Source organism: Thermosulfurimonas sp. F29, assembly GCF_019688735.1.
In the GTDB taxonomy this organism is placed as follows: domain Bacteria; phylum Desulfobacterota; class Thermodesulfobacteria; order Thermodesulfobacteriales; family Thermodesulfobacteriaceae; genus Thermosulfurimonas_A.
Genome location: NZ_JAIFYA010000001.1, coordinates 1 through 115,343 on the forward strand (window position 1 = coordinate 1; position 115,343 = coordinate 115,343).

110 protein-coding genes, 1 tRNA gene and 1 pseudogene (1 of these 112 running past the window's edge) are annotated in these 115,343 nt (G+C 53.0%); 26 read left to right on the forward strand and 86 right to left on the reverse strand.

The window, feature by feature from the left end:
* The coding region (locus K3767_RS00005) for a transposase (RefSeq protein WP_221171518.1) at positions 1-371 on the forward strand (371 nt) is incomplete at its 5' end.
* Between the two features lie 38 nt (positions 372-409).
* Here K3767_RS00005 and K3767_RS00010 read toward each other — a convergent pair.
* Positions 410-1,123 (reverse strand): IS1634 family transposase, encoded by a 714-nt coding sequence (locus K3767_RS00010; RefSeq protein ID WP_221171519.1) that lies wholly within the window; start codon positions 1,121-1,123, stop codon positions 410-412.
* Positions 1,124-1,428: 305 nt separating this feature from the next.
* On the reverse strand, positions 1,429-4,773 hold the full coding sequence (locus tag K3767_RS00015) for a hypothetical protein (RefSeq protein WP_221171520.1): 3,345 nt from the start codon (positions 4,771-4,773) through the stop codon (positions 1,429-1,431).
* Between the two features lie 211 nt (positions 4,774-4,984).
* Between K3767_RS00015 and K3767_RS00020 the strand changes: the two genes are divergently transcribed.
* On the forward strand, positions 4,985-6,169 hold the full coding sequence (locus K3767_RS00020; RefSeq protein ID WP_221171521.1) for an IS110 family transposase: 1,185 nt from the start codon (positions 4,985-4,987) through the stop codon (positions 6,167-6,169).
* On the opposite strand, the gene K3767_RS00025 is transcribed toward K3767_RS00020, so the two are convergent.
* Both K3767_RS00025 and K3767_RS00030 read right to left on the reverse strand, forming a co-directional pair.
* Entirely contained in the window at positions 6,166-13,608 is a 7,443-nt protein-coding gene (locus K3767_RS00025; protein WP_221171522.1) for a neuraminidase-like domain-containing protein, read from the reverse strand. The genes K3767_RS00020 and K3767_RS00025 overlap by 4 nt on opposite strands.
* Before the next feature lie 72 nt (positions 13,609-13,680).
* Entirely contained in the window at positions 13,681-21,294 is a 7,614-nt protein-coding gene (locus K3767_RS00030) for a SpvB/TcaC N-terminal domain-containing protein (RefSeq protein ID WP_221171523.1), read from the reverse strand.
* 379 nt (positions 21,295-21,673) lie between these two features.
* Here K3767_RS00030 and K3767_RS12005 point away from each other — a divergent pair, with 379 nt between their 5' ends.
* A complete protein-coding gene (locus tag K3767_RS12005; RefSeq protein WP_255592093.1) occupies positions 21,674-22,012 on the forward strand; it encodes a transposase in 339 nt (112 codons plus the stop codon).
* Positions 21,979-22,647, forward strand: a complete 669-nt coding sequence (locus K3767_RS00035; RefSeq protein ID WP_255592229.1) for an IS5 family transposase — start codon at positions 21,979-21,981, stop codon at positions 22,645-22,647. The genes K3767_RS12005 and K3767_RS00035 overlap by 34 nt, the downstream gene beginning before the upstream one ends.
* Positions 22,648-22,915: 268 nt before the next feature.
* On the opposite strand, the gene K3767_RS00040 is transcribed toward K3767_RS00035, so the two are convergent.
* The 19 genes from K3767_RS00040 to K3767_RS00130 form a co-directional block, all read right to left on the reverse strand.
* Positions 22,916-23,671 carry a hypothetical protein gene (locus tag K3767_RS00040; RefSeq protein ID WP_221171524.1) on the reverse strand — a complete coding sequence of 252 codons (756 nt, stop codon included), beginning with the start codon at positions 23,669-23,671 and terminating at the stop codon, positions 22,916-22,918.
* Between the two features lie 78 nt (positions 23,672-23,749).
* On the reverse strand, positions 23,750-24,271 hold the full coding sequence (locus K3767_RS00045) for a hypothetical protein (RefSeq protein WP_221171525.1): 522 nt from the start codon (positions 24,269-24,271) through the stop codon (positions 23,750-23,752).
* 16 nt (positions 24,272-24,287) lie between these two features.
* On the reverse strand, positions 24,288-24,968 hold the full coding sequence (locus K3767_RS00050; RefSeq protein ID WP_221171526.1) for a C39 family peptidase: 681 nt from the start codon (positions 24,966-24,968) through the stop codon (positions 24,288-24,290).
* A gap of 53 nt (positions 24,969-25,021) precedes the next feature.
* Complete coding sequence (locus K3767_RS00055; RefSeq protein ID WP_221171527.1) at positions 25,022-26,374, reverse strand: hypothetical protein; 1,353 nt, start codon at positions 26,372-26,374, stop codon at positions 25,022-25,024.
* Between the two features lie 21 nt (positions 26,375-26,395).
* Positions 26,396-26,722 (reverse strand): hypothetical protein, encoded by a 327-nt coding sequence (locus K3767_RS00060; protein WP_221171528.1) that lies wholly within the window; start codon positions 26,720-26,722, stop codon positions 26,396-26,398.
* 261 nt (positions 26,723-26,983) lie between these two features.
* The gene (locus K3767_RS00065; RefSeq protein ID WP_221171529.1) at positions 26,984-27,283 is read right to left on the reverse strand and encodes a hypothetical protein; all 300 of its coding nucleotides are present in this window, start codon (positions 27,281-27,283) and stop codon (positions 26,984-26,986) included.
* Between the two features lie 211 nt (positions 27,284-27,494).
* Positions 27,495-27,583: transfer RNA gene (locus K3767_RS00070), tRNA-Leu, on the reverse strand.
* A gap of 93 nt (positions 27,584-27,676) precedes the next feature.
* On the reverse strand, positions 27,677-28,717 hold the full coding sequence (locus tag K3767_RS00075; RefSeq protein ID WP_221171530.1) for an AAA family ATPase: 1,041 nt from the start codon (positions 28,715-28,717) through the stop codon (positions 27,677-27,679).
* 7 nt (positions 28,718-28,724) lie between these two features.
* Entirely contained in the window at positions 28,725-29,510 is a 786-nt protein-coding gene (locus tag K3767_RS00080; protein WP_221171531.1) for an AAA family ATPase, read from the reverse strand.
* Between the two features lie 30 nt (positions 29,511-29,540).
* Positions 29,541-31,304 carry a GNVR domain-containing protein gene (locus K3767_RS00085; RefSeq protein ID WP_221171532.1) on the reverse strand — a complete coding sequence of 588 codons (1,764 nt, stop codon included), beginning with the start codon at positions 31,302-31,304 and terminating at the stop codon, positions 29,541-29,543.
* Positions 31,305-31,313: 9 nt separating this feature from the next.
* Positions 31,314-32,531, reverse strand: coding sequence for a hypothetical protein (locus K3767_RS00090; protein WP_221171533.1), 1,218 nt, complete (start codon positions 32,529-32,531; stop codon positions 31,314-31,316).
* Entirely contained in the window at positions 32,518-33,078 is a 561-nt protein-coding gene (locus K3767_RS00095) for a polysaccharide biosynthesis/export family protein (RefSeq protein WP_221171534.1), read from the reverse strand. Before K3767_RS00095 ends, K3767_RS00090 begins: the two co-directional genes overlap by 14 nt.
* 22 nt (positions 33,079-33,100) lie before the next feature.
* Positions 33,101-35,305, reverse strand: coding sequence for a tetratricopeptide repeat protein (locus K3767_RS00100; protein WP_221171535.1), 2,205 nt, complete (start codon positions 35,303-35,305; stop codon positions 33,101-33,103).
* Positions 35,302-36,702 (reverse strand): sugar transferase, encoded by a 1,401-nt coding sequence (locus K3767_RS00105; protein ID WP_221171536.1) that lies wholly within the window; start codon positions 36,700-36,702, stop codon positions 35,302-35,304. Before K3767_RS00105 ends, K3767_RS00100 begins: the two co-directional genes overlap by 4 nt.
* A 125-nt stretch (positions 36,703-36,827) precedes the next feature.
* Positions 36,828-37,910, reverse strand: coding sequence for an ABC transporter ATP-binding protein (locus tag K3767_RS00110; RefSeq protein ID WP_221171537.1), 1,083 nt, complete (start codon positions 37,908-37,910; stop codon positions 36,828-36,830).
* The gene (locus K3767_RS00115) at positions 37,907-38,677 is read right to left on the reverse strand and encodes an ABC transporter permease (protein WP_221171538.1); all 771 of its coding nucleotides are present in this window, start codon (positions 38,675-38,677) and stop codon (positions 37,907-37,909) included. Before K3767_RS00115 ends, K3767_RS00110 begins: the two co-directional genes overlap by 4 nt.
* Positions 38,674-39,525: a molybdate ABC transporter substrate-binding protein gene (modA, locus tag K3767_RS00120; RefSeq protein WP_221171539.1), complete on the reverse strand. Its 852-nt coding sequence runs from the start codon at positions 39,523-39,525 to the stop codon at positions 38,674-38,676. The genes K3767_RS00115 and modA overlap by 4 nt, the downstream gene beginning before the upstream one ends.
* A 31-nt stretch (positions 39,526-39,556) precedes the next feature.
* Positions 39,557-41,056 carry a CCA tRNA nucleotidyltransferase gene (locus K3767_RS00125; protein ID WP_221171540.1) on the reverse strand — a complete coding sequence of 500 codons (1,500 nt, stop codon included), beginning with the start codon at positions 41,054-41,056 and terminating at the stop codon, positions 39,557-39,559.
* 204 nt (positions 41,057-41,260) lie between these two features.
* A complete protein-coding gene (locus tag K3767_RS00130; RefSeq protein ID WP_370630431.1) occupies positions 41,261-42,250 on the reverse strand; it encodes an integron integrase in 990 nt (329 codons plus the stop codon).
* Between the two features lie 832 nt (positions 42,251-43,082).
* On the opposite strand from K3767_RS00130, the gene K3767_RS00135 reads away from it, so the two are divergent.
* From K3767_RS00135 to K3767_RS00165, 7 genes are all read left to right on the forward strand, one after another.
* On the forward strand, positions 43,083-43,886 hold the full coding sequence (locus K3767_RS00135; RefSeq protein ID WP_221171541.1) for a hypothetical protein: 804 nt from the start codon (positions 43,083-43,085) through the stop codon (positions 43,884-43,886).
* A gap of 345 nt (positions 43,887-44,231) precedes the next feature.
* Entirely contained in the window at positions 44,232-44,639 is a 408-nt protein-coding gene (locus K3767_RS00140; RefSeq protein ID WP_221171542.1) for a hypothetical protein, read from the forward strand.
* 80 nt (positions 44,640-44,719) lie between these two features.
* Positions 44,720-45,292: a hypothetical protein gene (locus tag K3767_RS00145; protein WP_221171543.1), complete on the forward strand. Its 573-nt coding sequence runs from the start codon at positions 44,720-44,722 to the stop codon at positions 45,290-45,292.
* A 91-nt stretch (positions 45,293-45,383) separates the two neighbouring features.
* A complete protein-coding gene (locus tag K3767_RS00150; protein ID WP_221171544.1) occupies positions 45,384-45,851 on the forward strand; it encodes a hypothetical protein in 468 nt (155 codons plus the stop codon).
* The gene (locus K3767_RS00155; RefSeq protein ID WP_221171545.1) at positions 45,841-46,584 is read left to right on the forward strand and encodes a hypothetical protein; all 744 of its coding nucleotides are present in this window, start codon (positions 45,841-45,843) and stop codon (positions 46,582-46,584) included. The genes K3767_RS00150 and K3767_RS00155 overlap by 11 nt, the downstream gene beginning before the upstream one ends.
* Positions 46,562-47,044: a deoxynucleoside kinase gene (locus K3767_RS00160; RefSeq protein ID WP_255592094.1), complete on the forward strand. Its 483-nt coding sequence runs from the start codon at positions 46,562-46,564 to the stop codon at positions 47,042-47,044. The genes K3767_RS00155 and K3767_RS00160 overlap by 23 nt, the downstream gene beginning before the upstream one ends.
* Positions 47,045-47,095: 51 nt before the next feature.
* Complete coding sequence (locus K3767_RS00165; RefSeq protein ID WP_221171547.1) at positions 47,096-48,121, forward strand: IS630 family transposase; 1,026 nt, start codon at positions 47,096-47,098, stop codon at positions 48,119-48,121.
* A gap of 135 nt (positions 48,122-48,256) precedes the next feature.
* Here the strand turns inward: K3767_RS00165 and K3767_RS00170 are convergent, their stop codons facing one another.
* Entirely contained in the window at positions 48,257-49,885 is a 1,629-nt protein-coding gene (locus K3767_RS00170) for an IS1634 family transposase (protein ID WP_255592095.1), read from the reverse strand.
* Between the two features lie 322 nt (positions 49,886-50,207).
* Here K3767_RS00170 and K3767_RS00175 point away from each other — a divergent pair, with 322 nt between their 5' ends.
* The 4 genes from K3767_RS00175 to K3767_RS00190 all read left to right on the forward strand — a co-directional run bounded on the left by K3767_RS00175 (position 50,208) and on the right by K3767_RS00190 (position 55,203).
* Entirely contained in the window at positions 50,208-51,215 is a 1,008-nt protein-coding gene (locus K3767_RS00175; RefSeq protein ID WP_221171548.1) for a DUF2971 domain-containing protein, read from the forward strand.
* Between the two features lie 66 nt (positions 51,216-51,281).
* Complete coding sequence (locus K3767_RS00180; protein WP_221171549.1) at positions 51,282-52,199, forward strand: hypothetical protein; 918 nt, start codon at positions 51,282-51,284, stop codon at positions 52,197-52,199.
* A 268-nt stretch (positions 52,200-52,467) separates the two neighbouring features.
* The gene (locus K3767_RS00185; protein WP_255592095.1) at positions 52,468-54,096 is read left to right on the forward strand and encodes an IS1634 family transposase; all 1,629 of its coding nucleotides are present in this window, start codon (positions 52,468-52,470) and stop codon (positions 54,094-54,096) included.
* A gap of 243 nt (positions 54,097-54,339) precedes the next feature.
* On the forward strand, positions 54,340-55,203 hold the full coding sequence (locus K3767_RS00190; protein WP_221171550.1) for a nuclease-related domain-containing protein: 864 nt from the start codon (positions 54,340-54,342) through the stop codon (positions 55,201-55,203).
* 351 nt (positions 55,204-55,554) lie between these two features.
* On the opposite strand, the gene K3767_RS00195 is transcribed toward K3767_RS00190, so the two are convergent.
* The gene (locus tag K3767_RS00195; RefSeq protein ID WP_221171521.1) at positions 55,555-56,739 is read right to left on the reverse strand and encodes an IS110 family transposase; all 1,185 of its coding nucleotides are present in this window, start codon (positions 56,737-56,739) and stop codon (positions 55,555-55,557) included.
* A 209-nt stretch (positions 56,740-56,948) separates the two neighbouring features.
* Between K3767_RS00195 and K3767_RS00200 the strand changes: the two genes are divergently transcribed.
* From K3767_RS00200 to K3767_RS12220, 5 genes and pseudogenes are all read left to right on the forward strand, one after another.
* Positions 56,949-57,164, forward strand: a complete 216-nt coding sequence (locus K3767_RS00200) for a hypothetical protein (protein ID WP_221171551.1) — start codon at positions 56,949-56,951, stop codon at positions 57,162-57,164.
* Complete coding sequence (locus K3767_RS00205; protein WP_370630432.1) at positions 57,164-57,430, forward strand: type II toxin-antitoxin system YafQ family toxin; 267 nt, start codon at positions 57,164-57,166, stop codon at positions 57,428-57,430. The genes K3767_RS00200 and K3767_RS00205 overlap by 1 nt, the downstream gene beginning before the upstream one ends.
* A 90-nt stretch (positions 57,431-57,520) precedes the next feature.
* Positions 57,521-57,745, forward strand: a complete 225-nt coding sequence (locus K3767_RS00210; RefSeq protein ID WP_370630424.1) for a type II toxin-antitoxin system HicB family antitoxin — start codon at positions 57,521-57,523, stop codon at positions 57,743-57,745.
* Positions 57,738-57,902 (forward strand): type II toxin-antitoxin system HicA family toxin, encoded by a 165-nt coding sequence (locus K3767_RS12215; protein ID WP_221171554.1) that lies wholly within the window; start codon positions 57,738-57,740, stop codon positions 57,900-57,902. The genes K3767_RS00210 and K3767_RS12215 overlap by 8 nt, the downstream gene beginning before the upstream one ends.
* A 313-nt stretch (positions 57,903-58,215) precedes the next feature.
* Positions 58,216-58,616: pseudogene (locus K3767_RS12220) on the forward strand (type II toxin-antitoxin system VapC family toxin).
* Positions 58,617-58,799: 183 nt separating this feature from the next.
* Here the strand turns inward: K3767_RS12220 and rplQ are convergent.
* The 35 genes from rplQ to rpsL all read right to left on the reverse strand — a co-directional run bounded on the left by rplQ (position 58,800) and on the right by rpsL (position 78,390).
* On the reverse strand, positions 58,800-59,435 hold the full coding sequence (rplQ, locus tag K3767_RS12225) for a 50S ribosomal protein L17 (RefSeq protein WP_221171556.1): 636 nt from the start codon (positions 59,433-59,435) through the stop codon (positions 58,800-58,802).
* Between the two features lie 3 nt (positions 59,436-59,438).
* The gene (locus tag K3767_RS00235) at positions 59,439-60,449 is read right to left on the reverse strand and encodes a DNA-directed RNA polymerase subunit alpha (RefSeq protein WP_221171557.1); all 1,011 of its coding nucleotides are present in this window, start codon (positions 60,447-60,449) and stop codon (positions 59,439-59,441) included.
* Between the two features lie 21 nt (positions 60,450-60,470).
* Complete coding sequence (gene rpsD, locus K3767_RS00240; protein WP_221171558.1) at positions 60,471-61,103, reverse strand: 30S ribosomal protein S4; 633 nt, start codon at positions 61,101-61,103, stop codon at positions 60,471-60,473.
* A gap of 23 nt (positions 61,104-61,126) precedes the next feature.
* On the reverse strand, positions 61,127-61,513 hold the full coding sequence (rpsK, locus tag K3767_RS00245) for a 30S ribosomal protein S11 (RefSeq protein ID WP_221171559.1): 387 nt from the start codon (positions 61,511-61,513) through the stop codon (positions 61,127-61,129).
* A 15-nt stretch (positions 61,514-61,528) separates the two neighbouring features.
* A complete protein-coding gene (gene rpsM, locus K3767_RS00250; RefSeq protein WP_221171560.1) occupies positions 61,529-61,903 on the reverse strand; it encodes a 30S ribosomal protein S13 in 375 nt (124 codons plus the stop codon).
* Positions 61,904-61,914: 11 nt separating this feature from the next.
* Entirely contained in the window at positions 61,915-62,028 is a 114-nt protein-coding gene (rpmJ, locus tag K3767_RS00255) for a 50S ribosomal protein L36 (protein ID WP_221171561.1), read from the reverse strand.
* Entirely contained in the window at positions 62,028-62,267 is a 240-nt protein-coding gene (infA, locus tag K3767_RS00260; RefSeq protein ID WP_221171562.1) for a translation initiation factor IF-1, read from the reverse strand. The genes rpmJ and infA overlap by 1 nt, the downstream gene beginning before the upstream one ends.
* 9 nt (positions 62,268-62,276) lie before the next feature.
* Entirely contained in the window at positions 62,277-63,068 is a 792-nt protein-coding gene (gene map / locus K3767_RS00265; RefSeq protein ID WP_370630425.1) for a type I methionyl aminopeptidase, read from the reverse strand.
* Complete coding sequence (locus K3767_RS00270) at positions 63,069-63,710, reverse strand: adenylate kinase (RefSeq protein ID WP_221171563.1); 642 nt, start codon at positions 63,708-63,710, stop codon at positions 63,069-63,071.
* Between the two features lie 22 nt (positions 63,711-63,732).
* Positions 63,733-65,043: a preprotein translocase subunit SecY gene (gene secY, locus K3767_RS00275; protein WP_370630433.1), complete on the reverse strand. Its 1,311-nt coding sequence runs from the start codon at positions 65,041-65,043 to the stop codon at positions 63,733-63,735.
* A gap of 6 nt (positions 65,044-65,049) precedes the next feature.
* Positions 65,050-65,499, reverse strand: coding sequence for a 50S ribosomal protein L15 (rplO, locus tag K3767_RS00280; RefSeq protein ID WP_370630434.1), 450 nt, complete (start codon positions 65,497-65,499; stop codon positions 65,050-65,052).
* A gap of 7 nt (positions 65,500-65,506) precedes the next feature.
* Positions 65,507-65,695: a 50S ribosomal protein L30 gene (rpmD, locus tag K3767_RS00285; RefSeq protein WP_221171566.1), complete on the reverse strand. Its 189-nt coding sequence runs from the start codon at positions 65,693-65,695 to the stop codon at positions 65,507-65,509.
* Positions 65,679-66,200 carry a 30S ribosomal protein S5 gene (rpsE, locus tag K3767_RS00290; protein WP_221171567.1) on the reverse strand — a complete coding sequence of 174 codons (522 nt, stop codon included), beginning with the start codon at positions 66,198-66,200 and terminating at the stop codon, positions 65,679-65,681. The genes rpmD and rpsE overlap by 17 nt, the downstream gene beginning before the upstream one ends.
* Positions 66,201-66,217: 17 nt before the next feature.
* Positions 66,218-66,604: a 50S ribosomal protein L18 gene (gene rplR / locus K3767_RS00295; RefSeq protein WP_221171568.1), complete on the reverse strand. Its 387-nt coding sequence runs from the start codon at positions 66,602-66,604 to the stop codon at positions 66,218-66,220.
* Between the two features lie 37 nt (positions 66,605-66,641).
* Entirely contained in the window at positions 66,642-67,223 is a 582-nt protein-coding gene (gene rplF / locus K3767_RS00300) for a 50S ribosomal protein L6 (RefSeq protein WP_221171569.1), read from the reverse strand.
* Positions 67,224-67,236: 13 nt separating this feature from the next.
* Positions 67,237-67,632: a 30S ribosomal protein S8 gene (gene rpsH, locus K3767_RS00305; RefSeq protein ID WP_221171570.1), complete on the reverse strand. Its 396-nt coding sequence runs from the start codon at positions 67,630-67,632 to the stop codon at positions 67,237-67,239.
* A 13-nt stretch (positions 67,633-67,645) separates the two neighbouring features.
* Positions 67,646-67,822, reverse strand: coding sequence for a type Z 30S ribosomal protein S14 (locus K3767_RS00310; RefSeq protein WP_068669403.1), 177 nt, complete (start codon positions 67,820-67,822; stop codon positions 67,646-67,648).
* A 2-nt stretch (positions 67,823-67,824) separates the two neighbouring features.
* Positions 67,825-68,364 (reverse strand): 50S ribosomal protein L5, encoded by a 540-nt coding sequence (gene rplE, locus K3767_RS00315; protein ID WP_221171571.1) that lies wholly within the window; start codon positions 68,362-68,364, stop codon positions 67,825-67,827.
* A gap of 4 nt (positions 68,365-68,368) precedes the next feature.
* Positions 68,369-68,737, reverse strand: coding sequence for a 50S ribosomal protein L24 (rplX, locus tag K3767_RS00320; protein WP_221171572.1), 369 nt, complete (start codon positions 68,735-68,737; stop codon positions 68,369-68,371).
* 13 nt (positions 68,738-68,750) lie between these two features.
* Complete coding sequence (gene rplN, locus K3767_RS00325; RefSeq protein WP_221171573.1) at positions 68,751-69,119, reverse strand: 50S ribosomal protein L14; 369 nt, start codon at positions 69,117-69,119, stop codon at positions 68,751-68,753.
* Positions 69,120-69,121: 2 nt separating this feature from the next.
* The gene (gene rpsQ, locus K3767_RS00330; RefSeq protein WP_221171574.1) at positions 69,122-69,412 is read right to left on the reverse strand and encodes a 30S ribosomal protein S17; all 291 of its coding nucleotides are present in this window, start codon (positions 69,410-69,412) and stop codon (positions 69,122-69,124) included.
* Between the two features lie 12 nt (positions 69,413-69,424).
* Positions 69,425-69,622, reverse strand: coding sequence for a 50S ribosomal protein L29 (rpmC, locus tag K3767_RS00335; protein WP_221171575.1), 198 nt, complete (start codon positions 69,620-69,622; stop codon positions 69,425-69,427).
* On the reverse strand, positions 69,619-70,038 hold the full coding sequence (gene rplP, locus K3767_RS00340; protein ID WP_221171576.1) for a 50S ribosomal protein L16: 420 nt from the start codon (positions 70,036-70,038) through the stop codon (positions 69,619-69,621). The genes rpmC and rplP overlap by 4 nt, the downstream gene beginning before the upstream one ends.
* A gap of 14 nt (positions 70,039-70,052) precedes the next feature.
* Positions 70,053-70,718, reverse strand: a complete 666-nt coding sequence (gene rpsC / locus K3767_RS00345) for a 30S ribosomal protein S3 (RefSeq protein WP_221171577.1) — start codon at positions 70,716-70,718, stop codon at positions 70,053-70,055.
* Positions 70,719-70,731: 13 nt separating this feature from the next.
* Positions 70,732-71,067: a 50S ribosomal protein L22 gene (gene rplV / locus K3767_RS00350; RefSeq protein WP_221171578.1), complete on the reverse strand. Its 336-nt coding sequence runs from the start codon at positions 71,065-71,067 to the stop codon at positions 70,732-70,734.
* Between the two features lie 15 nt (positions 71,068-71,082).
* On the reverse strand, positions 71,083-71,367 hold the full coding sequence (gene rpsS, locus K3767_RS00355; RefSeq protein WP_221171579.1) for a 30S ribosomal protein S19: 285 nt from the start codon (positions 71,365-71,367) through the stop codon (positions 71,083-71,085).
* Between the two features lie 12 nt (positions 71,368-71,379).
* On the reverse strand, positions 71,380-72,204 hold the full coding sequence (rplB, locus tag K3767_RS00360) for a 50S ribosomal protein L2 (RefSeq protein WP_221171580.1): 825 nt from the start codon (positions 72,202-72,204) through the stop codon (positions 71,380-71,382).
* Between the two features lie 8 nt (positions 72,205-72,212).
* Positions 72,213-72,512: a 50S ribosomal protein L23 gene (gene rplW / locus K3767_RS00365; RefSeq protein WP_221171581.1), complete on the reverse strand. Its 300-nt coding sequence runs from the start codon at positions 72,510-72,512 to the stop codon at positions 72,213-72,215.
* Positions 72,509-73,141 carry a 50S ribosomal protein L4 gene (rplD, locus tag K3767_RS00370; protein WP_221171582.1) on the reverse strand — a complete coding sequence of 211 codons (633 nt, stop codon included), beginning with the start codon at positions 73,139-73,141 and terminating at the stop codon, positions 72,509-72,511. The genes rplW and rplD overlap by 4 nt, the downstream gene beginning before the upstream one ends.
* Positions 73,142-73,155: 14 nt before the next feature.
* Positions 73,156-73,785: a 50S ribosomal protein L3 gene (gene rplC, locus K3767_RS00375; RefSeq protein WP_255592230.1), complete on the reverse strand. Its 630-nt coding sequence runs from the start codon at positions 73,783-73,785 to the stop codon at positions 73,156-73,158.
* 18 nt (positions 73,786-73,803) lie between these two features.
* Entirely contained in the window at positions 73,804-74,115 is a 312-nt protein-coding gene (gene rpsJ, locus K3767_RS00380) for a 30S ribosomal protein S10 (RefSeq protein WP_168719101.1), read from the reverse strand.
* Positions 74,116-74,137: 22 nt separating this feature from the next.
* Positions 74,138-75,337, reverse strand: coding sequence for an elongation factor Tu (gene tuf / locus K3767_RS00385; protein ID WP_221171583.1), 1,200 nt, complete (start codon positions 75,335-75,337; stop codon positions 74,138-74,140).
* 12 nt (positions 75,338-75,349) lie between these two features.
* Positions 75,350-77,434, reverse strand: coding sequence for an elongation factor G (gene fusA, locus K3767_RS00390; RefSeq protein WP_221171584.1), 2,085 nt, complete (start codon positions 77,432-77,434; stop codon positions 75,350-75,352).
* Between the two features lie 96 nt (positions 77,435-77,530).
* Positions 77,531-78,004 (reverse strand): 30S ribosomal protein S7, encoded by a 474-nt coding sequence (gene rpsG, locus K3767_RS00395; protein WP_221171585.1) that lies wholly within the window; start codon positions 78,002-78,004, stop codon positions 77,531-77,533.
* A 14-nt stretch (positions 78,005-78,018) separates the two neighbouring features.
* Positions 78,019-78,390 (reverse strand): 30S ribosomal protein S12, encoded by a 372-nt coding sequence (rpsL, locus tag K3767_RS00400; RefSeq protein ID WP_168719105.1) that lies wholly within the window; start codon positions 78,388-78,390, stop codon positions 78,019-78,021.
* A gap of 210 nt (positions 78,391-78,600) precedes the next feature.
* On the opposite strand from rpsL, the gene K3767_RS00405 reads away from it, so the two are divergent.
* The 4 genes from K3767_RS00405 to K3767_RS00420 all read left to right on the forward strand — a co-directional run bounded on the left by K3767_RS00405 (position 78,601) and on the right by K3767_RS00420 (position 83,035).
* Positions 78,601-80,133 carry a sodium-dependent transporter gene (locus K3767_RS00405; protein ID WP_221171586.1) on the forward strand — a complete coding sequence of 511 codons (1,533 nt, stop codon included), beginning with the start codon at positions 78,601-78,603 and terminating at the stop codon, positions 80,131-80,133.
* An 89-nt stretch (positions 80,134-80,222) separates the two neighbouring features.
* Complete coding sequence (locus tag K3767_RS00410) at positions 80,223-81,551, forward strand: replication-associated recombination protein A (RefSeq protein WP_221171587.1); 1,329 nt, start codon at positions 80,223-80,225, stop codon at positions 81,549-81,551.
* A gap of 66 nt (positions 81,552-81,617) precedes the next feature.
* On the forward strand, positions 81,618-81,860 hold the full coding sequence (locus K3767_RS00415; RefSeq protein ID WP_221171588.1) for an AbrB/MazE/SpoVT family DNA-binding domain-containing protein: 243 nt from the start codon (positions 81,618-81,620) through the stop codon (positions 81,858-81,860).
* A gap of 209 nt (positions 81,861-82,069) precedes the next feature.
* Entirely contained in the window at positions 82,070-83,035 is a 966-nt protein-coding gene (locus K3767_RS00420; RefSeq protein WP_221171589.1) for a tRNA-dihydrouridine synthase, read from the forward strand.
* A gap of 4 nt (positions 83,036-83,039) precedes the next feature.
* On the opposite strand, the gene K3767_RS00425 is transcribed toward K3767_RS00420, so the two are convergent.
* From K3767_RS00425 to ftsH, 19 genes are all read right to left on the reverse strand, one after another.
* On the reverse strand, positions 83,040-84,164 hold the full coding sequence (locus K3767_RS00425) for a hypothetical protein (RefSeq protein WP_221171590.1): 1,125 nt from the start codon (positions 84,162-84,164) through the stop codon (positions 83,040-83,042).
* Positions 84,165-84,244: 80 nt separating this feature from the next.
* Positions 84,245-85,585 carry a cytochrome c3 family protein gene (locus K3767_RS00430; RefSeq protein WP_221171591.1) on the reverse strand — a complete coding sequence of 447 codons (1,341 nt, stop codon included), beginning with the start codon at positions 85,583-85,585 and terminating at the stop codon, positions 84,245-84,247.
* A gap of 24 nt (positions 85,586-85,609) precedes the next feature.
* Positions 85,610-86,155 (reverse strand): methyl-accepting chemotaxis protein, encoded by a 546-nt coding sequence (locus K3767_RS00435; protein WP_221171592.1) that lies wholly within the window; start codon positions 86,153-86,155, stop codon positions 85,610-85,612.
* A 22-nt stretch (positions 86,156-86,177) separates the two neighbouring features.
* Positions 86,178-87,236 carry a cytochrome c3 family protein gene (locus K3767_RS00440; RefSeq protein WP_221171593.1) on the reverse strand — a complete coding sequence of 353 codons (1,059 nt, stop codon included), beginning with the start codon at positions 87,234-87,236 and terminating at the stop codon, positions 86,178-86,180.
* Positions 87,211-88,542 carry a YncE family protein gene (locus K3767_RS00445; protein ID WP_221171594.1) on the reverse strand — a complete coding sequence of 444 codons (1,332 nt, stop codon included), beginning with the start codon at positions 88,540-88,542 and terminating at the stop codon, positions 87,211-87,213. Before K3767_RS00445 ends, K3767_RS00440 begins: the two co-directional genes overlap by 26 nt.
* Positions 88,543-88,546: 4 nt before the next feature.
* Complete coding sequence (locus K3767_RS00450; RefSeq protein WP_221171595.1) at positions 88,547-89,605, reverse strand: cytochrome c3 family protein; 1,059 nt, start codon at positions 89,603-89,605, stop codon at positions 88,547-88,549.
* A gap of 23 nt (positions 89,606-89,628) precedes the next feature.
* Positions 89,629-90,504: a hypothetical protein gene (locus K3767_RS00455; RefSeq protein ID WP_221171596.1), complete on the reverse strand. Its 876-nt coding sequence runs from the start codon at positions 90,502-90,504 to the stop codon at positions 89,629-89,631.
* Entirely contained in the window at positions 90,477-91,643 is a 1,167-nt protein-coding gene (locus tag K3767_RS00460; RefSeq protein WP_221171597.1) for a cytochrome c3 family protein, read from the reverse strand. The genes K3767_RS00455 and K3767_RS00460 overlap by 28 nt, the downstream gene beginning before the upstream one ends.
* On the reverse strand, positions 91,640-93,562 hold the full coding sequence (locus K3767_RS00465; RefSeq protein ID WP_221171598.1) for a cytochrome c3 family protein: 1,923 nt from the start codon (positions 93,560-93,562) through the stop codon (positions 91,640-91,642). Before K3767_RS00465 ends, K3767_RS00460 begins: the two co-directional genes overlap by 4 nt.
* Complete coding sequence (locus K3767_RS00470; RefSeq protein ID WP_221171599.1) at positions 93,559-95,163, reverse strand: peptidyl-prolyl cis-trans isomerase; 1,605 nt, start codon at positions 95,161-95,163, stop codon at positions 93,559-93,561. Before K3767_RS00470 ends, K3767_RS00465 begins: the two co-directional genes overlap by 4 nt.
* On the reverse strand, positions 95,145-95,726 hold the full coding sequence (locus K3767_RS00475) for a hypothetical protein (RefSeq protein WP_221171600.1): 582 nt from the start codon (positions 95,724-95,726) through the stop codon (positions 95,145-95,147). Before K3767_RS00475 ends, K3767_RS00470 begins: the two co-directional genes overlap by 19 nt.
* A gap of 2 nt (positions 95,727-95,728) precedes the next feature.
* Positions 95,729-97,216, reverse strand: coding sequence for a hypothetical protein (locus K3767_RS00480; protein ID WP_221171601.1), 1,488 nt, complete (start codon positions 97,214-97,216; stop codon positions 95,729-95,731).
* Positions 97,217-97,220: 4 nt separating this feature from the next.
* Entirely contained in the window at positions 97,221-97,784 is a 564-nt protein-coding gene (locus K3767_RS00485) for a GNA1162 family protein (protein ID WP_221171602.1), read from the reverse strand.
* A 39-nt stretch (positions 97,785-97,823) separates the two neighbouring features.
* Positions 97,824-99,734: a hypothetical protein gene (locus K3767_RS00490; RefSeq protein WP_221171603.1), complete on the reverse strand. Its 1,911-nt coding sequence runs from the start codon at positions 99,732-99,734 to the stop codon at positions 97,824-97,826.
* Complete coding sequence (locus K3767_RS00495; RefSeq protein WP_221171604.1) at positions 99,731-100,711, reverse strand: hypothetical protein; 981 nt, start codon at positions 100,709-100,711, stop codon at positions 99,731-99,733. Before K3767_RS00495 ends, K3767_RS00490 begins: the two co-directional genes overlap by 4 nt.
* Positions 100,712-100,732: 21 nt before the next feature.
* On the reverse strand, positions 100,733-101,578 hold the full coding sequence (locus K3767_RS00500) for a hypothetical protein (protein ID WP_221171605.1): 846 nt from the start codon (positions 101,576-101,578) through the stop codon (positions 100,733-100,735).
* On the reverse strand, positions 101,575-102,654 hold the full coding sequence (locus tag K3767_RS00505; RefSeq protein WP_221171606.1) for a hypothetical protein: 1,080 nt from the start codon (positions 102,652-102,654) through the stop codon (positions 101,575-101,577). The genes K3767_RS00500 and K3767_RS00505 overlap by 4 nt, the downstream gene beginning before the upstream one ends.
* 83 nt (positions 102,655-102,737) lie before the next feature.
* The gene (locus K3767_RS00510) at positions 102,738-103,880 is read right to left on the reverse strand and encodes a cytochrome c3 family protein (protein WP_221171607.1); all 1,143 of its coding nucleotides are present in this window, start codon (positions 103,878-103,880) and stop codon (positions 102,738-102,740) included.
* 164 nt (positions 103,881-104,044) lie between these two features.
* On the reverse strand, positions 104,045-105,919 hold the full coding sequence (gene ftsH / locus K3767_RS00515; protein WP_221171608.1) for an ATP-dependent zinc metalloprotease FtsH: 1,875 nt from the start codon (positions 105,917-105,919) through the stop codon (positions 104,045-104,047).
* 248 nt (positions 105,920-106,167) lie between these two features.
* Between ftsH and K3767_RS00520 the strand changes: the two genes are divergently transcribed.
* Both K3767_RS00520 and K3767_RS00525 read left to right on the forward strand, forming a co-directional pair.
* The gene (locus K3767_RS00520) at positions 106,168-106,824 is read left to right on the forward strand and encodes a nucleotidyl transferase AbiEii/AbiGii toxin family protein (protein WP_221171609.1); all 657 of its coding nucleotides are present in this window, start codon (positions 106,168-106,170) and stop codon (positions 106,822-106,824) included.
* Positions 106,821-107,654 carry a fumarate hydratase gene (locus K3767_RS00525; protein ID WP_221171610.1) on the forward strand — a complete coding sequence of 278 codons (834 nt, stop codon included), beginning with the start codon at positions 106,821-106,823 and terminating at the stop codon, positions 107,652-107,654. The genes K3767_RS00520 and K3767_RS00525 overlap by 4 nt, the downstream gene beginning before the upstream one ends.
* 9 nt (positions 107,655-107,663) lie before the next feature.
* Here the strand turns inward: K3767_RS00525 and ftsZ are convergent, their stop codons facing one another.
* The 7 genes in view from ftsZ to murD are tightly spaced (at most 2 nt apart) and all read right to left on the reverse strand, a layout consistent with a single transcriptional unit that may run on beyond the window.
* A complete protein-coding gene (ftsZ, locus tag K3767_RS00530) occupies positions 107,664-108,791 on the reverse strand; it encodes a cell division protein FtsZ (protein WP_221171611.1) in 1,128 nt (375 codons plus the stop codon).
* Between the two features lie 2 nt (positions 108,792-108,793).
* A complete protein-coding gene (gene ftsA, locus K3767_RS00535) occupies positions 108,794-110,008 on the reverse strand; it encodes a cell division protein FtsA (RefSeq protein ID WP_255592102.1) in 1,215 nt (404 codons plus the stop codon).
* The gene (locus K3767_RS00540) at positions 110,005-110,754 is read right to left on the reverse strand and encodes a cell division protein FtsQ/DivIB (RefSeq protein WP_221171612.1); all 750 of its coding nucleotides are present in this window, start codon (positions 110,752-110,754) and stop codon (positions 110,005-110,007) included. The genes ftsA and K3767_RS00540 overlap by 4 nt, the downstream gene beginning before the upstream one ends.
* On the reverse strand, positions 110,738-111,640 hold the full coding sequence (gene murB / locus K3767_RS00545; protein WP_221171613.1) for a UDP-N-acetylmuramate dehydrogenase: 903 nt from the start codon (positions 111,638-111,640) through the stop codon (positions 110,738-110,740). The genes K3767_RS00540 and murB overlap by 17 nt, the downstream gene beginning before the upstream one ends.
* The gene (murC, locus tag K3767_RS00550; protein WP_221171614.1) at positions 111,637-113,022 is read right to left on the reverse strand and encodes a UDP-N-acetylmuramate--L-alanine ligase; all 1,386 of its coding nucleotides are present in this window, start codon (positions 113,020-113,022) and stop codon (positions 111,637-111,639) included. Before murC ends, murB begins: the two co-directional genes overlap by 4 nt.
* Positions 113,015-114,079 carry an undecaprenyldiphospho-muramoylpentapeptide beta-N-acetylglucosaminyltransferase gene (murG, locus tag K3767_RS00555; protein ID WP_221171615.1) on the reverse strand — a complete coding sequence of 355 codons (1,065 nt, stop codon included), beginning with the start codon at positions 114,077-114,079 and terminating at the stop codon, positions 113,015-113,017. Before murG ends, murC begins: the two co-directional genes overlap by 8 nt.
* Positions 114,079-115,343: the 3' portion of a UDP-N-acetylmuramoyl-L-alanine--D-glutamate ligase gene (gene murD / locus K3767_RS00560; protein WP_221171616.1), read on the reverse strand. It continues 142 nt past the right edge of the window; 1,265 of the gene's 1,407 nt are visible here — the last part of the coding sequence; its start codon lies beyond the right edge, outside the window; it ends in the stop codon at positions 114,079-114,081. Before murD ends, murG begins: the two co-directional genes overlap by 1 nt.

Sequence of the window (115,343 nt, forward strand, 5' to 3'; positions counted from 1 at the left end):
CTCAGAGTGTTTCGGAAGGAGAAGAAATAATTATGGAAATAGCTGATCTAGTAGAAAAGGAGAAACCCAAAAAAGCCAGAGAAATTCGAGAAAAGACAGCAAACTATACGGCATTTTTGAATTATCCTAAAAAAGTGCGCAAACACATCTATACCACCAATCCGGTGGAGGGTTTGAATCGGGGACTGGAGTTGATGAGGTTAGAACTAGGGGGATATTTTCCTTCCCAGGAATGTTTAGAAGTCAACCTGTTTGTTCAAGCCGTAAATTTAGCCGATAAATGGCAAAGGAGGCCTATTCCAACCGTGGCCTCAATGGAGTATGAATTGCGCCAGCTTTTCGTCTTGCGCTACGAAAGTGAAGAGGTATAATGGTGGATACCAAGGTCGACACAATCTTAAGGGCCGAGTCACACCTCGTGCCCTATCGGCATCCCCTCTCGCGTCATAAGTAAACCCAATATCACCTGCACCCGGTCCGCACGATGATCCTTCGAAAATCCATACTCGCAAAACCCCTCCGCCCCTCTCCCCTCAAAATACGTGCTCGTCGTGTCCCAAAAGACCAAATCAAGCTCCAAGTTGAAAAGATCCTTTATCCTCTCGAAAAGCTCTACCTCAATTTCGTCCTTATGATCCGCCAGAAAATCAAGAGCCCTATAAAAATGATGAAGCTCGAGCCTCTCAAACTCCCGCCGATATACCGTCTCCTTCCACCGGCTAACTCCGAGCTTCGAGGCCGGATCACAGAGCCTATTCAAAACCATGGCAAAAACCGCCTCTTCCACGTCTATGGAAACCTCGGTTTGGGCAAGAAGCTTCTTCAGAATGCTATCAAGCTTAAGATCTTCCCATAGTCTTCTAAAGATCAACGCCGGACCGAGGTCCTTGGCCCGCCTGACCTCGATGGAACGGGCGCAAGCCTCTATCCACTGCCTCCGGGAAAACTTGGCTAACCCTTCTATCAGCTTGTCCAGTTGACCATCCTGGAGTTTTTCCAGCCGTCCCAGGTTAGCTACAATCCTCTGGCGCACTTTTCCGTTAACCCGCTTGCCCTCAACGATATAGAGGTAGGTCCTGGTGGACCCGTCTTTATTTTTGAAGGTTTTGGTACGGATATACATAGCACTAAAATAATAGCATAATTTTCTTATTTGTCAAGATGTAATTTTGGAAGCGTAGCACAACACTTAGAAACGGAGACAGTGAGTCGTAGGTGGAAAGAGGAAATTAGAGGGGCATTTAGGGGTTATTTCGGGCCGGAAATGCTCACTTCAGATTCACCAGCCCTTTCCGACTGTCAAACTTGAGTTAGAAAATGACAGCACTAAGTAGAAACCCTAACATTTCAGGTGGTCCAAATTTTGGGGCATATCAGTTTTTTTTGGAAACAACCAAAATATCCATAGCTTCTCTCTTTTCAATGTTTTCATGACTTCGTTGTGCTCCAACCGATCAGAATCCACAGATCTTCTAGTCTGTTGGTACTGAAGTAGACTTTCCATTCTCCAAGGGGACTCTCTGGTTTTACCTTATCCAGCTCACCAATAAGTAGTTTCCCGAGGGAGGGATCCTTCTCAAGGTTGTCTCCTTCAGTACATGAATCGTTTGGATATATAGTAATTTGATCATTTTCTTCCATTTTGGCTATCATGTATGCCCTTTTTACTGAACCTAATTTTCCTTTACTCCAGAACGGATAGTGCTCTTCTTTTAGATTAAGAGATAATTCATAACATCCGTTGGTTTTGCTTTGAGGGGAGATAAATCTTGCCCATTCAGAGGGGAATTCGTGCCTGATATCAAACAGGCGGGTACAGCCAGGGGCTGTGCCTTCTTGTATTTTATTTTTTAAGTTCTCCATGGCGGCATTCCGTAAAGACTCTCCTCCATCACGGGCTGTATATCTGATGTGCAGAATCACATCGGTGATAGTGCTATAGTCAAACTGGGCAGGTTCATCTGCAGAAGGATTTGCCGGAAGTTCAATCATCCACTCGCTTATAACTCCAGAGTTCTCAAAGGGGAGATAGCGCTGGTCGTGAAGGTTTGTCTCAAAAAGTCCACTGTCATTCTGGGCACTGCTTGCAACAACAGACTCAAGACTGCCCAGGAAATCACTAAAGCGTGGGTCCTCTGGTCCCTGACGGGTATATTCTGGATCAATAGCAGGACTTTTACGGATGCTGCTTTTTAACAAGGTGAGCTTGCAGTTTATGCCTGTGTAAGGACCTGTCACGCACGGTATTGTTACCGCTACGGTTTTTATCCTTCGGAAGTAATGTCCCGGGCCGTCCATATCAAAGAGTTCTTCTGGAAGCTTCACGATGCATCTTCCCGTTTCTCGGAGCTGGATTAGGGCAAGGGGGTCAACCTCACGCAGGCTCACATGTTTTGTAAGTTCATATTCCCTTCGGTTGTTCTCGTGATAGGCCATCTCCATCCGCTTGATGTCAAGGTATAGTTTTTCTCCGGCAAGCAGGCCTTCCTTTCCTGCAAGGTAGTCGTATTTGATAAAGCTCAGGTTTGTATCCCCCAGTTCGTGCTGAAGGGCCCTTTCCGCCTTCTTTGCAACATCAAAGGCCATCTGGAAGGCTCTGGCGTAAAGTCCCTTTGCCTCCCTCTTCATCCATGCATAAAGTGCCTTGTTTGTTTTCTTGCCATACTCCTCAGTGCCTTCTGGATTTAGGAAGCGTTCAATCTCTTCAGCATGCTTCATCTGGAGGCGATGAGTTTTGAGTTCCTGTTCGGCTATGGCTTCCCTTATCTGGGCAGCACGGAGCTGTTTTAAAATCTGATTTATCTCAGCAGCAGCCAGATTACTCTGGAACGCCCATTCCTGTTCACGGCGGGCATAGGAGCCGATTTTAGCAGCCATTGTGGCTTCGAAGGATAGTCTCCCCGCAATACCGCGAAAAGCAGCAGCCACTGCAGAGGCCATCTTAGATAGTTGTTCACCACCCGCAACCTTGGCTTTAGCTCCAGCCCCAAAAGGGGCGGTCAAAATACCGAATGTGGGTAAGAGTGCGAAAACGGAAGAAAGTGTTTCATTTACCGCTGCGAAGTCCTGAAGCCCCTGAGCAGCATCCAAAAGTTCCAGTTCTTTAGCTTCATATGAGCTTATCACTGTTTTTCCTGATCTCCCCGCTATATCCCTGGCAATATCCACCTCAATCTCTCTCGGTTCAATCTCAGGCTCTTCCTGGGAATACTCCATATTCTCAAGTTTCTGCTTGTCCAGTTCACCGAAAGCTTTGATTACATCCTGAAGCTGTTCAATAATTTCGTTTTCCTTTCTCCCAAGCTGGCGCTCGTAGTAGATGTAGCGTGCAAGGGCAAGGGCAAGGGATTTCTCCAGTGCCTCTCTTGATTTTATCGCCTCCTGAAGCTGGTTGTATTTTACCTGCTCAACCATCTCCAGCACAGCACGCTCATGCTTTGCACGAAGAATTGCCATCGCCTCAGCATCCTCCTTCTCCATGGCAGAGAGGAGCTGGCTTCCAAGGGATTTTACCTCCTGGGCTATCTCCAGTGCTTTCTGCACAAGGAAGCTGAACCGCACAAGGGGCAGAGGCTGGTCAAGTCCGCTTATTATTGCTCCCACATTAAGACCGGCAGCAGCTGCCCTTGCAAGCAGTGCAGGATCAATGGGCGGCGAAAACAGGGGCAGCCTGCGGAATCTGCCCATGATGTCAAGGCTGTTTCTTATCTTGAATAACCTGTCGGCAACCGTGTCCCAGTAGCCAAGGAGCTTCTCATTCGGTGGGATGCAGAAATAAAGCGTTTTGGCAATGTTCTTGACGGTGGTGGATGAGGTGGCTGTTGCTTTATCCTGAGGGGAGAAGAACACAAAGGGAATATCTGCCTCAAGTTCAACCAGGGCATTGCTGAACTCATCCATCTCTTTCTGCAAACTTGCATAGGTTTTTGGAGTTACAGTGCCTTTTCTGGGTACAGGCTGAGGCTTTGGGCCGAGTATGTTTGCCGCCATAACATAGATCTGGACTGCCTCATCCACGCTTTCAGGGGTGTCCTGCCTGAAGAGGAAATCGCCCCAGGCAATCAGGTTGTCAAGATAGGCCATGACAGTCTTGTACATGTAGGCCCACTGTCTGAAACGGGCGATCAGATGTGGACGGAAGGGATTTTCCCTCCAGGCTTCAATAGATTTAACTGTGTTTTCAGAATCTCTGCCTTTTGAGAGGTCGGTCAGAACCTTAACAATCCCCTTAGGCTGGTTTCTCTTCTGCCAGAAGGGATAGACCTTCCAGAATCGTTGAGGAGATTCGTCATCACTGTCGTCTGTGGGGTCAAATATGTAATGGAACCATTTCTGTGCCTCTGCAAAGCGCTGGTTTTTGCTTAAATGAACGGCTATAAGGAAGGGAACATGATAGAAGAGCTCCCAGTTATAGACCGAATAAGCACCGCCTGTGGAGAAATCAAGATTCTTTACGGGATAGGGTTTTTTGACGACTTTTTCGTTGGGTCCGTAATCCTCCTTAAAAAACTCCTCATAGAGCTTTGGGCGGGGGTCACCGTTTCGGAGCCAGAGGATCTTTCCATCTTTATCCCTTTCAAAATCTGTATCAGCATCGAGAAGCCCCTTTACCCCACCCCTTATCAGTCTCTGTATCAGCTTCCGAACATAGGGGTGCTGGTGGAGATAGAACTGGCATTTCCAGACTTTTTTAGCTTCTGTGCTTTTTTCCAATTTTGGCGCCCCAAGTATGGGTGCTACAAGCAAATTGTTATGAAAATTTTTGCTGCTCATCTTACCTCCCTCCTGCAATGAATTATGTTATATCCATTCCCGAGATAAAGTTTATAGAGGGACAAGGACTCCATTTTTCGTAGGCTTGGAAGCCTCTATAGGAGTCTGTCCCTCTGTCCCTCAACTCCCAATTGGTTGGTTGGGCGCAAAAGCCCCTGCCAAACGGGAGGATGGAGCTGAGGGACATATACCTTATCCCAGGAGGTAGCCTATGTTCTACATAGGTATCGATGTCGCCAAAAATTCCTTCCAGTTCTGTATCCTTCACCCACAAAAGGGAAAGCTCGTATCCAAAAACCTCCCCATGTCTTCCAAAGGCTTCGAAGACTTCCTCCAAACTCTCTCCGCCTATACCCCAAACCATATCGTCCTTGAATCCTCCGGACGCTTCCACCTCCCTCTCCTCGCCTTCCTCCTGGACCAGGACTTCCGGGTATCCCTCCTCAACCCTAAAATGGTTCATCACTTCGTCCGGTTCGTCTCCGCTAACAACCCCTCTAAGTCCGATAAAAAAGACGCCTTCCTCCTGGCGCTCTTTGCCCTCTCCAATCCCCACCTCCTTAAACCAGCTACCCTCCCCTCCGAAACCAAACTCCTGGCCCGACAAATCCAAAAACTCAAACAGGAAATCGCCGAGGCCAAAACCCAAATCAAACACTCCCTCGCCGCCCTTTTCCCCGAAGCCGAAAAACACTTCAATGTCTTCTCTCGGGCCTTCCTTGAAATCCTCAGCCGCTACCCCTCCGCTAAAAGAATTGCCAAAGCCGGTTGGGGAAAAATAGACTATATCCTCTCCCGACTGCCGGGCCGTAAACCTTCCTTCTCCGCTCAAGACCTCGTGCAGGTGGCCCAAAACTCGGTGGGGATCTCTCATAAAGGCCTGGAAAAAATCCTCCAAATTTACATCCAAAAGATCTTCTTCCTCCAATCCATGATCGAAAAACTGGAAAAAGACCTCCAGACGGAGATCGAAACTACCATGAAAACTCAGCTGGAATGCCTCTCCTCCATAAAAGGCATCTCCCGCGACCTCGCCTCCAGGTTCCTGGCCGAAGTCGAAAACATAAAACGCTTCAGTAACGCCAAAAAACTGATCAAATATGCCGGAACAGATCCCGTGGTCAAACAATCCGGAAAATGGAAGGTCCGTATGAACATCTCCAAACAGGGAAATCCTTACCTTCGAAATATCCTCTTCCAGATGGCCGTAGGAACGGTCAAGTGGGAGAAAACTTTTCAGCATTACTTCCGAAGGAAATACACCCAGTTCAGAAGCTATAAAAAAGCCATGATAGCCGTAGTTAACAAACTGATCCGGGTAATCTATGCCCTCTCTACTCGTAATCAATTCTTCGATCCTTCTAAACTTGCTCCTGCGGGGGTGCCCCATGCCTAGCTATCAATTCCTGATAGTTGACTCCTTAAATGAGTAAAACCAGAACCAATTAATCCTTCATGCCCGATAAGGTTAATTCCTCTTTCCCGGATTCCTGTTCTTCCCAGTTCTGCAAAAACCTTTCCTCTCTCTCCTATGGGTATTCCTCTAAAGTCAAGGACTGTAGCCGGTTTAATCAACCAGTCGCGAGGTTCTTTAATTCTGAATCTACTTCGGGGATCAATCGGAGGTTTATCAATCGGAGGTATAGCTTTTTCCGGTATAGGAATGAAGGAATTGATGGCCGCCTCTTTTTCTAAGTCTCTAAATCTCTCAATCACGGGAGGGACCAATCCTTCAACCCATCTTTCCCAGGCAGGTATCTGAGGCTCTTCATATCCCGGTTCGACAAAGAAGGTGTGCTCGTCATCCTGATAGAAGAAGGGGGTGCTAAATAAAGCTTCTTGTTTTAAATTGTTTAAAAATAAAAGAGTATAGTTTTTATCATTATCCAAATCTAAAATAGGAGTAGAACTATAAACCATATCGACAGAAAGAGGGCCTTTAGATTCAGGATGATCTAAAGTTAGATCTCCACTAGTCATCCACTTAGTTTGAGAAGGAATTTTACGGAATAAATTGTAGTAAGGGAAAACAAGATCCATACCTCTCTTAATAGACGGAGGACTGTTTCGGCTAATCAGATAGAAAGAGTTCTGAAAGTATCCTAAATTCACATACACACCACCTTCCACTTTATTGCCTTCCTCATCCTTCTTTTCCTCTTTGTAAATCCAAACAAAAATGTTTTTTGGATCAAAATCCTGTGGTATTTTGACTGGGTTGTCATTTTCATCCTTCAAAGCCTCAAACCCACTCACCTGCGGTGCACTCCATTTCCCTTTATCATAAATACTCCAGTGGAGCTGGGCGTGGAGTTCTTTCTTTCCGGACATTTCTGAAATCGGTTTATCAGCCAGATTTCTTATTGTTTCAGATTTATTTTCATCCGAATTTCCAGGAGAAACAGGCTTTTCTATAAAAGTTACCCAGAAGAGCCAGAGCCTGTCGTGCCAGACAACGGGTGCAAGGTGGTCTCCCTGAATTTCGATGTTCATAGGCTCCCAGGGAGTCCACTCCCCGTGCTGATACCTGCGGTAGAAGTATTTGTGGGGCTGGTTGTAGGTGCGACCGAACACATGAAGGATGTTGTTATCGGGATCATCTCTGTATTCGATATGTGCCGCCACGATGTCAAGCCTTGCCAGTTCATCAAGCTTTTTCAGGTAGTTAAGGAAGGCGTCCTCAACAAGCTCCTCGGATACATCTCCCTGAAGGAGGGTGCCTTCAAGCTCCTGAAAGAGGTGGGTCTTGTCGTCCCTGAATTCCGGCTCAAGCCAGTTCTCAGGCCAGAGGAAGATCTTTCTGTTTGCCTCCCAAACCCTGTATCGCTTCATCCACTCCCATTCCTTTGTGTTTATGGCTGAAGCCGGAACATCCTTTTCAAGATTCAACAGGCAGCGCTGGATGAATAGTTGCACAGAAGCGATGGCAAGCCTTATCCTTGAGGTCCAGACCACGGGTTCCATGCCCGGGTCTATCAGGAAGTGCTCGTATAGCTGTTCAATCCGTTCATAGCCAAGTTTGTGCATCACATAGGCAGACAGCGCATCCCTCTTCTTTTTCCGCAGGCGGTCAGAAATGGGCTGAATAACTTTCAGCCATGTACTTCTTTCAAAACGGGCTTTTATAGCATTTCTAATCCTTTGGGCAATTTGGGCCCGGTCTTTATCTCTGTCGATTTCTCTCCGCTCTGCAATCTCGTTCTGGTCTTCATCCCTGCTGGCAATCCCTCTCCAGTCTGCAATCTCCTCAGGTGAAACACCGAAGCGGTGGACAATCTGAAGGGCATCCCAGAGCCTATTTAGTCTTTGGAGGTATTTGTCAAATTTCTGGAAGGTGTTTGTCTCATCATCTGAAGATTCAAACAGAATATCTGCAGTTTGCTTCACTACATCAGGGTCACGGCGCGTAAGTTCAGCAATCCTGTTGAGATATGCATCTTTATCCTCTGCCTCAAGCACATCCACAAGGTCCTCCGTATTTCCCGCAAGGTCTTTCTTCAAACTGCTGTACAAGCAAAGGGAAAGGAATTTGGAAAACAGCTTTTGAGCTTTATCAACCGATGCCTCTTCGGCACTTACAGGCATCCTGAAGTTGCCAATATGGGTGAGGAGATAGCGAACTTCCCTTTCTTTAAGCTCAAAGGTCGCAAAAAGCTGAAGGGCTTTGCTCAACAGAACATATGCTTTTTCCGCTTCATCCATCTCCTTTGCAGGATAGAGGGCAAGCCTGCTGATACTACCCTTTGGCAGATTTTCACCGCGAACAAGAAGTCTGGCCTTTTTGCTCTGAATATTTTCAAGTTCAAGGGTAAATCTGTAAGGGATGTTTGCCTTAAATTCGGTGTATGCAGAAGTTTCCCCATCTGAATCCATATTTGAGAGAAGTGGTTTGGATAGATGGTCAAACCTCAGTTCATATTTAACCCCTTCATCCGCCTCAATATAGAATCTGTAAGGTCCGGGCGTTGGGAAAACGATGTAGCACTCAAATCTTGCACTTCCTGCCTGAGTATCTGTCAGGGCAGTATCAGCATCATCCACAAGCTTCGTGGTTGAATCCACGATGGCTGTGATTCCTTTTTCTGCAGAGGAAACGAAGTTATCAAGAAGGCTTTTGCTATCGGAAAGTGAAAGCATATTTTCATCTGTTACAAGCATTTCTACAAGGGAGGAATCAGCTCCTGTTTTTTCCGCCAGGCTCTTTACTACCAGGTCTTTTATCAGCCTTGCCTGAAGATAAGGGAAGAATGTTTCTGCAATGAGTTTTTTCCTGTCAAAAGTAAAGTCAACCTCTTCATCTAACTTACGAATTCTCAGAATTCTGCCATTGTCCTGAATCTGCCAGAGATTATCCTCTACCTTCTCTATTTTTGCTGTATCATTAAGAGAAATATTCCTTTTTTCAAGTAGAGCCTTGATACTTACCGGAACATCTACATGTGAATCGTCTATGCTTTCTAAATCTGACTGGACCTCTGACCAGTTCTTTTTGAATGGCAAGCCGAACAGCCATCCGTAATCCCCCTCTTCAAAGAAACCCGTTGTGGGAATTTCCTCATCCCCTGAGCGTTTAAGCCATGTATCAAAGAAATCCTTTGCCTGATTCTGGATGTCGTTAAGTAATTGGGAAAAGATGTTCTTTTGTATGTCTGTTAGTTTATTTTCAAATTTAGCTATAAGCTCAGCTTTAGAATCCTCAAAAAGCACACCCCTATAGGTAAGTCTCTGCTCTCCCTTTACGCTGTCATAAGAAACATCAATGATGGAAGGCTCATCCTTAAAGGTTTCCGGATCAAGTTTGTTGTCTCCATTCGTCTTTATTATTGCGGTAAACTCTGCCCTTCCCGCAAGCATAGCTAAGAAGCGGTCAACCACATCCGGAGGCAGAATCAGTCCAAGCTTCTGCCTGAGGACATCTTCACTTAAAGTGGACGGGTCATCGGGGGCAGCATGTTCTGCCCTTATGGAACGAATTCCATCTGCAATTGTCTTTAAGAAAAGCCTTGTTCCTGCCTTATCTGGACGGTATTTTCCCGTGGGGTCAAACTGGTGGAGGAAGAGGTAGTTCAGATCCTCCACCTTGAATCCGCTCTCCTTTACCCTCTCAACCATCTCAATGAACCTGATGGTCTGGTAAGGGGCATCTTCTTCAAGAGAGTTAAGCGCATTTTCAGAAATTGACATGAAGGGGTCTATTCCCGAAAGCTTTTTCAGGGAAATGAGTTCGCTTACCGAAATCCTCAAAGCCTTTGCGAGGAGCCCGTAACGGTAAAGGAGGGAAACAGTGCTCAGGGTAAGGAAAGCATTATCAAGGTCGTTATCTTCAAGGATAAGCCCTATCTCCTCTGCGGTAAGCCCTAAGGCTGCCTGAAGAGCGGGCAGATAAGGCCTAAGGGGATGTATAACATCTCCCTGCAGATAATGCCCAAGGGGATGGTCAAATACCGGGTATGTATTTACAATATCGGGTTTCAGGAAGAGCTCTGCATAAAGGGAGTGCTCACCGGCTGTGGGTATGTCCGACCAGAGGGTAAGAATCTTGATGCGTTCATCTTTTCCAAGGTTCAGTTTTTCTTCTAAGGCTTTTAGATGGGCAAGGTAGATTAAGGCGGTTTTTAGCGGCTTTTGAGAAATATGTGCTTCATTAAAGGGCACATTTTTGGGAATAAAGATCTTTAAGGCCTGGTCAAGCTCCTCTATGCTCCAGCCGAGTTTTTTCCACAGCCTGACAAAGAGATTGATTTTTATGAGATCAACTGGCTTGAGGGGGGTGCCGTCTGCATACATTACCTTTGTCTTTCCAAAATCACAGGTTGCCTCTTCATCAGCCAAGACGATGGTCTTTTCAACATCCGGCTTTATTACATCAATGAAACCCGGCAGGTCCAAGTCCGGTATGTGTGGCAAGAAATCCCTGACAAACCTATCCACAGGCTTTATTCTTCTGCGGAGCTTCTCTTCTACATTCGTGAGGGTTCCTGGTTCCCTTTCGATAAGTGATCTGTGTTCTGTCCAGAGATACAGATTTCTTATGCCGATAGGGGGAAAAACCCTGGGTATATCGTAAAAGGGAATGTCGTGGATGCTGACACCAACTCTTGGCAAGACAGGGTTTTCATTGAGCCTGGGATTGACAAACCATGTCTTGAGAATCTCCACAAGCTCTTTGTAGGTTACACCGAGCCTGCGGGCTAAGGTTTTGGCGCAGAGCGGTTTGGGTGAACCGTGGTTCTCATCACCGGAGAGGTCCTTCCAGGCTTCACTTTCATTTTCGTATCCGTAAAGCTCATACCAGGTGTTAAGGAGGTTTTCATCTGTGAAGAGCTCAAATTCTGAAGGGGAAAGGCCAAGCTGTTCCATAAAGATCTTTGAATAGTCGTACGCTTTTGTCTGATCAAAGAGTTCATTAGTTGGTCTGAATACCTCCAGAAGCCTCCACAGGGGAATTTCAAAGTAGTTGCAGAACTCTCTTGCTGTCTCTATCCAGAGGTCAAAGGGGAGATTTAAGGGATAGCGCTGGTCTTGAAGGATCTCGTAAGCCTTCGGTTCTATATACTGGGGTTCGGCAATAAGCTCTTCGGAGGTTGCCTTTCCCGTATCATGAGCAGCACCTTCATCAAGCCTGTTGTGGACAACCCAGTATTCCAGTATCTCGTTTACTATGTCTATGTAGGGCATGGTGGTATAGGTGTTTTCGCAGGTAAGCGGGATGTGGGGAATGTCCGGACGACGTTCGGTAAGAACATCGTAGGGCTTTTTGCCATTCTTAACGGTTTCTCCCCACCGTTCAAGTGAATGAAGAAGATCCACAAGGTAGGCAGCAGGGCTCAGAACAGAATGGCAGTGCTCGCACTCGCAGAAGTCAAGGGAGCCGAAGAGCTTCTCCAAGGTTGGAAGTTCTTTGATAGCCTTATCCCTGGCTTCACCGAAATTCGGAAGAACATGTATGGGTGGAAGGCTTCCAAGCCAGCGAGCGGTGGTGGCAAGGTTCAAGACAGTGCTTTCCACCTGCTCCGCCTTCCTGTAAACAAGCCTTGCCACATTTTTTGGAGGCTTGTCGTTGTGTACTTTCTTGTATTCCGCTTCAAACCTTTTAACAAACTCTTCTTCAGGGATGGCTGTTACCGCTCGGGCAGAGGTCATATCCAGGTTGTAGAGCACAGGCATGGCCTCGTCTGTTGGCGTGATCTGATAGACCCGGTGCAGCTCCTTGATTTGTGGTTTAACTTCTTCAATCTGTTTTCTCAGGTTTCCATCCTGTTTCATGAAGGTTTCAATAGGAGTCTGGCCTATACGGAATCCTTTTTTGGCCAATTGCCTCAGCGTTTCAGGAAGTGAGTCATTCTTCACCCCAAAGTGTTCCGGCTTTACCTCGATCATCCTTGCCACAACCTGGGTGGGATAGCTCCGCCTTATCTTTAAGGCCAGGTCCTTGGCATAGGCCCTGAGTTTCTCTTCGGTTTTTCCTTCATAAATTGGTGGAATTATCTTTTCTATTTCTTCATTGTTCTGGGCTAAATCACGGATTGTTTCTTCCCATTCTCCTGGCTTATAAAAATCCTTTTCAACAAGCTCTTCGGGGTCTTCAACCTCTTTCATGAGATGAGAAACAAGGGGATGGCTGTTTGCCGTAAGAAAGGCAAGCTTTCCCTGAAGTTTTAGCTTCTGAATCTCCTCTTTCCTGAATCCTGCTTTTTCAGCCCTCTTCCAGAGAGATTCTTCATCCCCTTTGTGCTCAAAGATGAGTGAGATAAATATTTTCTGCCTTTCTCTATCCGCTATCACCTCGCTTACGAATTCTCCAAAGGTTGCCCCTGAGCCGGGTATCCGAACCTTAAGTCTCTCTTCTGCTGCAATTTCTGAAAATCTCTTTTTAAATTCTGCAATTTCTCTATCAGAAAGTTTTACGATGTTTGCCTCCTTTGCCTTCTTAAGCGCCTTTTCCACGGTATGCGCACTCAGCTGAACAAGAAGTTCTTTATCCCTGGGAAGACCCGTTCTCAAAAGGGCATAGACCTTTTCCACATCTTCTGAAAGCCTCAGTTCTTCGCTTATCTTCTGCGCATCTGCTGCCAGAGCAATGAGCCTTGCATCCCAGCCTGTTGAATGGCTTAAAAAGCTTAAATCCTGCCTTTCTTCGTCCTCTCTGGCATCTTTCAGATTTTTTAAGTCTATTTCAAGGGCCCTGATTGCCCTGTGCAGACGGGAAAACTCAGGCTCAAGGGGCAGAAGATTTGAAGGGGCAACCAGGTTTATTTCAACCTTTTCTTTTTCAGGGAGGGTGATGGGCTTTGAAAGGGATATTTCTTTATTATCTTTGGCCGTTTTTACTTCAACAATGAGAGCCCTGTTATCCTTTTCAAGCGTTATGCGGTAGTTCCCTTTTTCATTGGTCTTTGTTTCACCAATTTTTACGGATTCCCCAAAGAGGTATCTGTAAAACCTCAAGGGGATGTTACCCGCAGGTCTTCCATCCTCCAAAATTATCTTTCCATATACTTCCACCATCTTTCTCTCCTCCTTGGTCTCCAAAAGACCGAGTTCTTTTAGTGCCCTGTTCAGGGCATTTGCGGTTTTTTCGTCCACCTCACCTGTGGGTTCAAGGTGGTGTCTTTTTTGAAAGGCGGAAACGAGGAGCTTCGTTGTCTTTCCGTAATACTGCCTTGATTTTTCTTTTTTTAGCTCTTCTTTAATCCTTTCCCAGTCCACCGGATGAGGCGGCACGCTAAACCGCGGACGAACCACAGGCGGTGGAATCGGAGGCCTTGCGGGCAGGGCAAATACCTCCCTTTTTACCTCAATCAACTGCAGGAGTGCCTCCTGCAGGTCTGCCACCTTCCTTCCCCTTGTCCGGGGTTTAAGGGGATATGTTATTGGGTTCATGGCGTACCTCCATTATATTTGGATTTATCTACATATATTCATGTTTCTGACTTGGTCAATTGTTCTCCCGACACAATCAACAACCTCTCTCTGAAACTCATTTAATCTCATCTCCCATCTTCCCATAGCATTAATCCAGTTATTCACTTCGCGTTGAAAATCTTGTAGGTTCATCCCGACCCTACCTCTAAATTGAGGAGGTGGATTAGTTCTAATAAACTCAAGAATAGCAAGACCATGGCTACCTTCGTGAAAACCTAAACTTCTTTGACCTCCAGTAACATCTTCTTGTGTTGTTCCTCTTCCATAGGCTGAAGGAGATTGAGCGTTAACATTTCTCCCATAGAAAGTTTGTATTGTTACAGTAATTTGAGGCTGCCACCATGTAATTATTCTTATACCGTTATTTCTAAGATACCTGAAATTGATACGGTAATTGACTTGGAACCTTGTCTCTGCTCTATTTATAAGCCTAAAGTCAACTGCATCCTGTCTGATTATTATCCTTACTCCATTGATTTGTAACTCTGCGTTTCTATTTCTTCTTACCAGTGCACCCTGTGGAATAGGTGTTGAAATACCTTGTATCCGACGATGAGGTATTGGCCACGCCCACATGGGAATAAGAGCGCTATATTGACGATATAGTTCATTCTCATTCATTTTAAAAGTATTTGCCGCTCTTCTAATCAACATACGTATAGCGAGTATATATTTCCTTTGTAATTGACGTTGCAAGTTTTGATCCGCTACAGGAACCCTTTCTATTATTCTGTACCAGTTAGTAATTATCCTTGCAAACCTTTCGTGCGTAAGTCGTACATATGGAGATCTGAAAAAAAGTGTTGCGGAATTAAAGAAATGAATAATCTCTTGAATGAATTCTTGACGCACTTGATTTTGCTGGGCTTGATGTCCTATTTTATCATTAAACGCCATGGGATTATTTCGAACATACCAGTAAACATTCACTCCATCCACCAGCCCCTCTGGATCACAGCTCACCCACCTGCCGAGCCATGTTGCGTAATACCTTGCGGTATGGTAGTTGAGCCCGCTTTCTTCGTCCCTTTCCATGCCCGTGTATCTGTAGCGTTTGGGGGTTTCGGTCTGACTCCTTACCGCCTGATAGGAGGTGGCACCGTAAGGGTAGTATTCTTCGTACGATATAACCCTTGCCTCATCATCAAGCTCAAGGACAGAAGAGCCTAAGTGATTCGCAATCTGGTAGCGGATGAGCCTTTCTGGTGCCTGATCCGTCCCCCTTGTCCTGGTTTCAACAAGGGCTATGCGCTGCCTGTCATCCATCACATGCAGGGTCTCCCGCTCAAGAGTTATGCTGCCATCTCCAGCGTATTCCCTGTAAATCTCGAATCCATTGAGGTAAATTCTTTCCTTCATGCGGGTTGGTGAACTTCCGGGAGAGGCCTGGCGCTCCGTGACCTTCCTTATCCTCTCTCCATCGCTGTTGTAAACGTAATAGGTTGTCTCAGGCGTTCCTCCATCGCTTCTAACCTGCCTTGATGTAGCCTTAAGCCTGTCCTCATAGTCCCATTCCATCAGGCTTAAGTGGGGCATTGAGGTCATGTTTCCGTGCTCATCGTGGGTGTATCTTTCCACCCTTTCCCCAACCTCTGTTCTCGAAAGCCGGTTGCTGAATCTATCAGGCTCAAGCAGGCTTTCTTCTTCATAAAAATATTCCCTGGTCCAGCTTCCGTTGCTGTTCGCCTTATGTATCATGCGCAGAATGTTTCCCACCTCGTCGTATTCATACTGCTCGGTGTATCTTCGCATGGCATTTCCGTCATTGGGATGTGCAAGCTTTACGCGGAACCTGTCGTCCCATGAAGAAGGAGCGGGCACTCCAGCCTGACCTATATGCTCTCTCCCATTTGCCTCCACAAGCCTGTAGAGGGCATCGTAGGTGTATTCTGCATCGGGCCTTACAACGGAGTTTCTGAAGTAAATCCTCTGCTGGGCATCATCCCTTATGTGGGTTATGTTTCCTGCCGGGTCATAGGTATAATAGAGGTCCTGAAATACCTTTCCGCTCCGGGCTGTTTTCAGATGCCTGAGCCTGAAGGTGAGGGAATCGTATTCGTAAAGGGTTACTGCACCGTTTCCGTATTCTATCCGCTCCCTCTGCCCCTTTGCATTGTAGTTGATATTCTTTACAAAAACTTTCTTTTCTTCTTCATCACGAAGCCTTACTTCTACCTTTTCCAGCAGATTCGCCTCGTTGTAGCCCGGATAGGTAATGCTTCCATCAGGGGTTGTGATTCTGATTGCCCGGTTCAGGGCATCGTATTCTGTGAAGGTTTCAAAAGTCTCTTCCTCTAACTGAACCTCTCCATTCCAGTCAACTGTCTCTCTGTATTCAACCGCAAGTTTTCTTTCGCTCTGGATCAGGTTGCCCTTAAAGTCATACGCCCGGTTCGTTACGACCCCTGCCTGGTCATACTGTTTGTAAACCCTTGTGCGGAGGTTGTTTGCCTCCCCCTGCTCTTCGCCATAAACCGTGCGCTCAACGAGATATTCAACTCCATCCTTTGCAACATAAAGATGCGTTTGTCTTCTGAGCTCATCGTAGCAGATTCTGCGGACAAATCCCCTGCTGTCCCAGATGCGGATGGGATTTCCTTCAACATCGGGAAGAATCCAGCGCTCACCTGCTTCCATGCTTGCCTGATGGATGAGATGCGCATCCCTTCGTTCTTCGTCCTCATCCTCCTCAGGTCCTGCCATGTGGTAGCTGTAGCGCATAACGGTTCTTCCCTTTGCATCTATGACCCCAAGCACATTTCCCTCTATGTCAAACTCGGTAAGGGTTCTGTATTTCTTATCCCTTACTGTTCCATCCGGGGCTTTGAACCTGTTGTGAGAAACCGTAAGGAATACCCTGCCGAGAACATCAAAATATGAAACAGCAGGAGTTCCCGCATGAAGCTCTGTTTTCTCCGCCGCCTGAATCTCCCTGATTCTGGCTTCTGCCTCAGGATAGCGTGCCTCAAAGAGGGATGAATACTGCTGATTTTTTCGCAGCTGATACCATGTGGGAAGGAACATCTCCTCGGGAAGCCTTTCAAAAAAGCCCCTTACATCCGGGTCATTCAGGGGATTTGTGAGAACGGTATCGTTTACATCCCAGCTCTCCTGCCTCCAGGGATCAAAGACCACCTTTTCCCAAGTGTGGTCCGGATGGAGTGTTGCCACGACTCTTCCCAGAGGGTCATAGAAAAGGACAGGACTCACACCGATACTTGCATCAAATTCAAAGAGATGGGTGTCGGTGAAGAACGGCTCAAACTTTCGCACAGGCTTTCCCTTGTTGTTGAAAACAACCCATCCTGTTCCTACCCATCTGTGCTCAACGCTATGGTCGGTCATCTCCGGCTGACCGTCAGCTCCGGTAACAATCCTTCCCGCCTCATCCCTTTTCGGAACAGGACCGGGTTCAGCCTGTATCTTCTTCTGAATTATCCTTCCAAAACCGTCAGAATAGGAAAAACTAAGCTGAAGTTTCGTTTTCTCACCCGAAGAAAGCTCGCTTTCATGGGTCTCTCTGGTGATGGTGGCTGAGACCGCTGGCTGAGGCTCATCGTCCTTTGTGCGCAGATATGCAAAAAGGTCGTAAATGAACCGGCTGGTTGCCTTCTTGAGCAGGGCATGGGGATTGCTGAAGGGGTTATTTATATACTCAAGTATGGTTTCTTCATCAAGGTCAGGCTCAAAGCCTTCAAGAGAATCCCCGAGGTCTTCTTCCGGCTTGCCCATAACCGCCTGCCCTACCACCATTCCCAGGGCGTCAAAGGCAACGGCGGTGCGGTTTCTGTTGGCATCACTCACAAGCCAGGGCTGAAGAACCCTGTAATCATTTCCATTACGGATTATGTTCCCTTCCCTGTCCCTTTCCCCTGCAGTGGTTTTATTGCCAAGGGCATCGCAGGTCTCAAGCAAAAGCAGGTCGTAATCATCGTAGGTCACCGTGGTGCTGTTTCCGAAGGGGTCTTCAAACCTGCGGGGGAGGAAAAAGTGGGCAAGAGCTTCGGCAAGCTCCTTTTCTGGCGTATCCTCTGGATTCGGGGAATAAAAGACTTTTCCCGAAGGAATCCACCAGCAACCGTCCATGAAGATATAACCGCCTCTGTCCTCTCCCTTGCCTTCAAGAAGTTCAGAGGGGTTCTGGATAAGCAATTCACCATTCTTCTTAAAGACCTTTTCTATAAGGCCGGGTGTAAAGGCAAGGGTGTAGGTCTCTCCCGGAAGGGCGAGGGATTCAAGCCTTCCCAAGGGCAAAAGACCGGCAAGGTCGTTTCGGCGGTAAAGTGTTTTATGGTACTCTATGAGCCTGCGCTGTCTTCCCCCGGTTGGCGTTTCCTCGTAGGGTATCTCGGAGTCGTATATCAGATGCAAGGCGTTGCCGTCAGAGGCTACAAAGTCTTCTGCCTGAAACCTTTCAGCAGGACCGGAAGGTGTATAACCGATGAGTTCGTAGGTTCTGGTTTCAGCAGGAAGGGGTGCGCGGTAATCGTTTTCCTCATCAACGGCATTGGTGTAGAGATTTTCGGTATAGGTGATGAGGGTCTTTGTCTGCTTTTCTCTTTCTTTTTCTTCCAGTTCCTCTGGTGGCTGCTTCCTACCGTAGGCAATGGCAACTTCTTTTAAAACATTACCAAAATCGTCCACCTCAAGGGTGATGGAGTGCTGAATGCGGGGATCAGACGGGTTTCTTTCATAATGATAGGTGATGGTCTCCTTCGGGTGGACAAAAAAGACCGCATGGCGGTTCTCCCCTCTTCTCTGAAGGACCTTTATGGCAAAATTCTGCTCCACCACGGTGTAGGGGTGCTTTTCCTTCTCCGTTCCATCAAGGGCATAGACCTCCTGTCTTAGCATCCTCCCCTTGAGTGCCCTGCATGCTTCTCTCTCCTCTTCAGGAGTTAGCTCTTTAGGAAGCACCGTATCAGGCAAAAGTAACTCTTTTACTTCTTCTTCACTTAACCCTGGCTCTCTGTAGTATTCATCCTCGTAATAACGGGAAATTCTTTCGTGGTTTATATAAGCTCCTGTGTGAAACCATGTTTTTGTCAGTACAGGCGGTATGTGTGAGGATTCCTCCCAGTTGTTGCCCGAAGGAAACGCTCCTTCAAAGGCTCCAAATTCTTCGGTGTCCCATCTTTCCACCATGCCAAAACCACGAAATTCCCTCTCATGACCGTCAAAGTAGCCGTGGTGATAGGCGTAGCGGGTGACAAAGCGGTTTCTGCTTATGTGGTCGTAGGTTTCCACCCTTTCAACCACATGGACCGGGAAGGGAAGCTTTGTGATCCAGGGTTTTCCGGAAAGCCTGTCCTGAAGATAAAATTTTGTGGAAGGGGCATAGTAGATCCTCGTCTCCGCCCCGAGGTTATTCCTTATTCCCACAAGGAGGTGGGGTTTTTCCGCACCCATAAGAGGGACATATCTCACGATGCGGGAATATCCCGGAAGAGGAGATGACCAGACAATACAGGCGGTGCCGTTTCCAAGTAAGTCTATGACCTGAACATCGGAAAGATTGTCAGATGGTGGAAAAATGTTCAGAACCTTTGGCTTGCTCCAGCCGTTTCCTGACTGGTTGAAGTAAATCCTCACGTCATCCCGGTGAAGATAGATGATATCCGTTGTGCCGGAGCCATCCACATCCGCAAGCCGGATGCGGGAGGGGTCAAACTGATCGGGGTTGTCAAACCAGGGGGAGTTTTCCATGGTAACCTTTGCCCCGAACCTCCCAAAGCCAAGATTGGGCCAGTAGCACACCTCACCGTTTCTGATGCGCACAATGTCCGCAAGCCCATCTCCAGACATGTCTGCAAGGAAAATAGTTTGAGTTTTATCGGCAAAGACTATGCGCGGGCCCTTTTCCTCATCAAGAGCCTTTGATACTCTTTCTGCCGGTGCAAAACCCACCTCACCAAGGGAGCGATACCATACAAAGGCATCCTCTTCGGTTATCAGGAGGTCGGCTCGTCCGTCTCCGTCAAGGTCGATGAAACGCGCGTTTGGGTCATGAATCGCCTGATGAAGCCTTGAACTGAAGGAGTTAAAAGGCTTCCACCCTTCCTTTTCATCGTGTTCGTAAAAACCAGGAAGGGATTCCTCAAACGAGACCAGATCAATCTGGCCATCCCCGGCAAGATCCATGAATTGAGCACTTCTGACAGCTGAGGGCTTTACGGAAACCTGTTCAACCGGCGCAAACTTTGCCTTCAAAAATTTATGGCCGTTTTCAATTCTCTCGTTTACCGGGCTTAAGTTCCTCTTGTAAAACCACGCTCCTCCCTGCTCTGTAAGGATTCCGGGAACACCTTCTCCGTGAAGGTCGAGCCAGTGATAGAGAGGTTCGTCCAGTCCACCCGGCAGGTTCTCCAGGCTTTCAGGCTCAACCTCCTCCACCCTCTCCTGGATTTCTGGTCTGCTGTATTCAAATTCAAGAGGGGGATAGCTTTTCTCTGTGTAACCGCTCTCGCTACGTTTGTATCCTTTCTGGGTGATCTTTGAGAGAAAGGAGTAAACAGGATTTTCCGCACTAAATGGGTCTTCTTCATAGGAATAGGTAAAATCAAGGGACCGAACAAGACCGTCATAGCCCTCTTCTCCCGGAATATGATGAAACATCAGGACGCGCTGACAGAGACGGTAGGTTCGCACCTCAAAACCGGACTTGTAGGTGGAGAAGGGGTCGGGTCTTACAGGCCAGGGCTTATCTTCTTCTGGTCTCGGAAACCTTTCTTCATGCTCCCCATAATCAAAGACGATCTCAAACATCCAGCCGGCACTGTCAATCTGCTCCCGGGTCAAAAATGCTGGTCTTCTTCCTTCTGCATCAAGCAGAGGTGTTCTGTTACCGTACTTTATCCGCTTTATGTACCTGTTTGCTGATCTGCCTTTTTCAGTGCGATTTCTTTCGTGAAGAAGATGGGTATTTACACCCTCCGAATCTTCGGGCTTGTATTCATAGATTATGGCATTGCCCCTGTCATCCCTTGTTTCTGAAATGAGCCAGGAAAAGATGCGATTCGGGTCTTCCGGGTCTGCAATACGGGAGTTTTCATCTCTTCCGTAAATTGTGAGTATGTTGTCCTTTGATATAGAGCGCCAGTGAATCTCTCCGTCTGAGGTGCGGCTCCAGCGCTCAATCCGGGTGAAAAGACCTTCAATGCGAGGACGGTAATAGCGGACGGCATACTCAACCCCGTTAACGGTTCTGATTTCTTCCAAGATCTTGCCATCCTCATCCAGAACAGGCACAAGGTCTTCGGCTCCTGAGAGGATGAATACATCCGATTCGTTCGCGTCGTCATAGTGAGGCAGCCCCTTATCGGTTTTGCGGGTGATTGATGGCAGGGAAAGGCTCCAGCCGAAACCGAAAGGGCCGTTTCCGGAGCCGGAATCATAAGTTAGTGAGAGTTGGGGAGTAAATCCGGAACGTCTGGAGCTTACCGGTACAGGAATGGAAACCGAAGCAGTGCCCGTGGCAGGGTTAACGGAGAACTTTTCGTCAATACCCCGAATCGCCCCTCCACCTTTGGGAAGAGAGATGGAAGGGGCTAAAAAGGTCTTTTTAACTCCCGTCTCAGACTTCTTATTTTGAGGCATGATAACCCCTTTAAAGGGACTGTCCACCTTTGTGTAAATTTCATTATAACCGGCCCTCGAAAAGAATGGCTATCTGGCCATATATCTGGAGCCAGCCCCTTATCTGGGCCCATTTCCTCTCAAGTTCCATAGCCACTATGTATAAGCACTTTAACAGAGATTCCTTCGTCGGAAATACTCGTCACTCGTCTTCCGGCCATCTCCCGAAAGGCATTCTCCACCCTCCAAAGATCCCTATACGCCAGCGCCACCTCCTCTGCTGGGAGTAGCCTAAAAATTTGTGTCTGATAAAAACGAGATCTTTGCAAAATTAGATTGACAAGTTTTTGTCTCATGTTAAACTCAATCAAAAAACGATCTTGAGCCAAAGGAGGCAACTATGTACAAAGAAAGTCATAACCAGCTCACTTTCGGCGAATACCTCCTATATCAAAATCTACCTGACGACATACTAGCTTACCTTAATCGCATCATCGACTGGAAACCTTTCGAACTCATCCTGGCCAAACTCCACCCTTCTTCCGTAGGTCGCCCGGCCTATAACCCCCTCCTCATGCTCAAAATCCTCATCATCCAGCAAATCTACAAACACTCCGATACCGAAGTCGAAGTCATGCTCTACGGCAACCTCTTCTCGGCGGCCTCGGTCTCTCCCTTACCGACCCCGTCCCCGATCACTCCACCATCTCCCGCTTCCGTAACGACCTCCAGTCCATGAACCTCTACCGCCAATGCTTCGAAGAACTCAAACGCCAGCTGGCCGAAAAGGGCTTCGAGCTTAAGGCCGGAAAGATCGTCGATGCCCGCCTGGTCCCGGCCGCTTGTAAACCTAAAAAAGACGATCCCGATGCCGCCATCACCAAAAAAGGGAATCGGATCGTCTACGGTTACAAGGACCACATCGCCATTGATCCCAAATACGAATTCGTCACCGACTTCGTCTGCACCCCTGCCAACATCCACGACTCCCAAATAATCGATGAGCTTCTCTCCGGTGCCGAAAAGGCCATCTTTGCGGACAAGGCCTACGACTCGAAGGCCCTCAAAAAGTGGTGCCGGGAAAAAGGCATCTATTACGGAGTTCTGGCTAAGGGGAGTAGAAACCGCAAAATAAGCTCCTCCAAGAAAAAGAGGAATAGGAAACTGGGAGCGGTAAGGCGGAAGGTAGAGAAGGTCTTCGGCATCTTTAGTCTCCACCTCAATCGGGCTAAGGCCAGGTATGCAGGCCTTATGGCCAATGAGATCCACCTTTTCCTTACGGTCTTTACCTATAAGGCTCTGGTGGCATTTGCGAAGGAAAAGAAGCGCTGTCATGGCTTAAGCTTTGGAGATAAAGGGGGAAAGTATGTCTAGAGCAAGGGAGAGAGGGAAAAAGAGGCTCACGAGGTATCCTGGAAAGGCAATAGGGAGAAAGATTTTGGGTATTTCGCATATTGTTCTGAAGGAAATTTGATGTAATGTTCATCTCAGACTTGCTAATACAGACAAAATTGCAGGGTTTTGCAAAGGTCTCTGAATTCTGTATCGGGTTGTTTTTTTCCATTAATTTTGGTACGGCTGTAAATTTTCTGATCATAGAAGATATTAGCGGAAAATTTTTCATTAAGAGCGTATGCCATACCTATACTGAAATCCAAACTGGCTCCAGGACGAACCTCTCCATAATCTCTAACTGTTCTTTTAATATTGTAATATTGTAAAAATAGGTCAAACTTCCGAAAAGTACCGCCGGGTCACTCCGCTTCACTAGAGTGATCCCGCCAGAAATACCCCAATGCCCGTTCCCGGTAGGCAACTCTTCCGGACGGCCTCGATCGTCAGTATCTATATGATAGGGATCTTTTCCGGTGTGCGTCTTCACTCTTAAATTCAATACGGCATCCGGCCACGAACCTTTCTCATACAAAAATTGATAGGAAATCCCGAAAGAAATATCTCCAATGTCCTCATCGGTAACGGTTTTCTCCCGGGTAGCGGAATCTTCTTGCCAGGAGTATCGGTCGTGACGATAGAGATAGGGGATCTTACAATCAACCTGCCACCCGTGAGCTAAACCATACCGTAGATTTAAAAAGGTGGTAAAAACATCCTTTTTGGTTACCTCAGTAGTAATCTGCCCTATAGCAATGGCTTCTAAAATAGTAAATCCGCTGATGGCTATTCTCGCCCGAGAAGTATGAGAATATTGAAATCCCGGTTCCACCACAAGTACCCCTCTGGGTAAAAGAACTCCTCCTTTTTCCTGAAGAAGCACTTCCTCTGGGGTGCTACCCTCTCGATAATCACTCCCTTTTTCCGCTTTTGCCGGAGAAATATTAAAAAAAGCCACAAAAAAGAAAATAACAGAAATAACAACGCAGACAGAATTCATTTTCATGACAATTCCCCCTATTTCCTGAACTGAAGCCATACTCCCATATTTTTTTCACGATGTCAAGAAATAGGAGGAATTAAGTTAAAGTGAGGAAGGTAAAATCCTGAATAAATTATTTAAGGACCTCCTGACAATTTCTTGATTATTAAAGATAGCAATATTGATTGTTAGATGATTTCTAACTATATTTCCTGATCCCGGCACCTGATTAATTTGAAATATACCACTTCCTCCCTTAAAATTTCCCAAAACGGCCTTTGTTTGGATAGAAGAAGTGCCCGGGGAAGCCGCCACCTCGTTAGAGAGGCTACCCCTTTCAGGGGATTCGTTGCCGGCTATAATGCGGGCTGAATCCCGGGCCATTCCTGTATTTACCTTTATTTCTGCCCATTGCTGTCCCGTGGAATCCCAGAAACCGCTAAAAATTACCTCGAAGTAAAAACCTTGATATCCCCCCCTCAATTCTTTTAAGGAGGGCTCGGAGACCGAAGTCCCGAGAGCCTGTAACCCTTGCTTCGTGAAAGGAATGCTACCGGCTAAGACCGTACTTCCCCATCCCAAAAGACTTGAAATCAACAGGCATAGCATAAGTTTCCCTTTCATGGTTTATTCCCCCTGTTTAAGGTTTAATATCAAACGGTTGATCAAGGATCAGAAGATTAGAGATAGCTACATCTTCTAAAGTCCAAACCTTTTCTTTAGTCACTCCGGGTGAACAAAGAGTCCAAACCTTACCATTAACTCGTTTACCGAATACCGCCAAAAGGATCCCATTCCAGGAACGCTTAAACTCATCTAAAGAAATGATTCTATGTCCCAGGGCCGGATCAGCTATGAATACTTTATCTTCTTTTACGCCCTTTAATATAACGAAATGTTTATATCCTCGACTATTTAAAAGAATAATCGTAGGCATCTTAAGACGAGACAAATTTCTGATAGGCACTTTATATCCTTCCGCCTGAAAACCGAAGCTTTCAGCACTCCTTTTCAGATCTAACATGGAAAAACCATGAGAACGAATCCGCTTGATATCACCGTGAGAAAGGATATTCCGGATAATGTCCTCTTCAGAAACATTAGTCCCGTAGTAAAATTTCAAAAGAGAGGCCAGAGCCGCACTTCCACAACTTAGATCATATCGTTGACGAAAAAGACGACGAAAACGCAACTCTTTAACACTTAGAATCCTCTTACGAATATAACCCCCATAAATTCCCGCCCGGACCTCTACCACAGCCGCTCGAGAGGGAGAAAAAAGAGTGAGAACGAGAAAAAATCCTATCAGATACTTCTTCATCGGATTACCCCCTTAAAGAGAGGGGAGGGATCCCCCTCCCCTCTTGTTAGGGCTTATTCGGTTCCACCACCGGGCTGAGGAGTGGGAACCTCTGTGCCGGCATTGGGCACATAGGTAACGGAGAGAGCATTGACCTGCATGTTGTTAGTTCCGGCGGCAATATTAACCCCTATATTCCCTACCGCGTTCATGAGCACTTCGCCGCTAAGGGAGGCCGTGTTGATGGAGTCTTTATAGCGAACGATCTTAACGGGAATGTAGCCGGTAACCGATCCGGTAAGAGCTATCTTCTGAGCTCCCAGAATTCCGGAAAGGGTACCCTTTTCTTTTCCGCTATAGGATCCACCACCCTCATAATCAGCATCAATCTTGTTGTCGTTATCAAAGGCTATTCCTCCCACTCCATTACGACCCGGATTGGCGATAGCCCCCTGAGCCTCATTATCAAGATCCACATGTCCGATCTGATTTCCGGAGGTATGGCTCGTACCGGTCCATATATCCGGATAGAAATTATTCGCCTGATAACTCATCCCCTTAGAAGTACCGGCAATCGAGCCAGACCCGGAAAAGGTTCCGCCCTCGCTTCCGCTATATCCTCCCCTGAACCTCGTTCCATAAGCGTTTCCTCTCGCGGAAAGATCGAGATCGACTTTGTACATCACTACCCTTTCCTGCTCAAGCGGATAATTTTCTGTCCAGTTATTGAGTCCTTCCTGCCTTACATAGGCGGTGGCCACTCCCACCTTAGCCGGAGCAGAAGCCACGGCCAGCTGATTGCTCTGAGCATTGGTAACTCCGGCAGCCACATTTACTCCTATATTGCCCTTGGCATTCTTAAGTACCGAATCGCTCAGAGAGGCTGTATTCACGGAACCTTTGTTCGATAGTCCGTTACCAATGGTCCTCTGGAAACTGAAAATGGTAGACTGAGTCATGGAACGCTCGGATTTCCCGGCAGATATGGAAGCGATGTTGCTCTGAGCATTCACATCTCCGGCCACCACATTAAGTCCGATGTTCCCCTTGGCGTTTCTAAGTACCGACCCCTTAACCGAAGCTGTATTAGTCATACGGGTATTTTCGATCTCGTTTTCCTCCAGAAACTGATCGTTTTTGGAAAGTGCCCGTACGAGACCACCTACTCTCATTTCATCATTGATGATGTTTATCCTGGCCGTAATCAGAGAGAAATATCCCTCCAGATCGGCCACCCCCATCACCTGACCATTTACATCCACATCTCCTTTTACATCAAAAACGATGCTGCACTTCTGGTTGCAGAGTGATGGAGGACTAACCCCCAGAGCCTGCACTCCGGCCGGAACCAACAAGGCCGCCGAGAGGGCCAAAGCCCCCGCCCATTTCCCTTTACCCTTTACCCTTTCCACCAATTCCTTAAACATAACCAACCTCCTTAAGGTTTTTTATTTACTTAGGGCTCCAGCCCCAAGTAGACTGAAGGAAAAGACATTGGAAATGACATTAGCCGAACCAGCGGACTGATTTATCTGAAAGACTCCCTTAGCCCCTGCAAGAACCCCGGAGCTCATGACATCCAAACTTATCCCCCTATAAAGTCTGGAAATCGATCTCGAAGGGAAAGCCACCGCTTGAGAAAGAACAGGGCCTCTTACCCTTGTCCCCAGAGAATTTATTGAAAGTGTTGCTATGTTGGCCTGAATAACCTGGCCACCCGCAGCCTGATTAACTCCAAAAAGCCCTCTAGCTTCAGCTAATACATATCCTTCCAAAATATCTCTTGAAAATGAAAGATTTAGTCTTCGTACTTCCAAAAATTGTCGAAAAAACATATTGTTTTTCGCTTTTATTCCTATCCCCCATAGATTAGCCTGAATAGTATTTTCCCCCGCTGCAATATTGATACCTCCTACTCCTTTTGCTGTTTACAAGACATGGTCTTTGAGAACAGTACTGAATTCTCCAGCCAGTACAACTTTACTTATTATTATCAAACACACTGAAACCAAGATCTTTTTCATACTCATCAACTCCTATTTTGATATGGTTGTATAAACCACAGATTTACTTACATTCCCATTCCCGCCAGAGTTTTCTAGATAAGAAACAGAAATATAACGAATCTCATCCCATAAAATAATTTTGCTTTCTGTTTTTTTCACATTAACATTTAGATTACACAAAAAACCTCCAGTTTGAATGCCAAGAATCCTATCATTAACTTTTTTCCAGGCAAGTATTTTTCTACTTTTTCTCTTTAAATCAACACCCTGCACATTTGCACTAAAGAGAAAAACAAATAATACAAACAGGACCATTAAACGCCATCTCATTTTAAATCTCCAAAATAAATTATGCATTCTGATATGCAAACAGGATGCCAAAAGTTCGAAAAGTTAGAGTGGCAAGGATATTATAGAAATAAAGCAGGATCCAACTGTAAGAAATAAAATGTAAAATTGTTAAACCAGGTGTAAAGGTGTAAAAGAAGGTAGTTAAACTTTGCGGAAACAGGCCTTCTCGTAAAGGAGGAAATCTCTGTGCTGGTGCCCGGGGCCGGACTCGAACCGGCACGGGGTGGGAACCCCAGAGGATTTTAAGTCCCCAGCGTCTACCAGTTCCGCCACCCGGGCAAAGGGTTGAATAGCCTGACTTTAAAGGATTTTATCGTAAATACATCTTTCCCGCAAGAATGACACTGGAAATCTAAAAAATAAAGAAAAAACTCACGCTCCCGAGCACCCGCACCGTGAAGGATCGAGACGCCTCAGAAGGGTCTCTATCACACCTCGCCAGTCTCTTTCCAGGCTACGACAGACCTCCACACGCTTGGAAAGCTCGGCCACCAGAGCCTCAAGCACCCGAACTCTCTGCTCCAGTGCCTGAACCCGGGACGGCCAATCCTCAAAAGATGTGAGATTGTCCTCCGGCTTGGTGAGGGCTTCTACTTCCTCAAAAAGGCCGCTCCTCCGACGGTCTTCCGCTACGGCCTCAATCACTTTTCTATCGATACGGGGAAGCTCATCAGCAAACCCATACACCAAAGCCGTGTCGCACAAAATGTTTATCAGGCGAGGGATACCTCCAGAGTATTCATAAATGGCCTCCAGAGCATCTTCCGTAAAAAGGTGGAGATCTCTGGCTCCGGCTACACGCAGACGGTGGCGGACATAGGCCTTGACCTCTTCAACACTCAGGGGTTCAAGATGACAGTAAACCGTGATCCTCTGTACCAGCTGTTTAAGCGAGGGATGCTGTAACTTCCGTTTGAGCTCCGGTTGTCCCACCAGAATAATCTGCCACAGGGGTTCCTTTTCGGTGGCAAGATTGGAAATCAAACGAATTTCCTCTAGGGTCTGAAGGGAAAGGTTCTGCGCCTCATCCACAATAAGGATGACCCGGCGGCCGGCGGCATACTCCCTGAAAAGGAACTCATTCAAAGCGTGTAGAATCCCGGCCTTATCAAGACCCTCCACAGAAATACTCAGTTCCTGACAAACGAGCCGTAAAAACTGTAAAGGAGAAACGGTGGTATTATAGATATAGGCCACCTTGATGGGCCCTCTGATCCTTTTGAGAAAATAGTTCAAAAGAGTGGTCTTTCCGGATCCGATCTCTCCGGTAATGACCACAAAGCCTTTATTCTCATAAATAGCATAACGAAGGTAGGTATACACATTTTCGTGCTTATTGCTCATAAAAAGATAGTCCGGATCAGGAGAAAGGGTGAAGGGCCGTTTGCGGAAACCGTAAAAAGATTCGTACATAATAGACTCAGTTTCTAAACTTATTGAGCACTACTCCTATACAAGGCTTCTCCTGCAACATATCTACCGCAGCCTTCACCTCCTCGGCCGGCGTTCTTTCCGCCTCCACCACCATGAGGATTGCATCCACATACTCGGAAAGTACCATAGGGTCTGCAGAATTGAGAATAGAGGGAGAATCAAAAATAATAAATCTTTCCGGATACCGTGTCTTAATCTCCTGGAACACGCCTTCAGCAAAAGGGGAACCCAGAAGCTCGGCCGACCCCGAAAGCCTTTTGCCCGCAGGCATAACTACCAGACGGGGAATATCAGGATTGATCAAAACCTCGGGGATCTGCGCCTCCCGGAGAAGCACATGAGCCAGACCTCGGTCCGGAATCAGCCCCAGATAAGTGTGCACGGTCGGATTCTTGAAGTTGGCATCCACAAGAAGTACGGTCCGGTCGAATTCCCGGGCCATGCTTATGGCAAGATTTATAGCCGTAAGAGTCTTACCTTCCCCCGAGCGAGCACTGGTAATCAGAAGGGCATTTCCCCCCAGTTTATCCATTCGATCCAAAATCCGCGTATGAAGAATACGGAGTTGCTCGGAAAGTCCCTCTTCCTCATCAAAAAAACTAAAAATTTTATTGCGTCGTAGAAGTTCGGAGTCCACAGAAACTACTTTGGTCCGGGTATATACCGGACGAATTTCCTCCCTTCGGGACATCTGAACCGTTCCCCTGGTAAGCTCTATAATCTCCTGCCGGGACTCACCGGCCTTTTCCAGGGCTTTCTTGATTTTGCTCATTTAAAGACCCCCCTAGGTATAATAACGAATTCAAGACCAAAGGGCGCTTATCTTACGCTCCAGCTTTAACCAGAACAGGTCGAGAGGCATCACCATAAAATTAAAGAGAAGAATTGCCGCCACTAACCCCGCCAGAAACACCGCCAAGAACAATAACTTCTTCCTTCGCCGAGCCCTTATCTCCTCCTCCGTCTCGATATAAGGAAGGGTAGCAAGAAGAGGCACCTGAATAAGGGCCCGCAGTTCTTCGGGACTCTTTATAGAGTGATCCAGGTATTCCATAAAAGCCGTGGTACCCACTCCGGCTCCCAGAGCCAGAACGAAACCTATCAGCACAATGGCCATCCTTTTAGGTTTATAGGGTTTCTCCGGTAACTGCGCCGGATCAATAATGGTAAATCGCTCGCCATGCCGGGATTCCTCAAGCTCCTGAGCAATCCTGGCCTCCATGAGCTTGTTCATCAGTTCGTTGTACTTGCGTCGGGTGTTTTCATAATCGGTGAGCAGAATGTTATACTCCTTTTCCACCAACGGAGTGTTTTCCAATCTTTTTTGGTATTCCTCTATTTTCTTCATAATCCTTTTCTTCTCCTCTTCCAGACTCTTTATCTGGACCTCTATAGAAGCAATCTGGGTCTTTAAATTAATATATGCCGGATTATCAGGACGGTTGAGCATTTCCTCGGCAACCCTGGCCTTCTTGTTCTCTGTTTTGGCCAGCTCCTCTGAAAGGACCCTGATGTTCCTTTCCAGCTTTATCACATCCGGGTGCTTCGGCCCAAGACGAGATCTCAACTCCGCCAGTCGGGACTGAAGCTCATTTAATTGTCTTATTTTCTCCAGAGCTTCATCCGTCTCCCCCACCTGGGATTCTAAGGCCTGAATCTCCTTCTTCAGTTTTATTATGTCGGGATGTTTGGGAGAAAGGGTCGCCTGCAAACTCAAAAGCTTAAGCCTCAAATACTTAAGCCTTTCCAGCGGAGACATCACCGCCTTGCCCTCCTCGGTTTTAACAGGAGCGAGAGGTTCTACCAGAGCCAGTTGCCCTTCCAGATACACCTTTTGTTGTTTGAGAGAACGTATCTGGGTCTCGAGGTCATCCAGATGCCGCTCAAGCCTTTCTATAGTTTGAAGATTGATGGTAATCATTTCCGGAAGTTCTCCCAAGTGTTCCTGCTTGAATTTACTCAGCTTGCTATCAAGCTCATTCATATGCTTCCTGAGCTCCTGGAGCTCTTTTTCCAGAAAGGCTGTAGTCCCGGAGGCCTGCTCCTCCCGAGAACGGAGGTTGTACTCGAGATATAGAGAAGCCAATGCATTGACCACCTTTTGCACCTTATCCGGATCCCGGCCTTCATAAGAAAGAGTAAAGGCTATCGTAGCCGAGGATGGACGCCCCGTTCGAGTGTTGGACACTTCAGCATTTATAGTTTCCAGCTTAATGTCTTTGCGCATTCTATCCACGATTTCATCCATGGTATATTTTTTACGCATCTCAGGATAAAGATTGAATCGTTCAATCAGATCTATCAAATGGGATCGACTCATAATTTCCTGAGTAATCATCTGTAAACGCTCTTCTACATATCCGGTCACCGTACTTTTTACATACTCCGGAGGGATCTGCTGTTCCTCAATAAGAATAGTGGTGGTGGCCTGATAAATGGGAGGCAAAAGAAAGGCTATCATCGTTATACTCGCAAAAACCAGGACGAAAGGGATAAAAAAAGCCTTCTTCCGACGACGAAACACCCGAATGAGGTACCGGATATCCTTCTGTTCCTCCGTGTACATATAACCTCCTTAAATACCGGATTTATAGGCCGGAGGCTTACCGAACTCAAAAGTCAAAGTTAACCAAATACGGTGACGATCATATTCATGATCACGAACTTTATCCCGATAATCCGAATATTCATAAAACATACTCAAAGACCAGCGTCTGGTAAGATAATATTTCAGAGATGGTCTAAAAGAGTAAAAAATATTGTCTTCTTTGTAAGTCTTACCTGATGAAGAAGTAAAATAATAGGAAATTGAAAAAAGAAAAGTCCATCGAGGAGTTAGATAATAAGAAAAGGTTCCATAAAAATGAGAACGATCCACTGATTCACCGTAAGAACTATAAGCAAGATTTTTATTAAAACCCAGCCTATAAATTGAACGCTCTTTCCTGTAAAACAGGGAAATATCGGTAACATATCCGCTTTCATGAGTAGAAGTTCGTCTTTTTCTTATTTGAAACCCCACATAGGGCCAGGAAGGAAGGGGTACCAGTTGAATATAATAAAGATAATACAAAGTCTTGGTATATCGCATTCCGGCTAAAAAAGTAAACCCTGAATGAGAAGACAAGGCTCTTTGCCAGCCCAACATAACGCCATAATTGTCCACTCTGCTACTACTAGAATCTATATTTGTATAATAAAATTTAGACATTAAAACATCTCGCTGATTCTTAAGAGATCTCTGTAAAGTGGCTGAAAAAGATAAAAGATCATAATCCACATTATAACGCCAATCATATTCGGTGCGTGAAGAAGTAGCCTGTATTTTAAGAGATGTTATTTGACTGAATAGATATGTTAAAGAACCAGCCATGTAATAGCGCCGTCGTTTCTCCCGAAAATGTATGATTCCTGTCTCTTTAAGTTCGGATTGCAAAGTAGTGTCCTTTATTATATAACCTTCACCAGAAATCTGCCAGCGATCCAGCCATTTATAGTTTATTTTTATTTTATAATTTTGATTTACAGTATCTAGCCTATTTTTATCCATATAATCATAAATATCCAGACCGAATTCAGAAGAATATGAAAAACGTTCACTCTTGTAATTCAAAAAGAGAGAAGGGGAAGTAACAGTAAGAAAATCTCTTTCGGGATTATAATAAGAAAAAGCCACATTATCGTTATATTCACCCCGAAATTTCAAATATGACGAAAAATAAAAATCCGCAGCATGAAGTAAAGGAGTCAAAAAAATCAACATAAAAAAAGAAAACAAACTAAGGAACAACAACCACATCTCCCCGCTTCAGAAGAATGTCCTGATCCAGATTCTTTCCACGGGACACTTCGTCATAATTGAAGGGAATCTTTATGATTCGGTCTCCCTCGCGCCTCAGAATAATGATCTTCTTGGAAGAAGCAAAAGGGGTAAGGCCTCCGGCCATGGCCAGAATCTGCATCACATCCGTGGTTAAGTCTATAGGATATGCCCCCGGACGATTTACCTTACCTATAACATAGGCCTTTAAGCTGTTAATCTGTACAAGCATGACCGTTACCATGGCGTCCGGGACATAATCGCTCAGCCGCTCGGTAATAATCTTTCTTAAGTCAGCAACCGTAAGTCCCGTAACTCTGATATCCCCGATAAGGGGATAAGAAATCACCCCATCCGGGGGAACCACCACCTTGCGATTAAGACGCTCATCCTGCCAGACCGAAATCTCCAGAACATCTCCGGGACCTATCTTGTAAAAGGGAATATCCGTTCCCCCCCCTCTCGCCATTACCGGGCAGAGCAAGCTTACCAGGAATACAAAGAAAAATAACCTCCCCATCCTCTCACCTCCCAGATCGATATTATTGAACCCCTTCTAATTCTCGAAAAATATCCTCGGCCTCCCTGCGTCCGGGAAAATCCTCCCTACCCCTCAAGGCCGCTCCCAAATACATTGCGGCCTTTTCCCTTTCTCCCAGCCGATAATATATCATCCCCAAATGATAGGAAATAACCGGATATTTAGTTACATCCTTGCCGAGTTTTTCCAAAAGAGTCTTGGCAACATAATAATCCCCCTGACGATATTTTATCCAGGCCAGAGTGTCAACCAATTCCGGTTTCTGGGGAAACTTTTTAACCCATGGCTGCACCAGGGCCTCGGCTCGGGAAAGGTTCTTCGTGGAAGGTTCATATTCGGCCAGATAAAAAGCCAGGTTATTGGCCACAACCCAATTCCCGGGATCTCGACGGAGAATCTCTCGGTAAAGTCTTATGGCCCTGGAGTACTCACCGGCCTCTCCGTAAAGCTGAGCCAGAATAAGATCATTTACTACCTTACCGGGCTGATGACTCCGCAGTTTTTCATAGTAAGAAATGGCCTCTTTGAGAAATCCGGTCTTCTTGGCTATACGCCCGAGAGTAAACAGAAGCAGCGGGTTGTAAGGCTGGAGCCTTACCGTTTCCTCCAAAACCCTGCGAGCAGAGCCGAAGTCCTTTTTTTGGAGATAAAGTTCCACCAGGAGGAGACGATAAGCCGTATTTGATGGATAACGGGTTATCTGCTTCTTCAGCGTCTCTACCGCTGTCTTCCAATTCCCCTCATAAAGATATAGATTCAGCAATCGCTCCAGAGCTTCCATATCTCCGGGGTTTCGCCGCAGGACCTTTTCTATTTCCAGTCGAGCGCTATCAATTTTCCCCTTGCGACGGTAAATCTCCGCCAGCCCCAAATGGGCTTCCCGTAGATGAGGATTGGTGGTAAGAAGGCGTTTGTAAAGATCCTCGGCCAGAATCAAAGATCCGTTTTGGAGATGAGCCCGGGCCAGACGGAGAAGGAGATCTGTCGCGTTGGGCTCCTGCCTCAAAGCGGAACGATACTCGCTTATCGCTCCCTCGAAGTCCCCCTGAGAGAAAAGAATATCTCCTTTGAGAGTGTGTGCAGCTACATTTTCCGGATTATCCCGCAGGATCTCCCCCAACTCCCGTAAAGCCTCCCGTGATCTACCCTCCCGCCATAAAAATACAGCCTTCAGGAACCGGGCCTTTAATTTATAAGGCCTGGATCCCGTTTCCTTGATGTATGTGTTCAGGAGGGAATAGGCCTTCTCTTTTTTACCGGATATGAAATAATACTCGGCGAGATTTTCCCAGAAAACAAAACGATCCGGAAATCGCCGAATCCCTTCCTCAAGCACCCTCTCGAATTTTTTTGCCTCTCCGTAATGTCTATAAAATTTTGCCAACAGAAGATAGGACTCCTCTGCTGCAGGATATTGAACAAGGAATTCTCTCAGCACATTTTCCGCCCTTTCTCGCATTCCCTCTCGTTCGTAAAATTGAGCCAGTATCAGCCGGAATTTCCCATTTTCCGGAAATTTGTTTACCAGAGAACGATAAAGCCTCTCGGCCTGTTCGGAGCGACCTTCCCTTTCAAAAAGGCGGGCCAGCATTAGGGTCGCCTGAGGATGGACAGGATGGCTATCCAGAACCCTCTTTAAATACTGCTCTGCTTTCGTCAACTTATTATGCCTGATGTACATATCGGCCAGAACGAGACAGGGAGTCACCCTTGAAGATTCTGAGCCGCAAAGATCCCCCAGAATTTTTGTAGCCTCTTCCTCCCTCCTCAGGGAAAGAAGGGCCATTGCCTTAAGAAAAAGGGCCTGACTCTGACCGCTCTTGCGGGAGAGAATGTATTCCGCCTCCTTCAGGGCCTCATCCGGCCGACGGCTCAGCAGGAAAATTTGTCCCAAAGCCAGATGCGCCCCGAGCAGCGAAGGATCAAGTTCGATGGCCCTGGAAAGAGATCCATAGGCCGCCCGAAGCTTACCCTCCCGGAAATAAACCAACCCCAAACGATAATAAGCGGGGGCAAAACGGGGGTCTATCTCCAGAGCATTCTTGAATTCCACCGCCGCTCGAGCATAATCACCCTTCTGAAAGAACCGCTCTCCCCGCGAAAAGAACCTGTCTCGCTTTTCCCGGGGGCTTCCCCCGCATCCCCAGAGTAAAAGTAAACAACCCCATATTAGCAACCACTTCTTCCATAGAACCTTGTCCTTCATAAAGCCCCTTTCCGTTGAAGCACCACAACGATGGTTTTGAGCAGAATCTTCAGGTCATCCAGGAAACACCAGTTTTCCAGGTATCGACAGTCCAGCTCCACCACCTTTTCAAAATCGGTAATCTTATTGCGCCCGGAAATCTGCCAGAGACCGGTAATGCCGGGCTTTATCGAAATTCGCCTCCAGTGCCACAGATCATATTTCTCCACCTCCTCGGGCAATGGGGGACGGGTCCCCACCAGACTCATTTCTCCCTTCAAAACATTCCAGAACTGAGGAAATTCGTCCAGAGAGGTCCGTCGCAAAAATCGCCCCACCCTGGTAATACGCGGATCGTCTTCCAGTTTAAACATAGGACCCTTCATCACATTCCTGGCCATAAGCTCTCTTTTACGCTTTTCGGCATCCACATACATGGTACGAAATTTATACAGGGTAAAAATGCGCCCATTCTGCCCCACCCGTTTCTGTTTGAACAGGACAGGCCCCGGAGAATCAAGTTTAATGGCAATAGCCACAAAAGGATACATCAGTAAAAAGATAAAGGTCCCCACCAGACCCCCGATGATGTCGAGAATCCTCTTATAAAGCAACCCGGTAGCATTCAGTCCCGTTACCCTGAGGGTAAGAAAGGGAATCCCCTGTATGGATTCCACGCCAAGATGAGGACTTTCTGGTGACCATAGGGCGGGAAGGATCCGAGCATCCACTCCCATCTTGCGACAGATATCAAGATAATAAGGCAGATCTATTCCCTTATCTCCGCCGATAGCGAAAATAACCTCGTCCACGGGATACCTGCGGAGAATTTGGGGGAGATCTTTTAAGGATCCCACTACATCCGGGGAGGTGTCTCTACCGTTTAACAATACCCGACCTATTATCTTATGTCCCCAGCTGAGCTGCTGCTCCAAGGCCTCAGCAACGATCCTACCTCTCTGCCGATCCCCCACCAGAAGAAGATTACGAGCATGGAGACGACGCCGCGCAAAATGGCGAAGATAGATCTGTACCGTTATTCTCTCTAAAATCATAAAAAAGAAAGATAAAGAAGCGAACAATAAGAAGAAACCCCTGGAATAATTTGTTTTTTTGAAAATAAAAATAAACGAGGACAAAAATAGAAAATCTACAAAAACAGCCTTAAATACAGCCCAAATAAGTTGCAAATAGTTCTGAAACTTACGATCACCGTACAGACCTATTCGTCCCATAGTATAATTGTTTATAAAAATGACCAACGAAACCGAATAAACGAACAGTTCACCATCGATAGTCCATTTACCTCCGGAAAGATAGCGCCGTAATAGGTAAGCCACATAACCGGCCAGAAGGATACAAACGGCATCCAGGAACATGAGGAAGTTATTTATTACCCGAGCCTGCTGCTGAAACATACCCCCGCCCCACCGTCAATCCGAAATTTTAACGAAAAATTAACCCGGCGAAACGGCAAGAGTCAAGGCAACCAACCACCAAAAAGCAAGAAATCAGACAAGAAGATAGGCCATGAACGCTTTCATCAAAGATTTTCCTTCAGAACAAAAATCTTTTCCTCCGGTAGAACGGCCTCTACCGCAACTCCCTCACGGAGAGAGAGCTTTTCAAAGGCATAGTCGGGAAGCTCGACCTCAAAGTCCACCTCGGAACCCCGGGGGCGGAAGAGAACCCACCAGCCGGTGCCCCTGGGATGGAGGGCCACGATTCGGCCGGGAAGGAGATTGTTCTGGTGCGGCTTTCTGTACTTCGGACGCAGGAAGAGGATGTGTTCCGGACGGATACCGAGCCCCAGGGTCTCCCCCGGACTTGCGGAAATCGGAGACCTTACCACCAGAGTTCTCCTGAGCACGGGGACCTCCACCCGAAGAATTCCCTTTTCCGCCCCCAGCACCCGGCCCTCAAACAGGTTTTTTATACCGAAGAAAGCGGCCACCCGACGACCGGCGGGATGGTGAAAGACCTCCTCCCGGGAACCACTCTGCTCAAGGCGTCCGTCTATGAGGACGCTCACCGTGTCTCCCAGAAAGAAGGCCTCCTCCAGGTCGTGAGTCACCAGAAGCACGGCGAGGTTGAACCTTTCCTTGAGATCCCGAAGAAGAAACCAGAGTTCCCGACGCAATCCCGCATGCAAGGCGGAAAAAGGCTCGTCCAGAAGAAGGTACCGGGATCCCGGGGCCAGGGCCCGGGCCAGGGCCACCCGCTGGCGTTCTCCTCCGGAAAGCGTCCCGGGCCTGCGCTTTAGAAGCCCCCTTATGCCCAGAATATCCAGAAGTTCACGGAGAAATCCCTCCGAAGGGTGGATTCCCCTTATCCGCGGACCGTAAAGGATGTTCTCTTCCACCGTGAGGTGCGGAAACAGGGCCAGATCCTGAGGAAGATAGGCCAGGCCCCTCCTCTCCACCGGAAGCCGGGTGATTTCCCGGCCCTCAAGAAAGATACTTCCCTCCTCCGGCCGGCGAAGGCCCACCAGGGCCTCCAGGAGAGTGCTCTTTCCGCTACCGGTAGGCCCCAGGAGCACATGTATCCGCCCTCTCTCCACTCTGAGGGAGATGTCCTTCAGGGCAAAGCTTCCCGCCCTTACCGAGAGACCGCACACCTCGATCATGAGGTGGCCTCTCCCAGCTTGCGCACCCCGTAAAGAAGCGTGAGCCCCAGGGCCACCAGAATGAGGGTGAGGGTGGCCGTGCCCACCAGATCCGCGGTGGAAAGACGCATGAAGATGGCGATGGGCAGCGTCTCGGTACGGAAAGGCATGGACCCGGCAAGAGTTATGGTAGCGCCGAATTCTCCCAGGGCCTTGGCCCAGGTAAGCACGAAGGCCGAAAGGAGTCCTTTCCGGGAGAGCGGGAGGGTCACGGTGAGGAAGGCCCTCAGAGGAGTGGCTCCCAGGGTGCGGGCCACATTCTCGTAGCGACGGGGAATTTCGTCAAGAGCCGCCTTGAGCAAACGCACCGCCAGACCCGCCGTGGCGGCAAACTGGGCCAGCACTATCCCCTCCACCGTAAAGACAAAACGGACGCCCCGGGCCTCTATCCAGGCCCCGAGAGGCTGGTTAAAAAAGATGAGAAGCATGGCCCCCAGGGCCGCGGGGGAAACTATGAGGGGAAGCTCGAGAAGGGTATCCAGGATCTGTTTTCCCCGGAAGTCGAAACGGGAAAGGGCGTAGGCCGCGGGAAGACCCAGCAGGACGGAAAGACCGCTGGCCAGGGTGGCGCAGACCAGACTCAGACGCAGGTTAAAAAGCGTTCGAGGGGAGAAAAGGGTTTCCCAGAATCTGGAACCCTCAAAAAAGTATAAAAGAGAAAGGATGAGCCCCAGATAGAAGACCGCCAGGAAGAAAAGCACCGAAAGGGTGGCCGTGCGGAGATTCACGGGTTCTTCACCCCGAGCCATTCCGGAGGTACCTGATAGGTCCCTCCCACCGGTTTTTCGGCCCCGATCCAGGCGAAGGCCTCCTCCCGGCTCATGAAGTAGTGATAGCGACGGAAGATGGCCTTTCCCTCGGAGGAGAGAAGAAATCGGATGAATCGTTCGGCGAGATCCCGATGCCGGGTGAACCGGGAAACGGCAATGGGAAGATAACCCACCCTCACGATCTCCTCCGGTTTGAGGGGAACCACCTCCAGCTTTTCCGGATTCCAGTAGGCGAAGACCCGCCACCCCAGCACCGCATCCACCGCTCCCAGAAGCACCGCCGCCGCCGTCTTGGCGCAACTGCCCGTGTAGTTAACCAGGTTGCGTCGAAAGGCCTCCTTTTCCTCGGCCGAGAAATTCTTCTCCACGATTTCCACCGCATAGGCTCCCACACAGACCCCCTCCGGATTGGCTATGGCCACCCGAAGGCCCGGACGCAACAGATCCCTGAGGGAGTGAATCCCTCTGGGATTGCCCCTGCGCACAATAATGGCCGGAACCAGGTAAGCCACCACCCTTTCGGTCTCCGGAATCACGGCCCCTTTCTTTTTGGCCAACTCCATGTAGTCGGAGGAACCGGGAAAATAAAGATCCCCCTTCCGGGAAAGGAGCATCTGAGAAAGCACATACCCGGACCCTCCGAAGACCAGATCCACCTTAACCCCGGTCTTCCTCTCGAAGGCCTGGGCCACCTCCTCGGTGGGAGGCCTGGAGGCCGCACCGGCAAAGATCAGAATTCGCGCCCCGAAGACCGCCTCGCTCCATCCGAGGATCAGGATCAGGAGTAGCGCAAGTACGATTCGCATAACCTGCCCCGAACTCTCGATTTTCGATAAATTATACCCCTTCTTTCGGCAAACGGCCTTTCAGGTACTCCCTGATCCAGGCCAGGGCCCCGGCGCGGTCTTTAACCCGGCCCTCCATTCGGGCCTCCTCCAGGGCCGAAAGGATCTCCCGAAAAACGGGACCCGGTTTCAAACCGAAAATCTCGATGAGATCGTGTCCGGTGACCAGGCGCTCCCTTTCCACCCGGGAAACGATTTCCCGGGCGAAACGATGGAGGTCCTCGAAGAGTTCCACCAGTTTGTCCGGAGTGTCCTTTTCGGAGGCCGGGCCCCGGGCGGCCAGGGCGTCGGCCAGGGCCAGGAGAAACAGAAGGGGATAATCCGGGCAGTCCCTTATCAGGCGACGGCGAGCCCTTACCGTGAGACGCCCCTCCAGGTAAAGCTCCAGCAGGAAGAAGGGCCGCATGTGGTGCCGGATGAGGGTTTGAACCTTCTTGGCAAGCGAGCGCTTCCAGCGCAATCGAGTGGCCCAGGCCTCGAACATCTCCGCGCCCACCTTCTCGTGTTCGTAGAAGGTGATGCGGTCCGATCGTTTCCCGGGAGGAGCAAAGGTGCGAGCCTTTCCGGCATCGTGAAAAAGCGCGGCGAGCTTGACCGCCACCACCCGTTCGGGATCTTTTAGAACCTCCCGGAAAGGTTCCCCGGTTCCGAAAAATTTTTCCGGGGCTTCGAGTACCTCCTCGGCCCGCCGGAGGGCCTCGAGGCTGTGCCCCAGCACATCCAGATGATGAAAGGCAGGCTGCGGCACGCCCCGGGCCTCGGCAAGTTCGGGAAAGATCACAAAAAAAACTTCGTCTTCGGCCATGAGTGAAAAAGTCTCCCCGGCCCGCTTACTTTTGAGAATGAGCATGAGCTCATGGGCAATGCGCTCCCGGGCCACCCCCAAAAGCCGTTCTCTTTCCGCCGAAAGCCACCTCCGGGTCTCCTCCTCTATCTCTCCGAAACCGAGGGCATAGAAACGATAGGCCCGGAGGATCCTCAGGGGATCATCTACAAGATTGCGGCGAGAGATGGCCCGGATCAAACCGGACTTAAGATCCCGAAGCCCCAGGCAGGGATCAAGAAGAGGCCATTCCGAAGGTGTCTTCTCAAGGGCTTCCGGAAGAGGGACCGCAAGGGCATTAAAGGTAAAGTCCCTCAACCGAAGATCCTCCTCGATGTCCACCGCTCCCGGACGAAGACCGGAAATGTCCAGACTAAAGCCTCCGTGCGCCACCCGGAAGACGCCGAAATCCTCGTGAAGCGGAACCAGGGCCCAGGAAAGCCTCCTTGCGGCTTCCTCAGCCACCTCCAGGGGGGAAAGATCTACCACCGTGAGATCCAGGTCCCCTACCCTCTCCCCCCGCAGGATGTCCCTTACGGCTCCCCCGGTAACATAAACTTCGCCTCGTCCGGCCAGTTCCTGCAAAAAGTCTCGGATCTTGGCCGAAGATTCTTTCAGCGCCAGGCCCGAAAGGAGCCCTCCGGTCTGCCCTCGGTAACCATCCCCCATGCTCGAACGCTCCACGAAATTATCTCGTCACTAGTTACCCGTTCCTAGGAGCATTTTGCTAGACATCGACGTTTTTTATCTCCCTCTCTTTCTCTCTTTCACCTTGAAAGTGGAAAATTACTTTTCCCCCTTATAGAGAGAGGTTGGGAGGGGGTAGCGTCTATTGTTTGTTGTTTGATGACCCTATTAATATCACTGAATTCCTCAGCGGTCGAGCGGACTCACCACCCCCGTGATTCTCCGTCCCACGATATGAGTGTAAATCATGGTGGTGCGCAGGCTTTTGTGACCGAGAAGTTCCTGGATGGTGCGAATGTCGTAGCCGTCCTCAAGAAGGTGGGTGGCGAAGCTGTGCCGCAGGGAATGCACCGTAGCGGGCTTTTCCACCCCGGCCTTCCGTAGCGCCTTTTTGAAGGCCCGTTGCACCGCACTGGGATGGATGTGATGCCGACGCACGGTCTCGGTCCGCGGATCTACGGAAAGATCTTTTGAAGGAAACAGCCAGAACCAGGCCCATTCTTTCCCGGCCTCGGGATATTTACGCTCAAGCGCGTACGGCAGGTATACCCCGGCCACCCCGGCCCGCCGGTCCTGATGGTAAATCTCTCGGATTTTGGCAAGATGCACCTCAAGCTCCGGCGTTAATTTCCGAGGAAACACGGTTACCCGGTCTTTGTCTCCCTTGCCGGAAAATACCGTGATCAACCCTCGTTCAAAATCCAGATCTTTTACCCGGAGTCTTACCGTCTCGCTCACCCTCAAGCCCCCGCCGTACATGAGGGCACAGATCAGGTAATAGGTTTCCTCAAGTTCCGAGAGCACGGCCTCCACCTCTTCCCGGCTCAGCACCACCGGAAGTCTTCGCTTCTCTCGGGCCTTTACGGCCTCTATGTAGGGATCTATGTTTTTCTCCAGCACCTTCCGATAGAAAAAGACCAGGGCGTTCAGGGCCTGGTTCTGGGTGGCTGGCGCCACATTTCGCTCCACGGCTAGATAAGTCAAGAAATTCTGGAAATCTTCCCCTGAGACTTCTTGTGGTAGTTTGTATTCTAGGTAGTCCGCCAGTTGTCGAATCCAATCTAGGTAAGTTTTTTCTGTGCGGTAAGAATAGTGCTTACGTCGCAATATTTTCCTGGCTTTTTCTAGGACTTCAGCCCATTCCGATTCGGCATTTAGGTTTTCTTTTTGGGAAATTGTTTCAAGAAAGTAATTGTAAAGCTTTAGGGCCCTGTCTGCCTGTTCCACTTGCCACGGTTCATATTTTTGCGATAATTTTAGAAGATACTGCTTTTTCTGAGGATGCGTAATGTTTTTTCCCGGCTCGAGATCCCATTCTCTCAAGGCTTGCATTACCCAGTTAACCATAAATGGGATCACTTTTTCTTTCTTTTCCACCTTCAAAAGAAACTTCCTAAATTCTTCCCACAATCCATCTTTTTTCATTTTTATTTGCACGCCAAAGGAAATTCTAGGAAATTATATTACCTCTCTTAATTTTGTCAAAAAAAGTTACTATTCCTTTTCAAAAGATTTATGCTATTTTCTTGAGATATTTTTAAATAATCTATCAAAATACTGAAATAGCAAAAGTTTCCAGAAAAAATTATTGAAAAAGCTGTTTGACTTTAGTGTAATTCTGATATATAGCCAGATTTAATATAGCCTTAGAGGGGGGCTATCTAAGAAAGCATAAAAGATATGTTATAAAAAGAAAATCTCAAACGGATACGCATTCTCTAAATAGATCAAGGTAAATGTAAAGGCTGGTGGTTCTCTAATTTAACTTGATTTCAAAGCAATTCTAATGGTAATATTCTTTAGTTCAGAGGTCAGGAGGGAGCCGAGGTAGAAAAAGAAGTTCTAAAGAGGCAAATCCAAACACTCCAGCAGAAGCCGCAATCAAGCAGTTGTTAAAACAGATAAACCAAAATAAAGAACTTATAACGAATCGCTGCACCTGACCGAAAATGCTGCCGCATTTTCGGCAGGTGAGTTCAATGTTAAGCCTTAAAATATGGAATAAACCATGGCGGATATAACAAACTGGTTACCGGCAATAAGTACAACATCTCTCTTTGCCTTAGCTCTGTGGTTATTCCGTTCATGGATTTCCGCAAGGCTTACAAAAAGTATAGAAAATGAATTTAATGAGAAAATTGAAAATTTAAAATCAGAATTACGGACAAAAGAATCTACTATTGAATCTCTAAGAAGTGCTGCTATGTCTGGGCTGGTTAGTCGGCAGGCCAAATTGTATGAACGACAACTTGAAGCAATAGATCAAATTTGGGAGGCTGTAACCGAGCTTGGCAAGGCAAAAGGAATATCAGTGACGATGGCAATAGTTAAATATGAAGAGGCTGCTAAAGAAGCTGCTGCAAATCCACGTTTCAGACAAGTATTTGAAATCATGGGAGCAGGTTTTGATGTTAAAAATATCAAACTTGGTACAGCAGCCAAAGCTCGTCCATTTTTGACCCCACTGGCATGGGCATATTACAACGCATATCAAGCGATAATTCTTCTAGATGTAATGAAATTTGAAACGTTAAGGCTTGGTCTTGAGTCACCGGAACGTTTTATTAATATAGATGGAGTAAAAGATATAGTAAAAGCTGTGTTGCCCCATCATTCTGATTATTTGGATAAATTTGGGAGTGGCGGCCTTCATTTCCTGCTTGATGAAATAGAACGTCTCCTACTTGTTGAACTACAGAATATACAAAAAGGCATTATAGCTGACCAAGAAAATACAGAAAGAGCTGCGGAAATATTAAAAGCATCAAATAAAGTGATTGAATCGATTACTAAAGAGACAAGCAAGGCTTAACAATGTGCTTCACCTGACCGCTATTCCGCTGGCGCTTCATAGCGGCAGGTGAGCTTGGTCGTTAGCCCTATATATGAATGACGAATAAGGAAGGGTATGACAATAATTGAAGGACTGAATCAAGTAGAAAAAGATATTTTGAATGTGATAATAAAATGGGAGAAAGCAAATAATCACCGTGTGCCTTATGGTTTCTCTCATACTCTTCCCTACAATGAGTTAGGGACGAGCCGATCTTCAGAAGAAGATATAAAAAGAACTCTAGAAAGGTTGGTTTAAAAGAAAATACTCAATAAAAAAGATGATGGTTCATATATATTAACCGAAGAAACTTTCAATGCCTTAATGAAAAAAATGAATGGACATAAGCATAATGCGGATAAACATTATTTTAATGAGAATGTGTTAGCTGAAATTGAAAAAGAATTTTCTAAGTGGAAAGAATTTTTAAATATTACTATAGGATTATTTAGTTTTAACTTAGCAATATCATGCCTTGGGACCAAAAATCCTAAATTATGGGCGCTTGTTTCATTTATATTTGTTGGAATTTTATTAGGTTATGGGAATAAGTACTTTCCTCAAAAAATCAAAGAATTACGAAAAGCGGACCTGAATAAAATAGATAAATTAACATTAAAAGGTCTAGAAGTGGAATATTTTGGTTTTAAGAATTTTTGGAAGCACTGCCCATTATATTTACTTGGTTTTTTATTCTTGGCTTTATTAGCTTTGGGAGTAATTAAGGGCTAACAATGCGCTTCACTGGACTGGCATTACGCTGCGCTCCATGCCAGCCAGTGAGCTTGGTTGTTAGGAAATTTAAAATCTAAATGATCAGAACTTACAAAAAACAATTTGAATCTAAAAAGGTAGAAAAGATAGACAACCTAATAAAAAGGATTAAAAGAATAAAAATGCCAGGTAGTGTTAGTAAATATTATGCTCATGAATTATTATTATGTTTACAAGCGGGCGCTCTACTTGGATCTTTGTGTATAACCTCTGCTCTTTTAGAGATATTTGTAAGGGAATTAGCAATCAAATATTCAGCTTTAGCTTCATCAAATTCAGATCTTTATAAGAAATTGGCTCTTTTACAAAAACAGCTGGAAGAAAAAAGAAATTTAAGTTTTAAACAATTAATTAACGGTTTAGCTTCTTGTGGATTATTCTCAGAAGACGATGCTGAACAGGCGAAAGAATTTTATGATAGTGTTCGTATTCCTATTCATCACGGATTACCGGCAAGATTTGTCGAAATACAAAACGATATAATAGCAGCTTTAAATGAAATATTTACTTTCCCAATTGGTATGCACGAATTTGAAGAAGTTATAGAAGATCGATCTTTGGATTTAATTGAAATAGTAATAGGTATTATTGAACGAAATAATTTTAAGTGAATTGTCTAACAACCCGCTTCAGCGGACGGCGCTTTCCAGCGCCGCTGTTGAATTTAGACGTTAGGCACAACCACACTTGAGGAGGAATTAGATGAGCAAAATTCGTATTCGAGTCGGTGACATTGAGATTGAATTTGAAGGCAGTGAAGAATTTATTAAAGAGCAAATTCCTGAACTCCTTCAGGAAATAGCTGATATGAAAGGACCGTTTACGGTAGAGGAAGAGGCGGAGGAAATGCCTCCAGAAGAACATCAGAAATTTATTGACTTTAGTGTAGCAACTATTGCGGAGAAGATAAACGCTAAAACTGGCAAGGAATTGGTAGTCGCTGCAGCTGCTTACCTAACCTTCGTGGAGAACATCCCCTCGTTTTCCCGACGTGAGATTCTTAATGCTATGAAAGCCGCCTCGCATCACTACCAAAAGAATTACAGCAAAAACTTATCTCGATATCTACAGCAACTTCTTCGTGAGCAGATATTGAACCAAACTTCGTCCGGCACTTATACACTCTCTGCACCAGCTCGAAAGGAATTGGAGCGAAAAATTGTTGGATAAAACTTTGCTAGTAGATATACTGCAAATATCAGATTTATCAAGAACGGATAAACTTTTGCTTTGCTTGGCTGTAGATAGCAAGCGGCCCAAACAAGTTCGTGAGATACGTGACATTGCTTATGAAGCGGGGCTGCGGGAGGTTAAGAAGTGGAATGTGTCAGACTATCTAAGAAAAGCTGTGCCCTTTGTCGCTAACACTAAGGATGGATGGTGTCTGACCACAGCTGGCCAACAACGTGTGCGCGAGATCCTTGAAAATAAGAACCTAGCTCTTTTGCCTCCCAAGGACGTTGCCGTTAATCTTCGCAAAGAATTGGAGCGGATACCCGAAGCCATAACGGCTGCTTTCGTTGAGGAAGCTATCAAATGTTATGAATACCAACTTTATAGGGCTTTTGTAGTGTTGTCTTGGACTGGCGCTGTCGCTGTATTATACGACCATATACTTTCTGATTCTGATCGGTTGCTGACTTTCAATGCTGAGGCCCGGCGACGTAATGCGAGATGGAGAGATGCTACAACTAAGGATGACTTGGCGCGCATGAAAGAAAGTGATTTCTTGGACATCTTGGAAGCTATTTCCGTGATTGGCAAGAATACCAAGCAGCAACTCAAGGAATGCTTGCGGCTTAGAAATGCCTGTGCACATCCCAGCACCTTACAAATCGGCCCTCACAAGGTGGCGGCTCACTTGGAGGTTCTTATCTTGAATGTCTTCTCGAAATTCGTGTAAGCCTAAACGCGTCCGGCGGACGGGCTTCGCCTCGCTCCGCTCGGCTCCGCCCGCCGCTGACGCCCTCGTTAGAAAGATGACTTTTATTTTAAATATAGCCGGTCCACCAGGTTCAGGCAAAACAACTTTAGCTAAAATTATTGCTAAAGCTTTAAATTGGAAATATATCGCCTATGATAATATAGAATCTACAGATATAGAAAAATTGTTTAAAAATCCTAAAATGTGGGCTTTTCCAATGCAAGTTAAATTTCTAATTAGTAAAGTAACTTCCATTTTATTAGCATTAAATGAGAGATGTAATATTGTAATAGATCGTTCTGTTTATGAAGATATGGATATTTTTGCGAAGTATTTTTTTCTTAAAGGTTATATATCTGGAAAAGATTATAAACTATATTGTTATTTATCTAATATAATTTTAAGGGTGCTCCCAAAACCCCATCTTTTAATATATTAATGGGAGCGGAAAATGTATGACAGGGGGAAATTTTTATGGTAAACTAATTTTATGAAAGATGCTCGCTATTTATCCCCAAAAGCACAGGAAGCCATAAGACTTAGAGCCGTCCGAGCTGTTCTCAATGGCCAGTCTCAAACCCAGGTGGCCAAAACTTTTGGTGTGGCCAGAGGAACGGTTTCGAGATGGCTCAAGATCTATCGGGAAAAAGGCGAAGAGGCCCTTTTGGCCAAACCTCGCGGACGACCTAAGGGAGGAAAGCTTTTAGGCTGGCAGGTAGCTACTATTTGCAACCTCATTCGAGATCGTTATCCAGACCAGATGAAGCTTCCCTTTGCCCTTTGGACCAGAGAGGCTGTGGGGCAGCTCATAGAGAGGGAGTTTGGGATCAAGCTATCGGTATGGACGGTAGGGCGGTATTTGAGGCGGTGGGGGTTTACGCCGCAGAAGCCTTTGAAGCGGGCTTATGAACAGAATCCTAAGGAAGTGAAGGCGTGGCTTGAGGAGGAATATCCACAGATCAAGCAGAAGGCTCGGGAGGAAGGAGCGGAGATTTACTGGGGAGACGAGACGGGAATCAGGTCTGACCATCAGGCAGGAAGGAGTTGGGCCCCTAAGGGGGAGACCCCGGTGGTGGAAGTAAGCGGCAAGCGATTTCGGTTCAACATGATATCGGCCATAAGCAACCGAGGGAAGTTGAAATTCATGATTTTTGGGGAGCGGTTTAATACGGAGATATTTATCGAATTTTTGCGAAGGCTCATAAGATCCAACGAAAAGAGGAAGATATTTCTGATCGTTGACAATCATAGGGTGCATCATGCGAAGAAGGTGTCAGAGTGGGTGAGGAGACATAAAGGAGAGATAGAGCTTTTCTTTTTACCGAAATACAGTCCGGAGTTGAATCCGGATGAATATTTGAATCAAGATGTGAAGACAAATGCAGTGGGAAGGAGGAAGTCCCGGACGAAAGAAGAATTGATGGGCAACGTGAGGAGCTATTTGATGAGTACGCAGAGGCAGCCGGAGATAGTGAAGAGTTACTTTCGCGCCCCGGCAGTCAGATATGCCATGTAATGTCACACATTAATTGCTCGGATTAATATATAACGTCTAAAATCAGCGGCCCTCCAGTATTGCTAGGTCCTCTGAAAAGGTTTGTTAGCTTTTTATACCCAACTTTGACACCCCGGGCAAAAAAATTCTCTTGTATCAACGGTTTTCGGGCACACTACCTCCACGTTCCACAACACCTTCTTCCTCTCCTGCCTCCAGCACCCTTCCCGGCACCCTCATACCCACCGCCCTGAACGCCTCATACGCCCTCCCCTCAAGCTCCGTCCTCACCAAATACTTCTTCCCGTCAACCGCAACCTCCACCGCCTTGAGCCTCTCAAGATCCCTCATCACCTCCCTGTAAGACCCCTTACATCCCGCCTCCTTAAGCCTCCTCATCATCACCACCTCCAGCACAAAGGCCAAAAAGCAAACCATTATGTGGCCCCGTATCCGCTTCTCTGTCCAGTGATAAATAGGCCTCAGCTCCAAACCACTCTTGATCTCCCGAAAAGCCCTCTCCACCCTCCAAAGATCCCTATACGCCAGCGCCGCCTCCTCCACCCCAAGCTCCGTATTCGTCTCAAGCACATACTTCCCATCATACCGCGCCTCCTCCTCCAATACCTCCCGATCTATCGTAACCTCCGCCCCCTTCACCTTCAAATATCGACGATAACCCCTATTCCCTATAAGCCCCTTAAGACCACCCGCCTTAAGCTTCTCCTCAAGCTTCCTTACCACCTCCTCCCTCGCAGCCCTCTCCCTCTCCGCCTCCTCCGGATTAAAACAAACCAGGTAACGCCTGCCTTCATGCCAGACCTCTTTTACCCTCAAATTCCCTTTCACCTTCCGGAAACGGCCCCCTCTACCCAAAACCTCCTTCATGGCCCTAAGCTTCCGCATCCTCACCCCCACCAAATACTCAAGCCCCAAAGCCTCGATCTCCTCCAAAATCTTCCGGCTCACCATCCCACGGTCAGCCACCAAAATCACCCGCCTCACCCGAAACCGACCCCGCAACTCCTTAAGCACCGCCCAAAATGTCTCTACATCCGCCGTAGCCCCGGGAAACACCTCGTGCCCTATCGGCATCCCCTCCCGCGTCATAAGTAAACCCAATATCACCTGCACACGGTCCGGCCTCCGGTCCTTCGAATATCCATACTCGCAAAACCCCTCCGCCCCTCTCCCCTCAAAATACGCGCTCGTCGTGTCCCAAAACACCAAATCAAGCTCCAGACTGAAAAGATCCTTTATCCTCTCGAAAAGCTCTACCTCAATCTCGTCCTTATGATCGGCCAAAAAATCAAGAGCCCGGTAAAAATGATGAAGCTCAAGCCTCTCAAACTCCGGCCGATATACCGTCTCCTTCCATCGGCTAACCCCAAGCTTCGAGGCCGGGTCACAGAGCCTGTTCAAAACCATGGCAAAAACCGCTTCTTCCACATCTATGGAAATTTCCGTCCCAGAAAGAAGCTTCCTCAGAATCCTATCAAGCTTAAGATCTTCCCATAGCCTTCTAAAGATCAACGCCGGACCGAAATCCTTGGCCCATTTGGCCTCAAGGGATCGGGCACAAGCCTCTATCCATTGCCTCCGGGAAAACCTGGCCAGCCCTTCTATCAGCTTGTCCAGTTGACCCTCCTTAAGTTTTTCCAGCCGTCCCAGGTTGGCTACGATCCTCTGGCGTACTTTTCCGTTAACCCGCTTGCCCTCAACGATATAGAGGTAGGTCCTGGTGGAGCCGTCTTTGTTTTTGAAGGTTTTGGTGCGGATATACATAGCACTAAAATAGTAGCATGATTTTCTTGTTTGTCAAGATGTAATTTTGTAGGCATAGCACAACATTTGAAGGCTAAGAGGATGAGTCGTAGGTGGAAGGAGGGAATTAGAGGGGCATTTAGGGGTTATTTCGGGCCGAAAATGCTCACTTGAGATTCCCCAGCCCCTTCCGACTGTCAAACTTGGGCTTGACTTTTTGTACAAATTATGGTATAATGATTAAATACGGAGGGGGATATTAGGGGGCCCAGCAACAAGTCGCTTGAGCAGAACAGGTCTTCGATCTTTTCTGCTCAGCTGCGGCGTCTGTTAGAAATATGAAATGAATTACACAATTACACAATTAAACAACACTATGTACAACAAATTAAATGATTTCATCGAAAATACTAAATTTGGTTTTCTCAGAGCTGCATGGACTGCATCAAGCGGGTATTTAAAAAAGTATGGAGATATATTTTACTATCGAGGTGATCTAATTTTTCATTATACTGATCTTAATGGTTTAATAGGAATTTTAACTAATAAAGGATTCTGGTTGTCTGATGCGAGATATTTAAATGATGCGGAAGAATTATACAATGGTGCTAATTTAGCTAAACAATTAATAAAAAAGTTGATATCTAAGCAACGTTACAATCATTTCAAAAAAGTCCTTGAAGATACTCTTGAAAAGCTTGAAACTTCTTCTTTTGAAAATCATTACATATGTTCATTTACAATGGTTGCAGATACATTAGAACACTGGAGAGCATATGGAGAGAATGGCGCTGGCATATGCATAGGATTTAGCCTAAAACAAAAAACTGAATATCCACATTTTTTTCTCTTTCCACAGTATTATGTAGGAAAAGTTATATATAAAGATCAGCAAAAAACTGAAATATTGCTTTCCATAATACATAAATATAATCACGAATTTATGCGAGATTTAAAAGAGAATAAGTATAATATCAAAATGTATAACGAAGAATATGTTAATGCGATGTTTCATTCATTGTCTTCGGTTTTTGTTAATTTTAAAAATAAAGCTTTTCAAACAGAGCAAGAAGTTCGTCTTATCGATTCGTCTGGAAATTTAGACTTCTATGAAAAAAAACGTTATAGAGTATCAAATGGAGTAATTGTTCCGTACGTATGTACTTATGAAACAAAATTAAAAGACAGTTCAGGAAAAAGAATATATCCTGACAAATTGCCAATTACTAAGATTATAGTAGGACCTTTAGCAAAACAAAATATAATAATTCAAAGTATTAAAGATTTTCTTAATGATCTTGGCTATAGCGATGTAGAGATATTGAAATCAAAAATTCCATATAGAGGTTAATTAAGAAACCTAACAAATCTTTTCACCCGATACAGCGGGCGGGTGAATTGGGACGTTAGAATAACAATGTATAAAATAGAATGTCCTTTTAAAATTATTGCTTCCCATTGTATTGAAGAATCTGGTTTTATTGGGTCAAATTATATAGAATTACGTGTTCCTCATACAATAAGCAATCCTTTTGGATTAACTAACACAGAAGTTAATATAAATAAAACTTATGAAGATTCATACAAATTTTCCATTATTTCTAGCTCTTTATGCACCAAAGAAGATCAAATAAATTTTATAGATTGTTTAGCAAAATTTTTTTCATTTTATATTAACGCTACAGAACCAAATCCTCATTATGGGACCTTTTTTATTAAAATTGACTGGTTTCATCTTAATATAACAAATACGACAAAAAATTTTCAAAATACTATATCGCTACGAGATGGTTTATCGATAACTACTAAAAGAATCTTTGATTTGTCAGTAGTTCCTTGGTCCATAAATCTGAATAATGATATATTAAATGACTTATTGCACTTTTATTATTCTGGTTCGAAAGAAGAACATGAAAAATCTAAATATTTTCATTGGTTTTTAATTTTAGAATATTTAGAACATACAAATAAATACAAAAAAATGTTTTCTGACCCTTTATTTGAAGGAATAGAAAAAATCAAAATAGAAAAACTTGCAGATTTTATGAAAGATGATAGAAAAAAGAGTATAATCAAAGGATTATTAAGGTACACTAAAAAGAAAAGAAGTGAAAAATTATTAGAATTCTTGAAATACCTTGGCATCATTAAATATAAATCTTTCGATAAAATTCTTAAACTTAACGAACAAATTGTTAAAGAATTGATTGATGAACGTAATAGAATATTCCATATAGGAGAAAGTGTATCAAAAAGTTTGTTGTGGGGGCATCTATTTCCTATTGTAACAAAAATCCTTGAAATAGTATCTCTAAATCCAGAATTGTTGCTATAACCCAAGTTTGACAGTCGGAAGGGGCTGGGGAATCTCAAGTGAGCATTTTCGGCCCGAAATAACCCCTAAATGCCCCTCTAACCCAAGTTTGACAGTCGGAAGGGGCTGGGGAATCTCAAGTGAGCATTTTCGGCCCGAAATAACCCCTAAATGCCCCTCTAATTCCCTCCTTCCACCTACGACTCATCCTCTTAGCCTTCAAATGTTGTGCTATGCCTACAAAATTACATCTTGACAAACAAGAAAATCATGCTACTATTTTAGTGCTATGTATATCCGCACCAAAACCTTCAAAAACAAAGACGGCTCCACCAGGACCTACCTCTATATCGTTGAGGGCAAGCGGGTTAACGGAAAAGTACGCCAGAGGATCGTAGCCAACCTGGGACGGCTGGAAAAACTTAAGGAGGGTCAACTGGACAAGCTGATAGAAGGGCTGGCCAGGTTTTCCCGGAGGCAATGGATAGAGGCTTGTGCCCGATCCCTTGAGGCCAAATGGGCCAAGGATTTCGGTCCGGCGTTGATCTTTAGAAGGCTATGGGAAGATCTTAAGCTTGATAGGATTCTGAGGAAGCTTCTTTCTGGGACGGAAATTTCCATAGATGTGGAAGAAGCGGTTTTTGCCATGGTTTTGAACAGGCTCTGTGACCCGGCCTCGAAGCTTGGGGTTAGCCGATGGAAGGAGACGGTATATCGGCCGGAGTTTGAGAGGCTTGAGCTTCATCATTTTTACCGGGCTCTTGATTTTTTGGCCGATCATAAGGACGAGATTGAGGTAGAGCTTTTCGAGAGGATAAAGGATCTTTTCAGTCTGGAGCTTGATTTGGTGTTTTGGGACACGACGAGCGCGTATTTTGAGGGGAGAGGGGCGGAGGGGTTTTGCGAGTATGGATATTCGAAGGACCGGAGGCCGGACCGTGTGCAGGTGATATTGGGTTTACTTATGACGCGGGAGGGGATGCCGATAGGGCACGAGGTGTTTCCCGGGGCTACGGCGGATGTAGAGACATTTTGGGCGGTGCTTAAGGAGTTGCGGGGTCGGTTTCGGGTGAGGCGGGTGATTTTGGTGGCTGACCGTGGGATGGTGAGCCGGAAGATTTTGGAGGAGATCGAGGCTTTGGGGCTTGAGTATTTGGTGGGGGTGAGGATGCGGAAGCTTAGGGCCATGAAGGAGGTTTTGGGTAGAGGGGGCCGTTTCCGGAAGGTGAAAGGGAATTTGAGGGTAAAAGAGGTCTGGCATGAAGGCAGGCGTTACCTGGTTTGTTTTAATCCGGAGGAGGCGGAGAGGGAGAGGGCTGCGAGGGAGGAGGTGGTAAGGAAGCTTGAGGAGAAGCTTAAGGCGGGTGGTCTTAAGGGGCTTATAGGGAATAGGGGTTATCGTCGATATTTGAAGGTGAAGGGGGCGGAGGTTACGATAGATCGGGAGGTATTGGAGGAGGAGGCGCGGTATGATGGGAAGTATGTGCTTGAGACGAATACGGAGCTTGGGGTGGAGGAGGCGGCGCTGGCGTATAGGGATCTTTGGAGGGTGGAGAGGGCTTTTCGGGAGATCAAGAGTGGTTTGGAGCTGAGGCCTATTTATCACTGGACAGAGAAGCGGATACGGGGCCACATAATGGTTTGCTTTTTGGCCTTTGTGCTGGAGGTGGTGATGATGAGGAGGCTTAAGGAGGCGGGATGTAAGGGGTCTTACAGGGAGGTGATGAGGGATCTTGAGAGGCTCAAGGCGGTGGAGGTTGCGGTTGACGGGAAGAAGTATTTGGTGAGGACGGAGCTTGAGGGGAGGGCGTATGAGGCGTTCAGGGCGGTGGGTATGAGGGTGCCGGGAAGGGTGCTGGAGGCAGGAGAGGAAGAAGGTGTTGTGGAACGTGGAGGTAGTGTGCCCGAAAACCGTTGATACAAGAGAATTTTTTTGCCCGGGGTGTCAAAGTTGGGTATAACTCATATTGGAGACAAAGTTATCTTTTTAGATAAAAATCAAAAAAATTTTATTCTTTATCGAGATAAAAATATAAAATCCATCTCAATCGTAATAGAAAATAAGATGCATGAAAATTCTAACAAACCTCTTCAGCGGACCGGCGTATCCGCCGTCCGCTGAGTTTGGACGTTAGAAGTAAAAATAGAGCGATAATCAATTATGATCATAAAAGATCGTGATTCAAGAAAGAGAGATATTAGAGAATTAAAAAAATTATTGTCTTTTTATAACCTTTCTCCAAAGCAAAGATTTCTCATAGAACGTGAAATATATGCAATTAAAAGAGGAGAATCAGGAGAAGAAGATTCTGCTTATTATATTAATTTTTATTACGGCGACTCTAAAAATTGGGCTGTTATACATGATCTAAGAATAGAATTTAATGGAAAAGCCGCACAGATTGATCATATTCTAATAAATCGCTTTTTCGATATATATGTATTAGAATCAAAAAATTATAGGTACGGCCTTCGAATAACAGAATCAGGAGAATTTGAAGTAAAATATAAGAATTACTATATTGGAATTCCATCTCCAATCGAACAAAATAAGCGTCATATAGAATTACTTTCAAAGTTTATAAAAGCCCAAAATCTTTTACCAAAAAGAGTTGGAATAAAGATACAACCTCGTTTTTTTAATTATATATTAGTATCTCCAAAAGCAATAATTAGGCGTCCCAAATCAAAAAAATTTGATTTTTCCAATGTCATAAAAGCTGATATGTTAGCTACTATTATAGAAAAGAATACTGAAGAAATAAACACTTTAGATACTTTTAAATATGTCTTTAAAATGAGTTCTTTTTCTATAGTAGAAGAATTTGCTAAAAAGCTAGTAGCTTATCATAAACCTATTACTATAGATTGGATAAAAAGATTTGGCATTAAAGATGTAAAAAGATATTTTTGTTTTAAATGCGGTGCAATGATTTCAGAAAATGAGGCCAAATTTTGCTGGAATAATAAAAAGAAATTTAAAGGTAAGGCTTTTTGTTTCAAGTGTCAAAAAGAATTTTATTAATGGGGTCATCAAAGAGTCGACATTTTATGCGTCCCCAAAGCCTTGATATTTAAAGGATTCCAATGTCGGGAAAAAGATGCTCCCATTAATAAAAGAATTGCCTAACAACCCGCTTCAGCGGATCGGCATAACCGCCGGCCGCTGAGTTTGGGCGTTAGAAAAAAAATATAAAATTTGGCTTTTCCCTGAAGTTCGGTAATATTTTAGAAAGGAAAAACCTGTGGGGGCATTGATTGGCCCCGCAAAAATAAAAAATAAAAGGGACTAGTTCGTTCGGGGGGAATGCCTCTAACAGAAAGGAAATAGTTAAATTCTCTGATTAAACAGGAGTCAACTATCAGGAATTGATAGCTAGGCATGGGGCACCCCCGCAGGAGCAAGTTTAGAAGGATCGAAGAATTGATTACGAGTAGAGAGGGCATAGATTACCCGGATCAGTTTGTTAACTACGGCTATCATGGCTTTTTTATAGCTTCTGAACTGGGTGTATTTCCTTCGGAAGTAATGCTGAAAAGTTTTCTCCCACTTGACCGTTCCTACGGCCATCTGGAAGAGGATATTTCGAAGGTAAGGATTTCCCTGTTTGGAGATGTTCATACGGACCTTCCATTTTCCGGATTGTTTGACCACGGGATCTGTTCCGGCATATTTGATCAGTTTTTTGGCGTTACTGAAGCGTTTTATGTTTTCGACTTCGGCCAGGAACCTGGAGGCGAGGTCGCGGGAGATGCCTTTTATGGAGGAGAGGCATTCCAGCTGAGTTTTCATGGTAGTTTCGATCTCCGTCTGGAGGTCTTTTTCCAGTTTTTCGATCATGGATTGGAGGAAGAAGATCTTTTGGATGTAAATTTGGAGGATTTTTTCCAGGCCTTTATGAGAGATCCCCACCGAGTTTTGGGCCACCTGCACGAGGTCTTGAGCGGAGAAGGAAGGTTTACGGCCCGGCAGTCGGGAGAGGATATAGTCTATTTTTCCCCAACCGGCTTTGGCAATTCTTTTAGCGGAGGGGTAGCGGCTGAGGATTTCAAGGAAGGCCCGAGAGAAGACATTGAAGTGTTTTTCGGCTTCGGGGAAAAGGGCGGCGAGGGAGTGTTTGATTTGGGTTTTGGCCTCGGCGATTTCCTGTTTGAGTTTTTGGATTTGTCGGGCCAGGAGTTTGGTTTCGGAGGGGAGGGTAGCTGGTTTAAGGAGGTGGGGATTGGAGAGGGCAAAGAGCGCCAGGAGGAAGGCGTCTTTTTTATCGGACTTAGAGGGGTTGTTAGCGGAGACGAACCGGACGAAGTGATGAACCATTTTAGGGTTGAGGAGGGATACCCGGAAGTCCTGGTCCAGGAGGAAGGCGAGGAGAGGGAGGTGGAAGCGTCCGGAGGATTCAAGGACGATATGGTTTGGGGTATAGGCGGAGAGAGTTTGGAGGAAGTCTTCGAAGCCTTTGGAAGACATGGGGAGGTTTTTGGATACGAGCTTTCCCTTTTGTGGGTGAAGGATACAGAACTGGAAGGAATTTTTGGCGACATCGATACCTATGTAGAACATAGGCTACCTCCTGGGATAAGGTATATGTCCCTCAGCTCCATCCTCCCGTTTGGCAGGGGCTTTTGCGCCCAACCAACCAATTGGGAGTTGAGGGACAGAGGGACAGACTCCTATAGAGGCTTCCAAGCCTACGAAAAATGGAGTCCTTGTCCCTCTATAAACTTTATCTCGGGAATGGATATAACATAATTCATTGCAGGAGGAAATAAATGGAAGTAAGGTATGACATTTTATTGGAAAATATTAAAAAACTGCCCCTATCTGAAAAGGAAGAACTTAAAAATTTAATAGAAAAATACATTATAGAAGAAAAACGAGAAAAAATTTATGAAAATTATTTGAAAAGTCTTAATGAATATAAAGAAAATAGATTGCAATTTTCTTCTGATATAAATGAACTTAGAAAAAATATGGAACTTGAATGATAGAAATATCATTTAGTTCATCTTTTAAGAGAGCTTTCAAAAAGAGAATAAAAAGAAATAAAGAATTAGAAGAGATATTTTGGAAGAAATTAGAGAAATTTATAGAAAATCCATTTGCTAAAGAGCTTAGAACTCACAAATTAACAGGGAAATTGAAAGATTTATGGAGTTTTAGTTTAGAATATGATTTAAGGATTATATTCTTTTTTGCTGAAGATAATAAAGTTGTTTTGATTGATATAGGAACTCACGAAGAAGTTTATTAAAGAATAGATTTTTTCTAACAATCCGCTTCAGCGGATCGGCGGATACGCCGGCCGCTGATTTTAAGCGTTAGAAAAAATTAAATTTGAGGTATGAATATGAAAGTTACAGTGATAATAGAAAAAGATGAGTTTGGATATTATGCTTATTGTCCTGAATTAAAAGGCTGTCATACACAGGGAGACACTTTAGACGAGGTTCTAAAAAATATTAAAGAAGCTGTAGAATTATATTTAGAAACTTTGGATGAGGAAGAAAAAAGAATTTTATTAAACAAGGAGATTTTGACTACTTCTTTAGAGGTAAAGGTTGCCTAAACTGCCAAGATTAACTGCTGTTGAAGCCGAAAAGTTATTATTACAAGCAGGTTTTAAATTGATCAGGAGTAAAGGAAGTCATAGGATTTACATGAAAGAAAACAAACGTTTTGTTTTACCCTTCCATATTGGTAAAGAAAAAGAAAGTTTAATCTAACAACCCTCTTCAGCGGACCGGCGTAACCGCCGGCCGCTGATTTTGGGCGTTAGATTGAAAAATTTTTCCAAAATATTAAAATGGAACTCAAAAAAACTTTGGAGAAATAACCATGCTTGAATTATCCTTAAATAACATAGAACAAAAACTTTCAAAGCTTACTAATAGAAGAGTTATTAGAGCTTGAAGAAAAAATATTAAAGACAATAAAAAAGAAAATTAAAGAGGAAAAGCCTGAAGACTGGAAAAAAGATTTTTTAAGTATTTCAGTATGGGATCATTTAGAAAATAAGTTTGAAATAAAAATAAATAAATGGAAGATAGAAACATTTTAATTGATACTAGCATAATAATAGAATTCTTACGAAAGAAAGACAAACGAAATACTTATTTATGGAAAGTAAAAGAAGAAGGTTTTAACTGTTTTATTTCAACTATTACTGTATTTGAGTTGTATGCTGGAGCTATAACAGATAGACATAAACAAGATTTAGAGAAGCTATTAAGATGGATCGAATACCCTTTACACAAGAAATAGCTAAGCGTTCGGCGGAGATTTATAAAAGATTAAAAGCTAATAATCAGCTGATAGAATTTAGAGATATTTTTATAGGAGCAACTGCTTTAGAAATGGAGCTTCCTCTAATAACATTAAACGAAGTTCATTTTAATCGGATTAAAGGAATCAAAATATATGATAGAAACAATCTCTAACAAACCTCTTCAGCGGACCGGCGAAACCGCCGGCCGCTGAGTTTGGGCGTTAGGAAAAACGGTGGAACCACCGGCCGCAAACACTTTCAAACCTTCGGCCGGCCGACCATCCTGAGAAGCCCGGATAGACTTCTAAGAAAGGGGCCCGGAGGAATTCCCGAGCCCCGGAGGTTGATCCAAAAGTTAGGAGTGGGGCTCCTCGGAAGAGATTTCGGAAGAGGATTCCGGACTCTCACCGGACTCGGAAGAAACAGAAGTCTTGTCCTTCTCCGGGGCCTCTTCCGTAGCCGCGGTTTCGGCCTCGGAAGTTCCCTCCGGGGCCGCTTCCCGGGGCCCGGACGCCTCCTCGGCGGGTTGGGTTTCCTCCGCAGGTTTGGGCTCTTCTCTCTTCAGGGCCTCGCGAATCTCTTTTTCGGCCTTCCTTTCCCGCTCGATCTTTTTCCTGGAACGCCTGTGCTGAAGCTTCTCCTCCACCAGCTCCACGATGGCCATCATGGCCGCATCCCCGCGCCGGGGGCCGATCCTCACGATCCGGGTATAGCCCCCGGGACGATCCATGTACTTCTCCCGCAGCTCCGTAAAAAGCTTCCTAACCACGGCCTTGTCCCGAATGAAGGCCAGCGCCCGCCGGCGTGAGGCCAGATCCCCCCGCTTGGCCAGGGTGATCATCCGGTCCGCCACCCGGCGTAACTCCTTGGCCTTGGCCAGGGTAGTGGTAATCCGTCCGTAGCGCAGAAGATCGGTCACCTGGTTCCGCATTAAAGAGATGCGATGCTCCCACTTGGTCACCAGCCGACGACTTCTCTTCCGGTGTCTCATGGCTTACTCCTTTCCCCCTTCTTTTTCCTCCGGAGGTTGCCATTCTATGGGTATACCGAAATCCAGCCCCATCTCGTGCAAACGATCCCGGATCTCCTCCAGCGACTTCCGCCCGAAGTTCTTGATCCGGAGCATCTCGGCTTCGGTACGGGTTACCAGATCGCCGATATACCTGAGACCGGCATTGAGGAGACAATTGAGCGACCGGGAGGATATCTCCAGGACCTCGATGGGCTTGTTGAGGTGTTCCTCCAGGGTGGAACGGGCCTTTTCTATTTCGGGAGGAATCTCCTCCGGCTCGGACCTCTCTTCCCCGAAAACGGCAAGCTGTTCCCGGAGGATCCCCGCGGCCCGCTTGATCGCCTCCCCGGGATCTATGGTCCCGTCCGTCCAGACCTCCAGCACCAGGCGGTCGAATTCACTGCTCTTCCCCACCCGGGTCTGGGTCACCGAAAAGTTGGCCCGTACTATGGGCGAGAAGACCGCGTCCAACGGAATAATCCCGATCTGGTGTTTCTCCCGACTAAACTCCGCGGGCACATAACCCCGTCCCATCTCCACCTGAAGCTCCATGGAAAGCACGCCGTCCTTGTTCAGAGTGGCGATGTGATGGTCGGGATTCACCACCTCAGCCAGCCCGTCGGTCTCTATGTCCCCGGCCTTCACCTCGCCCTCGCCCTTCTTTTCCAGCCGGAACACATAGGGGCCTTCACCCTTGAGCTTGAATCGAACCCCTTTGAGGTTAAGCACGATGTCCGTCACATCCTCCAGAACCCCCGGAATGCTGGTGAACTCGTGAGGAGCCCCCTCTATGCGCACCGCCGTTATGGCCGCCCCGGGAATGGAGGAAAGCAGGATCCGCCGCAGGGCGTTGCCAATGGTTATCCCGAATCCCCGCTCAAAGGGCTCTATGATGAACTTTCCGTAATAGGGCGGACGGGAATCCCTGTGGGTCTTGATTCCCTCGGGCCTGATCAATCCGATATTGCCTATCCTTTCCCTCAAAGTGTTCATATCTCCACCCCGGATCTCTTTTTAGCGGGAGTAGAACTCCACGATCAGGCTCTCCTGAATGGGCATGGTTATGTCTTCCCTGGTCGGAAGGGCCTTGACCACCCCGCGGAAGTTTTCCGCGTCAAGCTCGAGCCACTGCGGCACCCCTCTCCGCACCACCGCCTCCAGGTTCTCCTGGATCTGGGGATTGTTCCGGTACTTCTCCTTGAGTTCGATAACCTCCCCCGGATCCACCAGGTAGGAGGGAATGTCCACGGTGCGACCGTCCACCTTGAACCAACCGTGGGCCACCATCTGCCGGGCCTGGGCCCGGGAGGCCGCAAACCCCAGACGGTAAACCACATTGTCCAGACGGCGCTCCAGCAACTGAAGCAGGTTGTGACCGGCCTGCCCCTTCATCCGGGTGGCCTTCTCGAAATAGCGCCGGAACTGCTTTTCCGAAACTCCGTACATCCGCTTGACCTTCTGTTTCTCCCGAAGCCGAATCCCGTAGTCCGAAAGTTTCACCCGGAGCTGGGCCTGACCGTGCTGTCCCGGGGGATAACTCCGCCTTTCAAAGGCGCACTTGTCCGTATAACAACGCTCCCCCTTCAGGAAGAGCTTCATCCCCTCCCGTCGGCACAAACGACATCTGGGTCCGGTGTATCTCGCCAAGGCTATCCCTCCCTACATGATTTTTATACCCGCCGTCTCTTGGGCGGACGGCAGCCGTCGTGGGGAATGGGAGTCACATCCCGAATGAAGGTAATCTTGAGACCCGCGGCCTGAAGGGCCCGCAGGGCCGCCTCCCGACCGGGCCCGGGCCCCTTGATGTAGACCCAGACCTTCTTCATCCCCTGTTCCATGGCCTTCTTGGCCGCGGCCTGAGCCGCAAGCTGAGCCGCATAAGGAGTCCCCTTCCGGGTGCCCTTGAACCCCTCGGTACCCCCGCTGGCCCAGGCAATGGTGTTGCCCTGCCGGTCGGTAATGGTCACGATAGTATTGTTAAAGGTGGCGTGAATATGCGCGATCCCTTCCGGGACATTCTTTTTAACCCGTTTCTTCTTCCGTCCTTTACGCGCCATAAGTCCTCACCCCTCTTACTTTTTCTTGCGGCCCCTGAGAGAGGACGGCCGCGGTCCCTTCCGCGTCCGGGCGTTGGACCGGGTCCTCTGCCCGCGCACCGGAAGCCCCATCTTGTGCCGCAACCCCCGGTAGCAACCGATATCCATGAGGCGCCGAATGTTCTGCGCCACCTCGCGCCGAAGATCGCCCTCCACCTTGTACTCCTTCTCAATGATCTGCCGGATCCGCGTAAGCTCCTCCTCCGAAAGCTCCCGCGTCTTCTTGAACCAGTCCACCCCGGCCTTGGTCAGGATCTTCTGCGCCGAGGTCCGCCCGATCCCGTAAATGTAAGTCAGCGCGATCTCCACCGGCTTGTTGTCCGGAATCTCTACCCCTGCTACCCGTGCCACCTTATCACCTCCTAACCCTGACGCTGTTTGTGGCGGGGATTCTCACAGATCACCCGCACCACACCCCTGCGCCGAATGATCCGGCACTTGCGACAACGCCTCTTCACCGAAGCCGAAACCTTCATTACCTACCTCCCCTGTCCTTTTTGGAGCCCCTGTACACTATACGCCCCCGGGTAAGATCGTAGGGCGAAAGCTCCACGATTACCTTGTCGCCCGGAAGGATCCGGATGTAGTGCATCCGCATTTTCCCCGACACATGAGCCAGAACCCTGTGCCCCGTCTCCAGCTCCACCCTGAACATGGCGTTGGGCAACGCCTCCACCACCGTCCCTTCCACCTGAATGTGATCTTCCTTCGGCATACCCCTCCCCTAAACCCTGGAAAGAATTTCCGGCCCCCGGGCCGTGATGGCCACCGAGTGCTCGAAATGGGCCGCAAGCCCCCCGTCCTCCGTAACCGCCGTCCACTTATCTTCAAGGATCTTCACCTTAGGACTTCCCGTAACCACCATGGGCTCGATGGCCAGCACCATCCCGGCCGCAAGCCGGGGCCCCTTTCCGGGTCTCCCAAAGTTGGGCACCTCCGGCGGCTCGTGCAGGGAACGCCCCACACCGTGCCCCACGAAGTCCCGAATCACCGAAAAACCGGCCCCTTCCACATGGCGCTGAATGGCCGCCGAAATGTCCCCCACCCGGTTGCCCACCCGGGCCTTCTCTATCCCCAGGTAAAGGGCTTCCTCCGTCACCTTCATGAGTCTTTCCGCCACCTCCGAGACCTTCCCCACCGCCACCGTAAGGGCCGCATCCCCTATGTACCCCTCGTACTCCACCCCGAAATCGTAGCTCACTATGTCCCCCTCCCGGAGGACCTTGTCCTCCCGGGGAATACCGTGAATGACCTCCTCGTTAACGGACACGCACAGCGCATAGGGATACCCCCGGTATCCCTTAAAGGCCGGCCGCCCACCCCGCTTGCGACAAAGGGTATCGGCCAGAACCTCGAGATCCCAGGTGGACACCCCGGGCTTCGACTCCTCGGCCAGCCGCAAAAGCACCTCCATAACAATAGCATTGGCCCGCCTGAGAAGTTCAATTTCCCAGGGGGCCTTGAGTTTTATCCTCTTTATTCCCGAACCCGCGCTTACCCGCCGCACTAAAATCAATTATCCCAGAATCTTAACGATCCGCTCAAAAATCTCGTCAATGCTCCCCATTCCGTCCACCCGGTGAAGCACGCCCTTCTTCTCGTAATAATCAATCAGGGGAGCCGTGGACTCGTGATATACCTTGAGACGGTTCCTTACCGTTTCCTCGTTGTCGTCCGCCCGCTGATAAAGCTCTCCCCCGCAGGCGTCACACTTCCCCTCTACCTTCGGGGGTTTGAATATGACATGATACATCATACCGCAATTCTTGCAAGTGCGACGCCCGGTGAGCCGCTTCACCAGCTCCTCGTCCGGCACCTCAATGGCAATGGCGTAGTCGATCTTCTTCCCCCACTTGGCGAGCATCTCGTCCAGGGCCTCGGCCTGAGGCACCGTGCGCGGAAATCCGTCCAGAATAAAGCCCTTCTCGCAATCCGGCTGCTTAAGCCGTTCCTCCACCATCCCGAGCACGATCTCGTCCGGCACGAGCTGGCCCTTGTCCATGTATTCCTTGGCCTTCTTGCCGAGTTCCGTGCCCTTGGAGAGATGCTCCCGGAACATGTCCCCGGTGGAAATCTGGGGAATACCGTAGCGCTCCGTGATACGCTTGGCCTGCGTCCCCTTACCGGCACCCGGCGGTCCCAGAAATACGATGTTCATGACCCCCTCCTTTTTTGATTTTTTACCGTCTGCGGCGCAGACGGCCCTCCCGCACCAGACTGTCGTAACGCCTGGTGAGGAGGTGGGCCTCTATCTGGGCCATGGTGTCCATGGCCACCCCCACCACGATCAGGAGAGCCGTGCCCCCAAAGTAAAAAGGCACATTAAATTTCACGATCAAAAGCGTGGGCAACACGCAGATGGCCGCCACATAAATGGCCCCGATAAGGGTCACCCGGTTGAGCACCCGATCCAGGAACTCCTGAGTGGCCCGACCGGGACGAATCCCCGGGATGAAACCACCCCACTTCCGGAGATTGTCCGCCACATCCTTGGGATCGAAGATGATGGCCGTGTAGAAGTAACAGAAAAAGATAATGAGAATCACATAAAGGATCTCGTAAAGCCAGTGCCCCGGCCGCAGGTAGGTGGAAAGGGCCTGGAAAAAGGCCAGAGGCAGAAAGGTGGAAATCGTGGCCGGAAACATGAGGACCGACGAGGCGAAGATGGGCGGAATCACCCCGGCGGTGTTCACCTTGATGGGAAGGTAGGTGCTCTGCCCCCCCACCACCTGGCGCCCCACCATCCGTCGGGCGTAATGCACCGGAATGCGCCGCTGGGCCATCTCCACGAAACAGGTGAAGGCCAGAACCGCCACCACCAGAAGCAGAATAAAGAAGAGAATCGCTCCGGAGAGTTCCCCGGTCTTAACGAAACGAAAGGTGTTGATCAGCGCCGAGGGCAGACGGGCCACGATACCGGCAAAGATGAGGAGTGAAATGCCGTTCCCGATCCCGTGCTCGGTGATCTGCTCCCCCAGCCAGACCAGAAACATGGAACCCGTGGTAAGCGTGAGCATGGTGAGGAACCGAAACCCCCACCCCGGAAACATAACCACCGGATCCCCGTTGGGGGCGGTCATCTTCTCAAGCCCCACCGCGATCCCGAACCCCTGGATGAGACAGATGGCCACGGTGAGATAACGGGTGTAGTAGGCCATCTTCCGGCGGCCCTCCGGACCCTCCCTCTGCATCTCCTTAAGGGAGGGATACACCACGGTGAGGAGTTCCAGAATAATGGCCGCGCTGATGTAAGGCATGATCCCCAGGGCACAGACCGAAAGCCTCCGCAGGGCCCCGCCGGAAAACATGTCAATAAAACCGAAGATGGTCCCCCCGGCCCGGGCAAAGAGGGCCAGCAACGCCTCGGCGTTTATCCCGGGCGTGGGAATGTGGACGGCGATCCGGTAAACCGCAAGGGCCCCGAGAAGGAAAAAAATCCGGCGCCGAAGCTCCGGAATGTTGGCCAGACTCTCTATCCCGGAAGTCCTGATCACTCCCTAGTCCTCCAGAATCTCCACCCGGCCCCCGGCCTTCTCGATCTTCTCCCGGGCGCTCTTCGATGCCGCGTGCACCCTCACCGTAATCGCAAAATCTATTTCCCCGTCGCCGAGAAGCTTCACCCGGACCTCGCGCCCCTTGACCAGACCGGCGGCCTTAAGGGCCTCCACATCCACCGTGGCCCCCTCGGAAAACCTCCGGGCCAGATCCCCCACATTCACCACATTATATTCCACCCGAAAGGGATTCTTAAACCCCCTCTTGGGAAGCCGGCGGATCAGCGGCATCTGCCCGCCCTCGAACCAGGGCGGTACACCGCCCCCGCTTCTGGCCCGCTGCCCTTTCTGCCCGCGACAGGAGGTCTTGCCGTGCCCCGACCCCGGACCACGACCCACGCGTTTCTCCCGGTGCTTGGAACCCGCAAAAGGTTTTAAGTTGGAAAGGGTTATCAAACCCTCACTCATCGATCTCCTCCACCTTTACCAGATGTTTGACCTTCTCCACCATGCCCCGGATGCAGGGATTGTCCGGTCGAATGACCGTGTGCCCGATCTTTCGCAACCCCAGACCGGCAATGGTCGCCCTCTGCTTCCTGGACCAACCGTACTTACTCCGCACCAGGGTGATCTTAAGCTTTTTGCCCATGGCCGATCCTCTCCAGGAGTTCTTCTACCGTAAAGCCCCGTTTTCTGGCCACATATTCGGGGCTCTGAAGACTCTCCAGGGCCCTGAAGGTGGCCTTCACCACATTGTGGGGGTTGGTGCTTCCGATGCACTTGGTGACCACATCCCGGATACCGGCCGCGTCCATGATGGCCCGGATGGTGGACCCGGCGATCACCCCGGTTCCCGGACGCCCCGGCTTGAGCAGCACCCGGGCCGCCCCGAAGTCCACGGTAATCTCGTGCGGAATGGTCCCGTTGATCACCGGCACCTGAATCATGTTCTTCCGGGCCTTGTCCAGGGCCTTCCGAATGGCATCCGGGACCTCCGGCGCCTTGCCCAGGCCATACCCCACGCGCCCCTTTCCGTCTCCCACCACCACGATGGCCGAAAAACGAAAACGCCGACCTCCCTTGTGGACCTTGGCCACCCGGTTGATGAAGATAATCTTCTCGATGAGTTCCTCGTTCCCCTTTGCCGTGGCCACCTATGCGCCTCCTTAAGCTAGAATTCCAGGCCGGCGCTGCGGGCCCCCTCCGCCAGCGCCCTGACCCGTCCGTGATACTTGAAACCTCCCCGGTCAAAGACCACCTTCCTGATCCCGGCCTCCACCGCCTTCCTGCCCAGAAGCTCACCCACCGCCCGGGCCACCGCGGTCTTCCCGCCCTCTTTCTTCAACTCCTCCCAGCGCTCGCGAATCTCCGGAGAAAGCGAGGAAGCCGCCACCAGCGTGTGCCCCCGGGTATCGTCTATGATCTGGGCGTAAATGTGCTTGAGACTCCGGTAGACCGAAAGACGGGGACGCTCGGGAGTCCCGAAGACCTTCTTCCGCACGCGCTTCTTGCGACGGAGCCTCCGCTCAAGCTTCTTTAACTTTTCCCTTCGCAGCATCCTATCTCCTCCTTCGGGGAGGTCCTATTCCCCCCGATTATTTCCCGGCCTTTCCGGCCTTGCCGGCCTTGCGAATGATCTGCTCCCCGGTGTAGCGAATCCCTTTGCCCTTGTACGGCTCGGGCGGACGCAGACGCCGAATCCGCGCCGCGGTCTCACCCACCAGCTCCTTGTCTATCCCCTCAAGCACCACCCGCACCTGCACATCCCCGGAACCCTTCTCCACCTTGGCCTTTATTCCGGGCGGAAGCTTGAAGTTTATGGGATGGGAATAACCCAGGTGAAAAACGATCTCGTCCCCCTTGAGCTCCGCCCGGTATCCCAGCCCGATGATGTCGAGCGACCGGGTGAACCCCTGCGTCACCCCGATCACCATGTTGTTAATGAGGGCACGGGTGAGCCCCTGAAAGGCCTTGGCCTTGCGCTGGAGCTTCTTGCGCACCTCCCGGGGCCTCACCCTTACCGCCTCCGGCCCGATCTCCACCTCCACCATGGGGGGAAGCGGCTTCTCCAGACGCCCCCTAGGGCCCTCCACCAGGATGCGCCCCTCTTTTATCTCCACCCTGACCCCTTTGGGGATAGGCACCGGTCTTCTACCGATACGGGATTCCGTAGCCATAACACCTCACCCCTTACCAGACTTCACAAAGGATCTCGCCGCCCACGCCCCGTCTGCGGGCCTCGTGATCGGTCATGATTCCCCGCGAGGTGGAAATGATCGCTATACCCAGACCTCCCATCACCCGGGGAAGCTTCTTCACCCCCGCGTAAACCCGGCGACCGGGCTTGCTGACCCGCTTGAGCCCCGCAATCACCGGCCTCCGGTTCTCGTCGTACTTGAGCGTGATCACAATCTTTCCCTGCGGCCCCTCCGCCACGAACTCGTAGTCCTCTATGTATCCCTCCTCCTTGAGGATGCGAGCTATCTCCCTCTTGAGCTTCGAGGCCGGAATCTCCACCGTCCTGTGCCGCGCCATCAGCGCGTTTCTGATCCTGGCAAGCATATCCGCAATGGGATCCGTCATCATGGCTCCTCACCCCTTACCAGCTGGCTTTTCTCACCCCGGGGATCTTCCCCTCCGAGGCCAGTCTCCGGAAACAGATCCGGCAAAGACCGAACCGCCGAATGTATCCCCTGGGCCTACCGCAGATGGAACAGCGATTCCGGTGCCGGACCTTAAACTTGGGCTTTTTGAAAAGCTGGGCTTTGCGCGGCATCTCTACCTCCTAAAGGGCAACCCCAGAAGTTTCAGAAGTTCATAGGCCTCCTCGTCGGTCTCCGCAGAGGTCACTATGGTTATGTTCATCCCCTTGACCCGGCCCACCTCGTTGGGATCAAGCTCCGGAAAGATGGTGTGATCGTCGAGTCCCAGCGTGTAATTCCCGCGCCCGTCGAACCCCCGCCGCGGAAGCCCCCGAAAGTCCCGCACCCGGGGAAGAGCCACATGGATGAGCCGGGCCAGAAAGTCGTACATCCGGTTCTTCCGCAGGGTCACCATCACCCCTATGGGCATTCCCGCCCGGAGCTTGAAGGCGGCTATGGACTTGCGGGCCCGACACACCTTGGGTTTCTGACCGGTGATAATGGCCAGCTCCCGCAGGGCCTCGTCGATGAGCTTCGGCTCCTGCACCGCCGCCCCCAACCCCATGTTCACGCAGATCTTCTCCAGCCGCGGAACCTCAAAAGGGTTCCGGTATCCAAACCTTTCCCTGAGCTTGGGCACCACCGTCTCCTGATAATATTCCTTGAGCCAGGCCATGACCCTACTCCTCAGCCTCTATGATCTCGCCGCACTTCTTGCAGACCCGCACCTTGGTTCCGTCCTCGAGGAACTTGCGCCCGATCCGCACGCCCCGGTTACACTTGGGGCAAAAGAGCATCAGGTTGGATACATGAATAGGTGCGGGTTTCTCCACTATCCCTCCCTCACTGTAAGGGGTGGGTTTCATGTGCCGCTTGACGATATTCACTCCCTCCACGATGGCCCTCTGGCGCCGCGGGAATACCTGCAACACCTTCCCGATCTTCCCCCTGTCCTTCCCGGCGATCACCACCACCTTGTCGCCCTTGCGAATGTGACACTTGGCCTCGTGCGGCTTCGGCAATTTCCTCTTGGCCCTCTTAAAAAGCATGGTTCCCTCTCCCCTAAAGAACTTCCGGTGCCAGAGATATTATCTTCATGAAACGCTTGGCCCGGAGCTCCCTTCCCACCGGACCGAAAATACGCGTCCCGATGGGCTCGCCGTACTGGTTGATCAGCACCGCCGCGTTCTCCTCAAACCGGATGGTCGTGCCGTCGGGACGGGGCTGCTCCTTCCTCGTGCGCACCACCACCGCCCGCACCACATCCCCTTCCTTCACCTTGGAGTTGGGAAGGGCCTCCTTGACCGAGGCCACGATCACATCCCCTATCCGGGCATAACGCCGCCCGCTGCCTCCCAGCACCCGGATGCACATGATCCGCTTGGCCCCGGAATTGTCCGCCACATTAAGCATGGTCTCCTGCTGAATCATGGCTAGCTACCCTCCCCCGGAGATTCGGCCTCGGAGGCCTCGAGCTTCGGTGCCCGCTCCAGGATCTTCTTCACCCGCCAGCGCTTGTGCCGGGAAAGCGGCCGGGTCTCCTCGATGAGAACCCGGTCCCCGATCTCGCACTCGTTGCGTTCGTCGTGCGCCATGAACTTCTTGCGCCGCTTGATGTACTTCTTGTAAAGAGGGTGCTGCACCAGCCGCTCCACCACGACCACCACGGTCTTGTCCATCTTATTGCTTACCACCGTGCCGATGTACTCTTTCCTTCTTCCCATGGCCCGATCCCTTTAGCGAATATTTAGTTCCTTTTCCCGGATGACCGTAAGAATCCGCGCAATGTCCCTCTTCACCTGCCTTATCCGCATGGGATTTTCCAGCTGGTGAATGGTCTTCTGAAACCGCAGGTTGAAAAGCTCCTCCCGCAGCTCCCGCAGCTTCTCCTTAAGCTCCGGAATGGAAAGCTCCCTCAGCTCGCTGGCCTTCATAGCCGGTCCTCCCGGGAAACGATTTTGCACTTGAAGGGCAACTTGTCCGCCGCAAGCCTCAGGGCCTCACGCGCCACCTCCTCCGGCACTCCCTCGATTTCATAGATGATCTTCCCGGGCTTGATCACCGCCACCCAGCCTTCCACCGAACCCTTTCCCTTACCCATCCGGGTCTCGGCCGGCTTCTTGGTGATGGGCTTGTCCGGAAAGACCCGAATCCACACCTTGGCCCCCTTGCGCGCACAGCGCACGATGGCCACACGACCGGCCTCGATCTGCTGGGCCGTGAGCCAGCCACCCTCCAGGGCCTTGAGTCCGAACTCCCCGAACTCCACGGCACAGCCCCGGGTGGCCTTGCCCCGAACCCGTCCCTTCTGCCTCTTCCGGTACTTGACCTTTCTCGGCTGCAAAAGCATGGCTCAAACCCCTCTTAAATGGTAAGGGCCTCGCCCAGCCCTCCCTTCTCGGGCAGGACCTCGCCCTTGAATATCCAGACCTTTACCCCGATCACCCCGTATTTGGTCAGCGCCTCGGCGAAACCGTAGTCAATGTCCGCCCGCAGGGTGTGAAGGGGCACCCGCCCCTCCCGATACCACTCCTTGCGGGCGATTTCGGCCCCGCCGAGCCTCCCCTTGCACTGCACCCGAATCCCCTGGGCCCCGAAACGCAGGGCCAGGGCCACCGCCCGCTTCATGGCCCGCCGGAAACTCACCCGCCGCTCAAGCTGCACCGCTATGTTCTCCGCCACCAGCTGGGCCTCTAGCTCGGGCCGCCGCACCTCCACTATGTCGATCACGATGTCCTTGCCCCCGGTAATGCGGGAGAGCTCCTGCTTCAGCTTCTCGATCTCGGCCCCCTTCTTCCCGATCACGATCCCCGGACGGGCCGAGTGGATGACGATTCGCACCCGGTTCGCCGCCCGCTCGATCTCGATGCGGGAGATCCCGGCGTGCTTCAGCTTCCCCTTGATGTGCCTGCGGATCTCGTAATCCTCCTTGACCGCCTCCGCAAATTCCTTTCCCTTGGCGAACCACCTGGAATCCCAGGTCCGGGTAATACCAATCCTCAGCCCTATGGGGTTTACCTTCTGACCCAAGGCCCTCCCTCCTTTAAGTCTTTTCCTCTACCACCACGGTGATGTGGCTGGTCCTCTTCAGAATCCTGCTGGCCCTTCCCCAGGCCCGCGGCCAGATCCGCTTCCACCGGGGCCCCTCGTCCACATAAGCCCGCTTCACATAAAGCCGATCCGGATCCATGTTGTAGTTGTGCTCGGCGTTGGCAATGGCGCTCTCCAGCACCTTCTTGATCAACCTCGCGGCCTTCTTCGGCGTGAATTCCAGAATCTGGAGCGCCTCCTGCACGCTCTTTCCGCGAATAAGATCGATAACCGGCCGCGCCTTGTAGGGCGATATCCTCACATACCTCGCGGTCGCTCTGGCCTCCATGGCTCAAACCCCTCTCTACTTTTTACCCTTCACCTTGCCCTTGTCGCCGGCGTGCCCCCGAAAGGTGCGCGTGGGGGCGAACTCCCCGAGCTTGTGCCCCACCATGTTCTCGGTCACATAGACCGGAATGAACTTGTGCCCGTTGTGCACCGCAAAGGTAAGCCCCACCATCTCCGGAACGATGGTGGAACGCCGACTCCAGGTCTTGATGACCTTCTTGTCCCCGGTCTCCTTGGCCTTGAGCACCTTCTTCATGAGGTGCTCGTCCACAAAGGGACCCTTCTTCTTGGATCTAGGCATACCTCACTCCCCCTAACCTTTCCGACGACGAATTATGAACTTGTCCGAGGGCTTCTTGCCCCGGGTCTTGAGCCCCTTGGCCAGCTGCCCCCAGGGAGAACAGGGATGACGCCCACCGTGGGTGCGCCCCTCTCCACCACCCATGGGGTGATCCACCGGGTTCATGGCCACACCCCTCACCCGTGGACGCCGCCCGAGCCACCTCTTCCGTCCGGCCTTGCCCAGGGTCACATTCTCCCAGTCGAGATTGCCCACCTGACCGATGGTGGCCCGGCAGCGCTCGTGCACCATCCGGATCTCTCCCGAGGGGAGCCTGAGGTGCACATAGTTGCCCTCCTTGCCCAGCACCTGGGCGAAGGCCCCGGCCGCCCGGGCCAGCTGCCCGCCCTTGCCGGGACGCAGCTCCACATTGTGCACCACCGTGCCCACGGGAATGTTCTTGAGCGGCATGCAGTTCCCCACCTTGACCTCCACCTGCTCCCCGCTCATGACCACATCGCCCACCTTGAGCCCCTCGGGAGCCAGAATGTAACGCTTCTCCCCGTCGGCGTACTGGAGAAGCGCGATGTTGGCCGACCGATTGGGATCGTACTCCAGGGCCACCACCCGGGCCGGCACCCCGTCCTTGTCCCGCTTGAAGTCGATGATCCGGTACATCCGCTTGTGCCCGCCACCGCGGTGACGGACCGTGATCCGCCCGTAACAGTTCCGCCCGCCGGTCTTCTTTAAAGGTTCCAGGAGCGACTTCTCCGGCTCCTTATCGGAAAGCTCCGGATTCACCAGATAGGTCTGAAACCGGCGACCCGGCGAAGTGGGCTTGCAGGTCTTAATGGGCATGGCTCACCTCACACCGTCTCAAAAAATTCTATACTCTGCCCCGGGGCCAGCTTCACGATGGCCTTCTTGCGGAGGGACCGCCGCCCCTCCCGCGGCCAGCGCCCCTTGGGCTTCCCCTTCACCCGAATGGTCCGCACCTTCTCCACCTTCACCTTGAAGAGATCCTCCACCGCCTTCCGGATCTCGATCTTGTTGGCCTCCGGATGCACCCAGAAGGTCACCTGGTTGTACTTCTCCTTCAGCCACATGGACTTCTCCGTGATCACCGGAGCCAAAATGATCTCCCTCGGATCCTTGGCCACGCTCATCGGGTTCTCCTTAACCTTTCTTCTATTTTGGGAAGCGCGTCCTGTTTCAGGATCAAATACTCGTGGTCCAGAATGTCGTAAACATTAAGCCCCTCCACGGCGAGCACCTTCACCTTGGGAAGATTCCTGGCGCTGTACTCCGCCACCAGATCCCGCTCCGGAACCACCACCAGGGCGTTCTGCGTGCCGAAACGATTCAGAAACTCCAGAAACTGCTTGGTTTTGGGCCTGTCCCCCAGACCGAAATCCGTGACCACATACACATGCCCCACCGCCACCCGGTTGGAAAGGGCCATCTTCAGGGCCAGACGACGCACCTTCTTGTTGAGCTTGAACTCGTAGCTCCGGGGTTTCGGCCCGAAAACCACGCCGCCACCCACCCAGTGCGGAGCGCGGATGGAGCCCTGCCTGGCCCGACCGGTGTGCTTCTGAGGCCAGGGCTTGCGTCCTCCTCCGCGCACCTCACCCCGGGTCTTGGTGCAGGCCGTGCCCGCCCGCCAACGCGCCCGCTGCCAGCGCACCACCTCGTGCAACAACCCCACCTTCACCGGCACGGCGTAAATGTCCTCGGGAAGTTCCACCTCACCCACCTTTTCCTTCTGGCTGTTATACACATCCACCTTAGGCATGGCCTGCCATCCTCCTACTTGAAGTACACCATCACCCAGCCGTTGGGCCAGCCGGGCACCGCCCCCTTCACCAGAAGGAGATTCTTCTCCGGGATCACCTCCGCCACCAGGAGGTTCTTCACCGTCACGGTCTCGTTTCCGTAATGACCGGGCATCTTCTTGCCCTTGATAACCCGGCCCGGAAAAGTGCTGGGGCCGCTGGACCCCGGTTTCCGATGGACCTGCTTGGCTCCGTGACTCATGGGCTGCCGACTGAACCCCCAGCGCTTGATGGCCCCGGTAAACCCCCGACCCTTGCTCTTTCCCGTGACATCCACCCGCAGGCCCTTCTCCACCCCAAGGCTCTCAAGGGTCAGAACCTGACCGGGCTTAAACTGCGAGGGATCCTCCACCCGAAACTCCCGCAGAATGTAAAAACCGTGATCGAGACCGGCCCGAAGGAAGTGCCCCCGCATCGGCTTGTTGAACTTGGTGAGCTTCCTGGGCATGAACCCCAGCTGCACCGCGTTGTAACCGTCGGTCTCCACCGTCTTCACCTGAACCACGGTGCAGGGCCCAACCTCCAGCACCGTTACCGGCACCACCTCCCCGGCCTCGTTGAAGATCCGGGTCATGCCGAGTTTCCTTCCGATCAGACCTTCCACCATCATGGCCCCGACTCCTTATAGCTTGATCTCCACTTCCACTCCGGCCGGAAGCTCCAGCTGCATCAACGCATCTATGGTCTGCTGGGTGGGCTCGAGAATGTCCAGCAACCTCTTGTGCGTCCGGATCTCGAACTGCTCCCGGGAATTCTTGTCGATGTGCGGCGAACGCAGAACCGTCCACCGGCTGATCTTGGTGGGAAGCGGGATAGGCCCCACCACCCGTGCTCCCGTGTCCCGCGCCGTGCGCACGATCTCCGCCACCGACCGATCAAGCACCTTGTGGTCGTAAGCCTTCAATTTTATCCGTATCTTCTGCGCTGGTACCATGGCCTTCCTCGCCCACCCCTGGTTATTCCAGAATCTTGGTGACCACCCCGGCTCCCACCGTGCGGCCACCCTCCCGTATCGCAAACCTCAATCCCTCCTCCATCGCCACCGGCTTGATCAACTCCACCTCCAGCTCCACATTGTCCCCAGGCATCACCATCTCCACCCCCTCAGGTAGCTTCACCACTCCCGTCACATCCGTCGTCCGAAAATAAAACTGCGGACGATAACCGTTGAAAAACGGCGTGTGCCGTCCTCCCTCCTCCTTCTTCAATACATATACCTCCGCCTTAAACTTCGTGTGCGGCGTGATCGTCCCAGGCTGCGCCAATACCTGCCCACGCTCCACCTCGTCCTTGCCCACCCCCCTCAAAAGCACACCTATATTATCCCCGGGCAACGCCTCGTCCAGTATCTTCCTGAACATCTCCACACTCGTCGCCACCGTCTTCACCGTCGGCCTCAAACCCACTATCTCCACCTCATCCCCAGGCTTCAATACACCCCTCTCCACCTTCCCCGTAACCACCGTCCCTCGACCACTTATCGAAAATACATCCTCTATCGGCATCAAAAACGGCTTGTCCACCTCCCTCACCGGCTCCGGTATGTACTCGTCCACCGCCCTCATCAACTCCCATATCGGACCACACCACTGACAATCCTCCTTGCCACACCCACACTCAAGCGCCTTAAGCGCACTCCCCCTCACCACCGGCGCATTGTCCCCATCATATCCATACTTCGACAACAACTCCCTCACCTCTAACTCCACCAGGTCCAACAACTCCTCGTCATCCACCATGTCCACCTTGTTCATAAACACCACTATCGCCGGCACATTCACCTGACGCGCCAGCAGTATGTGCTCCCGCGTCTGCGGCATCGGCCCGTCCGTCGCCGCCACCACCAAGATCGACCCGTCCATCTGCGCCGCTCCCGTAATCATGTTCTTGATGTAGTCCGCATGACCAGGACAGTCCACATGCGCATAGTGCCTCTTCTCCGTCTCGTACTCCACATGCGCCAGCTGAATCGTTATCCCCCTCTGCCTCTCCTCCGGCGCCTTGTCTATGTTCTCAAACGGCACATACTCCGCCAACCCCTTCGTCGACAACACCCTCGTGATCGCACTCGTAAGCGTCGACTTCCCGTGGTCAATGTGCCCTATCGTCCCCACATTCAAGTGCGGCTTCTTCCGCTCAAACTTTGGCTTCGACATCTCTTACCTCCCCTACACCCCTTTGGCTTTCTTTATGATGTCCTCGGCCAGATGGGCCGGCACCTTCTCGTAGTGCGAAAACTGCATGGTAAAGTTGGCTCGCCCCTGCGTCAGCGACCGCAATTGTGTAGCATATCCGAACATTTCCGCAAGGGGGACGAAGGCCCGGATCACCTTTACATTCCCCCGCGCATCCATACCCTCCACCTTTCCGCGCCGGGAGGAAATGTCCCCCAGCACATCCCCCAGGTATTCCTCCGGGGTCACCACCTCGAGCTTCATGATGGGTTCAAGGAGAACCGGATTGGCCTTTCTCGCGGCCTCCTTGAAACCCAGGGAGCCCGCAATGGCGAAGGCCAGCTCCGAAGAGTCCACCTCGTGATAGCTTCCGTCCACCAGCCGCACCCGCACATCCACCACCGGGTAGCCGGCCAGCACCCCCTGCTCCATGGCCTCGCGCACGCCCTTTTCCACCGCCGGAATAAACTCCTTGGGAATGGCTCCCCCCACGATCTCGGAGACGAACTCAAAACCCTTCCCGGGATTGGGCTCAAGCACCAGCTTCACATGTCCGTACTGCCCGCGACCACCGGTCTGCTTGATGTACTTACCCTCGGCCTCGGCGGAGGTGGTAATGGTCTCCTTGTAGGCCACCTCCGGGCGACCCACATTCACCCCCACCTTGAACTCCCGCACCAGCCGATCCACGATGATCTCAAGATGCAGCTCGCCCATCCCCCAGATGAGGGTCTGCCCGGTCTCCTGATCGGTCTGGACCCGGAAGGAGGGATCCTCGAGAGCGATCTTCTGGAGGGCGTTGGCCAGTTTTTCCTGATCGGCCTTGGTCTTGGGCTCCACCGCCACCGAGATAACCGGATCAGGGATCTCGAGTTTCTCTAGCTCTATGGGCTTGGTCTCGTCGCACAGGGTGTCTCCGGTGGTGGTGACCCGCAACCCCAGCGCCGCCACGATGTCCCCGGCCTCGGCGCTGGTGATCTCCTCCCGATGCTTGGCGTGCATGCGCACCAGACGCCCGATCCGCTCCCTCTTGCGCTTGGTGGAATTGTAAACGGTAACCCCGGACTCGAGCTTCCCGGAATAGATCCTGAGAAAGGTAAGGGTTCCCACATAGGGATCGGTCATGATCTTGAAGGCCAGGGCCGCAAGCGGACCCTCGGGATCGGTAATCCGCTCCTCCACCTCACCGGTGTCCGGATTGAAACCCTTCACCGGCGGGATGTCGAGCGGCGAGGGCAGGTAGTCCACGATGGCATCGAGCAGGGGCTGCACCCCCTTGTTCTTGAAGGCCGAACCGCAGAGCACCGGAACTATCTTAAAGGCCAGCGTCCCCTCGCGCACGGCCTTCTTGATCTCCTCCTCGGAGATCTCCTCCCCCTCGAGGTACTTCTCCATGATCTCGTCGTTGATGTCCGCCAGGGTCTCCAGAAGATTGGTCCGGTATTCCTCGGCCTTGTCTCTGAGGTCCGCGGGGATCTCCTCGAAGTGATACTTGGCCCCCAGGGTCTCCTCCTCCCAGACGATGGCCTTCATGCCGACGAGATCCACCACCCCCACGAAGCTGTCCTCGGCCCCGATGGGGATCTGAAGGGGAAGAGGAGTGGCCCCGAGACGGGTCCTGATCTCCTCCACCACCCGCTCGAAGTTAGCCCCCAGGCGGTCCATCTTGTTTACGAAGGCGATGCGGGGGACCTTGTACTTGTTGGCCTGACGCCAGACGGTCTCGGACTGAGGCTCCACCCCGCCCACGGCACAGAAAATAACCACCGCCCCGTCGAGCACCCGCAGGCTCCGCTCCACCTCGATGGTGAAGTCCACATGGCCGGGAGTGTCGATGATGTTGATCTTGTGCCCCTTCCAGAAACAGGTCGTGGCCGCCGAGGTAATGGTGATCCCCCGCTCCTGCTCCTGCGGCAGGAAGTCCATGGTGGCCGTGCCCTCGTGGACCTCGCCGATCTTGTGCGTCCGCCCGGTATAGTAAAGGACGCGCTCGGTGGTGGTGGTCTTCCCCGCGTCGATGTGGGCCACGAAACCGATGTTGCGCGTGAGCTTCAGTTTTTTCAGGGATTCCGCATCCATGGTCCCTCTCTCGCCTCCTTAATTTCAAACATCAAAATAAACGCCCCCGCCTCGGATCTCGCCGGGGGCTTCTAAATTACCCTCAGGACCGGCCGCCTACCAGCGGTAATGGGCAAAGGCCCTATTGGACTCGGCCATCCGGTGGGTATCTTCCTTCTTCTTTATGGCCGCTCCCCGCTCGTGATAGGCATCCCACAGCTCGTTGGCCAGACGCTCCACCATGGTCTTCTCCGAGCGCTCCCGGGCCGCCTGAATTAGCCACCGAATGGCCAGAGATTGCTGCCGCTCCGGCCTCACCTCCATGGGCACCTGATAGGTAGCCCCTCCCACCCGCCTCGAGCGGGTCTCGAGAAGGGGCTTGCAGTTCTCCACCGCCTTCTCGAATATCTTGAGGGGATCCTCCCCCCCGGACTTCTTCTCCAGAAGCTCCATGGCCCCGTAAAAGATGCGCCGAGCCACGCTCTTCTTCCCGTCCCGCATGAGACAGTTGATGAACTTGGCCACCAGCACACTTCCATACTTCGGATCAGGCAAAACTTCTCGCTTCGGAACCGGACCCCTGCGCGGCATAGCTCAACTCTCCTTTACTTCGGTCTGGGAGCTCCGTACTTGGAGCGGGACTTGCGACGATCCTGCACGCCCGCAGCGTCAAGCGCGCCCCGAATGATCTTGTAACGCACCCCGGGAAGGTCCTTAACACGACCCCCGCGCACCAGAACCACCGAGTGCTCCTGCAGGTTGTGCCCGATACCGGGAATGTAGGCCGTCACCTCGATCCCGTTGGTAAGGCGCACCCGCGCCACCTTCCGGAGCGCAGAGTTGGGCTTCTTCGGGGTGGTGGTGTACACCCTTACGCACACCCCCCGCTTCTGCGGACAACCCTCCAGGGCCGGCGACTTGGACTTCGACTTTCTCTTCTTCCGCCCGTATCTTACCAGCTGGTTAAAGGTCGGCATCTTCCTTCCCCGAATAAAAGTCTTAAAAAAACCCCTTCGGGACCCCGTCCCGCAAGAGGCGACCTCATATATACCGGGCCTTCCCGCCCTTGTCAAGCGGGCTAAGGGCTTTCCGCCCGCACCAGATCGGTGGCCGAGAGGATAGCTTGCCAAAATTATACCTCTTTTATATAAAAAATGGAAACCTCCCTACACGCGAGGAGCCGGACAATGGAAAAGAGGGAACACTGGGGGTCGCGGATCGGGCTCATTCTGGCCATGGCGGGAAACGCGGTGGGGCTGGGCAACTTCCTGCGCTTCCCCACGCAGGCCGCCCAGAACGGGGGCGGGGTCTTCATGATCCCCTACATGATCTCGTTGCTCCTCATCGCCATCCCCCTCATGTGGGTGGAGTGGGGGATCGGGCGCTACGGAGGGGTGCGCGGACACGGCACCACCCCGGCCATCTTCGGGCTCCTCTGGAAAAATCCCCTCTCCCGCTATGTGGGGGTGCTGGGGCTCTTCGTGCCCTTCGTGGTGGCCTGCTACTATGTCTACATCGAGTCCTGGACCCTGGGCTACGCCTTCTTCGCCCTTGCGGGAAAACTTCCCCAGGTGGCGGCGTCCGGAGCGGCCTCCTCGGAGGAATACCTTCGCCCCTTCAGGGAGTTTCTGGCCCGCTACACCGGGATGCGGGGGGGAGGGCTCTACCATCCCTCCCTTGCGGCCTACCTTTTCTTCCTCCTTACCATGCTCCTCAACTACCTCATCCTGGTGAAGGGTATCTCCGGCGGGATCGAACGTTTCGCCAAGGTGGCCATGCCCGTTCTTTTCGGGCTGGCCATCGTGCTCATGATGCGGGTGATCACCCTCAAGACCCCTCACGGAAGCGCGGTGGAGGGGCTCAACTTCCTCTGGGAGCCCAAGTGGCACCAGCTGGCCAACCCCAGGGTGTGGCTGGCCGCGGCCGGACAGGTCTTTTTCACCCTGAGTCTGGGCTTCGGGGCCATCATTACCTACGCCTCCTATCTCAAGCGCAACGACGATCTCACCCTTTCGGCGCTCACGGCCTCCTCCCTTAACGAATTTGCGGAGATCATCCTGGGAGGTTCCATAGCCATTCCCGCGGCGGCGGCCTTCTTCGGGGTGGCCGCGGCTCAAACCATTGCCGCAAGCGGGGCCTTCAATCTGGCCTTCGTGAGCCTTCCGGCCATCTTCGCCAATCTTCCCGCCGGCTCCCTCCTGGGCTTCTTCTGGTTCATCCTGCTCTTCTTCGCGGGCATCACCTCCTCGGTGGCCATCACCCAGCCGGTGATCGCCTTCCTGGAGGACGAATTCCGCTGGTCGCGCACCCGGGCGGTCACCGCCACCGTGCTTCTCCTCCTCGCCCTGGCTCACCTTCCCATCCTGCTCCCCAAGGCCCTCGACGAGATGGATTTCTGGGCCGGTACCTTCTTCGTGGTGGTCTTCGCCCTGTGCGAAGTCCTGGTCTTCTTCTGGGCCTTCGAGCCCTCGGCAGCCTGGCGGGAAATCAACCGGGGCGGTCTCATCAAGCTTCCCAGGGTATTTTTCTTCATCATGCGGTATGTCACGCCCTTTTTCCTCTCCATCATCACCGGTTGGTGGCTCTTCAGAGAGCTTCCAGATTACCTCCGGGGAACCTCACCGGTGGTGTGGGTGACCCGGGGGGTGCTCGCGGCCATCTTTCTGGGCTTTGTACTGCTGGTCCATCTCTCCCGAAAGGAGAATCGTCATGGACGGTAGCGCCCTCCTTTTTATGCTGATCTCCTGGAACATAGTGATCGGTCTCTGCACCTTTTGTTTCACTAGAATGTTCACCGCCGGAGATCCCGGTGCCGCCCGAGGCCGCCGACGGAAAAAGTAGCCTCTTTGCCCCGAGGCCGCCCCTTGCCGAAAGGCTAAGGCCCCGGAGTTTTTCCGAATTCCTGGGGCAGCCCCACCTCCTCGGCAAGGGCCGACTCCTGACCCGCATCATCTCCCACGGAAAACTTCCCTCCCTCATTCTCTGGGGGCCACCGGGCTGCGGGAAGACCACCCTGGCAAAGCTTCTGGCAAAAGAGGCAGGGGCCCATCTCGCCACCCTTTCGGCCGTGGATTCCGGGGTAAAGGACCTGCGGAAGGTGGTGGAGGAGGCCCGGAGGAGGGCATCCCTCGGCCGCAAAACCGTGCTCTTCATCGACGAGATCCACCGCTTCAACAAGGCCCAGCAGGACTTCCTCCTTCCCTATGTGGAAGACGGCACGGTGACCCTCATCGGGGCCACCACCGAGAACCCCTCCTTTTCGGTGATCGCCCCCCTTCTTTCCCGCTGCCGGGTGGTGGTTCTGAACCCCTTGAGTCCCGAGGACATACGCGTGCTCCTTGAGAGGGCCCTGCGGGACCCCGAAAGGGGCTACGGCCGGGAGAAGGTAGAGGTCGAGCCGGGGGTACTGGAGCTTCTGGCGGAGGCCGCGGAGGGGGACGCCCGGGTGGCCCTGAATTATCTTGAGACCCTGGTGGAAAGCACCGCCCCGGAGGAGGACGGGATCCGGCGTATTCGGAAGGAGGACCTTGCGCGCCTCGCCGGCGAAAAGCCCCTGCGACACGACCGGAGCGGCGAGGAACACTACAACCTGCTCTCGGCCTTTCACAAGAGTTTGCGGGGAAGCGACCCGGACGCGGCCCTCTACTGGATGGTGCGTCTGCTCGAGGCCGGGGAGGATCCCCGGGTAATACTGCGGCGGATACTGGCCGCCGCCTCGGAGGATGTGGGAAACGCCGACCCCATGGCGCTTTTGGTGGCGGTGGCCGCGAAGGAGGCCTACGAGTTTCTGGGAAGTCCGGAGGGGGAGCTGGCCCTGGCCCAGGCGGCGGTCTATGTGGCCTGCGCCCCCAAGAGCAACGCCGTCTATCGGGGGCTCGCCGCGGCCCGGGAGGATGTCCGCCGCCACGGGGCTCTCCCGGTGCCCATGCACCTGCGCAACCCCGTAACCGCCCTCATGCGGGCCCTGGGCTACGGCAAGGGCTACAGGTACGCCCACGATTACCCCAGCGGCTTCGTCGAACAGCAATACCTTCCGGACGAACTAAGGGACCGCCGCTACTATCGCCCCACCGACCGCGGCTTTGAGGCCACCATTCGGGAGAGGCTCCTCAAGTGGTGGCGGGGGAGGAAGGGATAAAGAGTATCTTGACCTAAACGCCTTGTGGTTTACCCTTAAGTAAGAAATCCCGGTAAGGAACAAGTTATGCCTTTGGCTACCGTGACGAGTAAAGGCCAGATTACCCTCCCTAAGCCTGTAAGGGAGGCTTTAAAGTTGAGAATAGGCGACAAGGTAGAGATCACCATTGAAGACGGAAAAGCCGTACTGAGACCGCTTTCGAAAAGGGTTGAAGAGGTTTTCGGAAAGCTTTCCCGGGAAGGTAAAGGTTATACTGTTGAGGAAATGGATGCTCACCTCAAAGAGGAAATCAAAAGGCGCTGGAAATGAAAGCCCTGGATACGAATATTCTAATCAGGTTCGTAACAAAGGACGACGAAGCCCAGGCCCAGAAAGTATTAAATCTTTTTAAGGATGCCGAAAAGTAGATCTGGCCGATATCCTTATCGCCTGCTCCGCGAAATGGGCAGGATGTCAAAAGGTAGTCACTTTCGACAAACGGGCCGCTCGGCTCGAACTTTTTGAATTACTGACCTAACATGCTCCTCCTGGCCCCCATGGACGGGCTCACGCATGTGGCCTTCCGGCGGCTGGTAGCCGCCTACGGTCCGCCGGACCTCTTTTACACCGAGATGGTGAGCGTGCGGGCGGTGGTCTTCCAGCCCCCGGAACGCGATCCCTACCTCCGGCATACCGAAACCGATCGTCCCCTGATCGCGCAGCTTGCGGGGCGGGAGCCGGAGCTTTTCGAGGAGGCCGTAAGGCGGCTCGAGGAGCGGTTCGACTTCGCGGGTTACGACCTCAACCTCGGGTGCACCCGGGGGCGAGCCCGCAGGCAGGGCTGGGGGGCGGCCCTGATGGAGGAGCCGGAACTGGCCCGGAAGATAGCCGCGGCGGTCCGCCGGGCCACGCGCAAACCCCTTTCGGCCAAGCTGCGCTCCGCCCCGGGACACGACCTCAGGCGGCTTCTCACCCTTGCGGAGGGTCTGCTCGCCGAGGGCGTTGACACGCTTGTCCTTCACCCCCGCGCCCCGGAGGAGGGCCTCAAACGGCCTCCGCGGTGGGAGGAGATCGCTACCCTCAAACGCGAAACCGGAGCCAGAGTTGTCGGAAACGGAGAGATCCTTTCACCCGACGACGCGATCCGGATGCTCGAGACCACGGGCTGCGACGGCGTTATGATCGGCCGGGCGTCCCTCCTCCGCCCCTGGATCTTCCGGGATGTTCGGGCCCTTCTCAAGGGAGAGCCCCCACCCGAGCCCCCGGACCCCCTCGAGCCGGTGGAGATTCTGGCTAGAAACCTAGGGTTTTTGCCCGGGGAATGGCGGGAGAAACGCTTTATCCTGTGGTTATTCTGGTACCTCCAGAACTTCCCTTTCGGGCTTTACTATTTCGGACAGGTGCAGAGGACACGGGGCATCCCGCAAAAAATAGCGCTCCTCAAGGATCTCCTCACCCCGGAAAGGATACCCCCCTACCCCGTCCGCATTCGCCAGAACCGGTAGGGAACTAATCCTTGCTGGTGTGACACACGAAGCACCCACAGGCCGTGGAGTTGGAACCCCCTCCGGCCACGCAGGTGCGATAGTCCCACCGCAGCATGTCGGGATAGGGCCCCGCGTGGGCGTAGTGACAGGAAAGACACATCACCGCATCACTTCCGGGCGTAACCGTGGAGGAGATGCCGCTTATGGGCCAGCTCGTCCGGGCCACCGGGGCCAGGACGCTGTAAGTGAGCGTGCCGTTGTTGTACTGCGCGTACTCCCCGGTGGTGGGGAGGGCATAATCCGTGGGATGCCGCAACCAGGGGGAGGAGGGACTGGTGGCGTTGGAGGAGGTAGCGGTGGCGCTGTGGAAAAGGGGATGACAGGTCCCGCAGAACTGGCTTATCGTCCCATCCGGAGGAACGGGATACCCGCTGTAGCCGTTGATGTTGGGCCCCTGGTGACAGGAAGTATTGCTGCAGCTCAGCTCGTAGGTGGGAGAGGTGAGAGCGTAGTATTCGTTGTGGTGCGTGGGGGAGGTGTTCTGCCAGTCGGAAACCTCGTAGCCCTTGACCCCGATGAGGAAACGGTAGCTCCCCCCTATTCCCGTCCCGTTGACCAACCCGGTGATGTTGGAATGGTGCGCCCCCTTGATCCCCTCCATGGGGGAAAGATTGACCCATCTTACCCCGTGACACCCTCTCTCTCCCGCGCAGGAAACCCCCTTACTGGCGAAGACGGGGGTGACAGGGTGTATTGAATAACCGGGTGGCTCACCGCTACCCAAAACACTATCCAGATTGATTCCCGGTATATCCATCACATTGTGCCCGTAGGCGTCGCCGCTTCCGCCGTCCCCGCCCGTCTTGAGTCCGGTGATGTAGGCGAAGTTCCCGCCGGCCAGGTCCTGGGACGCCGAATGATAGACCTGCGGCACCCCGTTTACGATGTTGGAGGATTTCCCCTGGGCATGACACCCCGTGCAGCTTCCCCGCAGGAGGTAGGGCTGGGGAGAGGTGCCGTTATAGACCATCACCACCCCGCCCTGGGAGTTGTGCATGGTGTGACAGTTGGAACACACCCCCTGAATGGCCAGACCCTGACCTACCCAGCACAGAAGAAGAAAACCGACCAGGAAAAGGATCCTCATCTTACCCCCCTTTCCTCCTTCTACAAAAATTTTAACCTTTATTGAACCGGAAGTCAAGTTTTTTTTTAACCAAACCTCCGCTAAAAACACCGCCTTCCCGTGTAATAAGAAGGATTGTAATCCAATATCCAGCTATCGTCCTTCCCGTGAGCATGACAGTTGGTGCAGTTTCGCACTCCATTTGCATGGCACGGACCACACATTTTAGGGGGAGCATTTGAGGAAGATGTACAGGCCTTTCCCCAGGCGCTACCGGTATAAGGGGCATCATCCGAACAGTGGTGAACCCATTTCCAAGAGTACTGTGTCCCGTTAAAAGCCGCAGCATCATCCTTGTGACACCGAGCGCAAAGATAACCCCACTGATTACTCGACCAAAATCGAATATTTGTTCCTAATACATCCCCGTTCACCTCCTGGCGGATGAGGTAAAGGTTGCGCGCGCCGTGAGGTTCATGGCAATCGGTGCAGGCCAGGACATAACTTCCTCCCTTCGAATTGTCGTAGGGAGGACGAAGATCGGTGCCGTTATCCGCGGGCCGAAGACCGTGTTTATCGCCGTTGAGGCTCCAGTCAATGGGGGTATTGTTCAGGCCATATCTGCTCATGTCGCTGCTGTGACAGTCCAGGCAAAAGGTCACCATATCCGCGAGATTGGACCCGTCCGTGGTGGTGGATCCGTCGGGCTCGTACTGAGAGGTGGAACCGTAACGATAGGGGGCCTGATAAATATAGGCCCCCGCGTAATCCTTCATCCTCTCACCGGAATCGTCACCCCAGAGAAAATCCCGGGGATTGGAGCTTCCGTGAGCGCTCGGGCGGGTGAGCATCCAGCCCCGTGAGCCGGAACTCTTGGGTCCGGAGGAATCGAAGGGGTCCCCCTGAACATAATGGGGATTATGACAGGCCACACACGGAGAGGTATCCCGGGTAAATCCCCAGGTGGAATTGGTGGTAATGAAATCCAGAATATCGGACAGATTGTGGGCCGAAAGGATCACGGCACTGCTGGTGTCAAACATGTCCCTGATGTTGTTGAGGGAGTCAGCGGTCCACCCCCCGGCCCGATAACTGTAACTGTAATTACATATAGAGCGGGAGGAAACGGTGGTGGATCCATCGTGACAGTCGAGACAGAACCCCTGCGTCTGAGAAATGAAAGCCGGGGAAAAGAGGGTGTAGGGAGAAGGCCCCCCATTGGGAGAGGGAGGCTGGGGTTCGCTACCTCCCACGCTGGCGTGCATCTCGTGACAGTTAAAACAGTTGCCCGTGCTTACCGCCGGCCCCCCGGCGGGCCAGTTGCGAAGAACCCCCGCCGTGGAATTCCCGTGGGCGGACCGTAGATACCGGCCGGCATAAACACTCTCCCCGAAAGAGATCCCCAGTATCACCATAAAGACCCCGGCCCACAGCAACGCCATTCTCATCTCCGGCACCCTAACACATCAGAATTTGAGATGCGTCCTCATAAATTCCTCAAGCCCCCTCAATTCCCGGAGGGCCTCTTCAGACCGCCCCTCCTCAAGGGCTCGCCTCGCCGCGTCGGCCCGACGGGCCACCTCGCGTACCCGTTCCCGAAGAGTTCCTACCGCCTCGTTTATGGCCTGCGGCAGAGTCTGAAAGGGATCGTCCCTCCGCAAAGAAAACCTGAAGGTTAAATCCCCCTCCTTCAGGTGATTGCAGAAATCCCTCTCCAGCCGATATATCGGCCCGGCAATCTTCTGGGGAAAGAAGACCAGAAGCACCAGACTCCCCAGAAAACCGGCCAGACCGGCGGCCACCATCACCGGCACCAGAAGATCACTCACCCGCTTGATGGTGATGTGGGCCTGCCAGTAGGTCTCCCCCAGCTCCCGATGGCTGAAAAAATACAGAATAATAAAACCGATGATCATCCCCGCCACCATGGAAAAAACCGTACGCTTGAGGATCCAGACCTGGAGATCCCTCTTGATCCTCAGATTCAAACGCCGTCTTCTCTCCCGTTCCATATCCGTCCTCTCCTCCCCGACCTTAAAAGTATCTTGCCAGATGACACGAGAGACACAGATCCTTGCCCTGCTTGCGTAAAAGGTGGGGTCTGGCCGAGGTGTGAGGCTCGTGGCACGAAGCACACTCCACCCGCCCGCCAAAGAGCGGGAGCCCCGGATCGGGCTTCACCTTCTCGCCCGGCCGATACACCACATCCACCGGATGAGAGGCCCCCAGGGAATGTTTCCCGTGACAGCGATAACAGGCGTAAGTGGCGGTGTCGACCGGGGGACGCAACCCGCGATGTGCCTCGTCCTTAAGTTCGCGCCGCACGCGTCTTTTCACCCTCACCGGAAGATACCCCACCTCAAAGCGCACCCGTCCCCGGGTCTTCACATAAAGGTACCTCCGGCCCATCACCTCCCGGATCCCGGCCTCCGGCTTTTCCTCCTCCGAGGCCAGGGGAAAGCGCACGCTTTCCACCTTCCCGGTATCCCCTCTCACCTCCGCCCGAACCTCCTGCCCTCCTATGGAGCGGGCCAGAACCACACACCTGAACTTTCCAGGCCTCAGGCCGTCCACCCACACCGCCTGAAAGGTGGCCAGACCGGTGGTAAACCCACGAATGCCTCCTCCGCAATCCACCTCAGCCTCAAAGGGTACCCCGGCCTCAAGGCAGATCTTTACGCTCACCGTAACCCCCTGCACCCGATCACAGGGATAAACCCTCTTAAGGGAAAAGGTCGCCTCCCCGGGCTTAATCGGAGTCGCGAGATCCGGATCCAGGACCTTCTGCCAGCCGATCTCCCGGGCCTTCAATACCAGAGGACGATGAGACATCCTCCCCGGAAGGGGCAGATAGTATTCTCCCCTGACCACCTCCAGTTTTCGCCACCACCGCACCTCATTCTCCGGAACCTCCACCCTCCGGGCCTGAAACTGCACCCTGAGATGACAGACCGCACAATCTCCCCTAAGATAGGAGGGATGCGTGTAGACCTTCACCTCCACCGGATGACACTTTACGCACTCAGCGGCTCTTAAAGAAACGGAACTCCCTACCACCATCCATAAACTAAAAACTATTAACCACCAGCTCAAAGGGTCTCCCTCCTACTTCTATCTTTCCGACAACCCTTTCCCGGTTGAAATCCACCACTGCCACCGCACCGGCCTCCCGCAAAGCCACATAAACCCACCGGCGCGGCGCGTAATATACCATGGAAAAAGCGCCCCGCCCCACCGACAGCCTGCGGGAAACGGTAAGATGCCCCTCGAGAAGCACGGCCAGTTCCCCACCGGAACAGCTCACCAGCACCCTTCCGTCCACCGAAAGCACCCGTTCCGGCCCGAAACAGGTCTCCACCCGCCCCTCGGATTCAAGCCCCGGAAGCCGATAGAAATGTACCCCCCCTTCCTCATCGGTTACATAGAAATATTCCCGATCCGAAGCCAGCCCCCGGGGGGCAAACCCCGCCGAAAGCCTCCCCGCGGGATTCAGATCCGTGTCAAAAAAATAAACCACTCCCTCCACCGGAGAGGACACCGCAAAACGCTGACCCTCGGAAAGATACACCACCTCCCCCGGCTGGTAATTCAAACGCTGAGAGCGCACCAGCACACCCCGCTCCAGATCCACCAGGGCCAGCATGCGGTCGTCGGGAGAGGTGATAAGGGCCCGACCCTCGGGCCCCAGAGCAAGATATCGGGGAGAGGTCAGCAACGGCACCGGGATCACATCCTCCACCCGGAAGGACCGCATCCCCACCACCTTCACCGCCCTTTCCCCCTCACACACCACATAAAACCGCTGTCCTCCCGGAGCCACCGCCATCCCTCGCGGGCCCTCACATATCCCCAGGCTGTACACCACCCGGTTGGTGTCCGTGGTGATCACCCATACCGTGTCCGTGTCCGGAGTGTCCACGAAAAGATTCTCCCCGGGAAGGGGATTTTCCTGTCTCCTCACCGAAAACCTGGGCACGAAGGCCTTCCCTCCCAGAGAACCCGCCACATCCCAGGATACAAAAAGACTCGTCGTCTCCCCATTGCGAAGATCCAAGGAGACCGGATAGACCCTCTCTATCGATCCTCCCTTCCATTCCCGACCCCGGACCTTTACCCCGGAGAGACACAACTTAAGCCCCCGGTACTTTCCCGCCGGCACCTCCCCGAAGGCCAGAAGTCCCTGCCCGAAGGGTAGCCCCGTGTCAATTTCCCGGCTCACCAGGGGAAGTACCTCTTCCCGACCCTTTCCCAGAAGATGGACCCCCTCCACCCTTAAAATCACCCGAAACCCGGGAAGCCTCTCGAGATTCACGAAGACCGCCACCCGCGCCGGCCCCGCCCATCCCTTACCCGCCACCAGCGCCAGACCGATCAAGATCAGCCAGACTATCCTGCGCATCCCCTCAATCCTTGGTGGTGTGACAGGCATTGCAGCCGTTGAGTTTTCCGTTCCCCGGCCAGCCCCAGTAATCCCACCGCAGAGCCTTAGGATAAGGCGAACCGTGGGCCCGATGGCAGGTGATGCAGGTGATGATGGCATCGTCGTTGAAGGTAACGGTGGACCTGGGGGCGCTTGCATTCACGCTTCCCAGCGGCACCTCCGGGGCATAGGTGCGGTTGGCGTAAGTCACCCCGTTTATGGTCTGCCCTACCAGGACACCCGGATAATTTCGATATTCGGAATTAGATGCCGTATTCCCCAGGTCGTAATCGGTGGGATGCCTGAGCCAGGGAGATCCCCAGCCGTTCTTACTGATGTTGCCGGCTCCACTGTGAAAATCTCCGTGGCAGCGAGCGCAGAGGGCACTTATGGTGGTGGTATCGACCTCGGTTTCACTCGCCCTATCCACCCCCTTGTACTGATTGTGTCTGCTAGGGGTGGGCTGGTATTCCCACAGGGGATCCTCGTAACCCAGAACCCCCTTCAGGAACCGATAACTCTTTCCCACCGTGGAGCCGTCTATAGTGGAGTCGTCGGCGTGATGGGCCCCGAGAATGGACTTTATGTCGTCGGCAATGCCCGGATCCCCGTGGCACCCGTAGGTCCCGGCACAGTGAAGTTGCTGGGCCATGGCCGTGCCTCCCGGAGGGGTGGTCCCCAGGGTGGCGTCCTGCACCGCAATGCCCACCACATTGTGCCCCCGGTCGTCGTTTTGAGTCACCCAGAAAAAGTTTCCTCCGGCCAGGGTGTTCCCGTCGGTTCCGAAACCGTTGGTCCCGTAGTCGGGCTGCGTGCTGTAAACATAAGGCGTGGTGTTATTGCCGTCGTTCACCCCGGTGTGGCAGCCGATACAGTCAGTGCGAAGAAGACCGGGTATGGGGCCTCCCACATAGACCGTGCCGTTGGCCACGGTAACACCGCCCTGCGAGTTGTGCATGGTGTGACAGTCCACACACAACCCGTGCCGGATCTTGGCCCCCGCCTCTCCAGCAAAAACGAGGAAAAACAGGAACAAGACCACCCAGCACCTTCTCGTATGGATCACTAAAACCCTCCCGACCAGACCTCCACCCGACCATTTCCTTCGTCAACCACCAGCAACCCTTCGGGTGTAATCTCCAGCTCCCGCGGAAGGTAAATCTGCCCCGGACGCCACCCCCTTTCTAAAAAAGAATATAATAATTTGGGAGGATTTTTCAAGGTAAAGACAAAAATCTTCCCCAGATAACGATCCAGAACATAGAGACGCCCCCCGGCCACCTCAATGGAAACCGGATACACCAAACCCGCGGCCGGCCGCCAGACCTCCTCCCGGCCATCCCAGCCGAGATGAAAGACCCGATGTGAGGTCTTCTCCAGGGCCCATATCCCGTCGCTCTTGACCTTGAAATCCAGAAAACCTATAAAATTTTTCGCCCGGGGCACCCACACCCTCTCCACCGTGACCTCTTCACCCTTTTTGCGCACGAAGGCCACGCCTCCCGTCTCGCGATCCAGCACATATAGAACACCCCGGTACCAGATCAACCGCTCGGGAAAGAGCTCCCGACCCCGATAGTGCAGGCGATGAATCTTTATGGACCGGGCGGTCAGATCTATCTCCAGAAGGGCGTTCTCGCTTCTCTCCACCACCCACAGGCGCCCCTCCGGACCGAAGTCCAGGTCCAGGGGGGACTTGAGCTTCCCGCCGGGATTCACGGCCTTGAGGGGCCTGCCCCGAGCGTCGTAAGAAATGAGCCGGCGATTTCCGGTATCCACCACATAAAACCTTCCCTTCTGCCAGGTGGCACTCATGGGATGGTAAAGATGCGTCCCGTCCGGCCCCACATCCATGGAAAGGACCCTTTTCCAGGCGAGGGCCCTTCCGAAAGCGAAAAAAAGACACAGCAGGATCAGTAACCCTTGTGACACTCTAGGCATAGGGAAGCCTCCCCGCTTAATCTCAGCTCGTATTTGAAGGGTGTCCCCATGGGATCGTGGCAGGTCACGCAGGTCAAACTCTGACCGGTGCGCGGATCCTTGACTTTCTCACCGATGGGGTGGGTAAACTTGCCCTGGGTCTTGTGACACCGTACGCACACCGCAATGGCATCTCCCTTGAGCATCCCGGCGAACCGGGAACCGTGACCCTCGTGACAATCCAGACACCTTCCCCAGGCCGGATGAATGTGAAGACTCTCCCTCTTCTGAACCAGAGCCTCACGATGGCACCGGATGCAGAGCCAGTCCGGAGAACCGCGAAGAAGGATTCGATTGTCCGAGGCGTGCGGGGAATGGCAGTTCACGCAGAAGGGCCTCCGATCGGAACGCATATAATGGGTATGCACCTTCAAAAAGTCGGACTTCCGATCCCGATGACACGAAAGACACATCTCCACCCCTGAACGCCCGCTCTCGTGACACTCCCCGCAGGCCTTCTTTCCGTAGGGCTCGTGCAGAAAATTGCGGACCAGATGGGGACGATCGCTCCCGTGAGGATTGTGACAGAGAAGACAGTCCATATCGGAACGGGCATACCTTCCGTGAAGGGAGACGGTGCGCTCCTTTTCGTGGCAACGATAACACACCCCCGCCCCCTCCTGTCTTAAAAGCGGCCTCGTTTTTCCGAAATGCGCGCGGTGACAGGCCAGGCATTGCCCCCTCTTAAAGGGCGCATGGGTGACCCTGTACGAAACCTTCCTTAAATTCCGGTGACAGTTAAAACATAACTCCGCTCCGGAGGAAGCCAGCAACCCCTTTGGACCGGCGTGAGGTTGATGACAGCGACCGCAGGCTCCCCGCTTCACCGGGAGATGGACCCAGGTGGCCCTTAACATCCTTTCCCGAAAGTCCTTATGGCATTCGTAGCACAGATCGGGAATGGGTCTTCGCAAAAGATGGGCATAACGGGATACATGCGGAAAGTGACACCTCTCGCACCGGGCTTCCTTTACCGGACCGTGTTGCACCGCCCCCTTAAAGGCCCCGGGACGATGACAACCCCCGTTGAAGCAGTTAACCGCCCCCGGAGCCGGCGTCACCCACAGGAGCCCCAGCAGAACCAGCCACACCCACCTCATTTCTTCCTCCTGTGACAGGGCTCGCAGTTGTCCTCCTCAAAGGGCGGATGAGTGGATCCGGACCAGAGCTGGCGTTCATCCGCCCCGCCATGGGGATCATGACAGGTCACACATAAACGCCCGGAAGGCGCTATCCCTTCATGACTTTCCGCGAGCACCGAACCGTCCTCATGACAGGTAAAACACAGTCGAGAAGGGGATACCCTGACCAGAGCCCTGTAGCGGGAGGTGTGAGGACGATGACACTTTAGACAGTCCTCCCGGGCCGGAGGATGGGCCACCCCCTGTTTCCAGAACTCGCTCACCTCCCCGTGACAGGAGAGACAGATTTTCTGCTGATCCCGGCGCAAGTAACCCTTCACATTCCCTCCGTGGGGAGCATGGCATTCCTTGCAATTCCCCCTTTCCACCGGAGCGTGCACCACCGGAAGACTTCTCGCCCTTTCGCCCAGCTTTTCATGACATCCGTAACATACCTCGGCCAGCGGTTTGGGGGCCTGGAAGGGATAATCCGAAGCGTGGGGCTCATGACAGAGATCGCATCTCTTTTCCGCCACCGGAAGATGCACCTGTTTATACCCCTCCACCTCCCTGAACCAGCCCCCGTGACACCCGCGACATAACTGCATCCACCCCTTGCGGAGGAGCCCCTTCTGCCCGGACACATGAGGATCATGACAACCGGAACATTTCCCCTGAGCAAAGGGGGTGTGCACACTGAAAGCCGACTGTTCTTCCCGGGTGCCGGGATGACACCGAAAACAGAGCTTCTCCTCCTCAGCCACCAGAAGACCCGGCCGGGAAGACTCGTGAGGCGCATGACAATCCAGACATAACCCCCGGGAGGCAGGCTCATGCCGCACCGCTCCGAAGAACTTGTTGCGGTGGCACTTCAGGCACAACTTCTCTCTTGAAGTGCGCAGCAGCCCCTTTTCTGGAGATACATGCGGGCGGTGACAGCCCAGACAGAGCCCCTTTTTGACCGCCCCGTGAACCTCGCGCGCCGCCGCATGCTCGGACTTTTTCTTCCCCAGGAAATAACTGTGACAGGAGGTACAGAGTTTCTGAGGAGAGGATACCAAGAGCGGTGAAAAGGCACTGCCGTGAGGATTGTGACAGTCCAGACAGCTTCCCTCCCGATATGGGGGATGTACCTCCCAGGCCCGGTCCTTCTCGTGACACCTCCAGCACAGATCCGGCACGGAAGCAACCGTTTTAAGGGGTTCCTCCCCGCTCATCCTGTGACACTTCTCGCACTTCTCCTCCTTTACCGGTGCGTGGAGAGAAGCCCTGAAAAGATGGGGTTTGTCCGAGGAGTGCGGATTGTGACAGGAAACACAATCCCCTCCCACGGCCACCCCGTGCGATTTTTCCAGATCCTCCGGGGAATGACACTCCAGACACAGGGAAGATACCCGGTCCTTGAGGAGGCCCTTGACCTCCGAAACATGCGGAGCGTGACACTTAAGACAACCCTCCTGAAGGGCCCTGTGCCGATAACGACCGCGAAGAACCTCTTTATGACAGCCCAAACAGAGCTCGTCCGTTTTGGCCTTGAGCAGCTTGGGTTCGGGGGCGGCATGAAAACCGTGGCACCTGTCACAACGCCCCTCCTTCACGGGACGATGAAGAAATCCCTGCCGAAACTTCTGTTCCAGATCCTTGTGACACCGCAAACACAGAACCGGGGGCTCCACCTTAAGAAAGGCTCCACCGATAAGTCCGTGGGGCCTGTGACAGCCGTAACAATCCCCCCGGGCCACCGGCGCATGCACCACCGGCCCCTCCTGCTTCACCCTGGCCACCATCTTCGGATGACAGTCCACGCACTTCTTGCGAACCCGGGGCCCCTGCGGACCCGGAGCCGGACCACAGGAAGCCAGAAGAACCAGCAGCAACCCTATCGCCCACCACCTCATGTCCCCAGCTCCTTCAACAATTTCTGCCAGGCCTTTTCGTTTATCTCAATACGGGAACGAAGCTTGAGCCTCTCCACATAATCGCGACGCAACTCCTCAAACCTCTCCCGCTCCAGAATGCTCTTAATGCTATCCTTGACCATCTTGAAGGGATGAGGGCTGGGAGGAATACGATCTATAAGCTTGATGATGAAGTAGTCCTTATCCACCTTGAAAAGGGGAGAAATGTCCCCGGGCTCAAGGGTATCCAGGACCTTCTTGATCTCCGGGCGCACCTGATCCTCCCGGTAGGTCTGAGGATGAACCCCGTGAAAATAAAGCCTCTTGGCCACCTCAAAGAAATCCTCCCCCGATCGAATCCGACGATAAAGTTCCCGCATGAGCTTCTCGTCTCCGCTCTGAATAACCGCAATCACCACCTTCCCGGGACGCAGGTAATCCTGCTTGTGCTCCTCATAATATTCCCGGATATCCTCCTCGGTAACCTTCACCTTGGGCCAGATGACCTGACGCTCGAACTCCCGCACCAGCATCTGACGCTTGTAAAACTCCCACAGGGACTTAAGGGGCTCGCGCCTCTCGTAGTGGCGATTCAGGGCTTCCAGATCCGTAAGGGTCTCCGCCACGATATTGTTGACCACTATTTTCCTCAACCTCCGAAGATCCTCTTCCGAAAGCTTTTTTCTCTCGGGATAGCGCAGCGCACGATCCCTCTTAAGCAACTCCTGAAAATCCCGCGCCGAAAGCTCCTTGTCCGCTATCCGAATAACCACCCGGTCTTTCAGATCATCGGGAAGTTTCCCCTCCGGAGTGATTTTATTAATGGTATCCCAGGCTATCTCCACCCTGTACTTCTTTTTCAATCTCTCTATTAGATCCCGCGTAAGTCGAGCCTCCTCCTCCCGGCGAAAGAGATCCCCTAAATCCGGCAACATATCCCTGAAATCCCCCGGAGTGGGTCCCACCCTGTCCTCCACACACACCACCACGAATCGCTTGCCCCGCTGATACGGCCCCAGCACCGCTCCGGAAGCGGCTGAAACCACATCCTTGCGAAGAAATGGAGGAATCTGGCGGGGCCTTCTGTATCCCAAATCCCTCTTCTTTTTCCTGGGGATCTTTTCAAAGACCTTCTGACACCCTTCCTGCCGGGCCTTTTCAGCCCAGGTGCGGGCCTCGGTGGCGTTTTCCGAATAAAAAACCCTGAGTCTTACCCGGGGAACGAACTCCCGAAGGTAGAGATCCCAGAGTTTTTCCCTCGTGGCGTGGATCTTCTGGTCCACCTCCTCGTTCCGGAGCAGCAGTAAAGACCTGACCTTTAAGAAAACCTCCAGCTTGCGACGATAATGGGGTGAATCGGCCAGATTCATGGACTCGGCCTCGTCGGCCAGAAGGTTCCACGCAATGAAATCGTCCAGAGCATCGGTAACCGGAGTGTTCTTATCGTGCCAGTAGTTCCACCACTTTTTAAAGTCCTCGGGAGTATAAGCTTTTCCGTTGATCCTGACCAGATAACCCTTACCGAAACCCAGAAAGGCCCGAGCCTGGAAGGGGGGCCCCCACAGCAGAATCAATAGTATTATCAGGAGGATACGCGACATCTGAAGAGACTCCTTTTCATGGAGGTCCTGACCACCTCGTGAACCATCCTCTGGGCCAGGCCGCTAAGGGAAGAAACCTTTCCGAAATGAAGAATCTTTCTATAGTCCTCCCCGTCTTTCACATAATAGGTTCCCCAGAGGAAGTGCCCATCTCTCACATCCTTCACCCACAGAAAAAATCCCAGTCGGACCTGATCCCCCACCTCCCGGGCCTCGGTCACCATCCCTCCCACCACCGCCTTGATTCCGAGCTCCTCCCCCATCTTCTCCATCACCCGGGCCGGAATACTCTCTCCCGGAAGACAACGCTCCCGCTCCAGGAATCGCTTAACCACCCCCTCCTCCGTAACCTCAAGACCGGAATTCACCAGCTCGGCAATCACCACCCGGGTGACCAACTCCCCTGCCCCCTCACGACGGGTCTGATTAACAAAGGGAAGAACCGCAACCCGACAGATCCCGGACTCACCATGGGCCGCTATGCGCAATCTGGGCCCCTTTCCGGCACACGAAAAGACCAGAAAGACCAGAAGAATTAACCCCGGCCACCTCCGGCGCAACACCCCTAAAACTCCGTAACCCACTTCTGAGCCTTGGCCCTGTTCTCCTGCTCTTCACCCTCTTTCTTGGCCTGGAGCACCACCGGCACGATCTTGCGATTCCGCACGATCATCCGGTTGCCCAGCACATCCCTTAGCCTGAGACTGTAACGCAAGCCCTTCGGAACCCTATCCAGGATCAACTCCCTGGCCACAGGCCCCCGACCCCGTAGCTCCTTTATCAATCTCCCATTTCCATCCCGGAGCTCAAGCGTCCAGCTCCGGAGGGGAACGAGATGACGGGCGATGCGAAAAGAGATCCTGACCCGATCCCCATCCCTAACCGCCTCCACCTGAACCGCGGGAGGGGAACCCACATAGATAAGCTTCGTCTCCTTCCAGGCCTCGTTCCCCGCCTCGTCCCATACCTTAAATCTTACCCGATAGACCCCCTCGGGAAGCTTTCTGCCGCTGGCATCCGTGCCTCGCCAGATTATCCGTCGGGGAAGATTGCCCATACCTTCCTGATTGATGATGGGACCATTACCCTTTTCCGGAAGGATCTGCACTGCCCAGCGCACAATCCGATCGGGTCTCTCAAGGACCGGACGCAACTCCACATAGTTCCTGAAGGCCGGGGCCTCCGGGGTCTCGCGAACCCGATAGACCCGCAAATCAATCGCCGGGGGAGTATTGTCCACACGGTAGGTGGCCAGAAAGAAACGCTTCTCCAGGTGCCATCCGGTCTTCCACTCCAGAACCAGATTTACCGGATATCGTCCCTCCTCCTCCGGAGCTCGCCAGAAGGCCAGATAATAAATCCCCTCCTTTATCAGGGGCACCTTCCTGCCGCCCAGATCCACCAGCATCCGATCCGGAGGAGGCCCGGAAATACGCATCCTTATGGCGCATTCCACCTTCTCACCTCCGCGCACACTGCGCGGACGAAGCAGGATCTCATCCACCGCCACCACCGGAGGGGGTACGGCCTGGACCCCGAGCTCCTCCTTCAACCCGGCAAATAGTCTTTCGCAACTCCTGCGGAGAAAGTCCTGAAAGGTGACCCGTCCGAGACCGAGAAGGGGGTGCCAGTCCTTCCCGGTGAAGGAAACCGTGCCCGCCCACACCAGCTTGAAGGTGCTGGTCTCGAGGATCCGCACCGAAAGCCCCAGCAAGGGCTCCCTGGGGTCCTTTTCCAGCACCGTGCCCAACAGGATGAACCTGGCCCGAAACTTCCTCAGAAGCTCCCTGGCCACTACCTGATCAATCCAGCCGGGGCTCTTCACCCGGAGGCGAGCCAGCTCCGGAATCACCTGCTCGGGATAGATAACCTGAAATCCCTCCCCCGCCAGATAATCCGCCACCGCCCGCGCCACCTCCAGATCCACTCCGTTGAGCCCTTTACTGAGATCCTCGAAGGGAAGCACGATAATCTGTGCCCGGACCGAAAGAACGAGGCCCAGCATCAGGGCCACGAGGGTGATCAGCACTTTTCTGAAATCAATCCCGGCCATAAAATCACCTGAAGGTCTTCAAAAGTTTCGCGGCCAGATCGAAACTCACCTCGATGGCATTCCTGGGTTTAAAACCGAAAAGTCTTCCCACCAGGCTATAGCCCGTCTCCGTGCCCCCCGCCTTCCAGATGATCTCCCCGGAGGCCACATCCAGAAGCCGGAGACTCAGGCTCACCACCGGATAACTGTAACTGCCCTCCCGTTCCGTCTCGTAGGCGTTAACGCTCCCCACGAGCAGGGCCTGCACCCCCAGGCGCTTCCCGAGCCGCCTCACCGTATCTCTGTCCAGCCCCATCCCTCCTTCCACCCCTTCCTCCGCCAGGACCTCGTCCACCACCGTGCGATCCACCACATCGAAAAGCCCCAGGGCCAGGGCCTCCATGGTCACTATGTCGCGCATGCGCTCGGCCACCTCCTTCTCCCGGGTGTGGTTCTCGAACTTGAGAACGGCCACCTTCTTGACGAAGGTGGGATCCACCCCCTCCCGCATATAGCTCTCCAGGTGTCCCCGGGAGGCACATCCGGCCAGAAAAAAGAGGAGGAGAAAACCCGCAAGGCACCGCCTCATCTTTAACGCCTCCTTAACATTAAGGTAGCAATCTTTTAGTTAAAATACAAGGTTCAGATTTACAAGCCAGGTCCAGCTACTCCGGGAGTCGATCTTGCTCCAGGAGTAACTGGAATTAAAATTTATGTGCGGCCCCAGATTCCAGGAGACATTCAGACTCAGGGAATCCCTCTTGGTACTGTTTCGAGAACCGTTCCAGCCCCCGCTCAGACGCACCCTGGGCGTGGCGGCCAGGGAAAAGGAATACTGATAGTCATAGATCCTTTCCCCTCCGCTATCGGTAAGAATGTGATAGGTATTAAAGGATAGAATGCTCGAGACCCGCCAGGTCAGTATGGCGGAATATCGTTTGGTGGTGGAGGTTTCTCCCCCGGAAGCTTTGGAACGGGTGTAATCCGTACGAAGATCCAGGGTCACGGTGGGCTTCAGCCGGGCCAGGAGATCCCAGCTCGTGGTAAATCCGGTGGTCTCGGAAGTGGAATTGCCGAAGGTGCGATTCCTGGAATAAGAAAAGTTGGTCTTCAGGATAAGATCCGGATAAAGTTCCATCTGGGCCCCCAGACCGTAGGACCGGGTCTCGGAGGTGGCCTCACCTCCGGTAAAGGCTTTATTGTAGGTATATGCGCCGCTAAGACTCACCGTATCCAGGGGATCGGAGCTCACCCCCAGGGAATAGCTCCAGGTCTCGTTTTTGGGCTGTCCCTCGGTCTCGTCGGAGGAGTAAGAGAGGGTCAAACGGGGCCGAAAGTAACGACTGGGATTCCAGGATCCGGAAAGGGAATGGTTAAAGCGTTTCACCTCCGCCCCCTCGTCGGGGCGGGTAATATCATAGGAAAAGTAATAACCGGTACGAATGTCCCGGGGAAAAGCATAGGCGAGGCTGAGGGATCCCTGATAATGTCTGGTGCGAGTCTCGACATGCCCCTCCGTTACAAAATAAAAACCCCGGGCGCGGGGATCGGGTAAATCAAAAGCCCCTCCCAGCACCAGGGTGAGCCTTAAATACCCTGAACTTATCGAGGAGGAAAACCGATAAGGCAGGGATACCCCGCTGGCCAGCCGCGTCCATCGAATTCCATCGGAGCTGTACTCAATGTCCCAGGAAGCGGTACCCGGGACGGAAATGCGGTTGATCCAGTCCCTGTACAGCTCTATCCCTTTTATGGCCGTGGCCCCCACCCGAACCACCACCGTATTGTTTCCCGCCGGATCCAGCCTGGCGGGAGGAGTACCGTTGAAAGATAAATCCACGAACACCCTGGCCTGCCCTCCCGGCCCCAGTGCATAGTCGGCCTCGCTCTTAACCAGAGAATATTGCTGGGAAAGAGCCAGAGATATCCCGTAGAAACGATTGCTATAGGTGAGACGGCCCACCTGAGAGGTATTTCGACTCCGGGAGTCCGCAACAAGATCCCGGTTCCAGTCCGAACGATAACTGTAATTGAGGGAAAGGTTCCGGAAAAAACCCCTTTCAAAGTCCCGCGACAGGGAAAATCCCCACCCGTGGTTCTTGCTGTCCACGGTTCGAGGATGAGCCTCGTTCCATTGGCGGCCCAGGTTGAAATAGAGTCCGACCTTTGCCTTTCGATAGTGGGTGGAGAGATCCGCGCTCCAGTTGTAGGAATTCATGGTGGGAGAGGAATCCGTGCGGGACTGGGTTCCGGTACCGGAAAGGTTGAAACTGAAAAGATCGTTGGTGAGGGTAAAAAAAACCGAAGGTACCCATGTCTTGCGCCAGGTATCCGCCTGGCTCTGATGAGAATAACGCACCGTTGCTCCGGCATTCATGGCCGGGGTCAAATCCCGCCAGAAAGAAAGGGTATAATTCCGACTCCACTGCGGGGGGGCCCCTTTGCTCTTGGTCCGTTGCCAGGAGGCGGAAAAATTGAAGGCCCACCCCGGCCCCCCCGCAAGAAGAAGGATCATCAGGAGGAGCCAGGGTTTTCTCATTTAACCTGGGCTTTCCTCCGTACAGGTTTGGCCCCCTTTCCCATACCCAGACTGTGCGGATCCAGGTGACACTTCAGGCACTGCGGGAACCGGCGATGCAGCGCCGCGGAATGAGGCTTTCCGTGACAGCCCTCACACTTGGGGAGAAAACCGTGCCTGGGATGACAGAAGGTACAGGCCAGCTTCCCGTGCTTGGCCCGGGTGGTGGAAAGACGCTCAAATTCCGTACCGTGACAGGAACCGCATACCCGATTTTCCACCTTCAGTCCCTTAAAGGACTTGATGTTCAGGGGCATGTGGGGATTGTGGCACATCAGACATTCCTTCATCGTCTGTCCGGGAACATGTCCTTCATGGCACTCAAAACACTTGGGAACTCTTCCGTGACGCTCGGAATGACAGCCCTCACATCCCACCTCCTGGTGGGCGCTCTTGTGAGTCTTGAGGATCTTTACCTCCGAGGCGTGACACAGGTTGCACTTACCACTCACATCCGCCAGGGCAATGCGCCGGGGACTGTGCGGCTCCCGGTGACAGGAAAGACAATCCTTGACCTGAGAGCCGTGGGGGAGTCCGTGACACCGCTGACACTTGGGCATGATCTCTCTCCAGTTGTTCTGCACGGGGTTATACCGGTGATAGACCCGGTGACAGTTGGTGCAGACCTGACGATGCTTGCCCCCGTGTTTCTTGAGCAACTGATAGATGGAATAATGACACCGGGCACATTCCACCGGAGACAGAGGCTTGATCTCGGCCTCAAATAAGGCCTTCTCCGGAGAAATCTTCTTCTTTTCGACAGCGGCCTTTTTAACCGGTTTTTCGGGCTCCTTAGCGGGAGCCTTGGCCGGAGCTTTGACCCCGGTGGCCACAGAGGGCTTGGCCTCCGCAGGCCCCGCCGGCTTTGTGGTACACGAAACCAGCCAGAAAAGCCCCACCACCATAAGAATCATTACTCCCCACCACGCCTTTCTCATCTTCAAACCTCCCTTCATTCCTTATTTGACCAGATTATGCGGATCTACATGGCAATCCAGACAACCCTTGAACCCCTGCAACATACTGGCGGGATGTGGTATGCCGTGACAGGTCTGACACTTGGGTTTCACTCCGTGCACCGAGCGGTGACAGAAGACACAGGCCAGCTTCGCATGCTTGGTCTTCCCGGACTCCAGAGTCTTCACGATCTGCCCGTGACAGGCTCCACAGAAACGATTGGGAACATCGTTTCCGTAGGTAACCTGCGTGGGCTTGTGCGCCTGGTGACACCCCACACAATCCTCAAAGGTCTGCCCCTTGAGGTGAGGATCGTGACAGTCAAGACAGTTGGGGATGTAACCGTGCCGGGTATGACAGAAATTGCAGGGTTGTTGAGCATGAGCGCTGGGAACCTCCTCCATCTGTTTCCCCGGACCGGGATGACAGGTAAGACAGGCCTTCTTGTACTCTCCGTTTTCAAAGGTAATTTCCAGGGGGGTGTGGGGATTGGTATGACACTGAAGACAATTTTTCAGGGTGAAATGGGATTTACCCCTGTGACATCGTGAACACTTGGGGATCATTTTACTTTTAGGGAAAAGCGGGGCATGCCCCAGATGACACCGCAGACACCCCACCTTGGCGTGCTTCCCCCCTTTGGTCTCTATCTGCTTGACCTGGGGAGGGTGGCACTTCACACAGTCGGCATCGGTGAGAACCGCCTGAGAGGAATTCCGGGGCGTGACGGAAGCCTTAGTCTTTGTGGAAGCCCCGGCGGAGGCCTTAAGGGCCTCCCTTCCGTAACCCGACAATCCCGGGAACCAGACCAAACCCAGACACACCATCAAGAAGACCAGTTTCCTCACGGCTGCGCCTCCTTTCCGCGTTTTTTGCGGGATTTGCCCCCTTTAGGGGTCTCTATCGGCCTCAAAGGAGTAACAAAGGAAGGTACCGGAGAATAAACCCCTTCCTCTCCGCCGAGAACGAAAACCTGCACCCGGCGATTGAAGAGATCCGCCACATAGATACGCCCCTTCGGATCTATCGCTATGTCCGTGGGATAATTGAACCAGCCCGGGGAGAACCCTCGCCCTCCGAATTCAAAGAGAAAACGCCCATCCTGATAGGAATAGGCCAGACCAGTGTGCCGCATGTAGTCTATGACCAGGATGAGGCCGAGATTGGGATCCGCCGCCACTCCACTGGGCCGGCTGAGTTTGCCCGGACCACCCCCTTTCTTCCCCCCCTTAAAAAGGAAGTGCCCCAGGGAGTCAAAGACATAAAACCGTCCCATCTGCGCACTCACCAGGTAAAGACGCCCCTTTTTATCTACATAGACATCGTTGATCAACGCCTTCTCCTTGGGCATCCCCGGCACCACCCGGTCCCTGACGCTTATTATGCGCACAAAACGCCCCTCCTTGTCAAGTACCACCACCCCCTCAAATTCCTCCCCGGCCACATAGATAAATCGCTTATCCACGGCCACCGAACGGGGTTTGAAATCAGCCGCCCCCTCGAAGGAATAATCCGGAAAGAAAAACTCCTTTTCCAGGATTCCCGCTCCGTTAAAGATGCTGAGCCGGGCCGGCTTTTCCCTGCTCGCGGCCTGACACACATAAATATTTCCCTCCCGATCCACCCACACTCCATAGGGAGAGGAAAGTCCTCGTCCTCGCCCCAGGGTGAAGCGAGGGAAAAAGTCAGGACTGAAGATGGCGATTTCACTCCGGGAAGGATCCGAGACATATATCTCCAGGGTCTCCGGATCCAGGGCCACCTCCATGGGGGAAATGAAGGGACGCCCTTCCATATCACGCTGAAGCACTCCCAGGACCACCAGCTTCCGAAAAGGGACTTTGGCCGGAACATCCCCCCCGGCAGCAGCACACGCTTCCACCCAGATCACCAGGAAAAGCACCCCCGCAACCCACCACCGCACTCTGCCCCCTCCCGAAAAAACCTCAAAAAAAAGCGGGGCCTTGCGGCCCCGCTTTTTCGGGGGGCTAACCCCCGCTCAGGACCTTAGTACTTCGTGGTGTGACAGGCAAAGCAACCGCAGTTGGCCGCCGAGGTGGCGTTTCCGGTCCCGGCCTGACAGGCACTGTAGTCCCAGCGCAGGAGGTCGTCGTAGGGCGAACCGTGGGCCTTGTGGCAGGACACGCAGAGCACGATGGCGTCACCGCTAGCCTGAAGCACCTGGCTCTTTACCGCACCCTGATTATTACCCACCGGCACATCCACAAAGTAGTCACCCGCAGCGCTAACCCCGTACTTTCCGCTAAAGAGGGCGGTATTCGGATAGTTACCGTACTCCTTGGTCTTTACATTGTTCATGTCGTAGTCGGTGGGGTGCCGAATCCAGGGGCTGCCCACCGTGGAGTCGTAATCAATCTGGGCGTGGAAATTACCGTGACACTCTCCGCAGAGGTAGTTGATGGTGTGCTTATCCGGAGCGGTGTAGGAATTCACCGTGCTCCGGTCCACGGCATAGTAACCGTTGTGGTGAGAGGTATCCAGCGTTCCACCCTCCCAGTCCGGATCCTCGGTGCCGTAAATACCCAGGAGGAAACGGTAGCTCGTGGCCACGGTGGTGGCATTCCCGGTCCCGGTGCGGTTGATGTTGGCATGGTGCGCGCCGGCAATGGAAGCAAAGGGATCCTCCTTGCTGGGATCACCGTGACACCCGTAGGTTCCGGCACAGGAGACCGCTCTCCCGGAAGGCCAGGTCCCGTTACCGCGACCGTAATCGCCGTTATAAACATACCCCGGCGGAGCGTTAAGCACATCGTCATTGTTGCCCAGCTCGTCCACATTGTGCACCTTGGCATCACTGAGAGTTACATAATAGAAGTCGCCCCCGGCCAGGGTGCTTCCCCGGGTGGAACCGAATACATACCCGGGATCAGAACTGTGTTTAACAATAGGAGTTACGGCCTGCACACCCGAAGGGGCACTGTCCGAGTGACACCCCAGACAGTTGGCCGCCCGGAGAAGCGTCCGATTGGGCGTGGTCGAGTTATCAAAGGTCATGGGACTGCCGCCCTGCGAGTTGTGCATGGTGTGACAGTTGCTACACTGGCCGCGCACCTTGGCCTGCGCCAGGCCAACGAGGCCCCCCAGGAAAAGAAAGATCACCAACCATACCCACATACCTTTCGTCTTCATTTCCGGACCCCTCCTCTTAACTTTTATTTAACCTCTACTTTTAATATAGGACAGGACCCTGAAAATTGTCAAGGGGCTCTATTTCTTTTTCCGCAAACCGTTTCGTGCTCTTTCGAGATTATTCTCTTTTACCCCAAACATTCCTTAAACAGAACCGAAAAGTTTCACGCGGTTGAACTTTTGGGTTTACCGTAAAGGAGGGTTTCCAGTTCCTGGCCCTCGAGGACTTCCTTTTCCAGGAGGAGCCCGGCGATGGTCTCTAGGCGCTCGCGATTCTCGGTAAGGATCTCCCGGGCCCGGGCGTAGGCCTCGCGCAGGAGCTTGGCAATCTCCTCGTCGATGGCCCGGGCGGTCTCCTCGGAGATGAGCTCGCGCTCGCGGAAGGGGATGTCTAGGAAGAGGTGTTCCCGGCGGCGGAAGGTCTGGGGGCCGAGCCTTTCGCTCATCCCGTAGTCCATGACCATGGCCCGGGCGATCTCGGTAGCCTTCTCCAGATCGTTCTGGGCCCCGGTGGAGATCTCGCCGAAGACCAGCTCCTCGGCGGCCCGGCCGCCCAGCAGCACGGCCAGCCGGTCGAGAAGCTCACTCCGGGTAAGCAGGTAGCGATCCTCGGTGGGGAGCTGCAGGGTGTAGCCCAGGGCCCCTATGCCCCGGGGGATGATGGAGATGCGGTGGACCCGATCCGCCCCGGGCACCGAGGCCGCCACCAGGGCGTGTCCGGTCTCGTGATAGGCCACCCGGCGTTTCTCCTCGGAGGAGAGATAGCGATTCTTGCGCTCGAGCCCGGCAATGACCCGATCCACGGCCTCCTCGAAGTCCTCCATCTCCACCCGGTCCTTCCCCTTTCGGGCGGCCAGCAAACAGGCCTCGTTCACGATGTTGGCCAGATCCGCCCCCACCATGCCCGGGGTGCGGGCGGCGATGACCCGGAGGTCCACATCCGGGGCCAGCTTCACATTGCGGGTGTGGATGCGCAGGATGGCCTCCCGGCCCTTGAGGTCGGGTCGATCCACCACGATGTGCCGGTCGAACCGGCCCGGACGCAGAAGGGCCGGATCCAGGATCTCGGGCCGGTTGGTGGCGGCAATGATGATGATCCCCTTCTTGGGGTCGAAACCGTCCATCTCGGTGAGGAGCTGGGTGAGGGTCTGCTCCCGCTCGTCCACCCCGGCCATGGGTGAGACTCCCCGGACCTTCCCCAGGGCGTCGATCTCGTCGATGAAGATGATGCAGGGGGCCTTTTGCTCGGCGGTGGCAAATAGATCCCGCACCCGGGCCGCCCCCACCCCCACGAACATTTCCACGAAGGAGGACCCGGAAATGGAGATGAAGGGCACCCCGGCCTCCCCGGCTACGGCCCGGGCAAGCAGCGTCTTTCCCGTGCCGGGAGGCCCCACCAGAAGCACCCCCTTGGGGATCTTGCCCCCCAGGGCGGTAAACCGCTGAGGATTTTCCAGAAACTCAATGATCTCCCTGAGTTCCTCCACGGCCTCGTCCACCCCCGCCACATCCCGGAAGGTGACCCGGATGTCCTCCTGGACATAGATGCGGGCCTTGCTCTTGGCCAGCCCCATGACCCCGCCCTCGGGAGGCCCGAAGCGCCGGAAGACCAGCATCCAGAAGAAGACCAGGAGAAAGACCGGAAGCACCCAGGAAAGCAGGGTGGAGAACCAGCCCGGATGAGGCCGGGCCCGGAAACGGATCCCCTTCTCCTCGAGTATGCGAACCAGGTCGGGATCGTCCACCTTCCCGGTGCGAAAGTACTTACCGGGCTGCTGGGGCTTCCCCCGGAGACGGGTGAGCACCTGCGCGGCCCCCTTCTTGAGCTCGCCCTCGATGTAGTCCTGAGAGATCACCAGGTTGTCCACCAGCCCCCGGCGGGCCAGGGCCTTGAACTCGCTGTAGGCCAGCTCCTCCCGGGGATAATTGTAGAAAAAGGGCCAGATCAAAAAGGCCAGTAATAATCCACCCAGGAGAAGCCAGGGAAGATATCGATTTTGTGAATCGAAGAGAGGTCCGCTTTTCTTCTTCCGGGGCATGGGTCTTAAATAATAGCCTTTTTTAAAGTAAAATACAAGTGTGCCCCGAAAGACCTCTCTAGACTGGGAGAACACCGGAGACCCGGAGGTCCTTCTTACCCGGGAAATGCTCTACGGTTATCCCATAGCGGTCTTAAAAAAATACGACCGAAAAAAGCTGAAAGAAAACTTTCTTAGAAAAATCCACCTTTTTCAGGGACCTCAACGGGCCTTCTGGCAACTGATCCTGGAGATTAAGGATGAGGAAATTGAGCGAAGCACAGAAAGAAACCCTCGCGCTCGTTTTAAGATCTGGCCTTACTGAGGACTTTTACCTCACGGGAGGAACCGCCCTCCTCCTCAAGTACGACCACCGAATTTCGGAAGACCTGGACTTTTTCACCTTTCCGGAAAAGGCTGAAGGCAACTTTCCCTCAGAAAAACTCTTCAGATTTTTTCAAAATTACGGAACCCTTCTGGATCACCGAGCGGGTACCTCCACGGGATTAATCAAAGGAATCAAGGTGTCCTTTTCTTCCTACCCTTATCCCCTTCTCCGTCCCCCGAAAGAGATAACCGTGGAGGGGGGCAGGCTTTTTCTGGCCTCCGATGAAGACCTAGCGGCCACCAAAATGATAGCCATAGCTCAAAGAGGATGTAAAAAAGACTTCTTTGACCTTTATTTTTTGATGACCAAACACGGCTGGGATTGGGAGACAGCTATGAATTTTTGTCTGGATAAGTTTTCCCTTAGCCAGGAGCAAATAGGTTTTCTTCTGAAGGGACTGGTGTATTTTTCGGATGCGGAGAGGGATTCTCTATGGATCTCTGAAGATATGCCTTTGAGAAACGAGCAATGGGAAGAGATCAAGGAGTTTTTTCGCCGGGGAATTCGGGGACTGGTGGAAAGGAAGGTGAGGGAATGAGGGAGATCGAGCGGGAAAGATTGGTGGAGGCGGTGGCGCGGGGGCTGGTGCGGGCGGTGCGGGAGCTTCCGGAGGAGGTGGAGGAGGCCCTGCGGAGGGCCCTGACCGCGGAGAAGGAGGAAAGGGCCCGGAGGGTGCTCGAGGTCCTCCTGGAGAACGCCGCAAGGGCCCGGCAGAGCGGTCTTCCCCTGTGTCAGGACACGGGGATTCCGGTGGTCTTCGTGCGGATGGGAGAGGAGGTTCGGGTGCGGGACCTTTACGGGGCCGTTGAGGAGGGGCTGGCCCGGGGAGCCCGGGAGGGGTACCTCCGGGCCTCGGTGTGCGAGGTCCTCACCCGGCGCAACACCGGAACCAACACCCCGGGAGTGATCCATGTGGAAGTGGTCCCCGGGGATCGCCTGGAAGTCGTCATCCTCCCCAAGGGCTGCGGCAGCGAGAACATGAGCCGGCTGGCCATGCTCCCCCCGGCGGCCGGACTCTCCGGGGTGAAACGGTTCGTGGTGGAGACCGTGTCCCGGGCCGGGGCCAACCCCTGCCCTCCGGTGGTGGTGGGAGTGGGCCTAGGAGGGGACTTTGAAATGGCCGCGCTGCTGGCCAAAAAGGCCCTGATCCGCCCCCTGGGCCGCCCGCACGAAAACCCGGAGGTGGCCCGGCTGGAGGAGGAGCTTCTTGCGGAGATCAACCGGCTGGGGATAGGTCCCCTGGGCTTCGGAGGGAGGACCACCGCCCTGGCCGTCCATGTGGAGACACACCCCTCCCACATCGCCAGCCTCCCGGTGGCGGTGAACCTCCAGTGCCACGCCCACCGTATGGTGAGGGTGGTAGTGTAAGCAGTCCTCTCAGTCGGCCTTGCGGCGGAGGAAGGCCGGGATCTCCAGTTCCTCCTCGGTGGGAATGGAGTCCAGGATCCGGCGAAGGCGTCGCCTCTCCTCCTTCCTTTCTTCCTCCCGGCGGGGTTTCTCGAAGGGAAGCACCTTCTGCTCCTCCTTTTTCGCGGGTTCCTCCTTCTGCCCGATGCCGGTGGCGATCACGGTGACCCGCAGTTCGTCGCCGATCTCCTCGTCGAAGACCACCCCCCAGAAGATCTTGGCCTCCTCGTGGGCCTCGCGGGCCACCTTGTCGGAGATGAGCTGGATTTCCTCCATGGTGAGGGTGTGAGGGTGAGCGGTGATGTTGAGGAGCACGCCCCGGGCTCCGGATATGGAGATGTCCTCGAGCAGCGGGCTGGAGATGGCGCTTTGGGCCGCGGCCTCGGCCCGGTTGTCTCCGCTGGCGATCCCCGTGCCCATGAGGGCCAGCCCACCCATGTCGGTCATCACCGCCCGCACATCGGCGAAGTCCAGGTTGATGTATCCGGGGAAAAGGATGAGGTCGGAGATACCCCGCACCGCGTAATAGAGCACATCGTCGGCCTTCTCGAACATCTCGAAGAGCTTGGCGTTGGGGGAGGCCAGGGCCAGGAGCCGGTCGTTGGGAATGGTGATGATGGTGTCCACATATTTCTTCAGTTCCTCGAGGCCCTTCTGGGCCACCATCATGCGCTGTTTGCCCTCGAAACGGAAGGGTTTGGTGACCACCGCCACGGTGAGGGCCCCGAGCTCCTTGCTCACCCGAGCGAAGACCGGAGCCGCCCCGGTGCCGGTGCCCCCGCCGAGGCCGGCGGTGATGAAGACCATATCCGCTCCGGAGAGCACCCGGCGTATCTCCTCCTCGGCCTCCAGGGCCGCCTCCCGGCCGATCTCCGGATTCCCCCCGGCCCCCAGGCCCTTGGTGAGGTCTTTGCCCAGCTGGATCTTCTCCGGAGCCGGGTTCAGGTCCAGCACCCGATAGTCGGTATTGGCGGCGATGAATTCCACCCCCTTGAGTCCCTTGCGGATCATGTTGCGGATGGCGTTGCCGCCGCCTCCACCCACCCCGACGACCTTGATCCTGGCCTGGTATTCGGATTCCACCAGCTCGAAGGTCATGGCTACCCCCCCAAACCCAGTATTTTTTTGAACCTGTCCAGCCAGCCCCCCGGGGAGGGTTCCTCCTCCGGAGGTTGCTCCAGGTAACGATCCGCGTAAAGAAGAAGCCCCACCGCCGTCGAGAGCCGCGGGTGGTGCACCTCCTCGGAAAGCCCGGACAGCCGCACCGGATACCCCACCCGCACCGGAAGCTCGAAGATCTGTTCGGCCAGCTCCGGAAGTCCGGAAAGGAGAGCCGAGCCCCCGGTGAACACCACCCCGGAACTGAGGCGTTTCTTGAGCCCGGAGTGCTCCAGATTGGTGTTGAGGATCTCCAGGAGTTCCACCACCCGGGCCTCGAGGATCTCGGCGAGCAACTTCCGGGACATCCGGCGGGGCGGCTTCTGGCCCAGCGAGGGTACCTCCAGGGTCTCGTCATCGTCCACCATCTCGGGGAGACACACCCCCTTCTCCTCCTTGAGCCGTTCGGCCGCGGACCGGGGGGTGCGCAACCCCACGGTGATGTCGGTGGTGAGGAGATCCCCTCCCACCGGCACCGAGGCCGTGTAGCGCAGGGCCCCCTCCACGAACACGGCCAGGTCCGTGGTGCCGCCCCCGAAGTCCACCAGGGCCACCCCGAGCTCCTTCTCCTCGGGGGTGAGCACCGCCTCCGCCGAGGCCAGAGCCTGAAGCACCACCGCGGAGACCTCAAGCCCCGCCTGCGAGATGCACTTAACCAGGTTCTGCACCGCCGAGGCCGAGGCCTCCACCAGAAGGGCCCGAACCTCGAGGCGCACCCCGCTCATCCCCACGGGCTGAAGAATCCCGGCCTGGTGATCCACGCTGTATTCCTGAGGAAGAACATGCAGGATGACCCGATCCCGGGACAGGGTTACCGCCCGGGCCGCCTCGAGCACCCGCTCCACATCCTCGGGGCGCACCTCCCCCTCCTTAAGGGCGATCACCCCCTGACTCACCCGGCTTTCTATGTGGGAGCCGGCGATGCCGGTGACCACCTGCCGGATCTCCTCGTAGGCCTGCGCCTCGGCCTCGCGCCGGGCCTGAGAGATGCCCCGGCCCGCCTCTTCGATGTTGATGACCACCCCCTTGCGAAGTCCCTGGGCCGGAGCCATCCCCACCCCCAGCACGGAAAGTCCTTCCTCCCTGCGCTCGGCTACCACGCAACAGATCTTGCTGGTGCCCACATCCAGAGCCGCAAGCAACCTCCTCTCGCTCATGAGTTCCCTTCCTCCCGCCAGGCGAGTAAAGCCGTGCCCTCAGGATAATCGAGACGGATCAGGGCCGCCCTGCGATAAAGCCTATTGTCGTAAAGGTAGGTAAGGATGCGATCCAGTCGCCGATAGTCCGCCTTGAGTTCGGCCAGGGGCTCGGGCCTGAACCGCACCCGAAGCCCCTCTTTGGTGTAAAGTACGATCCGGTCCTTCCCGAGATACACCTGAGAGATGCTCTCGTAGCAGGGGAGATAGATGTCTCTGTCCCGCACCCAGGCCAGCAACCGCAGGAAGTCCGCCTCCCGGCGGAAGAGCTCCGGGGCCTCGGCACTCACCACCGGATACTCGAAGAGGGCCTTCTGAGGGGCCTCGGCAAAGGCCTCTCCTTTCACATTCAGAAAGTAAAGTTTCTTTCCGCGCACCGTGATCGCCACCGGGTCCTCCTCCCGCACCCGGATCACCAGGGTGCGCGGAAGATCCCGGGAGACCTGGGCCGAAGCCACCCAGGGATGGGCCTCCACCAGTCTCCTCACCTCCTCCAGGTCTATGCGGAAGAGATTCTCTCCGGGGTGCACCGGAAGGAGTTCCAGGATGTCCGTCCGGGAGAGGTGTTTCAGACCCTCCACCCTTACCCTCTCCAGGGTGAAAAAGTCCATCCGGGAGAGGGCGTAACGGCCCCCGTAAATCAGGCCGAGCACGGCGAGCGCGGTGCACACCGCCGAAATCAGGATCCGTCTAAGCCCGCCCGACAATTCTCACCTCCGGTTCCAGAAGGATTCCGAACCGCTGATGGACCCTCTCCCGGGCCTCCTCCATGAGGTCCAGGATGTCGCGGGAAGCGGCCCGCCCGGTGTTCACGATGAAGTTGGCGTGCCTGGGGCTCACCACGGCTCCGCCCCGGCTTCGCCCCTTGAGCCCGACCCTTTCGATTAACCAGCCCGCCGGAGGACCCTCCCCGGGATTCCTGAAGGCGCATCCGAAGGAGGGAACCCCGAAGGGCTGACCGGACCTCCTTGCGGCAAGGAACCTCTCGATCCGGCGGCGGACCCCTTCCCTTCCCAGGGGACGAAGCCGCACCACCGCGGAAAGGATCACCCCCTCCGGCCCCCTGAAGGACCGGTAGCCGAAGGTCCCCGGAGAGGCCGCCCACCGCACGAAGCCCTCCTCTTTCAGGATGAGGATCTCCTCCACCAGATCGCCCATACACTCCCCGAAGGCTCCGGCGTTCATGCGCACCGCTCCTCCCACCGTGGCCGGGATCCCGACCAGGAACTCGGCTCCGCCGTAACCCTTCCTCAACCCGTAGGCGATGAGGGCAGCCACCGGGGTGCCGCAGAGGACCTCCACCCGTCCCGGAGAAAGCTCCCTGAGCCCCCTGAGTGTCCTGAGATTCACCACCACCCCGGGGAATCCCTCGTCCGGGAAAAGCACCTTGCTGCCCCCGGAAAGGAAAAAGCAGGGCACCTCCCTTCGCCGGAGGTACCCGCACAGCCTCTCGAGTTCGGCCCCGGTACGGGGGAAGGCCATGAGGGCCGCCTCGCCCCCGGTGCGCACGGTGGTGTGCCGCCTAAGGGGTTCGGCCTCGCGCAACGGAAGCCCCAGCGCGGAGAGATCCCGCTTGAGTCCCGAAAACCTCATGCCGCCTCCGAAAGCCACCGGTCCTTTAGAAGGCTTTCCCCAACCCTGTACACATCCCCGGCGCCCAGGGTCACCAGCACATCCCCGGGACGCAGGAAGAACTCCACCTGCGCGCCCACGGCCTCAAGATCAGGGGCGAAGAGGGTGGGGCGTTCGCCCCGTATTCGCTTTACGGCCTTGAAAAAGCTCTCCCCGCTTATCCCGGGAAGGGGCCTCTCCGAGGCCGGATATATCTCGGTGAGGAAGAGGACCTCCGGTTCGGTGAGCACCCGGAGGAAGTCGCGCCAGAGGGCCCGGGTGCGGGTGTACCGATGGGGCTGAAACACGGCCAGCAGGCGCTTTTCCGGATAGAGAGCCCTCAGGGCCGAAAGGGTGGCCTCGATCTCCCGGGGATGGTGGGCGTAATCATCGAAGACGGGCACCCCCTGAATCTCGCCCTTGAGTTCCAGCCGGCGTCCCACCCCAGAGAACTCCGCAAGACCCGCCAGGATCTCGTCCGGGGAAAGGTCAAGCATCAGGCCCACGGCCACCGCGGCCAGGGCGTTTTCCGCGTTGTGTCTTCCCGGAACCCGGAGACGGAAACCGCCCAGCCGGCGCCCCCGAAAGTAAACCCGGGTCTCCGGATAGGGACCGGGGGAAAGGACCTCGCCCCTAAGCTCGGCTTCCGGGGAGAAACCGTAGGGAATCACCCGTCCGGAAAGCTGCGGAAGCACCGCCCGCACCCCCGGATCGTCCACGCACACCGCAAGCCCTCCCTCGGGAAGCACCCGGTGGGCGAACTTCACGAAGGCCCGCTTCACCGCCTCAAAGTCCGCGTAAAAGTCCAGGTGCTCCCGGTCTATGTTGGTGATCACCCCTATGTAGGGCTTGAGGAAGAGGAAGGAGCCGTCGCTTTCGTCGGTTTCGGCCACCAGGTACTCGCCGCGACCGAGCTTTGCGTTTACGCCGAAGTTGTTGACCCTGCCCCCGATGGCCACGGTGGGCTCGAGCCCCGCCCGGCAGAGCACCGCCGCGATCATGGAGGCGGTGGTGGTCTTCCCGTGGGAACCGGCCACGGCGATGCTCTTGGGATGGAGGGCCATGATTTCGGCAAGCATCTCCGCCCGGGGAAGCACGGTGAGCCCCAGAGTCCTTGCGGCCGCCAGCTCCGGATGATCCCGCGGGATGGCCGAGGAGTAAACCACCACCTCGGCCCCGTGCAGGTGAGACGGATCGTGTCCCCTGAAGACCTCTATGCCCTCGCGACGCAGGGCCTGGGTGGTGGCGGTGGTCCTCAGGTCACAGCCCGAAACCCGAGCCCCAAGGGCTTTGAGCAGTCGCGCCAGCCCGCTCATGCCCACCCCGCCGATTCCTATGAGATGAAAGGTCCGATTTTCAAGCATGGGCCAGAGCCTCCATTTCCCGAAGAATGGTCTCCGCGGCCTGCGGACGAAAGAGCCTGCGGGCCCGCTCCCCCATGTGCCGGAGTCGTTCCTCGTCGCCCAGAAGCTCCGTCACCCGCGCCACGAACTCCGCGGGGGAGAACTCTCCCTCCCGGAGCACGATCCCTCCCCCGGCCTCCACCACCACCCGGGCGTTCTTCTCCTGGTGGGCGTGGGTGGCGTGGGGAAAGGGAATGTAGAGGGCCGGTTTTCCCAGGGCACAGAGCTCGGCCACGGTGGTGGCCCCCGCCCGGGAGACCACCAGGTCGGCCTGAGCGTAGGCCCAGGCCATGTCCCGAATGAAGGCCCGGACCTCCACGGAAAGCCCCTTCCGGCGGTAGGCCTCCCGCACCCAGCCCTCGTCGCGTTCGCCGGTCTGATGCAGGAGGTAGAGATCCGGAAACCGGGAGAGGAGCTCTCCGGCGGTATCCACCAGAAGCCGGTTGAGGCTCCGGGCCCCCTGGCTCCCCCCCAGCACCAGGAGCCCCCGACCGGAATGCTCCCGGGGACGCGGAGCCAGGACCTCCTCCCGCACCGGATTCCCGGAAAGAAGCACCCTGCGCCGGGGGAAATACCTCTCGGTACCCGGGAAACTCACGAAAACGCGGTGCACCAGACGGGCGCAGAGGCGGTTGGCCAGTCCCGGAACGGCGTTCTGTTCGTGAAGTCCCAGGCGACGGCGCAGGAGGCTTCCGGCGAAAAGGACCGGGACCGAGGAGTAGCCCCCGGTACCGAAGACGATGTCGGCGGCGAACCGGCGGATCAGGGAAAGGGCCTGGAACATCCCCCGCAGGAGGGCGAGAAGGGCCCGGACCCTGGCCAGGGGATGGCGTCCGAGCACGCCCTCTCCCCTTACGGTGGCCACGGGAAAGGGCGCTCCCTCAAGCGCCAGCTCCTCCACCCGGCGTCCGCATCCCACCATCAACACCGCTCCCCCGCTCTCAAGCACCCTGCGGGCCAGGGCCAGCGCCGGAAACAGGTGTCCACCGGTTCCGCCCCCGGCAATCACCCACCGCATCAGTGATACACCTCCGGCCTCTCCTCGGGGGCCAGGACCTTCGGGGCATAGCCGAGAACCAGATCCCGAAAGACCTCGCCCCGCTCCTCGTAACCGGAAAACTGATCGAAACTCGCCGCCGCCGGCGAAAGGAGCACCGTATCCCCCGGTCGGGCCTCCCGGAGGGCTACCGCCAGGGCCTCGGCCAGATTTTCCGTAAGCCGCGTTTCCGTGGCCCCGGAAAGCTCCTCGGCCATGACGAACCGCGAAGCCCCCATGAGGACGAGGAGCCGCACCTTTTTCCTGATCAGCCCGTAGAGGGGGCGATACGAGGCCCCCTTGTGAAGACCCCCGGCGATGAGGATGATGGGGGCCTCGAGGCTTTCCAGGGCCTTGACCGTGGCGTCCACATTGGTGGCCTTGGAGTCGTTCACGAAATACACCCCGCCGAAACTCCCGATGTACTCCAGACGGTGGGGAAACCCCACGAACCCTCGAAGGGCCCGCCGAACCCCCTCCGGGGTGGCGCCCACCAGTCGGGCCGCTGCCGCGGCCACCGCGAAGTTGAGCCGGTTGTGGCGTCCGGGGGGGCGAAAACCGGAGAACCCGTAAACCTCCTCCTCGAAGAGCCTCAGGACGAACTCCGCGCCGCGCAACTCCACGGGAAGTCCGGGAAAGTCACCGAAAAAGAGGATCCGTCCGCGGGTGTCGGGAAGCTCCCGAAGCAGAATCTCTCCCCCGGCCCCGGAAAGACCGGGGTGCGGAAGCAACCCCGTGCCCCCTCCGGAGAGGTTTTCCAGCAAACGGAGCTTGGCCCGGGCGTAGTCCTCAAGACCGGCGTATCTTTCCAGGTGGTCGGGGGTGAGGTTCAGGATGACCGCCACCGCCGGAGCGAACTCCCGGATGGTCTCGAGCTGAAAGCTCGATACCTCCAGCACCACCCGGTCGGCAGGTTCGCCGGAAAGCACATATTCCGAAAGCGGAATACCGAAGTTGCCGCCGGTGAAGACCCGATAACCGGAAAGACGCAGGATGTCGCTCACCATAGCGGTGACGGTGGTCTTCCCGTTGGTGCCGGTTACGGCCACCAGGGCCTCCTTCCTGCGCAGGGCCCGGAAGGCCAGCTCTAACTCCCCCAGGACGGGAATTCCGGCCTCCTGCGCCTCCCGGAACACCTCCGGCGGCACCCCGGGGCTCACCACCACCAGGTCCGCGGAAAGGAGGGTCTGTCGCCGGTGCCCTCCGGTCTCGAACCGGACCCCCCTTTCGGAAAGGGCGTAAAGGT

Coding starts and splice junctions, on each gene's coding strand:
- K3767_RS00010 (WP_221171519.1), bottom strand. CDS start 1,123: ATGTATATCCGTACCAAAACCTTCAAAAATAAAGACGGGTCCACCAGG.
- K3767_RS00015 (WP_221171520.1), bottom strand. CDS start 4,773: ATGAGCAGCAAAAATTTTCATAACAATTTGCTTGTAGCACCCATACTT.
- K3767_RS00020 (WP_221171521.1), top strand. CDS start 4,985: ATGTTCTACATAGGTATCGATGTCGCCAAAAATTCCTTCCAGTTCTGT.
- K3767_RS00030 (WP_221171523.1), bottom strand. CDS start 21,294: ATGCCTCAAAATAAGAAGTCTGAGACGGGAGTTAAAAAGACCTTTTTA.
- K3767_RS12005 (WP_255592093.1), top strand. CDS start 21,674: ATGTACAAAGAAAGTCATAACCAGCTCACTTTCGGCGAATACCTCCTA.
- K3767_RS00040 (WP_221171524.1), bottom strand. CDS start 23,671: ATGAAAATGAATTCTGTCTGCGTTGTTATTTCTGTTATTTTCTTTTTT.
- K3767_RS00045 (WP_221171525.1), bottom strand. CDS start 24,271: ATGAAAGGGAAACTTATGCTATGCCTGTTGATTTCAAGTCTTTTGGGA.
- K3767_RS00050 (WP_221171526.1), bottom strand. CDS start 24,968: ATGAAGAAGTATCTGATAGGATTTTTTCTCGTTCTCACTCTTTTTTCT.
- K3767_RS00055 (WP_221171527.1), bottom strand. CDS start 26,374: ATGTTTAAGGAATTGGTGGAAAGGGTAAAGGGTAAAGGGAAATGGGCG.
- K3767_RS00065 (WP_221171529.1), bottom strand. CDS start 27,283: ATGAGATGGCGTTTAATGGTCCTGTTTGTATTATTTGTTTTTCTCTTT.
- K3767_RS00075 (WP_221171530.1), bottom strand. CDS start 28,717: ATGTACGAATCTTTTTACGGTTTCCGCAAACGGCCCTTCACCCTTTCT.
- K3767_RS00080 (WP_221171531.1), bottom strand. CDS start 29,510: ATGAGCAAAATCAAGAAAGCCCTGGAAAAGGCCGGTGAGTCCCGGCAG.
- K3767_RS00085 (WP_221171532.1), bottom strand. CDS start 31,304: ATGTACACGGAGGAACAGAAGGATATCCGGTACCTCATTCGGGTGTTT.
- K3767_RS00095 (WP_221171534.1), bottom strand. CDS start 33,078: ATGGGGAGGTTATTTTTCTTTGTATTCCTGGTAAGCTTGCTCTGCCCG.
- K3767_RS00100 (WP_221171535.1), bottom strand. CDS start 35,305: ATGAAGGACAAGGTTCTATGGAAGAAGTGGTTGCTAATATGGGGTTGT.
- K3767_RS00105 (WP_221171536.1), bottom strand. CDS start 36,702: ATGTTTCAGCAGCAGGCTCGGGTAATAAATAACTTCCTCATGTTCCTG.
- K3767_RS00110 (WP_221171537.1), bottom strand. CDS start 37,910: ATGATCGAGGTGTGCGGTCTCTCGGTAAGGGCGGGAAGCTTTGCCCTG.
- modA (WP_221171539.1), bottom strand. CDS start 39,525: ATGCGAATCGTACTTGCGCTACTCCTGATCCTGATCCTCGGATGGAGC.
- K3767_RS00125 (WP_221171540.1), bottom strand. CDS start 41,056: ATGGGGGATGGTTACCGAGGGCAGACCGGAGGGCTCCTTTCGGGCCTG.
- K3767_RS00135 (WP_221171541.1), top strand. CDS start 43,083: ATGGCGGATATAACAAACTGGTTACCGGCAATAAGTACAACATCTCTC.
- K3767_RS00140 (WP_221171542.1), top strand. CDS start 44,232: ATGAAAAAAATGAATGGACATAAGCATAATGCGGATAAACATTATTTT.
- K3767_RS00145 (WP_221171543.1), top strand. CDS start 44,720: ATGATCAGAACTTACAAAAAACAATTTGAATCTAAAAAGGTAGAAAAG.
- K3767_RS00150 (WP_221171544.1), top strand. CDS start 45,384: ATGAGCAAAATTCGTATTCGAGTCGGTGACATTGAGATTGAATTTGAA.
- K3767_RS00160 (WP_255592094.1), top strand. CDS start 46,562: ATGTCTTCTCGAAATTCGTGTAAGCCTAAACGCGTCCGGCGGACGGGC.
- K3767_RS00165 (WP_221171547.1), top strand. CDS start 47,096: ATGAAAGATGCTCGCTATTTATCCCCAAAAGCACAGGAAGCCATAAGA.
- K3767_RS00170 (WP_255592095.1), bottom strand. CDS start 49,885: ATGTATATCCGCACCAAAACCTTCAAAAACAAAGACGGCTCCACCAGG.
- K3767_RS00175 (WP_221171548.1), top strand. CDS start 50,208: ATGAATTACACAATTACACAATTAAACAACACTATGTACAACAAATTA.
- K3767_RS00180 (WP_221171549.1), top strand. CDS start 51,282: ATGTATAAAATAGAATGTCCTTTTAAAATTATTGCTTCCCATTGTATT.
- K3767_RS00185 (WP_255592095.1), top strand. CDS start 52,468: ATGTATATCCGCACCAAAACCTTCAAAAACAAAGACGGCTCCACCAGG.
- K3767_RS00190 (WP_221171550.1), top strand. CDS start 54,340: ATGATCATAAAAGATCGTGATTCAAGAAAGAGAGATATTAGAGAATTA.
- K3767_RS00195 (WP_221171521.1), bottom strand. CDS start 56,739: ATGTTCTACATAGGTATCGATGTCGCCAAAAATTCCTTCCAGTTCTGT.
- K3767_RS00200 (WP_221171551.1), top strand. CDS start 56,949: ATGGAAGTAAGGTATGACATTTTATTGGAAAATATTAAAAAACTGCCC.
- K3767_RS00210 (WP_370630424.1), top strand. CDS start 57,521: ATGAATATGAAAGTTACAGTGATAATAGAAAAAGATGAGTTTGGATAT.
- rplQ (WP_221171556.1), bottom strand. CDS start 59,435: ATGAGACACCGGAAGAGAAGTCGTCGGCTGGTGACCAAGTGGGAGCAT.
- K3767_RS00235 (WP_221171557.1), bottom strand. CDS start 60,449: ATGAACACTTTGAGGGAAAGGATAGGCAATATCGGATTGATCAGGCCC.
- rpsK (WP_221171559.1), bottom strand. CDS start 61,513: ATGGCGCGTAAAGGACGGAAGAAGAAACGGGTTAAAAAGAATGTCCCG.
- rpmJ (WP_221171561.1), bottom strand. CDS start 62,028: ATGAAGGTTTCGGCTTCGGTGAAGAGGCGTTGTCGCAAGTGCCGGATC.
- infA (WP_221171562.1), bottom strand. CDS start 62,267: ATGCCGAAGGAAGATCACATTCAGGTGGAAGGGACGGTGGTGGAGGCG.
- K3767_RS00270 (WP_221171563.1), bottom strand. CDS start 63,710: ATGAACATCGTATTTCTGGGACCGCCGGGTGCCGGTAAGGGGACGCAG.
- rpmD (WP_221171566.1), bottom strand. CDS start 65,695: ATGGGCAAAAAGCTTAAGATCACCCTGGTGCGGAGTAAGTACGGTTGG.
- rplR (WP_221171568.1), bottom strand. CDS start 66,604: ATGCTGCGAAGGGAAAAGTTAAAGAAGCTTGAGCGGAGGCTCCGTCGC.
- rplF (WP_221171569.1), bottom strand. CDS start 67,223: ATGGCTACGGAATCCCGTATCGGTAGAAGACCGGTGCCTATCCCCAAA.
- rpsH (WP_221171570.1), bottom strand. CDS start 67,632: ATGATGACGGATCCCATTGCGGATATGCTTGCCAGGATCAGAAACGCG.
- K3767_RS00310 (WP_068669403.1), bottom strand. CDS start 67,822: ATGCCGCGCAAAGCCCAGCTTTTCAAAAAGCCCAAGTTTAAGGTCCGG.
- rplE (WP_221171571.1), bottom strand. CDS start 68,364: ATGGCCTGGCTCAAGGAATATTATCAGGAGACGGTGGTGCCCAAGCTC.
- rplX (WP_221171572.1), bottom strand. CDS start 68,737: ATGCTTTTTAAGAGGGCCAAGAGGAAATTGCCGAAGCCGCACGAGGCC.
- rplN (WP_221171573.1), bottom strand. CDS start 69,119: ATGATTCAGCAGGAGACCATGCTTAATGTGGCGGACAATTCCGGGGCC.
- rpsQ (WP_221171574.1), bottom strand. CDS start 69,412: ATGGGAAGAAGGAAAGAGTACATCGGCACGGTGGTAAGCAATAAGATG.
- rpmC (WP_221171575.1), bottom strand. CDS start 69,622: ATGAAGGCCAGCGAGCTGAGGGAGCTTTCCATTCCGGAGCTTAAGGAG.
- rplP (WP_221171576.1), bottom strand. CDS start 70,038: ATGCTTTTGCAGCCGAGAAAGGTCAAGTACCGGAAGAGGCAGAAGGGA.
- rplV (WP_221171578.1), bottom strand. CDS start 71,067: ATGGAGGCCAGAGCGACCGCGAGGTATGTGAGGATATCGCCCTACAAG.
- rpsS (WP_221171579.1), bottom strand. CDS start 71,367: ATGCCTAGATCCAAGAAGAAGGGTCCCTTTGTGGACGAGCACCTCATG.
- rplB (WP_221171580.1), bottom strand. CDS start 72,204: ATGCCCATTAAGACCTGCAAGCCCACTTCGCCGGGTCGCCGGTTTCAG.
- rplW (WP_221171581.1), bottom strand. CDS start 72,512: ATGAGCGTGGCCAAGGATCCGAGGGAGATCATTTTGGCTCCGGTGATC.
- rplD (WP_221171582.1), bottom strand. CDS start 73,141: ATGCCTAAGGTGGATGTGTATAACAGCCAGAAGGAAAAGGTGGGTGAG.
- rpsJ (WP_168719101.1), bottom strand. CDS start 74,115: ATGGTACCAGCGCAGAAGATACGGATAAAATTGAAGGCTTACGACCAC.
- tuf (WP_221171583.1), bottom strand. CDS start 75,337: ATGTCGAAGCCAAAGTTTGAGCGGAAGAAGCCGCACTTGAATGTGGGG.
- fusA (WP_221171584.1), bottom strand. CDS start 77,434: ATGGATGCGGAATCCCTGAAAAAACTGAAGCTCACGCGCAACATCGGT.
- rpsG (WP_221171585.1), bottom strand. CDS start 78,004: ATGCCGCGCAGGGGTCCGGTTCCGAAGCGAGAAGTTTTGCCTGATCCG.
- rpsL (WP_168719105.1), bottom strand. CDS start 78,390: ATGCCGACCTTTAACCAGCTGGTAAGATACGGGCGGAAGAAGAGAAAG.
- K3767_RS00405 (WP_221171586.1), top strand. CDS start 78,601: ATGGAAAAGAGGGAACACTGGGGGTCGCGGATCGGGCTCATTCTGGCC.
- K3767_RS00415 (WP_221171588.1), top strand. CDS start 81,618: ATGCCTTTGGCTACCGTGACGAGTAAAGGCCAGATTACCCTCCCTAAG.
- K3767_RS00420 (WP_221171589.1), top strand. CDS start 82,070: ATGCTCCTCCTGGCCCCCATGGACGGGCTCACGCATGTGGCCTTCCGG.
- K3767_RS00425 (WP_221171590.1), bottom strand. CDS start 84,164: ATGAGGATCCTTTTCCTGGTCGGTTTTCTTCTTCTGTGCTGGGTAGGT.
- K3767_RS00430 (WP_221171591.1), bottom strand. CDS start 85,585: ATGGCGTTGCTGTGGGCCGGGGTCTTTATGGTGATACTGGGGATCTCT.
- K3767_RS00435 (WP_221171592.1), bottom strand. CDS start 86,155: ATGGAACGGGAGAGAAGACGGCGTTTGAATCTGAGGATCAAGAGGGAT.
- K3767_RS00445 (WP_221171594.1), bottom strand. CDS start 88,542: ATGCGCAGGATAGTCTGGCTGATCTTGATCGGTCTGGCGCTGGTGGCG.
- K3767_RS00455 (WP_221171596.1), bottom strand. CDS start 90,504: ATGCCTAGAGTGTCACAAGGGTTACTGATCCTGCTGTGTCTTTTTTTC.
- K3767_RS00460 (WP_221171597.1), bottom strand. CDS start 91,643: ATGAGGTGGGTGTGGCTGGTTCTGCTGGGGCTCCTGTGGGTGACGCCG.
- K3767_RS00465 (WP_221171598.1), bottom strand. CDS start 93,562: ATGAGGTGGTGGGCGATAGGGTTGCTGCTGGTTCTTCTGGCTTCCTGT.
- K3767_RS00470 (WP_221171599.1), bottom strand. CDS start 95,163: ATGTCGCGTATCCTCCTGATAATACTATTGATTCTGCTGTGGGGGCCC.
- K3767_RS00480 (WP_221171601.1), bottom strand. CDS start 97,216: ATGGCCGGGATTGATTTCAGAAAAGTGCTGATCACCCTCGTGGCCCTG.
- K3767_RS00485 (WP_221171602.1), bottom strand. CDS start 97,784: ATGAGGCGGTGCCTTGCGGGTTTTCTCCTCCTCTTTTTTCTGGCCGGA.
- K3767_RS00490 (WP_221171603.1), bottom strand. CDS start 99,734: ATGAGAAAACCCTGGCTCCTCCTGATGATCCTTCTTCTTGCGGGGGGG.
- K3767_RS00495 (WP_221171604.1), bottom strand. CDS start 100,711: ATGAGAAAGGCGTGGTGGGGAGTAATGATTCTTATGGTGGTGGGGCTT.
- K3767_RS00510 (WP_221171607.1), bottom strand. CDS start 103,880: ATGAAGACGAAAGGTATGTGGGTATGGTTGGTGATCTTTCTTTTCCTG.
- ftsH (WP_221171608.1), bottom strand. CDS start 105,919: ATGCCCCGGAAGAAGAAAAGCGGACCTCTCTTCGATTCACAAAATCGA.
- K3767_RS00525 (WP_221171610.1), top strand. CDS start 106,821: ATGAGGGAGATCGAGCGGGAAAGATTGGTGGAGGCGGTGGCGCGGGGG.
- ftsZ (WP_221171611.1), bottom strand. CDS start 108,791: ATGACCTTCGAGCTGGTGGAATCCGAATACCAGGCCAGGATCAAGGTC.
- ftsA (WP_255592102.1), bottom strand. CDS start 110,008: ATGAGCGAGAGGAGGTTGCTTGCGGCTCTGGATGTGGGCACCAGCAAG.
- murB (WP_221171613.1), bottom strand. CDS start 111,640: ATGAGGTTTTCGGGACTCAAGCGGGATCTCTCCGCGCTGGGGCTTCCG.
- murC (WP_221171614.1), bottom strand. CDS start 113,022: ATGCTTGAAAATCGGACCTTTCATCTCATAGGAATCGGCGGGGTGGGC.
- murG (WP_221171615.1), bottom strand. CDS start 114,079: ATGCGGTGGGTGATTGCCGGGGGCGGAACCGGTGGACACCTGTTTCCG.